The sequence below is a fragment of the Streptomyces sp. NPDC089915 genome (assembly GCF_040684675.1).
GTDB lineage: Bacteria > Actinomycetota > Actinomycetes > Streptomycetales > Streptomycetaceae > Streptomyces.
In genome coordinates this window covers 1-85,454 of sequence record NZ_JBFBGN010000014.1, presented here as the reverse complement: position 1 = coordinate 85,454, position 85,454 = coordinate 1, and the positions used below count along the sequence as shown (strand labels likewise).

The 85,454-nt window shown below is 73.7% G+C and carries 78 protein-coding genes; 54 read left to right on the top strand and 24 right to left on the bottom strand.

What is annotated here, in order from left to right; translation table 11 throughout:
• Positions 1-72: 72 nt before the first annotated feature.
• Positions 73-609, top strand: coding sequence for a hypothetical protein (locus tag AB0O29_RS07215; RefSeq protein ID WP_365147403.1), 537 nt, complete (start codon positions 73-75; stop codon positions 607-609).
• Positions 610-616: 7 nt separating this feature from the next.
• Here the strand turns inward: AB0O29_RS07215 and AB0O29_RS07210 are convergent, their stop codons facing one another.
• Positions 617-1,957, bottom strand: coding sequence for a D-arabinono-1,4-lactone oxidase (locus AB0O29_RS07210; RefSeq protein WP_365147400.1), 1,341 nt, complete (start codon positions 1,955-1,957; stop codon positions 617-619).
• Complete coding sequence (locus AB0O29_RS07205; RefSeq protein ID WP_365147397.1) at positions 1,905-3,161, bottom strand: MFS transporter; 1,257 nt, start codon at positions 3,159-3,161, stop codon at positions 1,905-1,907. The genes AB0O29_RS07210 and AB0O29_RS07205 overlap by 53 nt, the downstream gene beginning before the upstream one ends.
• Before the next feature lie 185 nt (positions 3,162-3,346).
• Between AB0O29_RS07205 and AB0O29_RS07200 the strand changes: the two genes are divergently transcribed.
• Together AB0O29_RS07200 and AB0O29_RS07195 are read left to right on the top strand one after the other, a co-directional pair.
• Positions 3,347-4,513 carry a ferrochelatase gene (locus AB0O29_RS07200; protein ID WP_365147394.1) on the top strand — a complete coding sequence of 389 codons (1,167 nt, stop codon included), beginning with the start codon at positions 3,347-3,349 and terminating at the stop codon, positions 4,511-4,513.
• A gap of 11 nt (positions 4,514-4,524) precedes the next feature.
• A complete protein-coding gene (locus AB0O29_RS07195; RefSeq protein ID WP_365147415.1) occupies positions 4,525-5,325 on the top strand; it encodes an inositol monophosphatase family protein in 801 nt (266 codons plus the stop codon).
• Between the two features lie 150 nt (positions 5,326-5,475).
• Here AB0O29_RS07195 and AB0O29_RS07190 read toward each other — a convergent pair whose 3' ends face one another.
• Positions 5,476-5,643, bottom strand: a complete 168-nt coding sequence (locus AB0O29_RS07190) for a hypothetical protein (RefSeq protein ID WP_167747608.1) — start codon at positions 5,641-5,643, stop codon at positions 5,476-5,478.
• A 284-nt stretch (positions 5,644-5,927) separates the two neighbouring features.
• On the opposite strand from AB0O29_RS07190, the gene AB0O29_RS07185 reads away from it, so the two are divergent.
• The 4 genes from AB0O29_RS07185 (at position 5,928) to AB0O29_RS07170 (ending at position 9,458) form a co-directional block, all read left to right on the top strand.
• Complete coding sequence (locus AB0O29_RS07185) at positions 5,928-6,581, top strand: response regulator transcription factor (protein WP_365147390.1); 654 nt, start codon at positions 5,928-5,930, stop codon at positions 6,579-6,581.
• 4 nt (positions 6,582-6,585) lie between these two features.
• Positions 6,586-7,830: a HAMP domain-containing sensor histidine kinase gene (locus AB0O29_RS07180; RefSeq protein ID WP_365147385.1), complete on the top strand. Its 1,245-nt coding sequence runs from the start codon at positions 6,586-6,588 to the stop codon at positions 7,828-7,830.
• A gap of 383 nt (positions 7,831-8,213) precedes the next feature.
• Positions 8,214-8,510: a DUF4193 domain-containing protein gene (locus AB0O29_RS07175; RefSeq protein ID WP_344166107.1), complete on the top strand. Its 297-nt coding sequence runs from the start codon at positions 8,214-8,216 to the stop codon at positions 8,508-8,510.
• A gap of 9 nt (positions 8,511-8,519) precedes the next feature.
• Complete coding sequence (locus AB0O29_RS07170; RefSeq protein WP_365147382.1) at positions 8,520-9,458, top strand: hypothetical protein; 939 nt, start codon at positions 8,520-8,522, stop codon at positions 9,456-9,458.
• Positions 9,459-9,471: 13 nt separating this feature from the next.
• Here the strand turns inward: AB0O29_RS07170 and AB0O29_RS07165 are convergent, their stop codons facing one another.
• On the bottom strand, positions 9,472-9,945 hold the full coding sequence (locus tag AB0O29_RS07165; RefSeq protein WP_365147379.1) for a DUF3093 domain-containing protein: 474 nt from the start codon (positions 9,943-9,945) through the stop codon (positions 9,472-9,474).
• 58 nt (positions 9,946-10,003) lie between these two features.
• Between AB0O29_RS07165 and AB0O29_RS07160 the strand changes: the two genes are divergently transcribed.
• The 7 genes from AB0O29_RS07160 (at position 10,004) to AB0O29_RS07130 (ending at position 16,568) form a co-directional block, all read left to right on the top strand.
• Complete coding sequence (locus tag AB0O29_RS07160; protein WP_365147376.1) at positions 10,004-10,588, top strand: PaaI family thioesterase; 585 nt, start codon at positions 10,004-10,006, stop codon at positions 10,586-10,588.
• The gene (gene dut, locus AB0O29_RS07155; RefSeq protein WP_365147373.1) at positions 10,588-11,124 is read left to right on the top strand and encodes a dUTP diphosphatase; all 537 of its coding nucleotides are present in this window, start codon (positions 10,588-10,590) and stop codon (positions 11,122-11,124) included. Before AB0O29_RS07160 ends, dut begins: the two co-directional genes overlap by 1 nt.
• A gap of 1 nt (position 11,125) precedes the next feature.
• Positions 11,126-11,893 (top strand): DUF3710 domain-containing protein, encoded by a 768-nt coding sequence (locus tag AB0O29_RS07150; protein WP_365147370.1) that lies wholly within the window; start codon positions 11,126-11,128, stop codon positions 11,891-11,893.
• Positions 11,894-12,052: 159 nt separating this feature from the next.
• Positions 12,053-14,692 (top strand): sensor histidine kinase KdpD, encoded by a 2,640-nt coding sequence (locus AB0O29_RS07145; RefSeq protein WP_365147367.1) that lies wholly within the window; start codon positions 12,053-12,055, stop codon positions 14,690-14,692.
• Complete coding sequence (locus tag AB0O29_RS07140; RefSeq protein ID WP_365147364.1) at positions 14,689-15,375, top strand: response regulator; 687 nt, start codon at positions 14,689-14,691, stop codon at positions 15,373-15,375. The genes AB0O29_RS07145 and AB0O29_RS07140 overlap by 4 nt, the downstream gene beginning before the upstream one ends.
• Positions 15,376-15,431: 56 nt before the next feature.
• Complete coding sequence (locus AB0O29_RS07135; RefSeq protein ID WP_365147361.1) at positions 15,432-15,851, top strand: OB-fold nucleic acid binding domain-containing protein; 420 nt, start codon at positions 15,432-15,434, stop codon at positions 15,849-15,851.
• Between the two features lie 3 nt (positions 15,852-15,854).
• Entirely contained in the window at positions 15,855-16,568 is a 714-nt protein-coding gene (locus AB0O29_RS07130) for a DUF3159 domain-containing protein (protein WP_365147359.1), read from the top strand.
• A gap of 58 nt (positions 16,569-16,626) precedes the next feature.
• Here AB0O29_RS07130 and AB0O29_RS07125 read toward each other — a convergent pair whose 3' ends face one another.
• Together AB0O29_RS07125 and AB0O29_RS07120 are read right to left on the bottom strand one after the other, a co-directional pair.
• Positions 16,627-17,289 carry a TrkA family potassium uptake protein gene (locus AB0O29_RS07125; protein WP_079430188.1) on the bottom strand — a complete coding sequence of 221 codons (663 nt, stop codon included), beginning with the start codon at positions 17,287-17,289 and terminating at the stop codon, positions 16,627-16,629.
• On the bottom strand, positions 17,286-17,954 hold the full coding sequence (locus AB0O29_RS07120) for a TrkA family potassium uptake protein (protein WP_358891940.1): 669 nt from the start codon (positions 17,952-17,954) through the stop codon (positions 17,286-17,288). The genes AB0O29_RS07125 and AB0O29_RS07120 overlap by 4 nt, the downstream gene beginning before the upstream one ends.
• 210 nt (positions 17,955-18,164) lie before the next feature.
• Here AB0O29_RS07120 and AB0O29_RS07115 point away from each other — a divergent pair, with 210 nt between their 5' ends.
• Both AB0O29_RS07115 and AB0O29_RS07110 read left to right on the top strand, forming a co-directional pair.
• A complete protein-coding gene (locus AB0O29_RS07115) occupies positions 18,165-20,219 on the top strand; it encodes an APC family permease (RefSeq protein WP_365147355.1) in 2,055 nt (684 codons plus the stop codon).
• 113 nt (positions 20,220-20,332) lie between these two features.
• Entirely contained in the window at positions 20,333-21,664 is a 1,332-nt protein-coding gene (locus AB0O29_RS07110; RefSeq protein WP_365147352.1) for a TRAM domain-containing protein, read from the top strand.
• A 71-nt stretch (positions 21,665-21,735) separates the two neighbouring features.
• On the opposite strand, the gene AB0O29_RS07105 is transcribed toward AB0O29_RS07110, so the two are convergent.
• Positions 21,736-22,185 (bottom strand): Lrp/AsnC family transcriptional regulator, encoded by a 450-nt coding sequence (locus AB0O29_RS07105; protein WP_358812219.1) that lies wholly within the window; start codon positions 22,183-22,185, stop codon positions 21,736-21,738.
• A 140-nt stretch (positions 22,186-22,325) separates the two neighbouring features.
• On the opposite strand from AB0O29_RS07105, the gene AB0O29_RS07100 reads away from it, so the two are divergent.
• Complete coding sequence (locus AB0O29_RS07100) at positions 22,326-23,327, top strand: asparaginase (protein ID WP_365147349.1); 1,002 nt, start codon at positions 22,326-22,328, stop codon at positions 23,325-23,327.
• Between the two features lie 49 nt (positions 23,328-23,376).
• Here the strand turns inward: AB0O29_RS07100 and meaB are convergent, their stop codons facing one another.
• The 3 genes from meaB to AB0O29_RS07085 are packed head-to-tail and all read right to left on the bottom strand — an operon-like array spanning position 23,377 to position 28,467.
• Entirely contained in the window at positions 23,377-24,363 is a 987-nt protein-coding gene (gene meaB / locus AB0O29_RS07095) for a methylmalonyl Co-A mutase-associated GTPase MeaB (RefSeq protein ID WP_365147346.1), read from the bottom strand.
• Between the two features lie 11 nt (positions 24,364-24,374).
• On the bottom strand, positions 24,375-26,576 hold the full coding sequence (scpA, locus tag AB0O29_RS07090; RefSeq protein ID WP_365147412.1) for a methylmalonyl-CoA mutase: 2,202 nt from the start codon (positions 26,574-26,576) through the stop codon (positions 24,375-24,377).
• A gap of 7 nt (positions 26,577-26,583) precedes the next feature.
• Positions 26,584-28,467, bottom strand: coding sequence for a methylmalonyl-CoA mutase family protein (locus tag AB0O29_RS07085; RefSeq protein WP_365147343.1), 1,884 nt, complete (start codon positions 28,465-28,467; stop codon positions 26,584-26,586).
• Between the two features lie 903 nt (positions 28,468-29,370).
• Here AB0O29_RS07085 and AB0O29_RS07080 point away from each other — a divergent pair.
• Genes AB0O29_RS07080 through AB0O29_RS07055 form a run of 6 tightly spaced genes read left to right on the top strand, consistent with a single transcriptional unit; the run spans position 29,371 to position 35,085 of the window.
• Positions 29,371-30,300 (top strand): TauD/TfdA family dioxygenase, encoded by a 930-nt coding sequence (locus AB0O29_RS07080; RefSeq protein ID WP_365147340.1) that lies wholly within the window; start codon positions 29,371-29,373, stop codon positions 30,298-30,300.
• A 23-nt stretch (positions 30,301-30,323) separates the two neighbouring features.
• Positions 30,324-30,878 (top strand): NADPH-dependent FMN reductase, encoded by a 555-nt coding sequence (gene ssuE / locus AB0O29_RS07075; protein ID WP_365147338.1) that lies wholly within the window; start codon positions 30,324-30,326, stop codon positions 30,876-30,878.
• A 23-nt stretch (positions 30,879-30,901) separates the two neighbouring features.
• A complete protein-coding gene (locus tag AB0O29_RS07070; RefSeq protein ID WP_365147335.1) occupies positions 30,902-31,954 on the top strand; it encodes an ABC transporter substrate-binding protein in 1,053 nt (350 codons plus the stop codon).
• A 6-nt stretch (positions 31,955-31,960) separates the two neighbouring features.
• Positions 31,961-32,779 (top strand): ABC transporter ATP-binding protein, encoded by an 819-nt coding sequence (locus tag AB0O29_RS07065; protein ID WP_365147333.1) that lies wholly within the window; start codon positions 31,961-31,963, stop codon positions 32,777-32,779.
• Positions 32,776-33,723, top strand: a complete 948-nt coding sequence (locus AB0O29_RS07060; protein WP_365147330.1) for an ABC transporter permease — start codon at positions 32,776-32,778, stop codon at positions 33,721-33,723. The genes AB0O29_RS07065 and AB0O29_RS07060 overlap by 4 nt, the downstream gene beginning before the upstream one ends.
• A gap of 30 nt (positions 33,724-33,753) precedes the next feature.
• A complete protein-coding gene (locus tag AB0O29_RS07055) occupies positions 33,754-35,085 on the top strand; it encodes an LLM class flavin-dependent oxidoreductase (protein WP_365147327.1) in 1,332 nt (443 codons plus the stop codon).
• 67 nt (positions 35,086-35,152) lie between these two features.
• Here the strand turns inward: AB0O29_RS07055 and AB0O29_RS07050 are convergent, their stop codons facing one another.
• The 3 genes from AB0O29_RS07050 to AB0O29_RS07040 all read right to left on the bottom strand — a co-directional run bounded on the left by AB0O29_RS07050 (position 35,153) and on the right by AB0O29_RS07040 (position 37,334).
• Positions 35,153-36,073, bottom strand: a complete 921-nt coding sequence (locus tag AB0O29_RS07050) for an NADP-dependent oxidoreductase (protein ID WP_365147324.1) — start codon at positions 36,071-36,073, stop codon at positions 35,153-35,155.
• An 84-nt stretch (positions 36,074-36,157) separates the two neighbouring features.
• Positions 36,158-36,898 carry a DUF2470 domain-containing protein gene (locus tag AB0O29_RS07045; RefSeq protein ID WP_365147321.1) on the bottom strand — a complete coding sequence of 247 codons (741 nt, stop codon included), beginning with the start codon at positions 36,896-36,898 and terminating at the stop codon, positions 36,158-36,160.
• A gap of 43 nt (positions 36,899-36,941) precedes the next feature.
• Positions 36,942-37,334, bottom strand: coding sequence for a helix-turn-helix domain-containing protein (locus AB0O29_RS07040; protein ID WP_365147318.1), 393 nt, complete (start codon positions 37,332-37,334; stop codon positions 36,942-36,944).
• 98 nt (positions 37,335-37,432) lie between these two features.
• On the opposite strand from AB0O29_RS07040, the gene AB0O29_RS07035 reads away from it, so the two are divergent.
• The 4 genes from AB0O29_RS07035 (at position 37,433) to AB0O29_RS07020 (ending at position 40,202) form a co-directional block, all read left to right on the top strand.
• Positions 37,433-37,828, top strand: a complete 396-nt coding sequence (locus tag AB0O29_RS07035) for a cell division protein SepF (protein ID WP_189739116.1) — start codon at positions 37,433-37,435, stop codon at positions 37,826-37,828.
• A 66-nt stretch (positions 37,829-37,894) separates the two neighbouring features.
• Positions 37,895-39,202, top strand: a complete 1,308-nt coding sequence (locus AB0O29_RS07030) for an ATP-binding protein (protein ID WP_365147314.1) — start codon at positions 37,895-37,897, stop codon at positions 39,200-39,202.
• On the top strand, positions 39,199-39,591 hold the full coding sequence (locus AB0O29_RS07025; RefSeq protein WP_365147311.1) for a nucleotide pyrophosphohydrolase: 393 nt from the start codon (positions 39,199-39,201) through the stop codon (positions 39,589-39,591). Before AB0O29_RS07030 ends, AB0O29_RS07025 begins: the two co-directional genes overlap by 4 nt.
• A 122-nt stretch (positions 39,592-39,713) precedes the next feature.
• Positions 39,714-40,202 carry a DUF6099 family protein gene (locus tag AB0O29_RS07020; protein ID WP_365147308.1) on the top strand — a complete coding sequence of 163 codons (489 nt, stop codon included), beginning with the start codon at positions 39,714-39,716 and terminating at the stop codon, positions 40,200-40,202.
• An 88-nt stretch (positions 40,203-40,290) separates the two neighbouring features.
• On the opposite strand, the gene AB0O29_RS07015 is transcribed toward AB0O29_RS07020, so the two are convergent.
• Complete coding sequence (locus AB0O29_RS07015) at positions 40,291-40,482, bottom strand: hypothetical protein (RefSeq protein WP_365147409.1); 192 nt, start codon at positions 40,480-40,482, stop codon at positions 40,291-40,293.
• A 281-nt stretch (positions 40,483-40,763) separates the two neighbouring features.
• On the opposite strand from AB0O29_RS07015, the gene AB0O29_RS07010 reads away from it, so the two are divergent.
• The 7 genes from AB0O29_RS07010 (at position 40,764) to argF (ending at position 49,870) form a co-directional block, all read left to right on the top strand.
• On the top strand, positions 40,764-41,687 hold the full coding sequence (locus AB0O29_RS07010; protein ID WP_365147305.1) for an LLM class F420-dependent oxidoreductase: 924 nt from the start codon (positions 40,764-40,766) through the stop codon (positions 41,685-41,687).
• Between the two features lie 46 nt (positions 41,688-41,733).
• On the top strand, positions 41,734-42,615 hold the full coding sequence (mmuM, locus tag AB0O29_RS07005) for a homocysteine S-methyltransferase (RefSeq protein ID WP_365147302.1): 882 nt from the start codon (positions 41,734-41,736) through the stop codon (positions 42,613-42,615).
• Positions 42,616-42,658: 43 nt separating this feature from the next.
• The gene (locus AB0O29_RS07000; protein WP_365147300.1) at positions 42,659-44,230 is read left to right on the top strand and encodes a 3' terminal RNA ribose 2'-O-methyltransferase Hen1; all 1,572 of its coding nucleotides are present in this window, start codon (positions 42,659-42,661) and stop codon (positions 44,228-44,230) included.
• Entirely contained in the window at positions 44,227-46,779 is a 2,553-nt protein-coding gene (locus tag AB0O29_RS06995) for a polynucleotide kinase-phosphatase (RefSeq protein ID WP_365147297.1), read from the top strand. Before AB0O29_RS07000 ends, AB0O29_RS06995 begins: the two co-directional genes overlap by 4 nt.
• 188 nt (positions 46,780-46,967) lie before the next feature.
• Complete coding sequence (locus AB0O29_RS06990; RefSeq protein ID WP_365147294.1) at positions 46,968-47,435, top strand: hypothetical protein; 468 nt, start codon at positions 46,968-46,970, stop codon at positions 47,433-47,435.
• A gap of 54 nt (positions 47,436-47,489) precedes the next feature.
• A complete protein-coding gene (locus tag AB0O29_RS06985) occupies positions 47,490-48,716 on the top strand; it encodes an arginine deiminase (protein WP_365147291.1) in 1,227 nt (408 codons plus the stop codon).
• Positions 48,717-48,847: 131 nt separating this feature from the next.
• Positions 48,848-49,870 carry an ornithine carbamoyltransferase gene (gene argF / locus AB0O29_RS06980; protein WP_365147288.1) on the top strand — a complete coding sequence of 341 codons (1,023 nt, stop codon included), beginning with the start codon at positions 48,848-48,850 and terminating at the stop codon, positions 49,868-49,870.
• A 51-nt stretch (positions 49,871-49,921) separates the two neighbouring features.
• On the opposite strand, the gene AB0O29_RS06975 is transcribed toward argF, so the two are convergent.
• Positions 49,922-50,341, bottom strand: a complete 420-nt coding sequence (locus AB0O29_RS06975; RefSeq protein WP_365147286.1) for an ATP-binding protein — start codon at positions 50,339-50,341, stop codon at positions 49,922-49,924.
• A gap of 258 nt (positions 50,342-50,599) precedes the next feature.
• Here AB0O29_RS06975 and AB0O29_RS06970 point away from each other — a divergent pair, with 258 nt between their 5' ends.
• Complete coding sequence (locus AB0O29_RS06970; protein WP_365147283.1) at positions 50,600-51,427, top strand: enoyl-CoA hydratase family protein; 828 nt, start codon at positions 50,600-50,602, stop codon at positions 51,425-51,427.
• A gap of 4 nt (positions 51,428-51,431) precedes the next feature.
• Positions 51,432-53,780, top strand: a complete 2,349-nt coding sequence (locus AB0O29_RS06965) for a bifunctional salicylyl-CoA 5-hydroxylase/oxidoreductase (protein WP_365147280.1) — start codon at positions 51,432-51,434, stop codon at positions 53,778-53,780.
• A gap of 30 nt (positions 53,781-53,810) precedes the next feature.
• Here AB0O29_RS06965 and AB0O29_RS06960 read toward each other — a convergent pair whose 3' ends face one another.
• The 3 genes from AB0O29_RS06960 to AB0O29_RS06950 form a co-directional block, all read right to left on the bottom strand.
• Entirely contained in the window at positions 53,811-54,650 is an 840-nt protein-coding gene (locus tag AB0O29_RS06960) for a GNAT family N-acetyltransferase (protein ID WP_365147277.1), read from the bottom strand.
• A 272-nt stretch (positions 54,651-54,922) separates the two neighbouring features.
• On the bottom strand, positions 54,923-55,723 hold the full coding sequence (locus AB0O29_RS06955; protein ID WP_365147274.1) for a PaaX family transcriptional regulator C-terminal domain-containing protein: 801 nt from the start codon (positions 55,721-55,723) through the stop codon (positions 54,923-54,925).
• A gap of 4 nt (positions 55,724-55,727) precedes the next feature.
• Positions 55,728-57,347, bottom strand: coding sequence for an AMP-binding protein (locus AB0O29_RS06950; RefSeq protein WP_365147271.1), 1,620 nt, complete (start codon positions 57,345-57,347; stop codon positions 55,728-55,730).
• A gap of 133 nt (positions 57,348-57,480) precedes the next feature.
• Here AB0O29_RS06950 and AB0O29_RS06945 point away from each other — a divergent pair, with 133 nt between their 5' ends.
• Together AB0O29_RS06945 and AB0O29_RS06940 are read left to right on the top strand one after the other, a co-directional pair.
• Entirely contained in the window at positions 57,481-58,605 is a 1,125-nt protein-coding gene (locus AB0O29_RS06945; RefSeq protein WP_365147268.1) for an acyl-CoA dehydrogenase family protein, read from the top strand.
• The gene (locus tag AB0O29_RS06940; protein WP_365147266.1) at positions 58,602-59,015 is read left to right on the top strand and encodes a RidA family protein; all 414 of its coding nucleotides are present in this window, start codon (positions 58,602-58,604) and stop codon (positions 59,013-59,015) included. Before AB0O29_RS06945 ends, AB0O29_RS06940 begins: the two co-directional genes overlap by 4 nt.
• Before the next feature lie 12 nt (positions 59,016-59,027).
• Here the strand turns inward: AB0O29_RS06940 and AB0O29_RS06935 are convergent, their stop codons facing one another.
• On the bottom strand, positions 59,028-60,404 hold the full coding sequence (locus AB0O29_RS06935; RefSeq protein WP_365147263.1) for an aminopeptidase P family protein: 1,377 nt from the start codon (positions 60,402-60,404) through the stop codon (positions 59,028-59,030).
• 172 nt (positions 60,405-60,576) lie between these two features.
• On the opposite strand from AB0O29_RS06935, the gene AB0O29_RS06930 reads away from it, so the two are divergent.
• The 14 genes from AB0O29_RS06930 (at position 60,577) to AB0O29_RS06865 (ending at position 76,868) form a co-directional block, all read left to right on the top strand.
• Positions 60,577-62,964 carry a collagenase gene (locus AB0O29_RS06930; protein ID WP_365147260.1) on the top strand — a complete coding sequence of 796 codons (2,388 nt, stop codon included), beginning with the start codon at positions 60,577-60,579 and terminating at the stop codon, positions 62,962-62,964.
• Between the two features lie 102 nt (positions 62,965-63,066).
• Positions 63,067-64,188, top strand: coding sequence for an FAD-dependent oxidoreductase (locus AB0O29_RS06925; RefSeq protein ID WP_365147257.1), 1,122 nt, complete (start codon positions 63,067-63,069; stop codon positions 64,186-64,188).
• 42 nt (positions 64,189-64,230) lie between these two features.
• On the top strand, positions 64,231-64,545 hold the full coding sequence (locus tag AB0O29_RS06920) for a (2Fe-2S)-binding protein (protein WP_365147406.1): 315 nt from the start codon (positions 64,231-64,233) through the stop codon (positions 64,543-64,545).
• Positions 64,526-66,022: an FAD-dependent oxidoreductase gene (locus AB0O29_RS06915; RefSeq protein ID WP_365147254.1), complete on the top strand. Its 1,497-nt coding sequence runs from the start codon at positions 64,526-64,528 to the stop codon at positions 66,020-66,022. The genes AB0O29_RS06920 and AB0O29_RS06915 overlap by 20 nt, the downstream gene beginning before the upstream one ends.
• A gap of 102 nt (positions 66,023-66,124) precedes the next feature.
• Positions 66,125-67,057 carry a dihydrodipicolinate synthase family protein gene (locus AB0O29_RS06910; RefSeq protein WP_365147251.1) on the top strand — a complete coding sequence of 311 codons (933 nt, stop codon included), beginning with the start codon at positions 66,125-66,127 and terminating at the stop codon, positions 67,055-67,057.
• Positions 67,058-67,113: 56 nt separating this feature from the next.
• Complete coding sequence (locus AB0O29_RS06905; protein ID WP_365147248.1) at positions 67,114-68,118, top strand: proline racemase family protein; 1,005 nt, start codon at positions 67,114-67,116, stop codon at positions 68,116-68,118.
• Complete coding sequence (locus AB0O29_RS06900) at positions 68,115-69,143, top strand: proline racemase family protein (RefSeq protein ID WP_365147245.1); 1,029 nt, start codon at positions 68,115-68,117, stop codon at positions 69,141-69,143. The genes AB0O29_RS06905 and AB0O29_RS06900 overlap by 4 nt, the downstream gene beginning before the upstream one ends.
• On the top strand, positions 69,140-70,090 hold the full coding sequence (locus AB0O29_RS06895; protein WP_365147242.1) for an ornithine cyclodeaminase family protein: 951 nt from the start codon (positions 69,140-69,142) through the stop codon (positions 70,088-70,090). Before AB0O29_RS06900 ends, AB0O29_RS06895 begins: the two co-directional genes overlap by 4 nt.
• A 56-nt stretch (positions 70,091-70,146) precedes the next feature.
• Entirely contained in the window at positions 70,147-70,857 is a 711-nt protein-coding gene (locus tag AB0O29_RS06890) for a GntR family transcriptional regulator (protein WP_365147239.1), read from the top strand.
• Between the two features lie 234 nt (positions 70,858-71,091).
• On the top strand, positions 71,092-72,834 hold the full coding sequence (locus AB0O29_RS06885; protein WP_365147236.1) for an ABC transporter substrate-binding protein: 1,743 nt from the start codon (positions 71,092-71,094) through the stop codon (positions 72,832-72,834).
• A 23-nt stretch (positions 72,835-72,857) separates the two neighbouring features.
• Positions 72,858-73,826, top strand: a complete 969-nt coding sequence (locus AB0O29_RS06880) for an ABC transporter permease (protein ID WP_365147233.1) — start codon at positions 72,858-72,860, stop codon at positions 73,824-73,826.
• Positions 73,823-74,809 carry an ABC transporter permease gene (locus tag AB0O29_RS06875; RefSeq protein WP_365147230.1) on the top strand — a complete coding sequence of 329 codons (987 nt, stop codon included), beginning with the start codon at positions 73,823-73,825 and terminating at the stop codon, positions 74,807-74,809. Before AB0O29_RS06880 ends, AB0O29_RS06875 begins: the two co-directional genes overlap by 4 nt.
• A complete protein-coding gene (locus tag AB0O29_RS06870) occupies positions 74,809-75,849 on the top strand; it encodes an ABC transporter ATP-binding protein (RefSeq protein ID WP_365147227.1) in 1,041 nt (346 codons plus the stop codon). The genes AB0O29_RS06875 and AB0O29_RS06870 overlap by 1 nt, the downstream gene beginning before the upstream one ends.
• The gene (locus tag AB0O29_RS06865; RefSeq protein WP_365147224.1) at positions 75,846-76,868 is read left to right on the top strand and encodes an oligopeptide/dipeptide ABC transporter ATP-binding protein; all 1,023 of its coding nucleotides are present in this window, start codon (positions 75,846-75,848) and stop codon (positions 76,866-76,868) included. Before AB0O29_RS06870 ends, AB0O29_RS06865 begins: the two co-directional genes overlap by 4 nt.
• A gap of 70 nt (positions 76,869-76,938) precedes the next feature.
• On the opposite strand, the gene AB0O29_RS06860 is transcribed toward AB0O29_RS06865, so the two are convergent.
• Complete coding sequence (locus AB0O29_RS06860; protein WP_365147221.1) at positions 76,939-78,999, bottom strand: prolyl oligopeptidase family serine peptidase; 2,061 nt, start codon at positions 78,997-78,999, stop codon at positions 76,939-76,941.
• 82 nt (positions 79,000-79,081) lie between these two features.
• On the opposite strand from AB0O29_RS06860, the gene AB0O29_RS06855 reads away from it, so the two are divergent.
• Both AB0O29_RS06855 and AB0O29_RS06850 read left to right on the top strand, forming a co-directional pair.
• Entirely contained in the window at positions 79,082-80,659 is a 1,578-nt protein-coding gene (locus tag AB0O29_RS06855) for an MFS transporter (protein WP_365147218.1), read from the top strand.
• Between the two features lie 34 nt (positions 80,660-80,693).
• Complete coding sequence (locus AB0O29_RS06850; RefSeq protein WP_365147215.1) at positions 80,694-81,179, top strand: hypothetical protein; 486 nt, start codon at positions 80,694-80,696, stop codon at positions 81,177-81,179.
• Here the strand turns inward: AB0O29_RS06850 and AB0O29_RS06845 are convergent.
• From AB0O29_RS06845 to AB0O29_RS06830, 4 genes are all read right to left on the bottom strand, one after another.
• A complete protein-coding gene (locus tag AB0O29_RS06845; RefSeq protein ID WP_365147212.1) occupies positions 81,170-82,603 on the bottom strand; it encodes a cytochrome P450 in 1,434 nt (477 codons plus the stop codon). The genes AB0O29_RS06850 and AB0O29_RS06845 overlap by 10 nt on opposite strands.
• A 109-nt stretch (positions 82,604-82,712) precedes the next feature.
• Positions 82,713-82,919: an excalibur calcium-binding domain-containing protein gene (locus AB0O29_RS06840; protein WP_365147209.1), complete on the bottom strand. Its 207-nt coding sequence runs from the start codon at positions 82,917-82,919 to the stop codon at positions 82,713-82,715.
• A 353-nt stretch (positions 82,920-83,272) separates the two neighbouring features.
• Entirely contained in the window at positions 83,273-84,199 is a 927-nt protein-coding gene (locus AB0O29_RS06835; RefSeq protein ID WP_365147206.1) for a cupin domain-containing protein, read from the bottom strand.
• Positions 84,200-84,228: 29 nt separating this feature from the next.
• Positions 84,229-85,454, bottom strand: a 1,226-nt coding sequence (locus AB0O29_RS06830; protein WP_365147203.1) for an AMP-binding protein, incomplete at its 5' end; no start/stop codon positions are given.

The window sequence follows — 85,454 nt, the reverse complement described above, 5'->3', positions numbered from 1 at the left end:
CGCCGAGCTGCTCACCCTGCGGGCCCGGGGCCACAGCGGCGAGGCGCACGCGCTGCTGTGCGAGGCCGCCCTGTGACCGGGGAGGCGCCGGCGCCCCCGCCGCGGGGGGAGTTCGGCGAGGCCACCGTGCACGGCACCCGGGTACGGGGCTGGAAGCGCACGGCGGTGGCATCCGGGGCGGCCTTCGCCCTCGCCATCGGCGGCCTCGGGACGTACGAGGCCTTCGCGGGCACCTCCGTCAGCAGCGGCGGCGGCACCCTCCTGTCGGGCGGCTTCCGCACGGCCCCCGACCACCGCCCCTCCGCGCCGCAGAAGGGCGCGGACCCCGCGGACCGGAGCCGGAGCGGTGAACAGGGCGGGAAGCGGGGCGAGGACGGCAAGGACGGGACGGACGGGACGGACGGGCGGAGTCCCGGAGCCGGGAGCTCCCCGAGCCCCTCCGCCTCGCACGGCGGGCGCGGCCCGGACCCGGAGCCCACGCCCACCCCCTCCGGCTCGGCCCGCCCGGACCCGTCCCCGACGCCCTCCCGGCAGACCCCCGGCCCGGACCCCACCCCGAGCACCGGCGGCGGAGCCCCGGGCGGGAGCGGCGCCTCCGGCCGGGGGTGAGCGGGCGTCAGTCCCCGAGGACCCGCCGCAGGTAGTCGTTGCCGAACAGCCGGTCCGGGTCCAGCCGGTCGCGCAGCGCCGTGAACTCCCCGAAGCGCGGGTAGGCCCCGGCCAGGTACTCCGCGTCCCGGGTGTGCACCTTGCCCCAGTGCGGGCGCCCGCCGTGGGCGGTGAAGATGCGCTCGGCCGCCGTGAAGTAGGCCTGGTACGGGGTGCCCCGGTACATGTGCACCGCGATGTACGCCGTGTCCCGCCCCGAGGCCGTTGACAGCGGGATGTCGTCGGCCGGGGCCGTCCGCACCTCCACCGGGAAGCTGATCCGCAGGTCGGAGCGGTCGACCATGGCCTTCAGCTCCCGCAGCGCCGCGACCGCCCGCTCGCGCGGGAGGGCGTACTCCATCTCCACGAACCGCACCCGGCGCGGGCTGGTGAACACCTTGTACGGGATGTCGGTGTAGGTGCGCGCAGACAGGGCGCGGCTGGCGATCCGGGCGATGGAGGGGATGGCCGCCGGGACCGCGCGGCCCAGGGAGTTGACGGCCTGGAAGAGGCCGTTGGACAGCAGCTCGTCCTCGATCCACCCGCTGACCGTGCCGGGCGGGGCGGCGGGACCCTGGCTGCGGTTGTTGCGCTTGGTGTTGCAGTTGCCGGTGTGCGGGAACCAGTAGAACTCGAAGTGCTCGTTCTCCGCGACGTGCCGGTCGAACTCGGCGGTCACCCGGTCGAAGCCCATCGGCTCCTCACGGGCGGTCAGGAGGAACAGCGGCTCCACCGCGAAGGTGATCGAGGTGACGATGCCCAGCGCCCCGATCCCGAGCCGGGCGGCCGCGAACACCGCGCGCTCCTCGGCGTCTCCCTTCTCGGAGCACACCATCAGCCGTCCCTCGGCGGTGACCAACTCCAGTGCGCGGATCTGCGCGGCGATGGAGGCCGAGTCGCGGCCGGTGCCGTGCGTGCCGGTGCTGGTGGCGCCGGAGACCGTCTGCTCCATGATGTCGCCCATGTTGGTGAGCGACAGCCCCTGGGCGGCCAGGGCGCGGTTGAGGTCCTTCAGGGACGTGCCGGCCGCCACGGTGACGGTGCCCGCGGCCCGGTCGACGGACAGGATCCCGCTGAGCGCCTGCGGCCGTATGAGCACGCCGTCGGTGGCGGCGGCCGCGGTGAAGGAGTGGCCGGTGCCGACCGCCTTCACCCGCAGGCCGTCCGAGGCGGCCCGGCGGACCGCCTCCTGGAGCTCCCCGACCGAGGCGGGGGTCACCACCCGCGCGGGCGTGGCGCGGACGTTGCCCGCCCAGTTACGCCACGCGGTCCGCCCGCTCTCCGCTGCTGTCCCCGATGTCGCCGTCACGCGAGGGCTCCTCCCCTTGCGCCGGCCTCGTCAGCCGGCGGTAACCCGCGAACGCCACCGCCGCCGCGGCGGCCCCCGCCGAGATCGAGACGACGTACCCGCGCTGGGCCCCGGCCGCGTCGATGACCAGACCGGTCACGGAGGAGCCGACCGCGACACCGACCGCCAGGCCGGTGCTGATCCACGTCATGCCCTCGGTGAGCTTCGCGCGTGGTACGTGCGCTTCGATCAGGGCCATCGTGGTGATCATCGTGGGAGCGATGGCGAGGCCCGAGACGAAGAGCGCCACGGCCAGAAACGGAAGGTTCCCGGCCAGTAGGAGGGGGATCATACTCACGGCCATCGCACATATGCCCAGTACCCAACGGCGTTCCATCCGCCCCTTGAGATGGAGCAGGCCGAAGACGATGCCCGCCAGGCAGGATCCGGCCGCCCAGATGGCCAGGATGAAGCTGGCGGCGGACTTGTGTCCCTGCTCCTCGGCGAAGGCGAGCGTGGACACGTCGATGGAACCGAAGATCGCGCCGGTCGCCACGAAGGTGGCCGTCAGCACCTGGAGTCCGGGGGAGCGCAGGGCGGAGGAGCGGTCGCCGTCCAGGCTGCGCGGATGGGGCGGCGGCTCGGTGGCCCGCTGCGCGGTGAGCAGCCAGACGCCGACGAGCAGGCAGCCGGCGGCGATCACCGGACCGGCCTCCGGGAACCAGGTGGTGGACAGCCCGATGGCCAGGATCGGGCCGAAGATGAAGCAGACCTCGTCGATCACCGACTCGAAGGAGTACGCGGTGTGCAGATCGCGGGGCGCGTCCCGGTAGAGCTCGGTCCAGCGGGCGCGGACCATCGAGCCGACGCTGGGCACGCAGCCCGCGACGGCCGCGAAGACGAACAGGGTCCAGTCGGGCAGCCCGTTGGCGGCGGCCAGGACCAGGGCGGTGACCGCGGCGACGGAGATCAGGGTCGCCGGCCGCAGCACCCGGCGCTGCCCGTACTGGTCCACCAGCCGGGAGACCTGGGGGCCCACGAACGCGGCCGCCAGGGCCAGGGTGCCGGTCAGGGCGCTCGCCATCGCGTAGCGGCCGGTGATCTCCGAGATCATCGTCAGGATGCCGACGCCGACCATCGAGATCGGCAGCCGGCCTATGAGGCCGGCGGCGCTGAAGGCCTTGGTGCCGGGGGCCGCGAATATGGCGCGGTAGGGACTGGGCAAGGTCTCTCCGTAAGGGACGTCTTCGGCCCATACAGGTTACGACCGCCGACGAGGCACCCGCACGGGGAATATGGCGACACCGACATTTCAGGCGGTGGCACTTAGGGTCACCTTACCTGTGAACCGTCCCGCCATGCGGACCGGCCGGTTCTCCCGCGCGCACCCCGGGTGGCAGGATTCGAGGCATGTCAGACCAGCTCCGTGACCCCGACGCGCCCGCGGCCGAAGGCCCCGCGGCCCCCTACGACGCCCTCCTGCTGCTGTCCTTCGGCGGCCCCGAGGGACCCGACGACGTCGTGCCGTTCCTGGAGAACGTCACCCGCGGCCGGGGCATCCCGCGCGAGCGCCTCAAGGAGGTCGGGCAGCACTACTTCGGCTTCGGCGGGGTCAGCCCGATCAACGGGCAGAACCGGGAGCTGCTGGCCGCGCTGCGCAAGGACCTCGCGGACGCCGGGCTGGACCTGCCCGTCTACTGGGGCAACCGGAACTGGGCCCCCTACCTGACCGACGTGATGCGCGAGATGGTCCGCGACGGGCGCCGCCGCATCGCCGTCCTCGCCACCAGCGCGTACGCCTCGTACTCCGGCTGCCGCCAGTACCGCGAGAACCTCGCCGACGCGCTGGCCGCCCTGGCCGAGGAGGGCCTGGAGCTCCCCCGGGTGGACAAGCTGCGGCACTACTTCAACCACCCCGGCTTCGTGCGGCCCATGACCGACGGGGTGCTGGCCTCGCTCGCCGCCCTCCCCGAGGACGTGCGCGACGGAGCCCACCTGGCCTTCACCACGCACTCCATCCCGACCGCCGCCGCCGACGCCTCCGGCCCTGCCGAGGACCACACCGCGGGCGGCGAGGGCGGCGCCTACGTCCGCCAGCACCTCGACGTGGCCCGGGTCATCGCCGACGCCGTCGCCGCCGAGACCGGCACCGACCGCCCGTGGAAGCTCGTCTACCAGTCCCGCAGCGGCGCCCCGCACGTGCCGTGGCTGGAGCCGGACATCTGCGACCACCTGGAGGCCCTGCACGAGGAGGGCGCGCCGGCCGTGGTCATGGTCCCCATCGGCTTCGTCTCCGACCACATGGAGGTCCTCTACGACCTCGACACCGAGGCCACGGCCAAGGCCGCCGAACTGGGCCTGCCCGCCGCGCGCTCCGCGACCGTCGGCGCCGACCCGCGCTTCGCCGCCGCCGTACGCGAGCTGGTGCTGGAGCGCGCCGCCCGCGAGCGCGGCGAGCGGCCCGCCGAGTGCTGGGTGGGCACGCTGGGCCAGAGCCACGACCTGTGCGCGGTGGGCTGCTGCCCGTCGCGCGCGCCCCGGCCGGCGGCCGCCGGCGCCGACAGCCCGTACGCGTAGGGGGAAACGTGATCTCCGAAGAGCTGAAGGCCGAACTGCTGGCCGTGGGCCTGGAGGCGGCCGGCCGGGCCGGTGGGCTGCTGCGCGACGGCCGTCCGGCCGACCTGGCGGTGGCCGCGACCAAGACCAGCCCGATCGACGTCGTGACCGAGATGGACCTCGCGGCGGAGAAGCTGATCACCGGCATCCTCGCCGAGCGCCGGCCCGAGGACGGGCTGCTCGGCGAGGAGGGCGCGGACGTCCCCGGCAGCAGCGGGATCCGCTGGGTCGTCGACCCGCTGGACGGCACCGTGAACTACCTCTACGGGCTCCCCGGCTGGGGTGTGTCCGTCGCCGCCGAGTACCGGGGCGAGACCGTGGTGGGCGTGGTGGCGGCGCCGCTGCGCGGGGAGACGTACCACGCCGTGCTCGGCGGCGGGGCCTGGTCGGGCGGGTCCCGGCTGGCCTGCCGGGCGGCCGCCCCGCTGGACCAGGCGCTGGTCGCCACCGGGTTCGGGTACCTCCAGGCGCGGCGCGAGCACCAGGCCGAGGTGGCCCGGCGGATCATCCCCCGGGTCCGGGACATCCGGCGCGGCGGCTCGGCGGCGCTCGACCTGTGCGACGTCGCGGCGGGCCGGCTCGACGGGTACTACGAGCGCGGGCTGAACCCCTGGGACTACGCGGCGGGCGAGCTGATCGCCCGTGAGGCGGGCGCGCTGACCGGCGGCCGGCCCTCCGAGCCGGCCTCGGGCGAGCTGACGGTCGCGGCCACCCCGGCGGTGTTCGCCTCCCTCCAGCCGCTCCTGGACGAAGCCGGGGCCTGGCACGACTGAGTACCGGGCCCGGACGCGAACGGACCCCCCGCCGCGGGTGCGGCAGGGGGTCCGTCGCCGTTCGGGGCGCCGTACCGGAGCGGGGGCTCCGGCACGGACGCCGTCGCTCGGGCCGAGGCGGCCGGTGGCAGACCGGGGCGGGTGCCCCGGTCAGGCCGCCTTGACCGCCACTCCGTGCTCCGCGGCGAGCCGCTGGAGGTCCTCCAGCGCGGCCTGTTCCACATCCGCGAGGTAGTCGTCGCCCGTCTCACGGGCCTTGCTGAGGTCCGACTGCGTGGCGCTGATGCGCTGCAGGAGACCCGCGGTGAATGCGTCCATGGTGGGTGCGCCCCCTCTTCGTGGGTCGCGGCGTGCCTGCGCGGGGCAGTCCGCCGTCAGGGAGTGGATGGGGTGTGCAGACGTCCTCCCCGGCACCCTGGGCCCAGAAACCTCGTAAGGCGAGGGAATCCTCACTTCCATCGTCCCAGGGGCCCCGGAACGGGGTTCAGGGGCGCCTTACAGCCGGTTTACGGCCGAAACCGGCAGGATGGAGGCGCAATACAGGTGTGCCCTCAGGGTGTGCCCTCAGGAAGTGCCCTCAGGGCTCGAAGGAAGGAAACGACGTGCGCGTACTCGTCGTCGAGGACGAGCAGCTGCTCGCCGATGCGGTGGCCACCGGCCTGCGCCGGGAGGCCATGGCCGTGGACGTCGTGTACGACGGCGCCGCGGCCCTGGAGCGCGTCGGGGTGAACGACTACGACGTGGTGGTGCTCGACCGGGACCTTCCGCTGGTGCACGGCGACGACGTCTGCCGGAAGATCATCGAACTCGGCATGGCCACCCGCGTCCTCATGCTCACCGCCTCCGGTGACGTCAGCGACCGCGTGGAGGGCCTGGAGCTGGGGGCCGACGACTACCTGCCCAAGCCGTTCGCCTTCAGCGAGCTGACCGCCCGCGTCCGCGCCCTGGGGCGGCGGACGACCGTGGCGCTGCCCCCGGTGCTGGAGCGGGCCGGGATCAAGCTCGACCCCAACCGGCGCGAGGTCTTCCGCGACGGCCGGGAGGTCCAGCTGGCGCCCAAGGAGTTCGCGGTGCTGGAGGTGCTCATGCGCAGCGAGGGGACCGTGGTCTCCGCCGAGCAGCTGCTGGAGAAGGCCTGGGACGAGAACACCGACCCGTTCACCAACGTGGTCCGCGTGACGGTCATGACCCTGCGCCGCAAGCTGGGCGAGCCGCCCGTCATCGTGACCGTGCCCGGCTCCGGCTACCGGATCTGACCCGATGGCAGCGACTCCCTCGCCACCACCGGCGCCACCGAAACCGACCTGGGACCCCGGCCAGCCCGAGGGTCCTTTCCCTTGGCTGCGGCCGACCATCCGGATACGGCTCACGCTGCTCTACGGCGGCATGTTCCTGATCGCCGGGATCCTGCTGCTGTCGATCATCTACCTGCTGGCCGCCCAGGCCCTGCGGGAGGGCAACGCGCTCCCGTTCAAGATCGTGGGCGGCCAGAAGGTCGAGGTCTCCAGCAGCACCTGTCCCGGTGTGGGCATCGACCAGTCGATCGAGCAGTTCAACGCGGCGATCGGGCAGTGCATCCTCGACCAGCGCAAGCACGCGCTGGACGACCTGCTCAGCCGCTCGCTGATGGCCCTCATGGGCCTCAGCGTGATCGCCTTCGCCTTCGGCTACGCGATGGCCGGCCGGGTGCTCTCGCCGCTGGGCAAGATCACCCGTACCGCCCGCCGGGTGGTCGGCTCCGACCTGACCCGGCGCATCGAGCTGGACGGCCCGGACGACGAGCTGAAGGAGCTCGCCGACACCTTCGACGAGATGCTCGACCGCCTGGAGCGGGCCTTCACGGCGCAGCAGCGGTTCGTGGCCAACGCCTCACACGAGCTGAGAACCCCGCTGGCCATCAACCGGACGCTGCTGGAGGTCCACCTCTCCGACCCCGGTGCGCCGGTGGAGCTCCAGCAGCTGGGCAAGACGCTGCTGGCCACCAACGAGCGCAGCGAGCAGCTGGTCGAGGGCCTGCTGCTGCTGGCCCGCAGCGAGAACCAGATCGTGGAGCGCAAACCCGTGGACCTGGCGGAGGTCGCCTCGCGCGCCATCGACCAGGCGCGCGGGGAGGCACTGGCCAAGGGCGTGGAGATCCGCGGCGAGCGGGCGCTGGCCGTGGTCCAGGGCAACGGCGTGCTGCTGGAGCGGATCGCCCTCAACCTGGTGCAGAACGCCGTCCGGTACAACGTGCCGGAGGGCGGCTGGGTGGAGGTCACGACCGAGATCCAGCACGGCCAGGCGGTGCTGCTCGTGTCGAACACGGGCCCCGTGGTTCCCGCGTACGAGGTGGACAACCTCTTCGAGCCCTTCAGACGGCTGCGTACGGAGCGAACGGGCAGCGACAAGGGTGTGGGCCTCGGCCTGTCCATCGCGCGCTCCGTGGCGCGCGCACACGGCGGCCGCATCCTGGCGACCCCGCGCGAGGGCGGCGGCCTGGTGATGCGTGTCACGTTGCCCCTTTGATCCGCCCCCGGGCTGTTCGCTGTCGGCGGAATGACCCGGTGGAGCGGAGGCGTTCGACTGTGTGATCGATCACAGTGCCGAGTGTCCGCGCATGCGCATTCCGTGACCCCGAGAAGGCCGGAAAGCCCGGGAAGTCCGGGTTTCCGGCCCCTCGAATGGCGGGAAATACACGGGGTGGCGTTCGTGCAAGACGGCCCCCGGACCGTGTACGGTCCCGGTCGTCATCCCAGCCGCAGGCCCCTGTGGGCGTGGGGCTGGGTGTCGATTGAGTAACAGACCTTGATGTGAGGCAAAATCTCCGCCTCAGGTCGGGCACAAGTCCGGCCTCTCGCGCGTTACGTGCGCTGAGACACCGCTAAATCCCAGAGGGGGAGAGCGAAAAAATGGCAACGGACTACGACACCCCACGCAAGACCGACGATGACGTCGACAACGACAGCATCGAAGAGCTCAAGGCTCGACGGAGCGAGAAGTCGTCCTCGAACGTAGACATCGAGGACTTCGACGGCGCCGAGACGCTGGACCTGCCCGGTGCGGACCTCTCCAACGAGGAACTGGCCGTACGGGTGCTGCCCAAGCAGGCCGACGAGTTCACCTGCATGAGCTGCTTCCTGGTGCACCACCGCAGCCAGCTGGCGCGCGAGAAGGACGGCCAGCCCATCTGCCGTGACTGCGACTAGGTCTCGGCCGTGACCGGCTCGACGCCGTTCCGGAAGCTCCGCTTTCGGAAGAACGGCGAACCGGAGGCAGGAGCGCGGGCGGAAGCCACGGGCCCGGAAACGGGCCCCGGGGCCGTCGGCGACCCGGCCGCCGGGACGACTGTCGTGCCGTCCGACACCGCCGCGGCGGTGCCGTCGGCCACAGTGGCGGACGAGGAGTCCCCGGGCAGGCCCGGGACGCGTCGGATGCAAGCCGTCAAGAACGGTGTGCGCAAGGGCGGCGAAAGCGCGAGAAACGCCGCCCTGTACATCACCGACCTCATCATCGAGAACGCCCCGCGCGTTCCGGTCCGGGACCTCGCGGCACTGCGCGCGCAGTTCCCCGGCCTCGGCCCGGACCAGCTGGCCGACAAGCTGATCGCCGGCGCCGCGAACGCCACCTCGACCGTGGGCGCGGGCGTCGGCGCGGCCGCCATGATGCCGGTCCCGCCCGCCATGCCGGCGGAGCTGGCCGCCGAGATCACCGGCGTCGCCGCCATCGAGCTGAAGCTCATCGCCGAACTGCACGAGGTCTACGGACAGCGGCCGCCCGGCAACCTGAAGGACCGCAGCCTCGCCTACCTCACGGCATGGACCGAGGAGCGCGGGATCGACCTGACCAAGCCGACCACGCTCAACGCGGCGCTCGGCGGCCAGATGAAGCGCGAACTGCGCCAGCAGATCATGAAGCGGATGTTCCGCAACCTGCCGAACCTGATGCCGTTCATGGTGGGCGCCGCCGTCGGTGCGGTCATGAACCGCCGGGACACCAGGAAACTCGGCGAGAAGGTCCGTGCGGACCTGCGCCGCCGGGCCGTGCCCTGGGCGGCCCTCCCAGCCGCCGGGTCCCCGCAGCGCCCCGTCCAGGCCCTTCCCGGGGCCGCCCCGGCCGCACTGGAACCCCCGGACGCGGACGGCTTCGGCCGCTGACCGCCCCCGGCGCTCAGCCCTGCCGGGCGGAGGCCTCCTGCGCCGCCCGGACCGCCGCCGCCAGGGCCTGCGGCTCGCGCGTGGAGACGTACACGTACGGGGTCGGGTCCGCCGGGTCGGTGACCTCGATCCGGACCGCCGTCGTGATGTAGCTGCGCATCAGCATGAAGGCCCGCATGTCGGCCTTGTACGTGCGCCAGGCCCGGGCCTCCTCGCCCTCCAGCACCTCGGGCTCGCCCAGGGCCGACACCGGGATCCGGGACTCGCCCGCCGCCAGCACCCCGTTCACCACGCGTACGCGCGCGGAGCCGATCGAGCTCACCAGCATCCCCGCCAGCGCCCCGCCGCCGACGAACCCGGCCAGCAGCGGCAGGGTGCCCAGCGGGAGCGTGATGAGCGCGCCGGCCACCCCGGTCAGCGCGGCGATGCCCCACCAGGAGCGGGGGGCGGACAGGCGTTCTTCGTGGTGCGCGGGGGAGGGCTGCATGCCCCCAAGCCTCCCACGAGGCGACCGGCGGGTAGCCGCGCGGGTAAGGTCTGCGGCTGTGAGTGGACGAAACACAGCGTTGACGCCCCCGGCCGATGCCGTGGCTCCGGTCCGGCATCCCGACGCCCCGGCACCCGGAGAGCTCCTCGGCGCGCACTACGAACACTGTTTCGGGTGCGGCGGGGGCCAGCCCCACGGCCTCCACCTGGAGGCCCGCGCGGGCGAGGGCGTGCGCGTCACCGCCGAGTTCACCGTCCGGCCCGCCCACCAGGGCGCGCCCGGCCTCGCCCACGGCGGGGTCCTGGCCACCGCGCTCGACGAGACGCTGGGCTCCCTGAACTGGCTGCTGCGCGTCATCGCGGTGACCGGCCGGCTGGAGACCGACTTCGTGCGGCCCGTCCCGGTGGGCACCGTGCTGCACCTGGAGGCCGAGGTCACGGCCGTCTCCGGCCGGAAGATCTACTCCACGGCCGTGGGCCGGATAGGCGGCCCGGACGGCCCCGTCGCCGTCCGCGCCGACGCGCTCTTCATCGAGGTGAAGGTCGACCACTTCATCGACAACGGTCGGCCCGAGGAGATCCGGGCGGCGATGGCCGACCCGGACCAGGTCAGGCGCTCGCGCGCCTTCGAGGTGAACCCCTGATGTCCCAGAACAACCACGCCCCCGTAGACGTGCTGATCCGCCGCGTCGACCCCGAGGTGCCGATCCCGGCCTACGGCCACCCCGGCGACGCCGGCTGCGACCTGGTGACCACCGTGGCCGCCGAGCTGGAGCCGGGCGAGCGGGCCGTGCTGCCCACCGGCGTCTCGATCGCCCTGCCCGACGGGTACGCCGCCTTCGTGCACCCCCGTTCGGGGCTGGCCGCCCGCTGCGGGCTCGCGCTCGTGAATGCCCCGGGGACGGTGGATGCCGGGTACCGTGGGGAGATCAAGGTGATCGTGGTCAATCTCGACCCGCGCGAGAGCGTCCGGTTCGAGCGCTTCGACCGCATTGCCCAGCTGGTTGTCCAGCGGGTCGAGAAGGTGCGCTTCCACGAGGTGGCGGAACTTCCCGGCTCGGCCCGGGCCGACGGGGGGTTCGGCTCCACCGGCGGTCATGCGGCCGTGGCCGGATCCGGCGCTGGTCAGCAGGGTGGGAATGGCTACGCTTCGGTCGTAACCGACCGGGAAGGACAGTGACGTGTTCGGACGTCGCAAGAAGAACGACTCCGCCGATGACGGCGGCGCGGCCGAGCAGGTCGACGGCGTGCGCGCCGACGAGGCGGCCGAAGCCGGGCAGCCCCGCAGGCTGAACCTGCCGCCGGCCCCGCGGCCCGACGGCCCCTGGGACGTCTCCGAGGTGCCCGGCAACCCCGCCGACGGCCGGGTCGACCTGGGCGGCATCCTCGTCCCCGGTGTCGAGGGCATGGAACTGCGCGTCGAGGTGGCCGGGGACGCGATCGTCGCCGCCACCGTCGTCCTGCGGGACAGCGCCGTCCAGCTCCAGGCCTTCGCCGCCCCCAAGAAGGAGGGCATCTGGGGCGAGGTCCGCGACGAGATCGCCTCGGGCATCACCCAGCAGGGCGGCCTGATCGACGAGGTCGACGGCCCGCTGGGCTGGGAGCTGCGCGCGCAGGTCCCCGTACCGCTGCCCGACGGCCAGACCGGGGCCCAGCTGGTCCGCTTCGTCGGCGTCGACGGCCCGCGCTGGTTCCTGCGCGGCGTCATCTCCGGCCAGGGCGCGGTGCGCCCCGAGTCGGCCGGCGTGCTGGAGCAGATCTTCCGGGACACCGTCGTCGTGCGCGGCGAGGGCCCGATGGCCCCGCGCGACCCCATCGTCCTGAAGCTGCCGAACGACGCCCAGATGGTGCCGGACGGCGTGCAGACGGCCGAGGACCAGGAGAGCTCCCGCTTCTCCGGCGGCATGGGCCAGCTGGAGCAGGGCCCGATGATCACCGAGATCCGCTGAACCGGCGGACCCCGGCCACACCCGTTCCCGACCGCGGGCCGTACCCCTCCGGGGATACGGCCCGCCGTCGTACCCGCCGGGCGTCAGGGATCCGTCAGGGATCTCCGCCCGGCCGCCGATCGGTGCGTGAACAGCGGGAACGTCCCCGAGAATGAGCGCATGGGACGCGGCAGGCTGAGGATCTATCTGGGCGCGGCACCCGGTGTGGGCAAGACGTACGCCATGCTCTCCGAGGGCCACCGGCGGGTGGAGCGGGGCGGCGACTGCGCCGTCGGCTTCGTCGAGCACCACGGGCGCCCGCGCACCGAGGTCATGCTGCACGGCCTCGAACAGGTCCCCCGGCGCGAGCTGGTCCACCGGGGCGCGGCCTTCACCGAGATGGACGTGGACGCGCTCCTCGCGCGCCGCCCGGCCGTGGCCCTCGTCGACGAGCTCGCCCACACCAACGTGCCGGGCTCGCGCAACGCCAAGCGCTGGCAGGACGTCGAGGAACTCCTGCGCGCCGGCATCGACGTGATCACCACCGTCAACATCCAGCACCTGGAGTCCCTCGGGGACGTGGTCGAGACGATCACCGGGGTGCGCCAGCGCGAGACCGTCCCGGACGAGGTGGTCCGCCGGGCCGACCAGATCGAGCTGGTCGACATGGACCCGCAGGCCCTGCGCCGGCGGATGGCCCACGGCAACGTCTACCAGCCCGACAAGGTCGACGCGGCCCTGTCCAACTACTTCCGCCCCGGCAACCTCACCGCCCTGCGCGAGCTGGCGCTGCTGTGGACGGCCGACCGGGCCGACGAGTACCTCCAGCGCTACCGCGGCGAGCACGGCATCCGCTCCACCTGGCAGGCCCGCGAGCGCATCGTCGTCGGCCTCACCGGCGGACCCGAGGGGCGCACGCTGATCCGCCGGGCCTCCCGGATGGCCGCCAAGGGCTCCGGCAGCGAGATCCTGGCCGTCTACATCGCCCGCAGCGACGGGCTGACCTCGGCCTCCCCGAAGGAGCTCGCGGTCCAGCGGACCCTGGTCGAGGACCTGGGCGGAACGTTTCACCATGTGATCGGCGACAACGTCCCCGAAGCCCTCCTCGCCTTCGCCCGCGGGGTCAACGCCACCCAGATCGTCCTGGGCTCCAGCCGCCGCAGGACCTGGCAGTACGTCCTGGGCCCGGGCGTGGGCGCCACCGTGGCCCGCGACTCGGGCCCCGACCTCGACGTGCACATCGTCACCCACGAGGAGGCGGCCAAGGGGCGCGGGCTGCCCGTGGCCCGCTCCGCCGCCCGGCTCGGACGGCCCCGGATCGTCGCGGGCTGGCTGGTCGGCGTGGTCTTCCCGGTGCTGCTGTGCCTGCTGCTGACCCACATCAGCACGGACCCCGGCCTCGCCAACGACATGCTGCTGTTCCTCGGGCTGACGGTGGCGGCCGCGCTGCTGGGCGGGCTCTGGCCGGCCCTCGCCTCGGCGGCCTTCGGCTCGCTGCTGCTGAACTACTTCTTCGTCGAGCCGCTGCACCGGTTCACCATCTCCGACAGCCGCAACATCATGGCCATCTCGGTCTTCTTCGGGGTCGCCGTCTCGGTGGCCTCGGTGGTGGACCTGGCCGCCCGGCGCACCCACCAGGCCGCCCGGCTGCGGGCCGAGTCCGAGATCCTGTCCACCCTGGCCGGGAGCGTCCTGCGCGGCGAGACCGCCCTGGACGCGCTGCTGGAGCGGGTGCGCGAGACCTTCGCGATGGAGTCGGTGGCCCTGCTGGAGCGGGCGGACGAGCGGGAGCCCTGGACCCGGGCCGGCAGCGTGGGCCCCGGCCCGGCGGCCCGGCCGGAGGACGCCGATGTGGACATGCCGGTCGGCGACCACATGGCGCTGGCCCTGTCCGGGCGGGTGCTGCCCGCCGAGGACCGCCGGGTGCTCGGCGCCTTCGCCGCCCAGGCCGCCGTGGTGCTGGACCGCCAGCGGCTGGTGGGGGAGGCCGAGGAGGCCCGCCGGCTGGCCGAGGGCAACCGGATCCGCACCGCCCTGCTGGCCGCCGTCAGCCATGACCTGCGCACGCCCCTGGCCTCCATCAAGGCCTCCGTCAGCTCCCTGCGCTCCGACGACGTGGAGTGGTCCGAGGAGGACCGGGCCGAGCTGCTGGAGGGCATCGAGGACGGCGCCGACCGGCTCGACCACCTGGTGGGCAACCTGCTCGACATGTCCCGGCTGCAGACCGGCACCGTGACCCCGCTGATCCGGGAGATCGACCTCGACGAGGTGGTCCCGATGGCGCTGGGCGGCGTACCGGAGGACAGCGTGGAGCTGGACGTGCCGGAGACCCTGCCGATGGTGCGGGTGGACCCGGGGCTGCTGGAGCGGGCGGTGGCCAACGTGGTGGAGAACGCCGTCAAGTACAGCCCGCGCGGCCGGCGGGTGCTGGTCGCGGCCAGCGCCCTCGGCGACCGCGTCGAGGTCCGCGTCGTCGACCGCGGCCCCGGGGTGCCCGACGAGGCCAAGGACCGCATCTTCGCGCCGTTCCAGCGGCACGGCGACGCCCCGCGCGGAGCCGGGGTGGGCCTGGGCCTGGCGGTGGCGCGCGGCTTCGCCGAGGCCATGGACGGCACCCTCGCCGCCGAGGACACCCCGGGCGGCGGGCTGACGATGGTGCTCACCCTCCGGGCCGGAACCCCGGACCGCCCCGACGGCGTTGACCACCTGTCCGGCCTCCCCGGCCTGTCCGCCCCGTCCGGCCTCCCCGACCTTCCCGGCCGCCCGGACCTTCCCGGCCGCCCCGGCCTCACCGACCGACAGAAAGCAGGACCCCAATGACCCGGGTGCTCGTAGTGGACGACGAGCCGCAGATCGTCCGAGCCCTCGTGATCAACCTCAAGGCGCGCAAGTACGAGGTCGACGCCGCGGCCGACGGGGCGGGCGCCCTGGAGCTCGCGGCCGCCCGCCACCCCGACGTGGTCGTCCTCGACCTCGGCCTGCCCGACATGGACGGGGTCGAGGTGATCAGGGGGCTGCGCGGCTGGACCCGCGTCCCGATCCTCGTCCTCTCCGCCCGGCACAGCTCCGACGAGAAGGTCGAGGCCCTCGACGCGGGCGCCGACGACTACGTCACCAAGCCCTTCGGGATGGACGAGCTGCTGGCCCGGCTCCGCGCCGCCGTCCGCCGGGCCGAGCCGTCCGCCGGGGCGGGCGGGGACGAGGTGGTCGTCGAGACCGAGGGGTTCACGGTGGACCTCGCGGCCAAGAAGGCGGTCCGCGGGGGACACGACGTACGGCTCACCCCCACCGAGTGGCACCTGCTGGAGGTGCTCGTGCGCAACGGCGGGAAGCTGGTCAGCCAGAAACAGCTCCTCCAGGAGGTCTGGGGGCCCTCCTACGGCACCGAGAGCAACTACCTGAGGGTCTACATGGCCCAGCTGCGCCGCAAGCTGGAGGCGGACCCCTCGCACCCGCGGCACTTCATCACCGAACCGGGCATGGGCTACCGCTTCGAGAAGTAGCGGGATGGGGACGGTGGGGCTTCGAGAGCCGGCGGGGGCGCCGGTACGCTTCCTGTATGAGTGCTGAACCGCGTCCCGAGAAGCCCGCGAAACCGGCCAGGCCGGCGGGCCGGTTCCGCCGGATGATAGAGCGGCTGTCCACCTCCCAGGAGGAGCTGCATTCGGCGGAGCTGCAGGAGGACGCAGAAGCCGCGGGGTGCACGCGGATCTGCGACTGCCACGACCGCCAGATAGTCAAGGTGACCGGCACCCTCCGTACCGTCACCCTGCGGCCGCGCGCGGGCGTGCCCGCCCTGGAGGCGGAGCTCTTCGACGGCTCGGCCGCGCTGGACGTGGTGTGGCTCGGACGTCGCTCGATCGTGGGAATCGAGCCCGGGCGGCGCATGATCGCCTCCGGGCGGATCGCGATGAGTCACGGGCGCCGGGTCCTCTTCAACCCGAAGTACGAACTCCGACCCGTGGGACAGGAGCACTAACCGGTGACGTCACTCGACCGACCGACCCCGCCCGAGTCCGCCTCCGCCCCCTCCGGGGACCAGCGGGAGGTCACCCAGGCGGCGCTGTTCGACGCCTTCGGCGGCATCCGGGGCACCGTGGAGACGATGCTCCCCGGCCTGCTGTTCGTGATGATCTACACGATCAACAAGGACGTGAAGATGTCCGCCATCGCGGCGGGCGTGGTCGCGGTGCTCCTGGTGATCGTGCGCCTCGCCCGCAAGGACACCGTCAAGCACGCCTTCAGCGGGGTCTTCGGCGTCGGCGTCGGCGTGGCCTTCGCCCTGTTCACGGGCAGCGCCAAGGGCTTCTACCTGCCCGGCATGATCTACGGCGTGGGCCTGGGCGTCGCCTTCACGCTCTCCGCGCTGGTGGGCTTCCCGCTGCTGGGCGTCATCCTGGGGCCGGTCTTCAAGGAGAACCTGTCCTGGCGCACCCGCAACCCCGGGCGCAAGAAGGCCTACACCAAGGCCAGCCTGGCCTGGGGCCTGATCTTCCTGGCGAAGTACGCGATCCTCTTCCCGCTCTACTGGTGGGGTGACGAGACCCAGCTGGGCTGGGTGCTGATCGCGCTGAAGCTGCCGCCGATGGTGCTCGCCGTGTACTTCACCTGGGTCTTCCTGGCGAAGGCGCCGCCGCCGATCGACGTGATCGCCGAGTACGAGGCCGAGGAGGCCGCCCGCGAGAAGCGGGGCTGAGCCCGGACGCGCCGAAGGGGCGGGGTGACTGTGGTCACCCCGCCCCTTCCGCGTTCCCTCAGTGCTTGGCCTGGAGGAGGTCCTCCAGCTGCTCCTCGCGGGCCTGGGCGGCCACGAAGAGGAGCTCGTCGCCCGGCTCCAGGGTCTCCTCGCCGTGCGGGGTGAGCACCCGGTTGCCTCGGATGATCGTCACCAGCGAGGTGTCCTCGGGCCAGTTGATCTCGCTGATCTGCGTCCCCGCGACCGAGGAGTCGGCCGGCAGGGTCAGCTCGACGAGGTTGGCGTCGCCGTGGCTGAAGCGCAGCAGGCGCACCAGGTCGCCGACGCTGACGGCCTCCTCGACCAGGGCCGACATCAGGCGCGGCGTGGACACCGCGACGTCGACGCCCCAGGACTCGTTGAAGAGCCACTCGTTCTTCGGGTTGTTCACCCGCGCCACGACCCGGGGGACCCCGTACTCGGTCTTGGCGAGGAGGGAGACGACCAGGTTCACCTTGTCGTCACCGGTGGCGGCGATGACCACGTTGCAGCGCTGGAGCGCCGCCTCGTCGAGCGAGGTGATCTCGCAGGCGTCGGCCAGCAGCCACTCCGCCTGCGGCACCCGCTCCACCGAGATGGCGGTCGGCGCCTTGTCCACGAGGAGCACCTCGTGGCCGTTCTCCAGCAGCTCGCCCGCGATGGAGCGGCCCACGGCCCCGGCTCCGGCGATCGCGACCCTCATGCGTGTGCCTCCTCGGGGCCCTCGGCGAAGGCCGCCTCGACCTTGTCGATCTCGTCCGTGCGCATCATCACGTGGACGAGGTCGCCCTCCTGGAGCACGGTCTGCGAAGTCGGCAGCATGGCCTCGCCCAGGCGGGTGAGGAACGCGACGCGCACGCCCGTCTCCTCCTGGAGCTTGCTGACCTTGTGGCCGATCCAGGCGGCGGAGGTGTGCACCTCCGCGAGCTGGACGCCGCCGCTCGGGTCGCGCCACAGGGGCTCGGCGCCCGACGGCAGCAGCCGGCGCAGCATCTGGTCGGCGGTCCACCGCACGGTCGCGACGGTGGGGATGCCCAGGCGCTGGTAGACCTCGGCGCGCTTGGGGTCGTAGATGCGGGCGGCGACGTTCTCGACACCGAACATCTCGCGGGCCACGCGGGCTGCGATGATGTTGGAATTGTCACCACTGCTGACCGCGGCGAAGGCCCCGGCCTCCTCGATCCCGGCCTCGCGCAGGGTGTCCTGGTCGAAGCCGACCCCGGTGACGCGGCGGCCGCCGAACGAAGCCCCGAGCCGGCGGAATGCGGTGGGGTCCTGGTCGACCACGGCGACCGTATGCCCCTGCTGCTCCAAGGTCTGCGCGAGAGCGGAACCCACTCTTCCACAGCCCATAATGACGATGTGCACGGCCGTCCTTCCGGCTGACAGCGGCTCGCTGGTTTCCAGCCTCATTGCATGCTCTGGCTAAACAGGGTCTCAGACCATGGCCCAAGCTACACACGGGCGGTCACCGGTGTGACCATTTGGGGCCCGCCCGGTGCCTCATTGGCGGCGCATTGGTGAGGATCACGGACCGGGGGTTCGTCAGTCCTATATCGAACGCTTACGATCCTCTGCGTGTCCAAACTGACCGACGTGCCCAAACGGATCCTGATCGGCCGGGCGCTGCGCAGCGACCGCCTCGGGGAAACGCTCCTCCCGAAGCGGATCGCCCTTCCCGTCTTCGCCTCCGACCCGCTCTCGTCCGTGGCCTACGCGCCCGGCGAGGTCTTGCTGGTCCTGTCGATCGCGGGTGTGTCGGCGTACCACTTCAGCCCCTGGATCGCGGTAGCGGTCGTCGTGCTGATGTTCACCGTCGTGGCTTCCTACCGGCAGAACGTCCACGCGTACCCCAGCGGCGGCGGCGACTACGAGGTCGCCAACACCAATCTCGGCCCCAAGGCCGGGCTGACGGTGGCGAGCGCCCTGCTCGTCGACTACGTCCTCACCGTTGCCGTGTCCATTTCATCCGGCGTCGAGAATCTCGGCTCCGCCGTCGATTTCGTCATCGAGCACAAGGTGCTCTCGGCGATCATCATGATTCTGCTCCTCACGCTGATGAACCTGCGCGGAGTGAAGGAATCCGGGAAACTCTTCGCCATCCCGACGTATGTGTTCGTCGGCGCCGTTTTCGTCATGATCGCCTGGGGTGCCTGGCGCGGCCTGGTCATGGGCGACACCATGACGGCGCCCACCGCCCATCTGGAGATCAAGGCCGAGCACCAGGGACTCGCCGGCTTCGCGCTGGTCTTCCTGCTGCTGCGCGCCTTCTCCTCCGGCTGTGCCGCCCTGACCGGCGTCGAGGCGATCAGCAACGGCGTGCCGGCCTTCCGCAAGCCCAAGAGCAAGAACGCCGCCACCACCCTCGCGCTCATGGGCGGCCTGGCCGTCACCATGTTCTGCGGGATCATCGGCCTGGCCATGGCCACCAAGGTCCGCATGGCCGAGGCCCCCGCCACCAACCTGCTCGACAACGGCGTCCCCGTCGGCGACGGCTTCGTCCAGCACCCGGTGATCTCCCAGGTGGCCGAGGCCGTCTTCGGCAACGGCAGCATCCTGTTCATCGTCCTGGCGACCGCGACGGCCCTGGTCCTCTTCCTGGCCGCCAACACCGCCTACAACGGCTTCCCGCTGCTCGGCTCGATCCTCGCCCAGGACCGGTACCTGCCGCGCCAGCTGCACACCCGCGGCGACCGGCTCGCCTTCTCCAACGGCATCGTGCTCCTCGCGGGCGCGGCCATGCTGCTGGTGTGGATCTACGACGCCGACTCCACCAAGCTGATCCAGCTCTACATCGTCGGCGTGTTCGTCTCCTTCACGCTCAGCCAGATCGGCATGGTCCGGCACTGGAACCGCCACCTGTCGACCGAGCGCGACCAGGCCGCCCGCCGCCGGATGCACCGATCCCGGGCCATCAACACCTTCGGCGCGATCTTCACCGGCCTGGTCCTGGTCGTCGTCCTGGCGACCAAGTTCACGCACGGCGCGTGGGTCGCCCTGCTGGGCATGCTGATCTTCTACGGCACGATGACCGCCATCCGGAAGCACTACGACCGGGTCTCCTCCGAGATCGCCGCGGACGAGGGCCCCAGCGACGACAGCGTGCGCCCCTCCCGGGTCCACTCCATCGTCCTGGTCTCCAAGGTCCACAAGCCCACCCTGCGCGCCCTCGCCTTCGCCAAGCTGACCCGCTCGGACACCCTGGAGGCGCTCAGCATCAGCGTCGACCCGGCCGAGACCAAGGCGCTCAAGGCGGAGTGGGAGCGGCGCGGGATCAACGTCCCGCTGAAGATCCTCGACTCGCCCTACCGCGAGATCACCCGCCCGGTGGTCGAGTACGTCAAGGGGCTGCGCAGCGAGAACCCGCGCGACGCCGTCAGCGTCTACATCCCCGAGTACGTCGTCGGCCGCTGGTACGAGCACCTGCTGCACAACCAGAGCGCCCTGCGCCTCAAGGGCCGGCTGCTCTTCACCCCCGGCGTGATGGTCACCTCGGTGCCCTACCAGCTGGAGTCCTCGGAGCTCGCCCGCCGGCGGGCCCGCAAGCGCCAGGAGTGGAACGCCCCGGGCGCGGTGCGCCGCGGCCCCGTCGACACCCCACGCCCGCGTCCGAAGGACCCGGCGGGGAAGTAGGCCCGGCGGGTGGCGAACGGCCGGACGAGATCCACGTAAACTGGTGGGTCGGTCGTCCGGCCGTTCCCTTTTTCCGTTTTTCCGCCCCTGAACCTCCCTGGAGCCTCCCCACCATGACCGAGCAGAACGAGAAGCAGTCACTGGTCGGGGAGGAGTACGAGGTCGAGGTCGGCCCCGTCGCGCACGGCGGCCACTGCATCGCGCGGACCTCCGACGGCCGCGTCCTGTTCGTCCGGCACACCCTGCCGGGCGAGAAGGTCGTCGCGCGCGTGACGGAGGGCGAGGCGGACTCCCGCTTCCTGCGCGCCGACGCGGTCACGGTCCTCACCGCCTCCAAGGACCGGGTCGAGGCCCCCTGCGCCTTCGCCGGCCCCGGCAAGTGCGGCGGCTGCGACTGGCAGCACGCGAAGCCGGGCGCCCAGCGCCGGCTCAAGGGCGAGGTCGTCGCCGAGCAGCTCCAGCGGCTCGCCGGCCTCACCCCGGAGGAGGCCGGCTGGGACGGCACCGTCATGCCCGCCGAGGGCGACAAGCTGCCGGCCGGCGAGGTCCCGCAGTGGCGCACCCGCGTCCAGTACGCCATCGACGAGGACGGCCGCGTCGGCCTGCGCAAGCACCGCTCGCACGACGTCGAGCCGGTCGACCACTGCATGATCGCGGCGCCGGGCGTCACCGAGCTGGGCATCGAGAAGCGCACCTGGCCGGCGATGGCCTCCGTCGAGGCGATCGCCGCCTCCGGCTCGAACGACCGCCAGGTCGTCCTCACCCCGCGCCCGGGCGGCCGCCTCCCGCTCGTCGAGCTCGACAAGCCGGTCTCCGTCCTGCGCGTGGAGGAGAAGGACGGCGGGGTGCACCGCGTCCACGGCCGCCCCTTCGTCCGCGAGCGCGCCGACGGCCGCACCTACCGCGTCGGCATGGGCGGCTTCTGGCAGGTCCACCCGCAGGCCGCCGACACCCTGATCAAGGCCGTCATGCAGGGCCTGATGCCGCGCAAGGGCGAGATGGCCCTCGACCTCTACTGCGGCGTGGGCATCTTCGCGGGCGCCCTCGCGGAGCGCCTCGGCGAGACCGGCGCCGTCCTCGGCATCGAGTCGGGCAAGCGCGCGGTGGAGGACGCCCGCCACAACCTGGCGGACTTCCCGCGGGTCCGCATCGAGCAGGGCAAGGTCGACACCGCCCTCCCGAAGACCGGCATCACCGAGTGCGACCTGATCGTCCTGGACCCCCCGCGCGCGGGCGCCGGCAAGCAGACGGTCCGCCACATCGCGAGCCTCCAGGCCCGCCGCATCGCCTACGTGGCCTGCGACCCGGCGGCCCTGGCCCGCGACCTGGGCTACTTCAAGGACGCGGGCTACCGCGTCCGCACCCTCCGGGTCTTCGACCTCTTCCCGATGACCCATCACGTCGAGTGCGTCGCGATCCTGGAGCCGGTGCGCGAGGACGCCTGACCCGGGGTTGCGGTCGGGGCTGCCGGCGGGCTGGGGCCGCCCCGCCGCGCCCGGCGGCGTGCGGGGGTGGCTCAGACCGGCAGGCCCGTTGGTTCCTTGATGCGTTTCATGATGATCTGCGAGTTGACCTCCGTGACCCCCGACAGGGCCGTCAGGCGTTCGATCCAGAGGCGTTCGTACGCGCGGAGGTCGTTGACGGCGATGCGCAGGAGGCAGCCGGGGCTGCCGAAGAGGCGGTAGGCCTCGATGACGTCCGGGATGTCCTGGAGCGCCGCCTCGAAGGCCTCGACCGCCTCGCGGTCGCGGCGGACCTCCACCGAGACCAGGACCTCGAAGCCCCGGCCCACCGCCTCGGGGTCGATCACCGCGCGGTAGCCCTGGATCACCCCGTCCTGCTCCAGCTGGCGGACCCGGCGCATGCAGGGGGAGGGGGTCAGGCCGACCCGCTGGGCCAGTTCCTGGTTGCTGAGGCGGCCGTCGCGCTGGAGCTCGCGCAAGATTTCTCGATCGATCGCGTCCATGGCGCAATTATCCGTCATGGTTTGGCGATAGGGGCGCTCAAATGCGCAATCGCATTGCGCGTAGATCTCACTATCATTGCCCTTTCTAGGAACTTTGTGCGATCCCCGCTCCGGGGTTCAGGCATCAGGGAAGGGTGGCCATGGGGCGCATCGTCGTCATCAGCACCGGCGGGACGATAGCCAGCCGGTGGACGGGCGCGGGTTTCGCCGCCGAGGCCGACGGCCGTGAGGTCATGGCCACCGCGCCGCTGCCCGAGGGCATCACCGTCGAGGTCGTCGACCTGTTCAGCGTGAACAGCCCCCGCCTCACCACCGCCCACCAGCTGACCCTGCTGCGCACCGTCCACGAGGTCCTGGCCGACCCCACCGTCGACGGCATCGTCGTCACCCACGGCACGGACACCCTGGAGGAGTCCGCGTTCCTGGTGGACCTGCACCACCACGACCCCCGCAGCGTCGTCTTCACCGGCTCGCAGCTGCCGATGGGCTCCACCGAGGGCGACGGCCCCGGGAACCTCTACGACGCCCTGCTCACCGCCGCGACCACGCGCGGGCTCGGCGTCCTGATCGCCTTCGCCGGCCGGGTGCACGCCGCCCGCGGCACCATGAAGACGCAGGCCGTGGCCCTGGACGCCTTCGCGGACCCGTCCCGGGAGCTGCTCGGCAAGATCGGCTTCGGCAAGGTGACCGTGCTGCGCAGCCCGCAGCGCCCGCAGGCGCTCCCGCTGCCCGCGATGCCGGAGCTGCCGCCGCGCGTGGACATGGTGATGCACCACGCCGACGGCGACCCGGTGCTCCTGAACGCCGCCGTCGCGGCCGGCGCCCGGGGCATCGTCCTCGTCGGCACCGGCGCGGGCAATGCCACCCCGGAGATCGTCGACGCGGTGCGGGCGGCCGTGGCCCGGGGCGTGCTCGTCGCCCTGACCACCCGCGTCCCGGCCGGCCCGGTCACCGAGATCTACACGCACGGCGGGGCGGTCGACCTGGTCGCCGCCGGAGCCGTCCCCACCGGCACCCTGCGCGCCGGCCAGGCCCGGATCGCGGTGCTGTCCGCGCTGCTGGCCTCCGAGAACCCGGTCGAGCGGGCCCGCGTGCTGCGCGCCTCGCTGTCCGAGGAGGACCCGGTCCTCGTCGACGCCTGACGGACGTGCATCGCGGGTTCCCCCGTCACGACGGGGGAACCCGCGATGCTCAGCTCCCGGCGAAGGCGGCCAGGATGCGGTCCGCCGCCGACGTGGCCGTGACCGTGCCCGCGCGGACGCCCGCCTCCAGGGACGGGGCCAGGTCGCGGACCGCCGGGTGCGCGCGCAGGCGTTCCAGGAGTTCCTCGCGGACCATCGACCAGGTCCACTCCACCTGCTGCGCCGCCCGCTTCGCCGCCAGCCGGCCGCCCGTCTCCAGGACCGTCCGGTGCTGCTCCAGGCGGTTCCAGACCTCCGTCAGCCCCGTCGACTCCCGCGCGCTGCACGTCAGCACCGGCGGGGTCCACGCCGCGTCCGCGGGGTGCATCAGGCGCAGGGCGCCCGACAGTTCACGTGCGGCGGCCTTCGCGTCGCGTTCGTGGGGGCCGTCCGCCTTGTTCACCGCGAGCACGTCCGCCAGTTCCAGGACGCCCTTCTTGATGCCCTGCAGCTGGTCGCCCGTGCGGGCCAGGGACAGCAGGAGGAAGGAGTCCACCATGCCCGCCACCGTCGTCTCCGACTGGCCCACGCCGACCGTCTCGACGAGGACCACGTCATAGCCCGCCGCCTCCATCACGATCATCGACTCGCGGGTGGCCTTCGCGACCCCGCCCAGCGTGCCCGCCGAGGGCGAGGGGCGGACGAAGGCCGCCGGGTCGACCGCGAGCCGTTCCATCCGGGTCTTGTCGCCCAGGATGGAGCCGCCGGTACGGGTGGACGAGGGGTCGACCGCCAGGACGGCGACCCGGTGCCCGAGGCCCGTCAGCATCGTGCCGAACGCGTCGATGAAGGTGGACTTGCCCACCCCCGGCACCCCGCTGATGCCGATCCGGCGCGCCTTCCCCGCGTGGGGCAGGAGCTCCGTCAGCAGGCGCTGCGCCAGGGCCCGGTGGTCGGCCCGGGTGGACTCGACGAGGGTGATGGCGCGCGCGATCTGCGCGCGCCTCCCGTCGAGCACGCCCTTCACGTACACGTCGATGTCGATCTTCGGGGGCATCCCGCGTCCGCCTACAGCTCGTGGCCCAGGTCCGCGGCGAGCCGCGTCACCAGGTCGTGGGCCGCGTCCGGGATGACCGTGCCGGGCGGGAACACGGCCGCCGCGCCCATCTCCAGCAGCGTGGGGACGTCCGCCGGCGGGATGACGCCGCCGACCACGATCATGATGTCCTCACGGCCCTCCTCCGCCAGCTGCTCGCGCAGCGCCGGTACGAGGGTCAGGTGGCCGGCCGCCAGCGACGAGACGCCCACCACGTGGACGTCCGCCTCGACGGCCTGGCGGGCCACCTCCGCCGGGGTCTGGAACAGCGGGCCCACGTCCACGTCGAAGCCCAGGTCGGCGAAGGCCGTGGCGATCACCTTCTGCCCGCGGTCGTGGCCGTCCTGGCCCATCTTCGCGACCAGGATGCGCGGCCGGCGGCCCTCCGCCTCCTCGAACCGGTCGACGAGCGCACGGGTGCGCTCCAGGGACGGGGACTCGCCTGCCTCGGTGCGGTACACACCGGAGATCGTACGGATCTGGCTCGCGTGCCGCCCGTACACCTTCTCCAGGGCGTCCGAGATCTCGCCGACCGTGGCCTTGGCCCGCGCCGCGTCCACCGCCAGGGCGAGCAGGTTGCCCTCCAGGCCCTGGCCGGCCCCGCGCTCGGCCGCGTTCGTCAGCGCCCGCAGGGCGTCCTGCGTACGGGCCTCGTCGCGCTCCTCGCGCAGCCGCCGCAGCTTGGCGATCTGCTGCGCGCGCACCGAGGAGTTGTCGACCACGAGGACGTCGATCTGCTCGTCGTTCTCCACGCGGTACTTGTTGACGCCGATCACCGGCTGGCGGCCCGAGTCGATCCGCGCCTGGGTGCGGGCCGCGGCCTCCTCCACGCGCAGCTTCGGGATGCCCGCGTCGATGGCCTGCGCCATCCCGCCGGCCGCCTCGACCTCCTGGATGTGCTGCCAGGCCCGGCGCGCCAGGTCGTACGTCAGCTTCTCCACGTACGCGCTGCCGCCCCACGGGTCGATCGACCGGCAGGTCCCCGACTCCTGCTGGAGCAGCAGCTGGGTGTTGCGGGCGATGCGCGCCGAGAAGTCCGTCGGCAGGGCCAGCGCCTCGTCGAGGGCGTTGGTGTGCAGCGACTGGGTGTGGCCCTGGGTCGCGGCCATCGCCTCGACGCAGGTGCGCGTCACGTTGTTGAACACGTCCTGCGCGGTCAGCGACCAGCCCGAGGTCTGCGAATGCGTGCGCAGCGAGAGGGACTTGGCGTTCTTCGGGTCGAACTGCTTGACCAGCTTCGCCCACAGCAGGCGCGCCGCGCGGAGCTTGGCGACCTCCATGAAGAAGTTCATGCCGATCGCCCAGAAGAACGACAGGCGCGGCGCGAACGCGTCCACGTCCAGCCCGGCGCCCTGTCCGGCCCGCAGGTACTCCACGCCGTCGGCCAGGGTGTAGGCCAGCTCCAGGTCGGCCGTGGCCCCCGCCTCCTGGATGTGGTACCCGGAGATGGAGATGGAGTTGTACCGCGGCATCTTCTGCGAGGTGAAGGAGAAGATGTCCGAGATGATCCGCATCGAGGGCTTCGGCGGATAGATGTAGGTGTTGCGGACCATGAACTCCTTGAGGATGTCGTTCTGGATGGTCCCGGCGAGCTTGTCGGGGGAGACGCCCTGCTCCTCCGCCGCCACGATGTACAGGGCGAGGACCGGCAGCACCGCGCCGTTCATCGTCATGGACACCGACATCTTGTCCAGCGGGATGCCGTCGAACAGCTGCCGCATGTCGTAGATCGAGTCGATCGCCACGCCCGCCATGCCGACGTCGCCCGTCACGCGCGGGTGGTCGCTGTCGTACCCGCGGTGCGTGGGCAGGTCGAAGGCCACCGACAGGCCCTTCTGGCCGGCCGCGAGGTTGCGCCGGTAGAAGGCGTTGGACTCCTCCGCCGTGGAGAAGCCGGCGTACTGCCGGATCGTCCAGGGCTGGTTCACGTACATCGTCGGGTACGGGCCGCGCAGGTACGGGGCCACTCCCGGGTACGTCCCCAGGAAGTCCAGGCCCTCCAGGTCCCGGCCCGTGTACAGCGGCTGCACGCCGATGCCCTCGGGGGTCTCCCACACCAGGTCGCCCGTGGCGGCCCCGGTGGACTCCTTCACCGCCGCGCGCCACTGGTCCCCGGTGGCGGCCGGGGCGGCCGCGCCGAGGGCGAGCTCGGAGAAATCGGGGATGCCGCTCACCCTGTGCTCACTGTTCACGGGGGACTCCCATCCGGTCGAGTACGGAGGACAGCACGGCGACCGCGTCGCAGCCGGCGAAGACGTACTCGTCCACGGCGCCGGCCGAGGTGCCGGGCCGGCCCGCGAGGAACACCGTCGACGCGCCGGCCGCGCGCAGGGCCGCCGCCACCTCCGCGGCCTGCTCCTCGTACAGCGCGTCACTGGAGCACAGCACCGCCACGCCGTCCGCGCCGCTGGCCGCGTACGCCTCGGCGGCGGTCGCCGCGTCCACCGACACCGGGTCGTGCACGGGCTCGATGCCGCCCGCCTGGAAGAGGTTCGAGGCGAAGGTCGCCCGCGCGGTGTGCGCGGCGGCGGGGCCCAGCGCGGCCAGGAACACCCTCGGGCGGGCGCCCGTCGTCTCCAGGTGCGCGTCGCCGCGGGCGCGCAGCGCCTCGTACGCCTCGTCCCGGCGGACCCGGGGCAGGCCCCCGGCGGGCGCCGCGGGCGCGGCCTCGCGCACCACCGGCTTCTCCGACAGCAGCGGGAACTCGCTGACGCCGGTGATCGGTTCGCGGCGGGTGGCCAGCTTCTTCGAGCGCGCGGCCCAGGTGGCCGCGAGGCGCTCCGCCACCAGGCCGGAGCGCAGCGCGGCGGCCAGGCCGCCGGCCCGCTCGACGGTCTGGAAGAACTCCCAGGCGGCGTGCGCCAGTTCCTCGGTGAGCTGCTCCACGTAGTAGGAGCCGCCGGCCGGGTCGATCACCCGGGCCAGGTGGGACTCCTCCAGGAGGATGGTGGAGGTGTTGCGGGCGATGCGCCGGGCGAAGGCGTCCGGCAGGCCCAGCTCGGTGTCGAACGGGAGCACGGTGACGGAGTCCGCGCCGCCGACGCCGGCCGCCATGGAGGCGACGGTGGTCCGCAGCATGTTCACCCACGGGTCGCGGCGGGTCATCATCACCGGCGAGGTGACGGCGTGCTGCCGCTGGGCGCCGGCCTCCGGCGCGCCGCAGGCCTCGGCCACGCGGGCCCACAGGCGGCGGGCGGCGCGCAGCTTGGCGATGGTCAGGAACTGGTCGGCGGTCGCCGCGTAGCGGAACTCCAGCTGCCCGAGGGCGGCTTCGGTGCCGAGTCCGTCCTCGCCCTCGGTGAGGGCGCGCAGGTAGGCGACGCCGGTGGCCAGGGACAGCCCGAGCTCCTCGGCGGCCGAGCCGCCGGCCTCGTGGTACGGCAGGGCGTCCACGGACAGGGCGCGCACGCCCGGCCAGGACGCGGCCGCCTCGCGGGCCAGCCCGACGGCGGGAGCGGTGTCCAGGGCCTCGCCGGTACGGGCCTCGTGGCCCAGCGGGTCGATGCCGAACGAGGCGCGGGCCGCCTCGGGGGCCACGCCGCGCTCGGCGTACAGGGCGAGCAACGCCCGGGCGGCTTCGGCGGATTCGGCTCCGGCGTCGAGGGCGACGGGTGCGAGGTCGAGGTAGACCCCGTCCAGGGCGCGGCCGAGTCCGGCGACGGGGATCCCGGCGCGGCCGACGGTCAGCCAGAGGGAGGTGGTGCCGTTCTCCAGGTCGGCCAGGGCCGCCTCGTTGACGCGTACGGGGTCGCTGCCCGCGATCCGCTGGCGCACGTCCCAGCCGGAGGTGCTGGTGCCGTCCGGGGTGCCGCCGCGTACGAAGGGCGCGAAGCCGGGGAACCCGGTGGGGTCGGCCTTCGTGTCCGCGCCGGAGGGCGCCGTGTACAGCGGGCGGGTGGTGAGCCCGTCCTCGAGCGTGGTGGACAGTGCTGCTTCCGCTGCCTCGCCGGTCACTTCCTTGCCCGACTTGCGCAGTACGCCCTCGACGAGGCGTTGCCACTGCTCATGTGTCGCGTCAGGAAACTCGGCGGCCAGGGAGAGCCCGTCGTCAGGCAGGACCGTCATGGCCCGAACTCTAGGGGGGCCCGCTTAAGCCAGACCAGAACCATCGGATGTGATCTCCCCCTCTCAGATGAGCCGATGCCCTGGCCGGGCGGTTGCGGGGTGACCCGTTCGGCCCCTGGCTGCCGCCGGGCGGTGCCGCCGAGTGAGGGAAGGGTGGGGCGGGCCTCCGCTCCGGTCAGCGGTCCGCGCGCCACCGAGGGGCGGGGCATCGAGAAGGACGCGTGGCGGTGGCGTTGCGGGGCCGTGAAATCAAGCCATGGGTTTTCGGCCGCCCGGCATGGCGAACCCGCAGGTCAGCTGGGGTGTGGCCGGCCTGGGGCGGGGCCTCGGGAGGGGCTTGACCCCGGTCGGCGGCGCTGACAGGCTCCGAGCCATGACCGCGAACGAGCACCTCGTCCCGCGGCTCCACACCCCCGGCCCCTGTACCGCGCCGGGCGAGTGTCCGGGCCGCTGTCCGGCCCCCCTCGGGGTCTGACCCCCGAACCTGCCGGCCCCGGCCGGGCACGTCCCGCCCGGCCGCGCCCTCGTACCGTTCCGGCCCGCCCGGAGCCCCGCCCGCAAGGCCCGGACCACCGTCACACGCCGGAGGCCGGGACCTGAGGGGCCGGGGCCCCCGCCGCGGTCACCCGGCCGGAAGCCCGCAGCTGTAGGTCCGCCCCCCGTACCTGTAGCCCGCCGACGGGAACCCCGCCGGCGCGCCTCCGCGAGGAGGGCCGACCCGCGTCGCCCTTCACCCGGCCCTGCCGGCTCCACCCCGTTCCCGCACGGCTTCATCCCGTTCCCGCCCAGGGCCCTGCCGGCTCCGCCCTGCCTCCGCAGGCCCGCAGGCCCGCAGGGCCCCCGCTCCCGCATGGCCCCGCCGACCGGCGGAGTCGTGTCGTCGTACCCACCACAGGAGTCCCCATGACCACCGTCGCCTCCACCACCGTCACCCGCCTCGGCGGCCGCATCGGCGCCGAGATCGGCGGCGTCCGCCTCGGCGGTGATCTCGACGCGGCCGCCGTCGGCGAGATCCGCGCCGCCCTCCTCGCCCACAAGGTCGTCTTCTTCCGCGGCCAGGACCACCTCGACGAGGCCGGCCACGAGGCCTTCGCCCGGCTGCTCGGGACGCCCGTCGCGCACCCCACCGTCCCCTCCGCGGACGGCCGTTACGCCCTCGGCATCGACTCCCACCACGGCGCCCGCGCCAACCAGTGGCACACCGACGTCACCTTCGTCCCCGCCTACCCCGCCTTCTCCATCCTCCGCGCCGTCACCGTCCCCCCGTACGGCGGCAACACCCTCTGGGCCAACACCGCCGCCGCCTACGAGCACCTGCCCGCCCCGCTCCGCGCCCTCGCCGACGGACTGCGCGCCGTCCACTCCAACGAGTACGACTACGCCGCCCTCAAGCCCGACGCCCTGCCCGAGGCCCTCGCCCAGTACCGCGAGGTGTTCACCTCCACCAGCTTCCTCACCGAGCACCCCGTGGTCCGCGTCCACCCCGAGACCGGCGAACGCACCCTGCTCCTCGGCAACTTCGTCCAGCGCATCACCGGGCTGACCGGCCGGGACTCGCGCGCCCTCGTCGACCTCCTCCAGGCGCACATCGAGAGCCCCGAGAACACCGTCCGTTGGCAGTGGCGGGCCGGTGACGTCGCGATCTGGGACAACCGGGCCACCCAGCACTACGGCGTCGACGACTCCGACGACCACGAGCGCACCCTGCGCCGCGTCACCGTCGACGGCGACGTCCCCGTCGGCCCCGACGGCACGCCCTCCCGCCTGATCAGCCCCGAGAGCGTCCCGGACCCGGCGTTCGGCATCGCCTCCGGCGCCTCCACCTCCGCCTGACCCGCCACCCCGAGGAGCCCCCCGTGCCCAAGCTGCTCGCCCTCACCGGCAGCCCCTCCGCCCACTCCCGTACCGTCGTCGTCGCCGAGCACGTGCTGCGCCGCCTCGACCACGCCGGTTTCGAGACCGCCCACCTCGACGTGCGCCGGCTGCCCGCCGCCGACCTCCTCGCCGCCCGCCGCGGGGAGCCGGAGATCCGCAGCGCGCTGGAGGCCGTCGCCGAGGCCGACGGCCTGGTCATCGCGACCCCGGTCTACAAGGCCTCGTACACCGGGCTGCTCAAGGCCTTCCTGGACCTGCTCCCGCAGGACGGCCTGGCCGGCAAGACGGTCCTGCCGCTCGCCACCGGCGGCAGCCTCGCCCACGTGCTGACCATCGACTACGCCCTGCGCCCCGTCCTCGCCGCCCTCGGTGCCCGGCACGTCACCGCCGGCCGCTTCGTCCTGGACTCCTCCGTCGAACGCGGCGCGGGCCCGGACCGGCTGCGCCCCGAGGCGGAACTCGACCTCTACCAGGCCGTCGACGAGTTCGCCGACGCCCTGCGCGCCCCGGCGCCGACCCTCGCCGCCACCCCGTAACCCCGTACCGACAAGGACCCGTCATGCCCGCAGCAGTCCCCCTCACCACGACCCCCCGCACCCGGCGCCAGTTCCTCACCCTGCTCGGCATCTCGGCGGCCGCGGTGAGCTGCGGCACCGCCACCGCCACCGGCGGGTCCGGCCGCCCGGGCGGGGGCGGACAGGTCACCACCCTCAAGTACCAGGGCAACGTCGGCGCCGTCACCCTGCCCGAACTGGCCGCCGACCTCGGCCACCTCGGCGGCCTCACCCTGGAGTGGGTCGGCAACACCATCAGCGGTCCCCAGGACATCCAGTCCGCCGCCACCGGCCAGATCCACTTCGGCGGCGCCTTCAACGGGGCGATCGTCAAACTCGCCGCCGCCAAGGCCCCGATCCAGGCCGTCGTCTCCTACTACGGGGTCGACCAGGACGCCTTCAGCGGCTACTACGTCCTGGAGGACAGCCCGATCCGCTCCGCCCGCGACCTGCTCGGCAAGAAGGTCGGCATGAACACCCTGGGCGCGCACTCCCAGGCCGTCCTCGACATCTACCTCGGCCGCAACGGCATCGCCAAGGCCGAGGCGGCGAAGGTCGAGGCCCTGGTCGTACCGCCCGTCAACACCGAACAGACGCTGCGCCAGAGACAGATCGACGTGGGCGTACTGGGCGGCGTCCTGCGCGACAAGGCCGTCGCCGCCGGCGGGATCCGCCCGCTGTTCAGCGACTTCGACCTGCTCGGCAGGTTCAGCGCCGGCTCCTACGTGATGACCCGGCGCTTCATCAAGGAGAACCCGGACACCGTCCGCACCTTCACCACCGGTGTCGCCAAGGCCATCGAGTGGTCCCGCACCACCCCGCGCGAGGAGGTCGTCGCCCGGATGGAGTCGATCATCAAGAAGCGCGGCCGCAACGAGGACACCGCCACGCTCAAGTACTGGCGCTCGTACGGGGTCGCCGAGACCGGCGGCCGCATCGGGGACAAGGAGTTCTCGCTCTGGCTCGACTGGCTCGCCGAGCGCGGGGAGATCAAGGCCGGGCAGCTGAAGCCGTCCGATCTGTACACGAACGAGTTCAACGGCTACGGGAAGGGCTGAGCCGCCATGGCGAAGATCGAGTTCCAGTCGGTGACGAAGACCTTCCCGGTGAAGGGCAGGAGCAAGGGGGAGTTCACCGCCCTCGACGGCGTCGACCTGGAGGTCGGGGCCGGGGAGTTCCTCGTCGTCGTCGGCCCCAGCGGCTGCGGCAAGTCCACCCTCCTCGACCTCCTCGGCGGCCTCACCCGCCCCACCTCCGGCCGGATCCTCCTCGACGGCCGGCCCGTCACCGGTCCGGGCCTGGACCGGGGCATCGTCTTCCAGCAGTACGCCCTCCTGCCCTGGCGCACCGCCCTCGGCAACATCGAGTTCGGCCTGGAGGCGACCGGCGTCCCCCGCAGGCAACGAGCGGCACGGGCGCGGGAGTTCCTGGAGCTGGTGGGCCTCACCGGATTCGAGGACCGGCATCCGCACGAGCTCTCCGGCGGCATGCGCCAGCGGGTCGCGATCGCCCGCTCGCTGGCCTACGACCCGGACGTGCTCCTCATGGACGAGCCCTTCGCCGCCCTCGACGCGCAGACCCGCGAGTCCCTCCAGGACGAGCTGCGCCGCATCTGGCAGACCACCGGCAAGACGGTCGTCTTCATCACGCACGGCATCGAGGAGGCCGTGTACCTGGGGCAGCGGGTGGCCGTCATCACCTCCCGCCCGGGCCGGGTCAAGGAGGTCGTGCCGGTCTCCTTCGGGGACCGGTCCACCGGGGCGACCGGCGAGGACCTGCGCTCCAGCCCGGAGTTCGCCCGCCACCGCCACGAGATCTGGACGCTGCTCCACGACGAGGTGGCCCGCGCCCGGCAACTGGAGAAGGAAGAGGCCTTCGTATGAGCACCGAGACCCCCGTCCCCGTCCTGCCCGCCCCCGCCGCCGAGGCGCCCCCCGAGGCCCGGGCCGTACGGGGCCCCGCGCGCCCGGCGCCGCCCGCCGAGGCCCGTCCGGAACCGGCCGCTCCCGCGCCCGGCCGCCCGCGGGAGGCCGTACCCGCCCGCCGTGGGGCGGGGGCGGCGGCCGTCCTGCGGTGGCTGCGGGCCGGGCTGCTGCGGTCGGCGGCGGTACTCGCCCTGCTCGCGCTGTGGGAGGCCGCGCCCCGGCTCGGACTGGTCGACGCCACCTTCCTGCCGCCCTTCAGCGAGGTGGCGCGGGCCTGGTGGGGGCTGCTCGCCGACGGCCAGCTCGGCGAACACACCCGGGCCAGCCTCACCCGCTCCTTCGGCGGCTTCGCCATCGCCGTGGTCGTCGCCGTCCCGCTGGGCCTGCTGATCGGCTGGTACCGCCCGGTCGCGGCCTTCCTCGGCCCGCTGCTGGAGCTCTTCCGCAACACGGCCGCGCTCGCGCTGCTGCCCGTCTTCGTACTGCTCCTCGGCATCGGGGAGACCTCGAAGGTGTCGATCGTCGTCTACGCCTGCGTCTGGCCGATCCTGCTCAACACCATCAGCGCCGTCGGCAACGCCGACCCCACCCTGATCCGGCTGGCCCGCTCGATGGACCTCTCCACCCCGAGGCTCTTCCAGAAGGTGATCCTCCCGGCCTCCGTCCCGGCCGTCTTCACCGGCATCCGGCTGGCGGGCGCGGTCTCGATCCTGGTCCTCGTCGCCGCCGAGATGATCGGCGCCAAGGCGGGGCTGGGCTACCTGATCAACGCCTCGCAGTTCAACTTCGCCATCCCCCAGATGTACGCCGGGATCATCACGATCTCCGCCATCGGGGTGGCCTTCAACCAGCTCCTGGTCGCCGTCGAACGCCGCCTCAGCACCTGGCGCGTCCCCGCCTGACCCGCCCCCGCCACATCCAAGGGAACCGACATGCCCGCACCCCGCACCCTCCACCTCAACGCCTTCCTGATGAACGCCGGCCACCACGACGCCGCCTGGCGCCACCCCGCGGCCACCCCCGAGCGCGTCACCGACGTCGCCTACTTCCAGGAACTGGCGCGCACCGCCGAGCGCGGCCTGCTGGACTCGATCTTCTTCGCCGACGGGGTCGCCCTCTGGGGCAAGGCCCGCCACAACGCCCTCGGCGGGTTCGAGCCGCTCACCCTGCTCTCGGCCATCGCCGCCGTCACCGAGCGGATCGGGCTCATCGCCACCGTCTCCACCACCTTCAACGAGCCCTACAACCTGGCCCGCAAGTTCGCCTCGCTCGACCACATCAGCGGCGGCCGGGCCGGCTGGAACATCGTCACCTCCGGCACCGTCGACGAGGCCCGCAACTTCAACCGCGAGGAGCACCTGGAGCACGCGGTGCGCTACGAGCGGGCCCGCGAGTTCCTCGACGTCGCCACCAAGCTCTGGGACAGCTGGGAGGACGACGCCGTCGTCCTCGACAAGGAGCGCGGGATCTACGCCGACACCGACAGGCTGCACCCCGCCGCCCACCGGGGCGAGCACTTCTCCGTGGCCGGCCCGCTGAACGTGCCCCGCTCGCCGCAGGGCCACCCGCTGCTCGTCCAGGCCGGGTCCTCCGAGGACGGCAGGGAGTTCGCGGCGCGGTACGCGGAGGCCGTCTTCACCGCCCAGCAGACCCTCGCCGACGGCCAGACCTTCTACAAGGACCTCAAGTCCCGCCTCGCCAAGTACGGCCGGTCCGAGGAGGACCTGCTCGTGCTGCCCGGCATCGCCCCCGTCATCGGCTCCACCGAGGCGGAGGCGAAGGCCCTGGAGAAGGAGCTCACCGAGCTCCAGATCCCCGAGTACGGGCTCGCCCAGCTCTCCGGGATGCTCGGCACCGACCTGACCGGCCTCCCGCTCGACGGCCCGCTGCCCGAGCTGCCCGAGGAACGGGACATCAACGGCAACAAGAGCCGCTTCACCCTCGTCGCCGAACTCGCCCGCCGCGACGGGCTCACCCTGCGCGAGCTGATCGCCCGCCTCGGCGCGGGACGCGGCCACCGAGTCCACGCCGGCACCCCCGAGCAGATCGCCGACCAGCTGGAGGAGTGGTTCACCCGGGGGGCCGCCGACGGGTTCAACATCATGGCGCCCGTCCTGCCCACCGGCCTGACCGACTTCGTCGACCACGTCGTGCCGGTCCTCCAGCGCCGCGGCCTCTTCCGCACCGAGTACACGGGCACCACCCTGCGCGAGCACTACGGCCTGGAGCGCCCCGCCAACCGGTACGCCCGGCAGAGCGCCTGACCCGTGGCCCGGGGGCGGGTGCGGCTCCCCGCACGGGGCCGCACCCGCCCCCGGGCCGTGCGGGTGCTCAGACCGTGAGGACGATCTTGCCCCCGGCGGCGCCGGCCTCGCTCAGCTCCCAGGCCCGGCCGGCCTCGGCGAGCGGGAGGACGTGCCCCACCTTGACGGTGAGCTTCCCGGTGTCGGCCAGGTCCGCGAGGGCGGCCAGGTCGGTGGTCGAGGAGCGCGCCCAGATGTGCTTCGCGCCCTTGTCGCCCGCGTCGTTGTCGGCGACGGAGATCACCGGTCCGCCCGGCCGGACGACCGACTGGAGCAGTTCGACGCCGCCCTCGCCGTAGAAGTCGAGCCCGACGTCCACGCCCCCGGGGGCCAGCGCGGCGATCCGTTCGGCCACGCCGTCGCCGTAGAGCACCGGTTCGGCGCCGAGCGAGCGCAGGTAGTCGTGGTTGCGGGCACTGGCCGTGCCGATGACCCGGGCGCCGAGGGCGACCGCGATCTGCACGCCGAGCGAGCCGACCCCGCCGGCGGCGGAGTGGATGACGACGGTCTGGCCGGCGGAGACCCCGGCGCGGGTGACGGCCTGGTAGGAGGTGAGCCCGGCCAGCGGGAGGCCCGCGGCCTCCTCGAACGTGAGGGTGGCGGGCTTGCGGGCGAGGGTGCGCACGGGGGCCGAGACCAGCTCCGCGTAGGTGCCCAGCTGGACCCATTCCTTGCGGACGTACCCGTAGACCTCGTCGCCGACGGCGTAGTCGTCGGTGTCCGGGCCGACGGCCTCGACGACGCCCGCCACGTCCCATCCGGGGATCACCGGGTGACGGACCTCCAGGACGTGCCCGAGGAACCCGGCGGCGAGCTTCCAGTCCACCGGGTTGACCCCGGCGGCCCTGACGCGGATCAGCACCTCGCCGGGACCGACCTTGGGCTCGGGCACCTCAACGAGCTCCAGGACGGTGGGAGTTCCGTAACTGCTGTAGGTGATTGCCTTCATGTAGGGGGCAACGAAGGGGGCGGGGCGAGGTGTTCCGCCGGGTTCCCCGGCTCCAGCGGTCCTCAGGCGGTCCTCCGGCCGGTCTCAGGCGGGCAGGGTGTTGGGGTGCGAGCGCCGCCGGGCCGCGCTGAGCAGGGCCTGGATCTGCGCGCCCGACTGCTCCACGTCGTCCAGCGGGGAGGGGAAGGGCAGCCGGACGTCGCGGTGCCCGGCGCGCTCCTCCAGCCGCAGGGTGATCCCGTACCGGTCCAGGGCGAGCGGCAGCGCGCGGACGACGGCCGCGGTGGGGCGGGGGCGGACCAGCCGCAGCAGCAGGGTGACCAGTTCGGGGTGCTCGTCGAGGAGGTGGGTGAGCATGCCCGCCTCGTAGGGGGCGAGCGGGTCGGGCCGGGCCCCGTCCAGCTCGTCCAGTCCGAGGTACGAGGTCCCCTCCGCGGTCTCCAGGACCGCCTGCCCGTACTCCACGCAGGTGCTGGCGTCGGGGTCCGCGTCCTCGTGGGCGTAGGGGGTCAGCAGGTGTCCGAGCACGGTGACGCGGGCCCGCACGCGGTCGCGCACGGGGGTCGGGGCGATGTCGGTGAACTCCAGCCGGATGGAGGGGCGGCCCTCGCCGAGGAGGGAGGCGGGGTGCCCGGCGGAGGGTGCCGCCGGGTGCAGATGGAGCCGGCCGAGGGGGTCGCCTTCGTCGAGGTGGCGGACCTCGTGGCGCACGCCGTCGACGACGACCGTCATGGAGTGGGCGGCGGCCAGGACGGAGCGGACGCGTTCGGCGTCGGTGGGCCGGGTGGCGGCGGGCGTGGCGGCGGGGGCACCGGGCAGGCGCATGCGGATCTCTCCCTCGTCCGGGGGATCGGAAGGTTAGGTATGCCTAACCTAACCCATCTGGGGATCCGGGAGTACCCCGCGGGCCGGCCGCCCGAGGGCCCAGCGGGGGCGGACCGAAGGCGAGGCGGCCCTGGAGGATGCGCTCGTGCTCGTCGAGCAGGGCCGCGGCGACGGCCGGCGGGTCGGGGAAGCGGCGGTAAAGGGTGGCCCGACCCACCCCGGCGGCCTCGGCCATCAGGTCCATCGTCACGGTGCGGGGGCCCCGCTCCGTGAACAACTGCTCGGCGGCCGCGAGGATCTGGACGTGGTTGCGGACGGAGTCCTCGCGCCGCAGGGGCCGTTGGGCAGCCGGTCCGGCCGCCCCCGGCGCGGCGCGCCGGACGGGACCGGTACCCGCGACGTCGCGTAACGTGCGGACCTCGTCGCCATTGGTCATGGCGGCGACCCTACGTGCTCCGTGTCGGTGTTGGGCCGAACGGGTGAAACGCGAGAGGATGGGGGGATGCACATGAAGCGCACGGCCGAGGCGGCCCGGTGAGCAGGTACGACGTCACCGACGAGCAGTGGGAGGGACTCGCGCAGGTGGTGCCGCTGCGCAGTCGCAACGAATGGCCCTCCCGGGTGGACCACCGCACGATCCCCAAGGCCCCCGGGGCGTCCGCGGCGGAACAGCGGCGCTTCGTGGTGATCCGGGTCCAGATCTTCGCCGACGCGCGGGAGGTGGCGGAGTACCTGATCGCGCAGATCCCCGTACTGCTGGACCTCACCGGCGCCGACAGCGAAGTGGCGAAGCGGATCCTCGACTTCAGCAGCGGGGTGGTCTTCGGGCTGGGTAGCGGGATGCACCGGGTCGACCGGAACGTCTTCCTGCTGGCGCCCGTCGGGACCGAGGTCGAGGGGATCGCGGCCGCGGCCGTCCCCCGATCGTAGGAAGGTCGCGGCGGTGGAACGGTTCGCCGGGCCCGGCCGGGGCCCCGCGGACCGTACCGTCCGCCCATGGACGCCACATCGCACGCGGCGGGGCCCGGAGCCCTCGGCGCGTTATCCGCTGAAGCCGACGGGGAAGCCGCCGCCGGGACCCGGTCCGGGGAGCACCGGCGGCCCGCCGTCACCGAGTTGCGGCTCTCCGCCTTCGGACCGCACCGGGCGGCGGTGCTGCCGCTCGGCCCGGTGACCCTGCTGGCCGGACCCAGCGGCAGCGGCAAGTCCCAGGCGCTGGACGCCTACGGGGCCCTGGCCCGGCTCGCCGCCGGGGCCGCGCTGGACGAGGTCTTCCCCGACCCGGCCGCCCGGGTGCCGGAGTCGGCCGTCCCCGACGCCGGCGGGAGGCGCGGCTTCCGGATCGGCTCGCGGGTCGAGGGCCCGGTGCGGCCCGTCCGCCTCGACCTCGCCGTGCAGGCGGAGCCCTCGCTGCGGATCGCCGGCGAACGGCTCTCCCTCAACGGGGACGTGCTCCTCGCCACCGCCCTGCGCGACCCGCGCCGCCGCTCCGTCCAGGCCGCCTGGCTGACCGGCGGCGCCGTCGGCATGACCCGCGCCCCGCTGCCCGACGACCGGCTCGGCACCGCCCTGCTGCCGCTGCGCGTGGCCGGGGCCACGGCCGGGCAGCGGCTGGTGCTGGCCGCCGCCGAGCAGGTGGTGGTGGCGCTGCGGTCGGTGTTCCCCTGCGACCCCCGGCCCGGCCGGATGCGGGCGCCCGTGCCGCCGGGGGAGGGGCGGCTGCGCGTCGACTGCGGGAACCTGGCGGACGTCCTGCGCCGGACCCGCCACGAGTGCGGCACCCGGCACGCCCTGCTGGCCCGGGCGGCACTGACCGGGTGCGCGGGGCCGGTGACCGGGCTGGAGGTCCGGGGCGCGGGACCGGGCGGGGGCGTGGATGGGGGCTCGGGCGGCGGTTCGCGGGGCGGTTCGGGCGGGGGCGGTCGTGGCGGGGGCGGCCTCGCCGGGGACGGCGGGACGGTCGCGGCCGTGCTGGAGCGCGGCGCCGGGCGGGCCGCCACGGAGTTCGCCCGGCTCGGCGACGGCGAACTCCGCTTCCTGGCCCTGGCCCTCGTCCTGCTCACCGGGCCCGGGGTGCTGGCCGTGGACCCGGCCGCCGAGCTCCTCTCCGCCCGGCAGGCGCTGACCGTGCTCGCCGACGGCCTCGACCGGGGACTGGACCGGCGGCAGTGCGGCGAACTGCTGCGCCTGGCCCTGCTGTCCGGGGAGCGCGGCCACATCCGGCTGGTGGCGGGGGTCGGCGAGGACGCGGCGGGAACCGCCCGGGGGATCCCCGGCGTCTCAGTGGTAGACCTGTCCCCATGAGTGCTGCACCCACGGACGACGGGCCGGAACCACCGCACGGCGAACGGCTGTACCGACTCCAGCGACGGCTGGCCGCGTTCGCGGCCGCCCGGGACTGGGCCCCGTACCACACCCCCAAGAACCTGGCCGTGGCGCTGAGCGTGGAAGCCTCCGAACTGGTCGAGATCTTCCAGTGGCTGACACCGGAACAGTCGGCGGCGATCATGGAGAAGCCGGAAAACGCACACCGGGTGACCGATGAGGTCGCCGACGTGCTGGCGTATCTGCTGCAGTTCTGTGAGGTTCTCGGGGTGGATGTGCTGGATGCGCTCGCCGCGAAGATCGAGAGGAACGAGCTCCGATTCCCGGCGACCGGGACATCGACGCCAGATCGTCACTCTTCGGAGTGATGGCGTCGTCCACAACCATGTTTGTGTCCACAGATTTCCGAATACCCCTGGCTTTACTGGCTCGTTGCCTTCACTCTGGGTAGTGGAGATTGGCGGGATGTCGTGCGGACGGGGGACGGCATATGGATGCGGTACGGCTCATCGCGGCCGGCCGGCACGCGCTGGCACGGAGCGCGGCTGCGTGGGACATCGTGGGCGAGGCCTGGCAGGCCCAGGCGCTCGCCCAGGGGGTAGGGGGCTGGCTGGCGGTCACCGGGCCGCCGGAGCTGAGAGCGGAGGCGCGGGGCCTGGGGGAAGCGGGAGGCAGAGGCTGCGGGGCCATAGACCGGGCGGCCCTCGGTGACGGTGAGGGCCCCGCGCCCGAACAGCCGCCCCGGGCGGCGCAGCTGACGGGCGTGGCCGATGTGCGTCAGGCGCTGCTGGGGCTCCAGGCGCTGCTCGGCGAGGTCGGGATAGCGCTCGTCGGAGTGGCCTGCGCGACGGACGACGAGAGCCTGTACTGGCAGTGCATAGAGTCGATCGACGCGGCGGACGAGTCGAGCGACCGGGTACGCGCCCTGCTGCGCAGGATGACGGTCCGGGAACGGGGGTCGGCCTCGGGCGTGCTCTGAGGCCGTGGCGCGCCGTCCGGGGTCCGGCGCGCGGGTCCGGTGCGCCCGGCGGAGGGGCCCCGCCGTGCGGGACGGGACCCCCGCACGGTCAGAAGGAGCGGTCGGCGCGGCGCTCGCTCTCGTACGCCAGTCCGCCCGGGGTGACCGGTGCGGCGGGCGGAGTGCGGTCCGCGGAGTGCTGGAGGTCGGCGTCGAGCTGGGACAGGTCGGCGTTGAGCGCCGCCATCAGCTCCTCCATCTGCTGGAGCAGGCCCTTCGGCGCGCCGCCCTGGGCGGGCACCGCGGGCTCCGGGTGTGCGTGGTCGTGTGCTGCCTGTCCGGTCTGTCCGGGGTACTCGGGCACGGACTCGTGGGACATGGCGGCCTCCTCGGCCCTGGCCCTTCCGGTGCGGAAGGGGGCGGTGGTCGTACCGGCGGGAGGCCGCCGGCGCGCGGGCCGGGCGGTCCGGCTCCGTCCGAGCAACGATCCCCATCCGCGCTGGTCACTGACGCGGCGGGGGGCGCGCCGCCCGGTTGACGCAGATTCACCCGGCAGGGGAGTGGGAAGGGCAGGATGGAGCCATGGATCTTCGCATTTTCACCGAGCCGCAGCAGGGCGCCGACTACGACACCCTCCTGACGGTCGCCAAGGCCACCGAAGAGCTCGGCTTCGACGCGTTCTTCCGCTCGGACCACTACCTCAAGATGGGGTCCGCCGACGGGCTGCCCGGCCCCACCGACGCCTGGATCACCCTCGCCGGCCTGGCCCGCGAGACCAGTCGGATCCGGCTGGGCACGCTGATGACGGCCGGCACCTTCCGGCTGCCCGGCGTCCTCGCGATCCAGGTGGCGCAGGTCGACGCCATGTCCGGCGGCCGCGTGGAACTCGGCCTCGGCGCGGGCTGGTTCGAGGAGGAGCACAAGGCGTACGGGATCCCCTTCCCGGCGGAGCGGATGGCCCGGCTGGAGGAGCAGCTGGCCATCGTCACCGGTCTGTGGGCCACCGAGCCGGGCGCCGTCTTCGACTACCGGGGGACGTACTACCAGGTGGAGAACTCCCCGGCGCTGCCCAAGCCGGCCCAGGCCAAGGTCCCCGTCCTCGTCGGCGGGCACGGGGCGCGGCGCACGCCCCGCCTCGCCGCCCGGTACGCGGACGAGTTCAACATGCCGTTCGCCTCGGTCGAGGACAGCCGCCGGCAGTTCGCCCGGGTCCGGGAGGCCGCCGCCGAGACCGGGCGCAAGGCGGAGGAGATCGTCTACTCGAACGCCCTGGTGGTGTGCGTGGGCAAGGACGACGCCGAGGTCGCCCGCCGGGCCGCCGCCATCGGCCGCGAGGTCGACGAGCTCAAGGCCAACGGCCTGGCGGGCTCCCCGGCCGAGGTCGTCGAGAAGCTCGGCACCTACGCCGCCATCGGCTCCTCCCGCGTCTACCTCCAGGTCCTCGACCTCGGCGACCTGGACCACCTGGAGCTGATCGCCGGCCAGATCATGCCCCAGCTCGGCTGAACCGCCCCGGCCGACCGATCCGTACCACCCTACGGAGGACAGACCCGTGCCCCGCGCCACCGGCCCGCTCGCCCACGCCCTGGCCCGCGGGCCCGTGCTCCTGGACGGCGGGCTGAGCAACCAGCTCGCCGACCAGGGCTGCGACCTGTCCGGCGACCTCTGGACGGGCCGGGTGCTCGCCGAGCACCCGGACCGGGTCGAGGCCGCCCACACGGCGTACGTCCGGGCCGGCGCCGAGGTGCTGATCACCGCGAGCTACCAGGTCGGCGACGATCCCGTACTGCTGGAGCGTTCCGTCCGGGTGGCCGACTCGGCGGCGCGCGCCGCCGGGCACGAGGTGTGGGTGGCCGCCTCGGTGGGACCGTACGGGGCGGTCCTGGCGGACGGCTCCGAGTACCGGGGCCGGTACGGGCTCGGCGGCGCGGAGCTGGCCGCCTTCCACCGCCCCCGGATCGAGGCGCTGCTCGCGGCCGGACCGGACGTACTCGCGCTGGAGACCGTCCCCGACGCCGACGAGGCGCGGGCGCTGCTGCGGGTGCTGGCCGGCACGGGCGCGCGGGCCTGGCTGAGCTACACCGTCGCGGGCGGCCGCACCCGGGCCGGCCAGCCCCTGGCGGAGGCCTTCGCGCTCGCCGCCGACGCCCCCGAGGTGATCGCGGTCGGCGTCAACTGCTGTGACCCGGCGGACGTGCTGCCCGCGCTGGAGGCGGCCGCGTCGGTCACGGCCAAGCCGCTGCTGGCCTACCCCAACGACGGCTCCGTCTGGGACGCGGGCACCCGCACCTGGCACGCCCCCGCCGACCCCGCCCCCTGGCCCGTCGAGGCCTGGCGGGCGGCCGGAGCCCGGCTCATCGGCGGCTGCTGCCGGATCGGACCGCCCTGGATCGCCGGACTCCGCAGCGCTCTCCACCGCCCGCCGCCGGTATGAAAATCGGTGGGCCGCCGGGGAGCCCCGGCACATACTGAAGCGCATGTTCCTGACGATCAGCACGACCGGTACCACCGAGAAACCCGCCACTGACCTGGGATTCCTGCTGCACAAGCATCCCGGGAGGACGCAGGCGTTCGCCACCTCGCACGGCACCGCCCACGTGTTCTACCCCGAGGCGACGGACCACCGGTGCACGGCCGCGCTGCTGCTGGAGGTGGACCCCGTCGCGCTGGTGCGGCGCGGTCAGGGCAAGGGCCGGGGAGGGGCTCCCGACTCCGCCCTCGCGCAGTACGTCAACGACCGCCCGTACGCGGCCTCCTCGCTGCTCGCCGTCGCGCTGAGCGGGGTCTTCCGCACCGCCCTCAAGGGCCAGTGCGCCGCCCGGCCCGAGCTGCCCGGACGGGCGCGCCCGCTGCGGATCGAGATCCCGGTGCTGCCCGCCCGCGGCGGCGGCGACCTGGTGCGCCGGCTGTTCGGCCCGCTCGGCTGGGACTCCGTGGAGACCACCCCGATCGCCCTGGACGAGGCGTTCCCCGCATGGGGCGACAGCCGCTACGTACGGCTGGTGCTGGAGGGCGAGCTCAGGCTGGAGGACGCCCTGCGCCAGCTGTACGTCCTGCTGCCCGTGCTCGACGACTCCAAGCACTACTGGATCGCCCCCGACGAGGTGGACAAGCTGCTGCGCGCCGGGGACGGCTGGCTGGCGGCCCACCCCGAGCACGCCCTCATCACCGCCCGCTACCTGGCCCGCCACAAGCGGCTCACCCAGAGCGCCATGGAACGCCTGGAGCTCGCCCGCCTGGCCGAGGCCGACGGCGGCGAGGCCGAGGAACTCGACGACGCCGCGGACACCACCGCCGAAGGAGACGCCGCCGAAGGGGACACCGAGGCGCGGGAGCGCTCGGTCCCGCTCGCCGTACGCCGCCGCGACGCGGTCCTCGCCGCGCTGCGCGAGGCCGGCGCGGCCCGGGTCCTCGACCTGGGCTGCGGGGAGGGGCAGCTGGTCCAGGCGCTGCTGCGGGACACCGCGTTCACCGAGATCGTCGGCGTGGACGTCTCGGTGCGCGCCCTGACCACCGCCTCCCGGCGGCTGCGGCTGGAGCGGATGGGGGAGCGGCAGAGCTCCCGCGTCCGGCTGCTCCAGGGCTCCCTCGCCTACACCGACAAGCGGCTGGCCGGCTACGACGCCGCCGTGCTCAGCGAGGTCATCGAGCACCTGGACCTGCCCCGGCTGCCCGCGCTGGAGTACGCCGTCTTCGGCTCGGCCCGCCCCCGCACGGTCCTCGTGACCACCCCGAACGTCGAGTACAACGTCCGCTGGGAGTCCCTGCCCGCAGGGCGGGTCCGCCACCGGGACCACCGGTTCGAGTGGACCCGGGAGGAGTTCCGCGCCTGGGCCGGCCGGGTCGCCGCCCGGTTCGGCTACGCCGTCGCGTACCGGCCGGTGGGCGACGAGGACCCCGAGGTCGGTCCGCCGACCCAGATGGCCGTCTTCACCCGGGCCGCCGACCCCGCGGACACCACCGTCACCGCAGGCAGCACGGACACCGCTGGCACCACCGCCACCACCACCGCTACCGCCGATACCCCGAAGGAGGGCGAGGCAGCATGACCACCCCCACCGGACACCGCGTCCTCCCCGTCACCGACCTGTCCCTCGTCGTCCTCGTCGGGGCCACCGGTTCGGGCAAGTCCACCTTCGCCCGCAAGCACTTCAAGCCCACCGAGGTCCTGTCCTCGGACTACTGCCGGGGCCTGGTCGCCGACGACGAGAACGACCAGAGCGCGAGCAAGGACGCCTTCGAGGTCCTCCACCACATCGCCGCCAAGCGGCTCGCCGCCGGACGCCTCACCGTCGTGGACGCCACCAGCGTGCAGAAGGAGTCCCGCCGCGAGCTCGTCCGGCTCGCCCGCGAGCACGACGTCCTGCCCATCGCCATCGTCCTTGACCTGCCCGAGTCGGTCTGCGCCGAACGCAACGCGGCCCGCCCCGACCGGGCCGGCCTGCCGCGCCGCGTCATCCAGCGCCACCGCTCCGAGCTGCGCCGCTCGCTGCGCGGACTGGAGCGCGAGGGCTTCCGCAAGGTCCACGTCCTGCGCACGGTGGAGGAGGCCGAAACCGCCGAAGTGGTCCTGGAGAAGCGGTTCAACGACCTCACCCACCTCACCGGCCCCTTCGACATCATCGGCGACATCCACGGCTGCTCCTCCGAGCTGGAGACCCTGCTCGCGAAGCTCGGCTATGAGGACGGGACCCACCCCGCCGGCCGCACCGCCGTCTTCGTCGGCGACCTCGTCGACCGCGGCCCCGACAGCCCCGGCGTACTGCGCCGGGTGATGGGCATGGTCCGGTCCGGCGCCGCGCTGTGCGTGCCCGGGAACCACGAGAACAAGCTCGGCCGTTACCTGAAGGGCTCCGAGGTCCAGCAGACCCACGGCCTCGCCGAAACGGTGGAACAGCTCTCCCGCGAGAGCGAGGAGTTCGTGAAGGAGGTGCGGGAGTTCATCTCCGGCCTGGTCAGCCACTACGTCCTCGACGGCGGCCGGCTGGTGGTCTGCCACGCCGGCCTGCCCGAGAAGTACCACGGGCGCACCTCCGGCCGGGTCCGCTCGCACGCCCTGTACGGGGAGACCACCGGCGAGACCGACGAGTTCGGCCTGCCCGTGCGCTACCCGTGGGCCGAGGACTACCGGGGCAAGGCCGCCGTGGTCTACGGGCACACCCCGGTCCCGGACACCACCTGGATCAACAACACCATCTGCCTCGACACCGGCGCCGTCTTCGGCGGCCGGATGACCGCCCTGCGCTGGCCCGAGCGGGAACTGGTCGACGTACCGGCCGAGAAGGTCTGGTACGAGCCGGTCAAGCCGCTCGCCGCCGAGGCGCCCGGGGCGCTCGACGGCCGCCCGCTGGACCTGTCCGACGTGCACGGGCGGCGCGTCGTGGAGACCCGCCACCTGGGCAACGTGAGCGTCCGCGAGGAGAACGCGGCCGCCGCCCTGGAGGTCATGAGCCGCTTCGCGGTCGATCCCCGGCTGGTGCCGTACCTGCCGCCGACCATGGCGCCGACGGCCACCTCCGCCGAGGACGGCCTGCTGGAGCACCCCGCCGAGGCCTTCGCCCAGTACCGGTCCGACGGCATCGGGCGGGTCGTGTGCGAGGAGAAGCACATGGGCTCCCGCGCCACCGTGCTGCTGTGCCGGGACGCCGCGGCGGCCCGCGAGCGCTTCGGCGTCGAGAGCGGCCCCACCGGCTCGCTCTACACCCGCACCGGACGCCCCTTCTTCCAGGAGCCCGAGCTCACCGAGGAGTTCCTCGCCCGGCTGCGCGCCGCCGTCGACGGCGCCGGCCTGTGGGAGGAGCTCGGCACGGACTGGCTGCTGCTCGACGGGGAACTGCTGCCCTGGTCCCTGAAGTCCACGGGCCTGCTGCGCAACCAGTACGCGGCCGTCGGCGCCGCCTCCCGCACCGTCCTGCCGGACGCGGTCGCCGCCCTGGCGGCCGCCGAGGCCCGGGGCGTGGACACGGGCGGGCTGCTGGAGCGCCAGCGCGGACGGGCCGAGGACGCCGGGGCCTTCACCGAGGCCTACCGGCGCTACTGCTGGACCACCGACGGGCTGGACGGCGTACGGTTCGCGCCGTTCCAGCTGCTCGCGGCGGCCGGCCGGTCGCTGGCGGCCGTCCCGCACGACGAGCAGCTGGCCTGGCTGGACCGGCTGGCCGACGCCGACGAGCGCTCCGCCGCCCCGCTGCTGCGGCGGACCCGCCGGGTGTACGTGGACACCGCCGACGAGGACTCCGTCCGCGCCGGCACCGACTGGTGGCTGGAGCTGACCGCCGCCGGCGGCGAGGGCATGGTCGTCAAGCCGCTCGGCGCCTACGCCCGGGACGGAAAGGGGCGGCTGGTGCAGCCGGGGCTGAAGGTGCGCGGGCGGGAGTACCTGCGGATCATCTACGGTCCGGAGTACACCCGTCCCGGGCAGCTGGAGCGGCTGCGCCAGAGGTTCCTGGGCCACAAGCGCTCCCTCGCCCTGCGGGAATACGCGCTGGGTCTGGAGGCGCTGGACCGGCTGGCGGCGGGGGAGCCGCTGTGGCGGGTCCACGAGGCGGTGTTCGCCGTCCTCGCCCTGGAGTCGGAGCCGGTCGACCCCCGGCTGTGACGGGGGAGGGCGCGTAAAGCGGCCGCCCCCGTACGGCCCCGAATTAGGTCGTATGGGGGAACTTTCCCGCGGAAGGCCGGGGAAACCGGCGGCGGGATCGTTCATCCAGGGCAGCGGAGTGTCCGCGACCCTGGAAGGACGGAACGTCACCTATGAAGATGACCGCGCGCGGAAGCATTGCGGCGCTCATGACCTGTATGGCCGCGGCGGCCGCGGCCTCTCCGGCCGTGGCCGACTCGGTCCCCGTGAGCGTCCCGCTGGACGCCGTGAAGACCACGCTGGGCCTTCCCACCCCCCAGGTGGGCACCGCCGTCCCGATGCCGGTCGTGGGAGCTCCCGAGGCGCCCGTCCTCCACAAGGGCGACATGCTGCCGACCCCACTGCTCCCGGTGGTGCCGGTCGCCACCGACCTCGGGCTCACCAAGGTCACCTCCCCGGTGCCCAACCTGCTGGGCTCCGAGGAGACGGACGGCGAGGGCTCCCTGGAGTCGCCGGCGACCACCCTGCTGACCCGGACGCCCGGCGCGGTCCTCGGCTCCCCGCTGACCATGCCGGACGGGGGCAATTACGGGATCCCGAACCTGACCGCCCCCAAGCTGGGCGTGGTCGCCCCCGAGCTCATCGGCGCCCCGTCGGCGCTCCTCGGCCTGCGCTGACCCGCACCGCCGACGCCGGGTCAGAAAGCCGTTCGGTCTGGGTACGTGTACGGCATGGGATTCCATGTCGACTCCGAGACCGGGCGGCTTCGCCGCGTCATCCTGCACCGCCCCGACCTGGAGCTGAAGCGGCTCACACCAAGCAACAAGGACGCCCTGCTCTTCGACGACGTGCTGTGGGTGCGCCGGGCCCGCCAGGAGCACGACGGCTTCGCCGACGTGCTGCGCGACCGGGGCGTCGCCGTCCACCTCTTCGGCGACCTGCTCCGTGAGGCCCTCGACATCACCGAGGCGCGCCGCCTGGTGCTGGACCGGGTCTTCGACGAGAAGGAGTACGGGCCCCTCGCCGCCGACCACCTGCGCGCGGCCTTCGACGGGCTGCCCTCGGCCGAGCTGGCGCAGGCGCTGATCGGCGGCATGACGAAGCGGGAGTTCCTGGAGCGGCACGCCGAGCCCGTGTCGGTGCGCTTCCACGCGCTCGAGACGGACGGCTTCCTGCTGGGGCCGCTGCCCAACCACCTCTTCACCCGCGACACCTCCGCCTGGATCTACGACGGGGTGTCCATCAACGCCATGCGCTGGCCGGCCCGGCAGCGCGAGACCGTGCATTTCGAGGCGATCTACCGGCACCACCCCCTCTTCACCGGCTCGGGCCCCTTCCACTACTGGTCGCAGGGCCAGTCGGACTACCCCTCGACCATCGAGGGCGGGGACGTCCTGGTCATCGGCAAGGGGGCCGTCCTGATCGGGATGAGCGAGCGGACCACCCCGCAGGCGGTGGAGATGCTGGCCCGGGGCCTGTTCGCGGCCGGGTCGGCGTCGGTCATCGTGGCGCTCGACATGCCCAAGCGGCGGGCCTTCATGCACCTGGACACGGTGATGACGATGGTCGACGAGGAAACGTTCACCCAGTACGCCGGGCTGGGCATGCTGCGCTCCTACACGATCCGGCCGGGGCAGGGGGCGAGCGAGCTCCAGGTCAGCGACCACCCGCCGGAGCACATGCACCGGGCGATCGCGGCGGCGCTGGGCCTGGACCGGGTGCGGGTGCTGACCGCGGGGCAGGACGTGCACTCGGCCGAGCGCGAGCAGTGGGACGACGGCTGCAACGTGCTGGCCGTGGAGCCGGGGGTCGTCGTCGCCTACGAGCGGAACGTCACCACCAACACCCACCTGCGCAAGGAGGGCATCGAGGTGATCGAGATCCCCGGCAGCGAGCTGGGGCGGGGCCGCGGCGGGCCGCGCTGCATGAGCTGCCCGGTGGAACGGGACGCCGGGTGAGCGCAGGCTGAGGGGTACGGGCTGGTGATCACGGGTGCGGAGGCCGTGCGTGTGATCCACCCGACTGAATATGAATGCAGGGGATCGTATAGACTTCCACAATCCCCTGTCAGCGCCCCCCTGGAGTCCCGATGTCCACCGACCTCTTCGGCCGCAGTTTCCTCAAGGAGCTCGACTTCACCGCCGCCGAGTTCCGCGGCCTGGTCGAGCTCGCCGCCGCACTCAAGGCGGCCAAGAAGGCGGGCGCCGAGGAGCGCCGGCTCCGGGGGCGGAACATCGCGCTGATCTTCGAGAAGACCTCCACGCGCACCCGCTGCGCCTTCGAGGTCGCCGCCGCCGACCAGGGGGCGCACACCACCTACCTCGACCCCTCCGGCTCCCAGATCGGACACAAGGAGACCGTCCGGGACACCGCGCGGGTGCTCGGCCGGATGTTCGACGGCATCGAGTACCGGGGCGACAGCCAGCAGTCGGTCGAGGAGCTCGCCGCCTACTCCGGGGTGCCCGTCTTCAACGGCCTCACCGACGACTGGCACCCCACCCAGATGCTGGCCGACGTGCTCACCATGACCGAGCACTGCGCCAAGCCGCTGGAGCGGATCGCCTTCGCCTACCTGGGCGACGCCCGCTTCAACATGGGCAACTCCTACCTGGTGACCGGCGCGCTGCTGGGCATGGACGTACGGATCGTCGCGCCGAAGGCGTACTGGCCGGCCGAGTCGGTCGTGGCCCGGGCCCGCGAGCTGGCCGAGGTCAGCGGGGCCCGCGTCACCCTGACCGAGGAGGTCGCGGAGGGCGTGGCGCAGGCCGACTTCGTGGCCACGGACGTGTGGGTGTCGATGGGTGAGCCCAAGGAGGTCTGGGACGAGCGGATCGCCGCCCTGGCGCCGTACGCCGTCACCATGGACGTGCTCCGCGCGACCGGGAACCCGGACGTGCGCTTCCTGCACTGCCTGCCCGCCTACCACGACCTCGGCACCAAGGTGGCCCGCGAGGTCCACGAGCGGCACGGGCTGGAGTGGCTGGAGGTCTCGGACGAGGTGTTCGAATCGGCGCACTCCGTCGTCTTCGACGAGGCGGAGAACCGGCTGCACACCATCAAGGCCGTGCTCGTCGCGACGATGGCGAAGCCGGCCGCACAACCCGTCGCATAACGGCGCGTAGCCCACCGCATAGTCATACGGGCGGTTTCGCGGCCCGGCCGGTCAGGCGTGCGTCGCCCCGGCCGGCAGGGTGAACCAGACGGCCTTGCCGTGCTCGGTGGTGCGGTGGCCGCAGGCGGAGCTCAGGGCCCGGAGCAGCAGCAGGCCGCGGCCGTGCTCCTGCCAGGGGTCGGGGTGGGCCTCGTACGGGCGGGTGACCAGATCGCGGGGCGGCCGCGGATCGCCGTCGTGCACCTCGACCTGGCAGCCGTCCGCCAGCATCTCCACGACCAGCTCGATCGGCGCCCCGGCGGTGGTGTGCTCCACGGCGTTGGCGACCAGCTCGGCGGTCAGCAGCTCGGCGGTGTCGCGGTCGGCGGACGGCCCCGTGTCCGTGAGGGCGGTGCGGACCAGCGCGCGGGCCATGGGTACGGCCGCGGCCGTGTGCGGCAGGGCGAGCCGCCAGGCGGAGGCGTCGGTCATGGCTGATCCGTCCGTTCCGTGGGGGAGGGGGCAGGGGAGGGCAGAGGCGGGGCTGGGGTGGGGCGGGGGCGGGAAACTCCTGATTTCAACCATACGGAGCGCCCCGCGCCGCCCGTAGGGCACCCCGGCGGGAAGGTGACGGACCCACGGCCGCGGTGCGGGGGGACCTTCGGCTCGGGCGGAGGCCCCGTCCGCCGCCGTCCCCCAAGTGTCGCGTTTTCGTGACGGCAGTCACAAGTCGGTGATAGCGTCGTACGCGTGAGCCCCTTCACCGGTTCCACACCAGCGACCGAACGGTGGCGCCACCTGCGGGTGACCCGGCAGGACGGCATCGCCACCGTCACCCTCGACCGCCCCGAGAAGCTGAACGCGCTCACCTTCGGCGCCTACGCCGACCTGCGCGATCTGCTCGCCGAACTCTCCCGCACCCGCTCCGTGCGCGCCCTCGTCCTGGCGGGCGAGGGCCGCGGCTTCTGCTCCGGCGGGGACGTGGACGAGATCATCGGCGCCACCCTCGCCATGGACACCTCCGAGCTCCTCGACTTCAACCGGATGACCGGCCAGGTGGTCCGCGCCGTCCGCGAATGCCCCTTCCCCGTGATCGCCGCCGTCCACGGGGTCGCCGCGGGTGCCGGGGCCGTCCTCGCCCTCGCCGCCGACTTCCGCATCGCCGACCCCACCGCCCGCTTCGCCTTCCTCTTCACCCGCGTCGGCCTCTCCGGCGGCGACATGGGCGCCGCCTACCTGCTGCCCCGGGTCGTCGGCCTCGGCCACGCCACCCGGATCCTGATGCTCGGCGAGCCCGTACGGGCCCCCGAGGCGGAGCGCATCGGCCTGCTCAGCGAGCTCGTCGACGAGGGCGAGGCCGACGCCCGGGCCGCCGAACTGGCCGCCCGCCTCGCCGCCGGACCCGCCCTCGCCCACGCCCAGACCAAGGCCCTGCTCACCGCCGAACTGGACATGCCGCTGGCCGCCTCCGTCGAGCTGGACGCCAACACCCAGGCCCTGCTCATGCACGGCCAGGACTACGCCGAGTTCCACGCCGCCTTCACCGGGAAGCGGCCGCCGCAGTGGAAGGGGAGGTAGGGGCATGTCCGAGCCCGCGTCCCGGCCCGTGTCCCAGCCCGGTTCACCCTCCGGTTCACCGTCCGCGCCCGGGGCCGGGCCCGGGGCCCCGCCCGGGGCCGCCAAGCGGGTCGCCGTCATCGGCGGCGGGCCGGGCGGGCTCTACGCCGCCGCGCTGCTGGCCCGCCAGGGGCACTCCGTCGACCTGTGGGAACGCGGTGCCCCCGACGACACCTTCGGTTTCGGCGTCGTCCTCTCCGACGAGACCCTGGGCGGCATCGAACGGGCCGACACCGTCGTCCACGCCGCCCTCTCCGCCGAGTTCGTCCGCTGGGACGACGTGGACGTCGTCCACCGGGGCCGGCTGCTGACCTCCGGCGGCCACGGCTTCGCCGCCCTCGGCCGGCGCCGGCTCCTGGAGATCCTGCACGCCCGCTGCGAGGCCCTCGGCGTCCGGCTCCGCTTCCGCGCCGAGGCCCCCGACGCCTGGACCCTGGCCCGCTCCCACGACCTGGTCGTCGCGGCCGACGGGGTGCACAGCGCCACCCGCGAGAGCGGCGCCGCCCACTTCCGGCCCACCGTCACCCCCGGCCGCTGCCGCTACGTCTGGCTCGCCGCCGACTTCGCCTTCGACGCCTTCCGCTTCGAGATCGCCGAGACCGAGCACGGCGTCATGCAGCTGCACGCCTACCCGTACGCGGCCGACTCCTCCACCGCCATCGTCGAGATGCGCGAGGAGGTGTGGCGGGCGGCCGGCCTCGACCTGTGCGACGAGGAGGAGTCCGCCGCCCGCTGCGCGAAGATCTTCGGCGAGGCGCTGCGGGGCAGGCCCCTGCGTGGCAACCGCTCCGCCTGGACCGGTTTCCGCACCGTCGTCAACGAGCGCTGGTCCCACGGGAACGTGGTCCTCCTCGGCGACGCCGCCCACACGGCCCACTTCTCCATCGGCTCCGGCACCAAACTCGCCGTCGAGGACGCCCTCGCCCTCGCCGAGGCCGTGGCCGCCCACCCCGGGATCCCCGAGGCCCTGGCCGCCTACGAGGCCGCCCGCAGGCCCGCCGTGGCCAGCACCCAGCGGGCCGCGGCCGCCAGCATGCGCTGGTTCGAGGAGATCGCGGGCTACGTGGGCCAGCCCGCCCGCCAGTTCGCCTTCAACCTGCTCACCCGCAGCCGCCGGGTCACCCACGAGAACCTGCGGCTGCGCGACCCCCGCTTCACCCGCGCGGTGGAGGCCGACTTCGGCTGCCCGCAGGAGGGGCCCGACGGTGCGCTGACCCCGCCGATGTTCACCCCCTTCACCCTGCGCGGGCTGACCCTGCGCAACCGGGTCGTCGTCTCCCCGATGGACATGTACTCCGCAGTCGACGGGGTGCCGGGCGACTTCCACCTGGTCCACCTCGGCGGACGGGCCCTGGGCGGGGCCGGGCTGGTCATGACGGAGATGGTCTGCGTCAGCCCCGAGGGCCGGATCACCCCCGGCTGCGCCGGCCTGTGGACGGCCGAGCAGGCGGCCGCCTGGAAGCGGATCGCCGACTTCGTCCACACCTCCGCACCCGGCACCGCCCTCGGCCTCCAGCTCGGCCACTCCGGCCGCAAGGGCTCGACACGGCTCATGTGGGAGGGCATGGACGAGCCGCTCCCCGAGGGCAACTGGCCCCTCGTCGCCCCCTCCGCCCTGCCCTACAGGGCCGGTGTCTCGGCCGTCCCGCGCGCCCTGGACGCGGCCGGCCTCGCCACCGTCCGCTCCGACTTCGCGGCCGCCGCCGCACGGGCCGCCGACTGCGGTTTCGACCTGCTGGAACTGCACTGCGCGCACGGCTACCTGCTGTCCGGCTTCCTCTCCCCCCTCACCAACCAACGCGAGGACGCGTACGGGGGTTCCCTGGAGAACCGGCTGCGCTTCCCCCTGGAGGTCTTCGACGCCGTCCGCGAGGCCTGGCCCCCGGACCGCCCGATGACGGTCCGGCTGTCGGCGACCGACTGGGCCCCCGGCGGCACCACGCCCGAGGAGGCGGGGGCGATCGCCGCCGCCTTCGCCGCACACGGGGCGGACGCCGTCGACGTGTCCACGGGACAGGTCGTCGCGGACGAGGCCCCCGAGTACGGGCGCTCCTACCAGACCCCCTACGCCGACCGGATCCGCAACGCGCTGGGCGTCCCCGTCATCGCCGTCGGCGCGATCTCCTCCTGGGACGACGTCAACTCGCTGCTCCTGGCCGGCCGCGCCGACCTGTGCGCCCTGGGCCGTCCGCACCTGTACGACCCGCACTGGACCCTGCACGCGGCCGCCGACCAGGGGTACGCCGGCCCGGGCGCGCCCTGGCCGGCCCCGTACCGGGCGGGCAGCCGCAAGCCGCCCACCGGGAAGGGGTGAGGCGGATGCCGGGGGCCGGGCCGCAGGGGTTCAGCCGCGGACCAGCTCGACGCGGTCCTCGACGGGCGTGAAGCCGAGGCGCCGGTAGACGCCGTTGCTGGTGGGGTTGGCCAGGTCGGTGAAGAGCAGCACCTCGGCGGCCCCCGCCCGGCGGGCCGCCGCGCACGCCGCGTGCGTCACCCCGGCGGCGTAACCGCGGCGCCGCTCGGCGGGCGGGGTGTAGACGGGGCCGATGCGGGAGGCGGAGCCGATCGGGCGGAAGAAGCCGGCCAGGGCCACCGGCCTCCCGCCGTCCTCCCAGACGAGGTACCCGCCGTACGAGATCCGGTCCCGCAGGGAGGCCTCGGAGGGGGCGACGGGGATGGCGCACTCCCGGCTGAACTCCGCGGTCCAGCGCACCAGCAGCGGCAGGTCCGCCTCGGTGGCCTGCCGGGCCCGGCCCCCGGGGGCCGGGTCGGGGGCCGTCAGGGTGCCCAGGCGGTACAGGCGGAGCTCCTCGGCCACGCGGGCGGGCCCGCCCCAGGCCTCGGCCAGGGCCCGCGCGTCGGCGCGGCGGGCGTTGAACCTCGTGACGCCGGCGAGCAGGGGGTCGGCCGTGAGCGCGCCGGCCAGGGGGCGGACCGCCTCCGGGGGCAGGACGCCGAGCAGCATCGGGTACGGCGGGGTGTGCAGGACGGCCCCGTCGACGGTGCCGTCGGGTCCGGTCCACCAGCCGAAGACGGGCTCGGAGTCGCCGTAGGCGTGGGGGCCGCGCCGATCGAGGGCGTCGATGACGCTGAGCAGGCTGGTGTTGACGACGGGACGCGCCGCCAGGGAAGCGCGCGCGGCGGCCGGCCAGGCCGCCGGATCGGTGCTGAAGGTCCAGGTCATGTCCCATCGTGACGGGGACCTGAAGGGGGCCGCACCGGGTTTTCCGGGGCTGTGCCCCACGGGGGCGCGCGCGGGGTGGCGGGGCGCTCCCCCGGGCGGGGGAGGCGGTACCCCCGCGCGGGGGAGGAGCGGGGCGTGCGCCGCTGGGACCTTGGGAGTGCGAGCAGGAGGTGCGCGCAAGGCGAAGGCCCCGCCGTGGTGGCGGGGCCGTCGGAGGAGGGGGAGCCATGAGCAGGTACGAGGTCAGCGCCCGGGGCGGGGGCGCCGCCCGGCTACGGCTGTACGAAGCGGGCGCCCGTGTCGCGCAGCCGGGTGTGCAGTTCGGCGAAGACCGCGGCGGCCCGGTCGCCGGGCCAGTCCGCCGGGAGCAGCTCCCGCGGCAGTCCCGGGTCCGCGTAGGGCAGCCGCCGCCAGGTGTCCAGGGCGGTCAGGTAGGTGCGGTAGGCGGCCTCGGGGGTGGGCCCGGGGCCCGACTGGAGGGCGCGCAGCGCCGGTTCGTGCAGGTCGAGGAATTCCTCGTGCTGTTTGGCGAGGGCGGCCAGGTCCCACCAGCGGGCCACCGCCTCGGCCGTCGGGGCGAAGCCGAGGTGGGCGCCGCGGAAGAGTTCCACGTACGCGGTCAGGTGCAGCCGCTCCAGGGTGTGTTCCGTCTCCTCGGCCAGCTGGGCCGGTGCGATCCACACCCCCGGGGCCACGGCCCCGAAGCCCAGCCGGGCCAGGCGCGAGCGCAGCAGGTGCCGCTTGTTGCGCTCCTGCTCGGGGACGGAGAAGACGGCGACCAGCCACTCCGGCGAGACCGGTACGGCTCCGTAGATCCGCCGGTCGCCGTCCTCTAGCAACAGCCGGGCCTCGTCGGAGGGCTCGTAGCCGGCGGAGCCGTCCGCGGCCTTCGCGGGCACCAGGAAGCCGCGCCGCTTGAGCCGGGACACCGAGGACCGGACGGAGGGCGCGTCGACGCCGGCCGCGCCCAGCAGGCGGACCAGCGCGGACACCGGGACGGCGCCCTCGAAGGACCGCCCGTAGGCTCCGTAGAACGTGACGATCAGAGATCGCGGAGTGTGCTGCTCGACCACGGGTTCACTCTAGATCGCGCAGCCGGAAGCGCTGAAGCTTGCCCGTCGGGGTGCGCGGCAGCGCGGGCAGGAAGACGAAGGAGCGGGGGCACTTGTGGGGGGCCAGCTCCCCCTTCATGAAGGTCCGTAGTTCCTCCTCGGTGAGCACGGCGCCCTCGCGCGGCACGGTATAGGCCACCACCACCTGCCCCCGGCGTTCGTCCGGCCTCCCTACGACCGCGACCTCCGCCACGTCGGGGTGGCGCAGCAGCGCCTCCTCCACCTCCGGGCCCGCGATGTTGTAGCCCGAGGAGATGATCATGTCGTCGGCGCGGGCGACGTAGCGGAAGTAGCCGTCGGGGTCGCGGACGTAGGTGTCGCCGGTCAGGTTCCAGCCGTCCCGTACGTAGTCGCCCTGGCGGGGGTCGGCCAGGTAGCGGCAGCCGACGGGGCCGCGGACGGCCAGGAGCCCGGGCTCGTTGTCCGGTACGGGCCGGCCGGAGGGGTCCACCACGCGGGCCTGCCAGCCGGGGACGGCCCGGCCGGTGGTGCCGGGGCGGATGTCCTCGTCGGCGGCGGAGATGAAGATGTGCAGCAGCTCGGTCGCCCCGATGCCGTTGATGATCCGCAGCCCGGTGCGCTCGTACCAGGCCTGCCAGGTGGCGGCGGGCAGGTTCTCGCCCGCGGAGACGCAGCGGCGCAGCGCGGACAGGTCGTAGGCGCCCGTGTCGTAGGGGCCCAGGGTGTCCAGCATCGAGCGGTAGGCGGTGGGGGCCGTGAACAGGACGGTGACCCGGTGTTTGGCGAGGGCGGGCAGCAGCCGGCGGGGCGCGGCCTCCTCCAGCAGCAGGGCGCAGGCCCCGGCCCGCAGGGGGAAGACGACGAGTCCGCCGAGGCCGAAGGTGAAACCGAGGGGCGGACTGCCGGCGAACACGTCGTCGGGGCGGGGTCTGAGGACGGTGCGGGAGAAGGTGTCGGCGACGGCGAGGAGGTCGCGGTGGAAGTGCATGCAGCCCTTGGGGCGTCCGGTGGTGCCGGAGGTGAAGGCGATGAGGGCCACGTCGTCGGCGGAGGTCCCGACGGCGGGGTAGGGGGCGGTGTGGGCCTCGGCCAGCCGCAGCAGGTCGTCGGGGGAGTTCCCGCCGTAGGGGGTGATCCGCAGCCCGGGCACCCCGGCCCTGGCCAGGTCGTCGAGGGCGTCGGCGTGGCAGAGGGCGTGCCGGACGCGGGCCATGGCGCACACCGTCGCCAGCTCCTGGGCGCGCTGCTGGGCCAGGACGGTGACGGCCACCGCGCCCGCCTTCATCACGGCCAGCCAGCAGGCGGCGAGCCAGGGCCCGGTCGGGCCGCGCAGCAGCACCCGGTTGCCGGGGACCACGCCCAGGTCGGCGGTGAGGGTGTGGGCGAGGCGGTCGACGCGCTCGCGCAGCTCCCCGTACGACCACACCTCGCCCGTGCCGCTGCGGAAGGCGGGGCGGTCCGGTCCGAAGCGGGCGATGGTGGCGTCGAGCAGCTCGGCGCCGCAGTTCAGCCGGTCCGGATAGGCCAGTTCGGGCAGCTCGAAGAGGAGCTGCGGCCAGGCGTCGGCCGGCGGCAGGTTGTCTCGCGCGAAAGTGTCGGTGTGGGCGGAAGGCTGGAGCTCCAAGGCGGGTTCGCCCCCTTGCGACGTCCGGATTGGGGTGGAGCCGGCCGTGCTGATCTGTCCAGAGCGTATCGTGATGGTGACGGCAGTCAACAGGACGCGATAGAGGAACACGACGGGACTTGGGGGCCTTCGGATGGCCGGATTCGCGCTCGGAGTGGAACACGAGGAGTGGTGCGCGCAGTTGCGCGCCCTGGCGGAGCGGCGGCTGAGGCCGCTCGCCGAGAAGGGCGAGCCCGGCCGGGTGAACCGGCCGCTCCTCGCGGAGCTGGGGGAACAGGGTCTGCTGGAGCGGGTCTTCGGCTCCGGCGCGCTGGAGCTGTGCCTGCTGCGGGAGTCCCTCGCCTACGGGTGCACCGAGGCGGAGACGGCCCTGGCCCTCCAGGGCCTGGGAGGCCATCCGGTGCTGCGGTCGGGCAGCGCGGCCCAGCGGGAGCGGTGGCTGCCGGGGGTGCGGGCGGGGCGGCTGGTGGCGGCGTTCGCGCTGAGCGAGCCGGGCGCGGGCTCCGACGCGGCCGCCCTGGCCCTGGCGGCGGCCCCGGACGGGCCCGGCTGGCGGCTGGAGGGGGCCAAGTGCTGGATCTCCAACGCGCCCGAGGCCGACTTCTACACCGTCTTCGCCCGGACGGGTGAGGCGCCCGGAGCGAAGGGCATCACCGCCTTCCTGGTCCCGGCGGACCGGCCGGGGCTGTCCGGCGAGGCCCTCGACATGCTCTCGCCGCACCCGATCGGCGCACTGGCCTTCGACGGGGTGCCGGTCGGCCGGGAGGACGTCCTGGGCGAGCCGGGGCAGGGGTTCCGGGTGGCGATGGAGACGCTGAACCTCTTCCGGCCGAGCGTGGGGGCCTTCGCGGTCGGCATGGCGCGGGCCGCGCTGGACGCCACGCTGGCGCACACCGCCGGACGTACCGCCTTCGGCGGGGTGCTGGCCGACCTCCAGACGGTCGCGCACCGGGTGGCGGAGATGGCCACCCGTACCGAGGCGGCCCGGCTGCTGGTGTACGCGGCGGCCTGCGCGTACGACACCGGGGCCCCGGACGTGCCCCGCCGGGCGGCGATGGCCAAGCTCCTCGCGACGGAGACGGCCCAGTATGTGGTCGACCACGCCGTCCAGCTGCACGGGGCGGCCGCCCTGCGGCGGGGGCACCTGCTGGAGCATCTGTACCGGGAGGTGCGGGCGCCCAGGATCTACGAGGGGGCGAGCGAGGTGCAGCGCGGGATCATCGCGAAGGAGCTGTACCGGGGGGTGGCGGCCCGATGAGCGCCGGCCGTCCGGGCCCGCACCGGATCAACCCTCCGGAACTGTCCCCGGCGACGGGCTTCTCCCACGCCGTCACCGCAACCGGGGGCCGGCTGGTGTTCCTGGCCGGCCAGACCGCGCTCGACGGTTCCGGCAAGGTGGTGGGGCGGACCCTGCCGGAGCAGTTCGAGCGGGCCCTGGGCAACCTGCTGACGGCCCTGGCGGCGGCCGGCGGCGTGCCCTCGGACCTGGCCCGGGTGACGGTGTACGCGGTGGACGTGGAGGACTACCGCGCCCACGCCGCCGAGCTGGGCCGCATCTGGCACCGGCTGGCGGGCCGCGACTATCCGGCGATGGCCGTGGTCGGCGTGGTCCGCCTCTGGGACACCGAGGCCCTGCTGGAACTGGACGGGACCGCCGTGCTCCCGTAGCGCCGCGACGGCCTAGGAGGCGGAGTCGAGGAGGGAGCCCATCCACTCCTCGATGCCGGCCACCGTGCGCGGCAGGGCGCCCGACATCAGCCTGGCCCCGTCGGAGGTGATGACGAGGTCGTCCTCGATGCGCACGCCCATGCCGCGCAGTTCGGCGGGGAGGGTCTCGTCGTCCGGCTGGAGGTAGAGGCCCGGTTCGACGGTGAGGACCTGGCCCTCCTCCAGTACGCCGTCCAGGTAGGCGTCGGCGCGGGCCCGGGCGCAGTCGTGGACGTCGAGGCCGAGCATGTGGCCGCTGCTGCACAGGGTGTAGCGCCGGTGCAGATCGCCTTCGGCGTCCTTGAGCACGCCCCACTCGGCGAGGCCCTCGGCGATGACCCGCATGCCCGCCCGGTGGAAGTCGCGGAAGCGCGCGCCGGGCCGCAGGGCGGCGATGCCCGCCTCCTGGGCCGCCAGCACCAGCTCGTAGACCTGCTTCTGGACGGGGGAGAAGCGCCCGGACAGCGGCAGGGTGCGGGTGATGTCGGCGGTGTACAGGGAGTCGGTCTCCACACCCGCGTCCAGCAGCAGGAGTTCGTCCCGGTTCAGCCGGCCGTCGTTGCGGATCCAGTGCAGTACGCAGGCGTGGGCGCCGGAGGCGGCGATGGTCTCGTAGCCGAGGCCGTTGCCCTCGGCGCGCGCCCGCAGGTTGAAGACCCCCTCGATCCAGCGTTCGCCGCGCGGGTGGGCCAGGGCGCGGGGCAGGGCCCGTACGGCGTCCTCGAACCCGGCGGTGGTGTGGTCGACGGCGAGCTGGAGCTGGTCGACCTCCCAGGCGTCCTTGACGAGGCGCAGCTCCGAGAGGGCGGCGGCCAGTTCGGGATCGGTCGAGGCGTCGCGGCCGGTGGGGGAGCCGAGGGCGTCGAGGTGGGCGCAGCGCAGGCCGGTGAGCCGTTCGGCCTCGGCCAGGTCGGGGCGGCGGCCCACCCAGAACTCGCCGTAGCGGCGGTCCCGGTAGAACTCCTCGGTGCCGTCGGAGCGGTCGGAGCGGGGGCGCAGGTAGAGGACGGGCTCGTGGCCGTGCGGGCCGGCGGGCTCCAGGACCAGGACGTGCCCGACCTGGTCCTCGCCCGTCAGCCCGGTCAGCCAGGCGTAGGCGCTGTGCGGGCGGAAGCGGAAGTCGCAGTCGTTGGACCGGACCCTCAGCCCGCCGGCCGGGACGATCAGCCGTTCCCCGGGGAAGCGCGCCGAGAGCCGGGCGCGGTGGGCGGGCGTGACCTCGTACGCGGTCACCCGGGAGCCGGCCGGCAGCGGCGAGGGTGTCCAGTTCCCTGCCATGAAGCGGGACAACTCGGCTGATACCGGCAGGTCATGGCTGCCGGTGTTCAGGCGCGAGGAGGTGTCGGTCACGGAGGCTCCCTCAAGAAGGACTGAACTGGGGGGCGCACAGGTCTTGCCAGTGCAATTTCACATTACTATGTTACAGCTCACACCGCGGCACATTAATCCCCGTCAAACGCCGTGTGAAGCAGGGCAGTTCACGCACCACTACCCCCACCTCCCTTCCCACAGGAGCATCAAGGTGTCCCAGCACAGAGCTGTGCGTACGTCTCTCCTCTCCGCCGCCGTCACGGTCACCCTCCTCGCCACCGCCGGCCAGGCGATGACCCAGGCCGCGGAGCGGGGCACCCCCGCCGCGAAGCCCGCCGCGTCCGCGCCCGCCGCCTTCGCCGCCGGCCCGGCCGCCGCGCCGAACCCCTTCGACGAGGTCGACCGCCTGGCCGACGCCAAGCAGCTCGCCCCGGCGCCCGCCCCGGCCCCCGGCGGCAAGTCCGTGGCCGACAACCGCGTGCCCGGCGCCGCCGACGCGGCCCCCGCCGCCGACAAGAGCCGCAAGGCGGCCACCGCCCAGGCCGCCCCCACCGCCAAGTCCCTCGCCGCGGGCGTCCCCTGCACCCTTGACGGGATCACGGGCCTCGGCCCGGAGCAGTTCGCCGACTTCCTCGCCGACCCGGCCGTCACCGCCGACGGCTGCCTGCGCGGCCTCATATGGACCTGGGACGCGCGCCTGGCGCCCGTCATGTCCGACGCGCACGTCCAGGCCGTCTCCCGGCGGATATCCAGCCTGGCCGCCGCGCACGACGGCCGTGACTCCTCCCACCTGGAGGAGATGTTCACCTACCTGCACGCCGTGGCCTACCACGACTACTCGCGCACCGAGATCGACGTCACCGACGCCCCCACCGTCGACGCCATGCGCCAGGCCATCGCCGACTTCGGCAACGCGGCCCACACCTTCGACGTCACCGCCTCCAACGCCCGCACCCTGCGCGAGGCCCTCTACGCGGGCAGCGCCCCCGGCCTGCGCCAGCACCAGATCGGCCTGATCAAGAAGGTCCTGGCCGCCCTGGACGCCTCCCACCCGGCCACCAACCAGGACGCCTCCTGGGGCGGCGCCGCCCTCGCGGCCCTCTCCGTCAACTACCTGGGCGTCTACCCGGGCAACAACGACGCCGCCTTCCAGGCCGCCGTCAAGGCCGACCCCGGCTACCGCGGCCTCTTCAAGGCCTTCGCCGGTTACACCCACCTCAAGGGCGGCGCCAACGCCTGGGCCGCCCGCGACGCCCTCGGCGAGTACGGCCGCTTCGGCCAGGTCGACGGCCTCAAGGACCAGATCACGGCCGACCTCGGCGCCCTGCTCGAACCGGTCAGGTCCAGCTGGGGCAACGGCAGCGAGCAGTGGGCCAAGCTGGTCTCCTGGCTCAACTTCTACGAGGCCTGCAAGCCGTACGGGGTGTGCAAGGAGGACATCGAGAAGCAGCTCTTCCCGAACACCTACACGTACGACAACGGCGGCATCAAGGTCCGCACCGCCCTCGACCGGGCCACCGTCGACCAGCTCTACTACGCGAGCAAGCAGGTCAAGACCCAGTTCCACCGCGTCCTGGGCACCGACCAGCCGCTCGCCGGGGACCCCAACAGCACCCTGAACATCGTGCTCTACGCCTCGCGCGCCGACTACGAGAACTACCACCCGATCCTGACCGGGTACGGCACCAACAACGGCGGCATCTACATCGAGAACGGCGCCACCTTCTACACCTACCAGCGCCGCGTCCCGCAGGACTCCTCCCTCACCCTGGAAGAGCTCTTCCGCCACGAGTACACGCACTACCTCAACGGCCGCTTCGCCGTCCCCGGCACCTTCGGCCAGGGCGACTGGTACCAGGGCGACCGCACCACCGCCATGGACGAGGGCACCGCCGAGTTCTTCGACGGCTCCACCCGCGACAACGGCATCGCCGTCCGCAAGTCCCTGGTCAAGGGCATCATCAACGACACCGCCGGCGGCGGCCCGCGCATGACGATCGACCAGCTCCTGCACGCCACCTACGACGGCGACGGCTTCCGCTTCTACAACTACGCGGGCACCTTCTTCGAGTTCCTGTGGACCGAGAAGCCCTCGCTGCTGCGCGAGATGTACGGCTACCAGCGCGCCAACGACGTCGCCGGCTTCGACGCCTGGCGCAACCGCATGGGCGCCGACACCTACCTCCAGCGCGACTACAACCGCTTCCTGGACGCCCAGATCGCCAAGGTGGACCAGCTCTACGTCCCGAACACCACCTTCACGGCCAACGACCAGCTGCGCGACTCCGCCCTCGCCTCGGTGAAGTCCTCCTTCGCCTCGGCGACGTACAACACCCCGGACTGCGTGGAGAACGGCGACCCCGGCAAGCGCCGCTTCACCTGTACGGGCCGGATCACCGCCAACCTGAAGAACTGGCGCAGCGACGACCAGAACTTCAAGGACATGTCCGAGACGGTCGACTACTTCCTGCTCGACCGGGCAGGGGCCGCCTCCAACAACCTGGCGGACATGAACTGCTCCTTCGGGCCGCTGGAGATCTGGGACAACAAGGCCGCGGGCACCTCCTCCTACAGCTGTGAGGGCCCCCTCCGCAGCTGACCGCGCGCCCGGGCCGGTTCCGAGACCCGCGGGGGGCGGAACCGGCCCGGGCCACCCCGGGCGACCCTAGGCACCATCAAAAGAATGTGACATATTACTGACATGGACGTCGTGATCATCGGCGCCGGCGTCGTCGGGGCCGCGTGCGCGTACTACGCGAGCCGCTCCGGTCTCTCCGTGACGGTGGTGGACCGGGGCCCCGTGGCCGGCGGCACCACCGGAGCGGGCGAGGGCAACCTGCTCGTCTCCGACAAGGAGGCGGGCCCCGAACTCGACCTGGCCCTCCTCTCCGCCCGCCTCTGGCGGGAGCTGTCCGCCGAACTCCCCGGGACCGTCGAGTACGAGCCCAAGGGCGGGCTGGTGGTGGCACCCGACGAGACCACCCTCAAGGCCCTGCGGCACTTCGCGGAGGGCCAGCGGGCGGCCGGGGTCGTCTCCGCCGAGGCGGACCCGGCGGCCCTGCGCGAGCTGGAGCCGCACCTCGCCCCGGGCGTGGCGGGCGGTTTCCACTACCCCCAGGACGCCCAGGTCCAGCCGGCCCTGGCGGCGGCCCACCTGCTGAAGGCCTCGGGCGCCGAGGTGCACCTCGGCGAGGAGGTCACCGGGATCCTCCTGGAGTCCGGCACCGTCCGCGGCGTGCGCACCTCCCGCCGGACGCTGCGGGCCCCGGCGGTGGTCAACGCCTCGGGCACCTGGGGCGGCCGGATCGCCGAACTCGCCGGGACGGCCCTGCCCGTCCTGCCCCGCCGGGGCTTCGTCCTGGTGACGGAACCCCTCCCGAGGGTGGTCCGGCACAAGGTCTACGCCGCCGACTACATCGCGGACGTGGCCAGCGACTCGGCGGCCCTGCAGTCCTCGGCGGTGGTCGAGGGCACCCCCTCGGGCCCGGTCCTGATCGGTGCCACCCGTGAGCGGGTCGGCTTCGACCGCACCCTCTCCACGGACGCCCTGCGCCGCCTCGCGGGCCAGGCCGCCGCGCTCTTCCCGGTCCTGGCGGACGTCAGGGTGATGCGCGCCTACCACGGCTTCCGCCCCTACCTCCCCGACCACCTCCCGGCGATCGGCCCGGACCCCCGGGTACCCGGCCTGCTCCACGCCTGCGGGCACGAGGGCGCCGGCATCGGCCTGGCCCCCGCCACGGGCCTGCTGATCGCGGCCGCCCTCACCGGCACCGCCCCGCCCCTGCCGCCCGCCCCCTTCCGCCCGGACCGCTTCGCGTCGTGAGCACCCGCACCGACGACGCCCCCACCCCCCCCGAGGAGCCCTCTGATGCGCAGCCCCCGCGAGCTGGTCGGCGGCGGCCCGGCGGCCGTGTACCCGATCGGCTTCGACGGCCGTGAACTGCCCGCCCAGGAGGGCCAGTCCATCGCCGCCGTCCTCTGGGCGGCCGGGATCCTCTCCTGGCGCACCACCCGCGAGGGCGGCGCCCCGCGCGGTGCCTTCTGCGGGATCGGCTCCTGCTACGACTGCCTCGTCACCGTCAACGGCCGCCCCAACCAGCGCGCCTGCCTCGTCCCGGCCCGCCCCGGCGACACCGTCACCACCCAGGAAGGCACCGGCCATGCCGACCTCGCCCGCTGACCACCCGGCCCCGGCCGACCCCGCCGCTCCCGCCGACGTCGCCGATCTGGCCGTCGTCGGTGCCGGGCCGGCCGGGCTCGCGGCCGCCGTCGTCGCCGCCGGGTTCGGGCTGCGGGTCGTCCTCCTCGACACCGCCGATCGCCCCGGCGGCCAGTACTACCGCCACCCCGCCGAGGCCCTCGGCGCCGCCCGGCCCGAGGCCCTGCACCACGACTGGCGGGCCTTCGCCGCGCGCGAGGCCGCCCTGCGCGCCCAGCAGGCGGCGGGCCGGGTCACGTACCTGCCCCGGCACCACGTGTGGACGGTGGTCCCGGACGGCGGACACCGGCTGCTGCACGCCGTCGCCGGCCACGCCCCCGACGAGACGGCGGTGACCGTCCGGGCGCGGGCCGTGCTGCTCGCCACCGGCGCCTACGAGCGCCAGCTGCCCTTCCCCGGCTGGACCCTTCCCGGGGTGGTCGGGGCCGGCGGCGCCCAGGCCATGCTGAAGGGCGGCCTCGTCCTGCCCGGCCGCCGCGTGGTGGTGGCCGGCAGCGGTCCGCTCCTCCTCGCCGTGGCCGGCTCCCTCGCCGCCGCCGGGGCGAGCGTCCCGGCCGTCGTGGAGGCCGCCTCCTACACCGCGTACGCCCCCCAGGCCCCCGCCCTGCTCCGCAACCCCGCCAAACTCGCCGAAGGCGCCGTGTACGGGGGCGCCCTGCTCCGCCACGGCATCCGCCTGCTCACCCGGCACGCCGTCACCGAGGCGCACGGCACCACCCGCGTCGAGGCCGTCACCCTCGCCCGCCTGGACCGGGACTGGCGGCCGCTGCCCGGCACCGCCCGCCGGATCCCCTGCGACGCCCTCGCCGTGGGCCACGGCCTGGTGCCCCAGCTGGAACTGGCCACCGGCCTCGGCTGCGCCACCCGCCGCGCCCCCGACGGCACGGTCGCCCTGGAACTGGACGCGGCCCAGCGCACCTCCGTCCCCGGCGTCTGGTCCGCCGGTGAGACCGGGGGCATCGGCGGCGCCCAACTGGCGCTCACCGAGGGGGAGATCGCCGCCCACGCGATCGCTGGCCGGCCGGTCCCCGCCGCCCTGACCCGGCGCCGCGCCCGGCTTCGGGCCTTCGCCGGAGCGATGGCCGCCGCGCACCGCCCCGGCTCCGGGTGGACCGGCTGGCTGCGCGAGGAGACCGACGTGTGCCGCTGCGAGGAGGTCTCCGCGGGCCGGATCCGCGAGGCGGCGCAGGAGCTGGGCGCGCGGGACGCCCGTACGGTCAAACTCCTGACCCGGGCCGGGATGGGCTGGTGCCAGGGCCGGATGTGCGGTCCGGCGGTGGCCGCCCTGGCGGGCGAGGCCCCCGCGCCGGACCGGCGCCCGCTGTCCTGCCCGGTCCCGCTGCGCCAGCTCGCCGCCCTGCCCCCGTCGCGGCCGGACCCGTCAGAGCCGGACCCGTCGGACCCGTCACAGCCGGACCCGGCCCCGCCGGTCCGCTGAGCGCCCCGCGGCCCCAACTTCCTTTTACCAACCCCTGACCGGCCCTTGTGGCCGATCCACACCCACTAGTAAAATGTCACACACCACACTAGGGAGTCCTCCATGACCGACGCGCCCACCCCCGCGCCCTCCACCACCCCCGACACCCGCACCCGCCCCTGGCACGGCATCATGGTCGCCACCGCCCTGCCCCTGCGCGCGGACCTCACCGTCGACTACGACGCCTACGCCGAACACGTCGCCTGGCTGATCGCCAACGGCTGCGACGGCGTCGTCCCCAACGGCTCCCTCGGCGAGTACCAGACCCTCACCGACGAGGAGCGGGCCCGTGTCGTGCGCACCGCCGTCGAGGCCGCCGGCGACGGCGCCCGCGTCATGCCCGGCGTGGCGGCGTACGGCAGCGCCGAGGCCCGCCGCTGGGCCGAGCAGGCCGCCGAGGCCGGCGCGGGCTCCGTCCTGCTGCTGCCGCCCAACGCCTTCCGCGCCGACGAGGAGACCGTACGCGCCCACTACGCCGAGGTCGCCGGGGCCGGACTGCCGGTGGTCGCGTACAACAACCCGTACGACACCAAGGTGGACCTGACCCCCTCCCTCCTCGCGCGCCTGCACGCCGACGGCAGCATCGTCGCCGTCAAGGAGTTCAGCGGGGACGTCCGCCGCGCCTACGAGATCGCCGAACTCGCCCCGGGCCTGGACCTGCTCATCGGCGCCGACGACGTCCTCCTCGAACTGGCCCTGGCCGGCGCCGTCGGCTGGATCGCCGGCTACCCCAACGCCCTGCCCCGGTCCTGCGCCGCCCTCTACCGGGCCGCCGTCGCCGGTGACACCGCCACCGCCCTGCCGCTCTACAAGGCCCTGCACTCGCTGCTGCGCTGGGACTCCAAGACCGAGTTCGTCCAGGCCATCAAGCTCTCCATGGACCTGGCCGGCCGCCCCGGCGGCGCCACCCGCCCCCCGCGCTTCCCGCTCACCGGGGAGATCGAGGCCGCCGTGCGCGCCGCGACCGAGAAGGCCCTCGCCGAGGGCCTCAACTAAACAGTCCGGTACGGACGAGCCAGCACGAACCAGCGACCGGCCGGAGGGGCGACCTGATGCGCACACGCCACGTCTACCACGCGGTGGACTCCCACACCGAGGGCATGCCGACCCGGGTGATCACCGGGGGAGTCGGGGTGATCCCCGGCGCCACCATGGCGGACAAGCGGCTCCACTTCATGGAGCACATGGACCACGTCCGCACGCTGCTCATGTACGAGCCGCGCGGCCACGCGGCGATGAGCGGTGCGATCCTCCAGCCGTCCACCCGGCCCGACGCCGACTTCGGCGTGCTCTACATCGAGGTGTCGGGCCTGCTGCCCATGTGCGGGCACGGCACCATCGGGGTGGCCACGGTCCTGGTCGAGACCGGCATGGTCCCGGTCGTCGAGCCGGTCACCACGGTGCGGCTCGACACCCCGGCCGGGCTGGTGAGCGTGGACGTGCGCGTCGAGGACGGCGCTGCCACCGCCGTCACCCTCACCAACGTCCCGTCCTTCTGCGCCGGCCTCGACCTGAAGGCCGAGGTCCCCGGCTTCGGCACCGTCACCTACGACCTCGCCTATGGCGGGAACTTCTACGCCTTCGTCGAACTGGACGCCCTGGGCCTGCCCTTCGACCGGACCCGCAAGGACGACCTGATCGCCGCCGGGCTCGCCGTCATGGACGCGGTCAACGCCTCACCGGACCGGCCCGTCCACCCCGAGGACCCCGCCATCGCCGGCGTCAAGCACGTCTACCTCGCCGCCCCTGGCTCCGACGCCCGCCGCTCCCGGCACGCCATGGCCATCCACCCCGGCTGGTTCGACCGCTCGCCCTGCGGCACCGGGACCAGCGCCCGCATGGCCCAGCTGCACGCGCGGGGCCTGCTGCCCCTGGACACCGACTTCGTCAACGAGTCCTTCATCGGCACCGAGTTCACCGGCCGCCTGATCGGGGAGGCCGTCGTCGGCGGCCGTCCCGCCGTCGTCCCGACGGTCACCGGCCGGGCCTGGATCACCGGCACCGCCCAGTACTTCCTCGACCCGTCCGACCCCTTCCCCGGAGGGTTCCTGCTGTGACCGCCCCGACCACCGTGCGCACGGTCGACTACCACACCGCCGGCGAGCCCTTCCGCATCGTCGACACGTCCGCCGGGGGAATGCCACCCGTCCCCGGCGACACCGTCGCCGAGCGCTGCGCCACCGCCATCGGCCCCGGCGGCTCGGGGACCGCGCCGCGCCGCGGCCCGCTGGACGAGGTGCGCCGGCTCCTGGTCCAGGAGCCGCGCGGGCACGCCGGCATGTACGGCGGCTTCGTGGTGCCCCCGGACGACGACGGGGCCCACTTCGGCGTGCTGTTCTGGCACAAGGACGGCTACTCCACCGCCTGCGGCCACGGCACCATGGCGCTGGGCGTCTGGGCCGTGGACTCCGGCCTGGTCGCGGCCCCCGACGAAGGGGACGTCCAGGTGCGCGTCGACGTCCCCTCGGGCCGGGTCGCCGCCACCGTCCACCGGGCCCGGGGCCGCACCACCGGGGTCACCTTCCGCAACGTCCCGGCCCGCGTGGGCGCCCGGAAGGTCCCGGTGGCCACCACCCTGGGCGTCGCCGAGGTGGACATCGCGCACGCCGGGGCCTGCTACGCCTCCGTCTCCGCCCGCGACCTCGGCCTGGAGGTGACCCGCGCGGCGCTGCCCGAGCTGGTCCGGGCCGGACGGGAGATCCGCGCCGCCCTCGCCACGCACCCGGCGACCTGGCACCCGGACGGCCCGCTGCTCTCGGGCGTCTACGGGGTGGTCCTTTACGAGGAGCTGCCCGACACCCCGTTCGGGCCGCACCAGCGCAACGTCACCGTCTTCGCCGACGGGCAGATCGACCGCTCGCCCTGCGGCTCCGGCACCTCCGCCCGGCTCGCGCTGCTGGCCGAGGACGGCCGGCTGGGGGCGGGGGAGGACCTGCTGCACGAGTCGGTGACGGGCACGGTGTTCACCGGCCGGATCCTCGCCGACGGGGTCACCGAGGTCACCGGCACCGCCTACCGCACGGGGGAGCACGCCTTCACCGTCGACCCGTCCGACGCCCTCGGCGCGGGCTTCCTGCTGTGACGGGCCTCCTCCAGCTGGACGCCGCACGGACGGCGGGAGCGCTCACCACCGCCGGGGCCGCCGACGCCCTGGCCGGCGCCCTGCGCGCCGGCCTGGACCCAGAGGCCTGCCCGCGGCGCACCGGGGTGCCCGTCCCCGGGGGCGAACTCCTGCTCATGCCGGCCGCCTCGGGCGGGTACGCCGGGGTGAAGATCGCCGGGGTGGCCCCGGGCAACCCGGCGCTCGGGCTGCCCCGGATCACCGGCAGCTACCTCCTGCTGGACGGGCCCACCCTGCGCCCGCTGGCCCTCCTGGACGGCGCCGCCCTGACCGCCCTGCGCACCCCGGCGGTCTCCGTCCTCGCCCTGCGCCACCTCACCGTCCCGGGGCGTCCGCTGCGGCTGGTGCTCTTCGGCTCGGGACCGCAGGCGTACGGGCACCTCGAAGCGGTGCTGGAGCTGCGGGAGCTCGCGGAGGCGGTGGTGGTGGCCCGCGACCCGGGCCGCGCCGGGGCGCTGGCGGCGCACGCCCGGGCGCTGGGCGTCCCCGCCCGCACCGGCACGGCCAGGGACGTGGAGGGGGCGGACCTGGTGCTGTGCTGCACCACCGCCCGCGAGCCGCTCTTCGACGGGCGGCTGGTGGCCCCGGGAGCGGTGGTCGTCGCCGTCGGCTCCCACGAGCCGGACGCCCGGGAGACGGACACCGCCCTCGTGCGACGCGCGGCGGTGTACGTGGAGTCGCGGGCCGCGGCGCTGCGCGAGGCGGGGGACCTGCTGATCCCGGAGGCCGAGGGGGCGATCGGTCCCGGTCATATCAGCGGCACCCTGGCCGACCTGGTGGCGGGACGCAATTGCGCGAGCGCGAGGCCGAGTTGTCCACAGCTCTTCAAGAGCATGGGCATGGCCTGGGAAGATCTTGCCGTAGCGGTGGCGATCTACCACGCGACCGGGGCGAACGGCGAAACGTGACATTGTACGCTGTTGCTCCGCACGTCGGTGGTGTGCGGGGTCTCGGAGGAAGAGCAATGGGTGACCTGAAGCAGCACAGTCTCATCAAGGCCCAGGAGCGGCTGCGCGACCAGGTCGGCCATGCCCTGCGGGCCGCGCTGATAGCGGGCGAGCTGCGCCCGGGCAGCGTCTACTCGGCGCCCGGCCTCGCCGCCGAGCTCGGCGTGTCGGCCACGCCCGTGCGCGAGGCGATGCTGGACCTGGCCCGCGAGGGCCTGGTCGAGCCGGTCCGCAACAAGGGCTTCCGGATCACCGAGGTCAGCGAGCGCGACCTCGACCAGTACACCGAGCTGCGCACGATGATCGAGGTCCCGACGATCGGCCGGATCACCCGGACCGCCACGCGGGAGCAGCTGGAGGAGCTGCGCCCGATCGCCGAGGAGATCGTCAGCAGCGCCCGCGAGCACAACCTCATCGGGTACCTGGAGGCCGACCGCCGCTTCCACCTCAGCCTGCTCGCCCTCGCGGGCAACGAGCGCCTGGTCGAGACGGTCGGCGACCTGCGCAAGCGCTCCCGGCTGTACGGGCTGACGGGTCTGGACGAGGCCGGCAAGCTGGTCTCCTCCGCCGAGGAGCACCTGGAGCTCCTGGACCTGATGCTGACCGGCGACGCGGAGGCGGCCGAGGCGTGCATGCAGCGCCACCTCGGCCACGTCCGCTCCCTGTGGGCCCAGGGCCGCGACGAGCCGGTGGGCCGCACCCAGGGCGGCCTCGGCTCCGGCCTCTAGGGGCCGTCCCACCACGCACGGAAGCCGCCGGGTGACCACCCGGCGGCTTCCGCGTGTTCCGGGCCGGCGGCGGGCGGTGGCGGGCGGTGAGGCCCAAGTCCCGCTCCACAGGCCCGATTTGGACACGGCTGGATAACGGCGGCGACAAGGGGTTGTCAGTACAATTTCACATTACTATGTTACCGGTCACACCCTAAAGCGCCCCGGACGGCGCGCCCTTCCCTGGAGTGACCCATGACCAAGCGCACGCAACTCGCCCTCGCCACCGCCCTGGTGGCGACGCTCGCACTCGGCGCCTCGGGCTGCTCCGACCCCAAGAAGGCCGCCGAGGGACACGGCTCCGCCAACCCCGCCGCCGCCAACGACGGCAAGACCCTCGGCGGCACCCCGGTGAAGGGCGGCACCCTCACCGTCCTGTCCAACCAGGACTTCTCCCACCTCGACCCCGCCCGCAACTGGGTCATGCCGGCCATGGACTTCGGCACCCGCCTGCTCTACCGCACGCTCGTCACCTTCAAGGCCGAGCCCGGCAAGGGCGGCAGCGAGCTCGTCCCCGACCTCGCCACCGACCTCGGCACCCCCTCCAACGGCGGCCGCACCTGGACCTTCACCCTCAAGGAGGGCCTGAAGTACGAGGACGGCAGCCCGATCAAGGCCCAGGACGTCAAGTACAACGTCGAGCGCTCCTTCGCCCCCGACCTCACCGGCGGCCCCGACTACGCCGCCCAGTACCTGGCCGGCACCGAGGGCTACAAGGGCCCCCTCCAGGGCCGGCACCTCGACTCGGTCAAGACCCCCGACGACCGCACGATCGTCTTCGAACTCAAGCGCCCCGTCGCCGAGTTCTCCCAGACCGCCACCCTCCCCACCTTCTCCCCGGTCCCGCAGTCCCAGGAGAAGGGCACCCAGTACGACGCCCGCCCGTTCTCCTCCGGCCCGTACAAGGTCGAGACGTACGAGCGCGACAAGAAGCTGGTCCTCGTCCGCAACGAGCACTGGGACCAGAAGACCGACATCGTCCGCAAGGCCTACCCGGACAGGTTCGTCGTCGTCATGGGCCTCAAGGGCGGCCAGATCGACGACCGCATCATCGCCGGCGAAGGCGCCGACGCCTCCGCCATCGAGTACTTCAACATGCGCCCCGAGAGCGCCCCCAAGGTCCTGCCCAAGCCCGAGGTCAAGGCCCGGCTGCTCGCCGAGTCCCAGGGCTGTACGACCATGCTCCACCTGAACAACTCCCGCGCCCCCTTCGACGACCCCAAGGTCCGCGAGGCGATGCAGTACGCGGTCGACAAGGACGCCGTCATCACCGCCGCCGGCGGCCCCGCCCTCAACGAGGTGGCCACCGCCTACCTGCCCCCGGCCCTCACCGGCGGAAAGCAGGCCGACACCCTCAGGATCCCGGCCTCCGGCGACCCCGCCAAGGCCAAGGAACTCCTCAAGGCCGCCGGCAAGGAGCACCTCAAGGTCTCCCTCTCCGTCTCCACCGGGGACAAGGCCAAGGCCGAGGCCCTCCAGCAGGGCCTGGCCCGGGCCGGCGTCGAGGTCGTCATCGACACCGTCGACCCCGGCGCCTACTACGACGTCATCGGCGACCTCTCCACCACCCCCGACATGACCTACACCGGCTGGTGCCCCGACTACCCCTCCGGCTCCACCTGGATCCCCTTCGTCTTCGACGGACGCACCATCAAGGACAAGGGCAACCAGGGCAACTACGCCCAGTTCCGCGACGAGGCCACCATGAAGCGGATCGACGAGATCAACGCCATGGCCGACGCCAAGCAGGCCAACCAGGCCTGGATCGACCTCGACGCCGAGATCATGAAGAAGGCCCCGTCCGTCCCGGTCCTCCTGGAGCGCAAGCCGCTGCTCGTCGGCCCCAACATCGCCGGCGCCTACGGCCACCCCGTGTGGACCGGCACCGTCGACTACGGCACCGTCGGCCTCAAGGACCCCTCGAAGAGCCAGGGCTGAGGAATCCGGGACCGGAAGACACCATGACCACCACCGCACCCGGCGCCGCCCCCGGGGCGGCCCCGGCCGGGGAACCGGCCCAGGGCCTCCCCCCGGGCAGCAGCCCCTGGCAGCTCGCCCGGCGGGAGCTGCGCCGCCGCCCCGCCGTCCGCGTCAGCCTCTGCGTCGTCCTGCTCTTCGTGCTGATGGCCCTGACCGCCCCCTGGCTGGGCGCGCTCGGCGGCTGGTCCCCCGAGGAGTTCGACAAGGCCGCCGTCGACCCCTACCTCGGCGGCCAGCCCCTCGGCCCCCTCGGCGGGATCAGCCCCGAGCACTGGCTCGGCGTCGAACCCGTCACCGGCCGCGACCTGTTCGCCCGCGTCGTCCACGGCGCCCAGGTCTCCCTCCTCATCGCCTTCGCCGCCACCGCCATCGTCGTCCTCGCCGGCACCGCCGCCGGCATCGCCGCCGGCTACTTCGGCGGCCGCACCGACGCCGTCCTGTCCCGGCTGATGGACCTCACCATGTCCTTCCCCTCCCTCATCTTCATGATCGCGATGCTGTCGGTGGCCAAGGACGTCAACCGGATCGTGCTGATGACCTCCGTCATCGGACTCTTCGGCTGGCCCGGCGTCGCCCGCGTGGTCCGCGGCCAGACCCTCTCCCTCAAACACCGCGAGTACGTCGACGCCGCCCGCGTCGGCGGATCCGGGGCCTGGCGGATCCTGACCCGCGACATCCTCCCCGGCGTCTCGGGCCCCGTCATCGCCTACACCACCCTGCTGATCCCCGGCATGATCAGCACCGAGGCCGCGCTCAGCTACCTCGGCGTCGGCGTCCGCCCGCCCACCCCCTCCTGGGGGCAGATGATCGCCGAGTCCGTGGCCTTCTACGAGACGGACCCGATGTACTTCGTCATCCCGAGCGTCTTCCTCTTCCTCGCCGTCCTCGCCTTCACCCTCCTCGGCGACGCCCTGCGCGACATCCTCGACCCGAGGGGCGGCCGCAGTTGATCCTCTACCTGCTGCGCCGGCTGCTCGCCCTGGCCGGGGTGCTCCTGGCCATCGCCGCCGTCACCTTCCTGATCTTCTACGTCCTGCCCAGCGACCCGGCCGCCGCGGCCTGCGGCAAGACCTGCAGCCCCGAACGGCTCGCCGACGTCCGCGCCTACCTCGGCCTCGACCAGCCCCTCTGGGAGCAGTTCACCCACTTCCTCACCGGCATCTTCACCGGCCGCACCCTCGGCACCGGCCAGTACGCCGTCCAGTGCGACTTCCCCTGCCTGGGCTACTCCTACGAGAACTCCCTGCCCGTCTGGGACCTGCTCATGGACCGCCTCCCCGTCTCCGCCTCCCTCGCCTTCGGCGCCGCCCTGCTGTGGCTGCTCCTCGGCCTGGGCGCCGGGGTCACCGCCGCCCTGCGCAAGGACACCGCCACCGACAAGGCGCTGATGGTCGGCGCGGTCGCCGCGGCCTCCCTGCCCGTCTACTTCACCTCCGTCATGCTCATCTACGGGGTGATCCGGATCGCCGGACTGCTGCCCTACCCCAGCTACCACGAGCTCACCGCCGACCCGCTCGGCTGGGCCGGCAACCTGCTGCTGCCCTGGACCGCCCTCGCCCTGCTCTACGCCGCCATGTACGCCCGGCAGAGCCGCGGCTCGATGATCGAGGCGATGGCCGAGCCGTACATCCGCACCGCCCGGGCCAAGGGCATGCCCGAGCGGACCGTCGTCGTCAAGCACGGCCTGCGCTCCGGGATGACCCCGATCCTCACCATCTTCGGCATGGACCTCGGCGGCCTGCTCGCCGGAGCCGTGATCACCGAGTCCATCTTCGGGCTCCCCGGCATCGGCCGGCTCTTCTACGGCGCGCTCGTCAGCTCCGACCAGCCCGTGGTCCTCGGGGTCACCCTGCTCGCCGCCTTCTTCATCGTCGTCGCCAACCTCGTCGTCGACCTCCTGTACGCCGTCATCGACCCGAGGGTGAGGTACTGATGACCGCCCCCGCCGCCCCCCTGCTCGAAGTCCGCGACCTCGGCGTCACGTTCGCCACCCCGCGCGGCACCGTACGGGCCGTGGACTCCCTCGGCTTCACCGTCGAGGCCGGCCGCACCCTCGGCATCGTCGGCGAGTCCGGCTCCGGGAAGTCCGTCACCTCCCTCGCCGTCATGGGCCTGCACCGGACCGGCGCCGAGGTCACGGGCTCCGTCAGGCTCGCCGGACAGGAGCTCACCGGACTCACCGAGAAGCAGCTCGCCAAGGTCCGCGGCCGGAAGATCGCCATGATCTTCCAGGACCCGCTGTCCAGCCTGCACCCCTACTACACCGTCGGCGAGCAGATCGCCGAGCACTTCCGGGTGCACTTCCGCGCCGGACGGGCCGCCGCGCGCAAACGCGCGGTCGACATGCTCGGCGAGGTCGGCATCCCCGAACCGGCCCGCCGGGCCGGGGAGTACCCGCACCAGTTCTCCGGCGGCATGCGCCAGCGCGCGATGATCGCCATGGCCCTGGCCTGCGAGCCCGACCTGCTCATCGCCGACGAACCCACCACCGCCCTCGACGTCACCGTCCAGGCGCAGATCCTGGAGCTGATCGCCCGCCTCCAGCAGGAGCGCGGCCTCGGCGTCGTGATGATCACCCACGATCTGGGGGTGGTGGCCCGGGTGGCCCACGAGGTGCTGGTCATGTACGGCGGCCGGGCCGCCGAACAGGCCCCCGTCGAGGACCTGTTCGCCGACCCCGCCCACCCCTACACCCGGGGCCTGCTCGACTCGCTGCCCCGCCTCGACAGCGCGGACGACGTCCCGCTGCCGTCCATCCCCGGCTCCCCGCCGTCCCTGCTGAGCCCGGCCCCCGGCTGCGCCTTCGCCCCGCGCTGCGCGGTCGCCGCCGCGGCCCCGGCCGAGGACGCGGGCCGCTGTACGGGCGAGCGGCCCGGGCTGCGCCCGTACGGCTCCTCCGGCCGGCTGGCCGCCTGCCACTTCGCCGGCGCGGTGCCCGCTGCCGCCGCCCCCGCCCCGGAGGTGTCCCGATGACGGCCCCGGCCACCCGCCCGAACCCCGCCCCCGGACGCGAGGGCCCGCCGGCCGCGCCGCTGCTGAGCGTCCGCGACCTGACGATGACCTTCCCCGGCAAGCGCACCCTGACCGGGCGCCGCTCGGCGCCGGTGCGGGCCGTCGACGGGGTCTCGTTCGACCTGGAGGCCGGGCAGACCCTCGGCCTGGTCGGCGAGTCCGGCTGCGGGAAGTCCACCACCGGCCGGATGCTGGTGCGGCTGCTGGAACCCACCTCCGGCAGCGTCGAGTTCGAGGGCCGGGACATCAGCCGGCTCTCCCAGAGGGCCCTGCGGCCCCTGCGCAGGAACATCCAGATGGTCTTCCAGGACCCGCACTCCTCCCTCAACCCCCGCCAGACGGTGGCCCGGATCATCTCCGACCCGCTGCTGGTCCAGGGCTGGAGCGCGGCCGACGCCCGGCGCCGGGCCGCCGAGCTGATGGAGCTGACAGGCCTGATCCCCGAGCACATCGACCGCTACCCGCACGAGTTCTCCGGCGGCCAGGCCCAGCGCATCGGGATCGCCCGCTCGCTCGCCACCAGCCCCCGGCTGGTCATCGCCGACGAGCCGGTCTCCGCGCTGGACGTCTCCGTCCAGGCGCAGATCGTCAACCTGATGGAGCGGCTGCGCGCCGAACTGGGCCTGGCCTACGTGTTCATCGCGCACGACCTGTCGGTGGTCAAGCGGGTCAGCGACCGGGTCGCGGTGATGTACCTCGGCCGGATCGTCGAGATCGGGGACAAGGGCTCCCTGTACGAGAACCCGCAGCACCCGTACACCCGGGCGCTGCTGTCCGCCGTCCCGCTGCCCGACCCGGCGGCGGAGCGGCGGCGGGAGCGGATCGTGCTGCTCGGCGACCCGCCGAGCCCGGCCGCCCCGCCCCCGGGCTGCACCTTCCATCCGCGCTGCCCGAAGGCGCAGGAGATCTGCCGCACCGAACGGCCGCTGCTGCGGCTCGCCGCCTCACGAGAGGTGGCCTGTCACTTCCCGGGTGACTGACGGGGATCACGGGAAGAAGGGAGGGCCCCGCGGACGGCGACGTCCGCGGGGCCCTTCCGGTGTTCGGGGGCTACGCCAGTTCGCGGCGGAAGAACTCCAGCTCCAGCGCCATGATCTTCTCCCGGGCCCCGCCGGGGGTCATGTGCGTGACTCCGGGCAGCGCCAGCAGCTGGTGCGGGCGGCCCGCGTCGGTGAGGGCCTGCGAGAGGCGCAGGGTGTGGGAGGGGTGGACGTTGTCGTCGGCCAGGCCCGTGACCAGCAGCAGCGGGCGGGTCAGCCGGGGCGCGTCGGGGATCAGGGAGTCCCGCTCGTACACGTCGTCCGATGCGGGCTGGTCCTGGGGCAGGCCGAGGTAGCGCTCGGTGTACGCCGTGTCGTAGTGCCGGAAGTCGGTCGGCGCGGCCCCGGCGGCCGCCGCGTGGAAGACGTCCGGGCGGCGCAGCACGGCCATCGCGGCCAGGTAGCCGCCGTAGGACCAGCCGCGGACGCCGACCCGGCCGAGGTCGAGGTCGGGGTGGCGGGCGCCCAGCGCGCGGAGGGCGGCGACCTGGTCGTCGAGGGTGACTTCGGAGAATCCCCGGTACATGGCGTGGGTGTGGGCGGGGGAGACGTTCGCGGTGCCCCGGTTGTCGACGGTGACCACGGCGAAGCCCTGGTCGGCCCACCACTGGCGGTGCTGCCAGCGGCGGGGTTCGGCGCTGACGTCCTGGGCGCCGGGGCCGCCGTAGCTGTCCATCAGGACGGGCAGGCGCCGGCCGGGGACGTGGCCGCGGGGCAGCACCAGGGCGGTGGGGATCCCGTGCTCGGTCACCCGCTCCAGGGCCGGGACCACCCGGTAGGGCAGCGGCGCGGAGAGGTCGCGGGGGCCGAGCTCGCGGCCGTCGGCGGTGCGCAGGGTGCGGCGGACGCCGTCGGCGTCGGCTGAGGTCAGCAGCAGGTGTCCGGCGGCCGCGGCGGTCACGGTGTGCACGCCGGGGCCGTCGGCGAGCGGGGTGAGCTTGCCGGTGGCCGGGTCCAGGAGCAGGACCTGCTGCTCGGAGGGGTCGCGCAGGGCGGCCTCCAGCAGCAGGAGTTCGCCGTGGGTCCCGGCCACGGCGCGGACCTGGACGTCCGCGCCGGTGAGCGGCTCGCCGTCGACGGCGAGGCCCCGCGCGGCCCCGTCCGCGACGTCCGCGGAGGTCAGGACGCGTCCGTCGGGCAGCCGGGCGGGGGTGCCGGGGAGGGGGTCGACCCACAGCGGGTGGGTGGTGCGCGAGAGTGCGCGGGTGCGGCCGGTGGCGGGGTCGGCGGTGAGGAGGAGCACGTTCTGCTGGAGGCGGTCCTGGACGGTCAGCAGGATCTCGTCCTCGGACTCCCAGCCGGCGTCGGAGACGTAGGGGAAGGCGGCGGCGTCCCAGTCGAGGCGCACGCGGCCGCCGTCGGGGCCCAGCACCCACAGCTGGACGTCGGCGTTGGGGCCGCCCGCCTCGGGGTAGGCGAAGTCCTCGGCCGGGAGTTCGGGGTGCGCGGGGTCGGCGAACCAGCGGCGCTGGAGGGCGCTCTCGTCCACGCGGGCGGCGAGCAGGGTGACCCCGTCGGGGGACCACCAGTGGCCCCGGGTGCGGTCGAGCTCCTCGGCGGCGGCGAATTCGGCGACGCCCCAGCGGGCCCCGTCGGCGGGGCTGAGGCGGCCGCCGGGGGAGGTGTGCAGGACGTCGTCCGCGACGTAGGCGATGCGCGAGCCGTCGGAGTTGGGGCGCGGGTCGAAGGCGGGGCCGGCGGTGGGGACCGGGACGGGGGAGCCGCCGCGGGCGACCTCGTAGAGCCGTCCGTGGAGCGGGAAGACGGCGCGCAGCCCGTCGCCGGAGAGCGCGTACGAGCCGATCCCGGCGGCCACGAGGCGGGTGCGCTCGCGCAGCCTGCGCTCGGTGACGGGGAGGGTGCCCGGCTCGGGCGAGAGGACGCGGGGGTCGGCGAGCAGGGTCTCCGCGCCGGTGGCGGTGTCGAGGACCCAGAGCCCGTCGACGGCGTCGGTGGGGCCGGTGGAGCGCAGGAACCAGAGGAGTCGGCCGCCGTCGCCGAAGGAGAAGGCGCGGGGCGAGCCGTGGGTGAAGCGGGCCGTGGCGGCGGATTGCCTGAGGAGATCGTCCATGATCTTAGTGTGGCATGTGAAATATCACATGGCCTAGCCCATTCGAGTGGTGACCCTTGGGGCGCGGGCGTAGCGTCGACGAGTGGACCCGAACGCATCGCCGCACAGCACCGGGACCGACGGCACGGTCCGAGGGAACGGCAAGGGGAACGGGAACGGGCTGGCCCTGTTCGTGATCGCTTCCTGCCAGCTCATGGTCGTCCTCGACATCACGATCGTGAACATAGCCCTTCCGCACATCCAGACGGCACTGGATTTCTCCACCGAGAGCCTGTCCTGGGTCGTCAACGCCTACACGCTCACCTTCGGCGGGCTCCTCCTGCTGGGCGGCCGCACCGGGGACATCCTCGGCCGCAAGCGCGTGTTCGTCTTCGGGGTCCTCCTCTTCGGACTGGCCTCCCTGCTCGGCGGACTCGCCCAGAACGCCGGCCAGCTGATGGCCGCCCGGGCCTTCCAGGGCGTCGGCGGCGCCATCGCCTCCCCGACCGCCCTCGCGCTGATCACCACCACCTTCCGCGAAGGGCCCGCGCGCAACCGGGCCTTCGGGGTCTTCGCCGCCGTCTCCGCGGGCGGCGGCGCCATCGGGCTGCTCGCCGGCGGCCTGCTCGTCGAATGGCTCAACTGGCGCTGGGTCCTCTTCGTCAACGTCCCCATCGCCCTGGTCATCGCCGTGATGGCCCGCCGGGTCCTGCGCGAGTCGCAACGCCACCCCGGGCACTTCGACCTGGCGGGCGCGCTGCTGGGCACCTGCGGCATGGTCGCGCTGGTCTACGGGTTCATCCGGGCCTCCCAGGACGGCTGGTCCGACCCCTTCACCCTCGGCTCCTTCGGCGCGGCGGTGGTCCTGCTCACCCTGTTCATCGTCAACGAACGGCGCTCCCAGCAGCCCATCACCCCGCTGCACATGTTCGCGGATCGCAACCGGGCCGGCACCTACGGCATCATGCTCTTCCTCGCCTGCGCGATCTTCGGCATGTTCTTCTTCCTGACCCTCTTCGTGCAGAACGTCCTCGGCTTCAGCCCGCTGCGGGCCGGACTCGCCTTCCTGCCCGTCAGCGTCATGGTCGCCGTGTCGGCCACGTTCACCTCCCGGCTGCTGCCCCGGTTCGGGCCCAAGCCCTTCATGGTCGCGGGCGCGCTGTGCTGCGCGGCCGGACTGGCCTGGCTGACCCGGATCGACGTCCACTCGACCTACCCGGGCAGCGTCCTCGGCCCGATCATCGTGTTCGCCACCGGCATGGGCATGCAGTTCGTCTCGCTGACCCTGATGGCCCTGTCCAACGTGCCCGACCGCGAGTCGGGCGCGGCCTCCGGACTCCTCAACTCCATGCAGCAGGTGGGCGGCTCGCTCGGCCTGTCGATCCTCGTCACCGTCTTCGGCACCGCCAGCCGGGGCGAGGCCAAGGACCAGGCCCTGGCCTTCGTCCGCGACTCCACCCCCGAGCAGAAGGCCTTCTTCGCCCGCACCCACCAGTTCCCCAAGCCCTGGTCCGACCTGGTGCTCACCTCCGGCGTGAACGCGGCCTTCGTCGCGGCCGCCGCCTTCACCCTGGTCGGCGCGCTGATCGCGGTGTTCGCCGTCCAGGTCCGGCCCTCCGACCTGGCACGGCTCCAGGGCAACCACACCCCGGCGGGCATCCCGGGGGAAACCGGCGGGTAGTGTCGCCTGGTCATCGAACACCGGGGGGAAACCGATGCTCCGCACCATCCTGCGCGGCGCCGCCGTGACGGCCGTGACCGTCACCCTGGCGGCGCTCACCGTCTCCTGCGGCGACGAGGGCGAGGCCGGCCACCGGCCGAAGGCCGCCTCCGCCGCGCTCGCCGCCTCCGCCTCCGCGGCCGCGGACCAGGACCCCCCGGCCCCGCCCCCGCAGCCGGAACGGGTCCGGGACGCCTTCGCCGGGCTCCAGGCCACCCTCGGCGACTCCTGCACCCCGGCCAACTGCGCCTACCTCCTCGGCCGGGTCCACGACGAACTCCACCGCGTGGAGCGCGCTATGAGGGCCGACCCCAAGGGCCCCGGCCACTTCCCCGAGCCGATCGCCCTGATCGCCCGGCTGGACCGGGAGCTGGGCGCCGACCACGGCGTCGAGAACCTCAAGCGGCACCAGCCCGCGGTGTTCGGCGCCCGGGACGAGATCAACACCTGGATGCAGGACCACCCCGACGACTACCGCTGACCCCGCCCCGCACGCGACTCACGCTCCACGGGGCGGATCCGGCAGCGCATCGGGCCCATGGCCCGCAGGGTGATCCCGGCGCTCAGCGGCACCTCCGTGTCCACGGTCTCGATCTCGTACTCCCGCAGGAGCATCGCCAGCGCGATCACCGACTCCAGCATCGAGAAGTGCTGGCCGATGCAGGCGCGCGGGCCGCCCCCGAACGGGAACCAGGCGTAACGGGGCCGGGCGGCCTCGGCCTCCGGGGTGAAGCGGTCCGGGTCGAAACGGTCCGGGTCACTCCAGTAACCGGGGTGGCGGTGCGTCACCCAGGGGGCCAGGATCACCGTGGCGCCCGCGGGCACGGCGTGGCCGTCGATCTCGGTGGCGGCCACCGCGTTGCGGCCGAACACCGGCGCGGCCGGATACAGCCGCATCGCCTCCTTCAGCACCCGCGTGAGGTACGGCAGCCGTTCGAGGTCGGCGGCCTCCGGCGTACGGCCGCCCAGAACGCGTACGGCCTCCTCGCGGGCCCGGGCCTGCTCCTCGGGGTGGCGGCCCAGCAGGTGCAGGGCGAAGGCCAGGGAGGTGGCGGTCGTCTCGTGCCCGGCCAGCAGGAAGATCAGCACCTGGTCGCGCAGCTCGGCGGCGTCGAAGGCCGCCCCGTCCGAGCCCTGCGCCCCGGCGAGCAGGGTCAGCAGGTCCTCGCCGGGCTCCCCGTCCGGCCCGGCCGTCCCGTTCGCCCGCCGCTCGGCGATGATCCGGTCGCAGACCCCGTACAGCTCCTCCGTCGCGGCGGCCGCCCGCCGGTTGCCCGGGGTCGGCCAGCTGCGGGGGGAGTTGAGCGGGGAGTAGCCGCGGCGCAGGACGTACTCCGTGATGACCGGGAAGCAGCGGTGGACCACGTCCACGGTGGCGTCCGTGTCGGCCCCGAACAGGATGCGGGACACCGCGCGCAGCGCCAGGTGCATCATCTCGTCCGACACGTCGACGATCCCGTCCCGCGCCCGCGCCCAGGAGGCCAGGGTGGCGGCGGTCTCCTCCGCGACCGCCCCGGCGTAGCCGTCCACCCGCCTGCGGGTGAACAGCGGCTGCACCAGCCGGCGCTGGCGCAGGTAGTCCGCGTCCTGGGCGGTCAGCAGGCCGTTGCCGAAGGACTCGCGGATCTCCTCGTAGAAGGGGTTGTCCTTGCGGAAGTTCGCCGCCTCCGAGGCGAGCACCTGCTGGGCGCCCTCGGCGGAGAACACGCAGTACATCTCCATGCGCAGTCCGGGCGGGCCGACGTCGATCCGTACCACGTCACCGTGGCGCCGCTGGGCGCGCAGATAGGTGCCGAGGGCGTCGGCCTTCAGCTCCAGCAGTGATCCGAGCAGCGGGTTCCCCTCCATCGAGGGGAACCCCGCTCCCCCGCCCACGCCCGTACCCGTGCTCGTCCGTGCTGCCATGCCGCCCCCTCGACTCCGTACCGACCAGGGGATTCTGCCGTCCGCCCGCCCTTGCGGGCGAGCGCCGGCCGGACGACGTCCGGATACCGACCACCGCTTGGCCCGTGGGCTACTTGTCGCAGGCGATGCCGTCCTTGTCCCGGTCGAGGGCGTCGCGGTAGCCGGGCTGGCCGCGCCGGATGGGAGCGGCCCCGGCGGCCTTCGCGGCGTCGCAGTTCTTGTAGTAGACGGAAGCGGAGTCCGCCGCCTTGTCCTGCGTCTTCTCCGGCGCCGGGTACGCCGGGGCGTTCGAAGGCTCGGCCGCCGGCGCGGGCACGGACGGCTTCCCCGCCGGCCTGGAGGCGGCTCCGGCGGGCGCGGTCTGCGTACCCGAGGGTGACGCGGAGGCCGACGGGCCCGGCGACGGCGAGGCCGAAGGGGAGGTAGAGGGGGAGGCCGTGGGCGAGGCGCTGGGCCTGGCGCTCGCGCCCCCCTTCCCCGGAGCCCCGTCCTCACAGCCCGCGAGCAACAGCACGACGGCGCCCACGGCCCCCGCCACGGCGACCATCCGACGATGCGACACGACAACCCCCCGAGACCAACATCCGAAATCGCCGCAGCCTACGCGTACGGGCGGTTGCGGAACAGGCCGTGTCGAGTCATATTCCAACGGCACGTACGCGCCCGGGATCAGGCCGGGCCGCCAAGCCCCTCCGCGAGGGCGCCCAACGAGATCGGCGCGCGCGGGGCGGGCAGTTCGGCCAGCTTCGCGCGCCGGGCGTGGTCCACCAGGTGCTCGGGCTCCAGGGCGGCCACCACCGCGCGGACGTGGTCCAGCATCCCCTTCGCCGCGGCCAGCACGGCGGCGTCGTCCAGCGGCCGGGTCTCCACCGCCATGCCCTTCGCCGTCAGCTTCTGGAGGCTGCGGAACAGGTCGCCCTTGTGGACCTCGCGGACGGTCAGCGACAGGTGCGCCGACAGCCCCTCGCTGCCGACCGCCTCGTGGGCGAACCCCCGGGGGATGTACAGGACCTCGCCGGCGCGCAGGGTGGTCCGCAGCACCTCCGCCGGCGGCTCGCCCTCGACCCGGCCGTGCTCCCAGTTCCCGTCCGCGGGCCCCTCGGCGACGTGCCAGGACTTGGCCCCGTTCAGCTGGACGACCAGGACGTCGGCGTCGTCGCGGTGCAGGGGGACGCCCTGGGTGCCGGGGGGCGTCACGAAGCAGAACGCCTCGACCGCGAGCCCCAGTTCGGCCGACAGCCGCGCGAGCAGGTCGCGGGTCGGGCCGTGCCACTGGTCGACCCGGCGCATCAGCAGGGTCGCGCCCTCGTCGAGCAGGGCCCGGACCCGGCGCTCGTCGGCGAAGCCCCCGTGCCGGGCCTGGTTGACCGTTCGGGGCGCCAGGTAGGCCTCGCGGCCCAGCGGCTCCTCGGCGCGGGCCATCTCCAGGTAGGGCTCGGACAGGAAGCCGGTGGCGAGCGCCGCGTCGACGTCGGCCAGGGTGAACGGGCTGTGCGCGCCGCCCTCGGGCCGGAAGACGCCCGGGCGCCGTCGCCAGTACGCGGCGGCGAAGTCGTCGGGGTCGCCGACCCACGCGGCCAAAGTCGGAGAATGCACGGTCCCTCTTTCCTCTCGCTGGTTCTTCCTCACAGGCGCGGGAGCGTCCCGAGGAGCAGGCGCCGCCGGGTCTCGGAGACCCGCACCTTCCCGCTGGTGGTCAGGGGCAGCCCGCCCCGGGGCAGCAGGACGACCTCGGAGACGTACAGGCCGAGCGCGTCCGCGAGCCGCCGCCGCGCCCCGGCGGCCAGCTCGGCGGGCGGGGGCGCACCCGGACCGCCGGCCACCTCCGCGACCAGGCAGACCCGGCCGCCGGGCTCCCCGCCGCCACCTCCGCCGCCACCTCCGCCGCCGTCACCGCCTCCGGCGTCCGCCTCCGGGTCCGTGACGCGGAAGGCGGCGCAGCGGCCCGGGCGCAGGCCCGGCACCTCCTCGCAGGCCGCGAGGACGTCCGCCGGGTAGAAGTTGCGCCCGTGGTGGACGAGGACGTCGTCGGTCCGGCCCACCACGAACAGGTGGCCGTCGTGCACGAACCCCCGGTCGCCCGTCGCGTGCCACACCGCCCGCCGGCGCGCGGCGGGCCAGTAGCCGCGGAACAGCTGCGGCCCCCGGACGACCACCTCGCCCAGGTGCGGGCCGCCGCCGCGCCCCGGGGACCGGGGCCGTACCCGGACCTGCGTGCCCGGCAGCGGGGTCCCCGAGGAGAGCAGGACCGTGGTCGGCGTCCCCGGGACGGCGGCCTCCACCCTCCCGGCCCGCAGGGCCGCGGTGCCCACGGCCAGCCGGGCCGGCGGGCTGTCCGGGGTGGACGCGGTGACGGTGAGCGTGGCCTCCGCCATGCCGTACGAGGGGCACAGGCTCGCGGGGGAGAACCCGGCGGCGGCGAACCGCGCCGCGAACCGCTCGGCCGTCCCGGCCCGCACCACCTCGCCCGCGCTGCGCGCCACCCGCCAGCGGCGCAGGTCGAGCCGGTCCAGCTCCTCGTCGGTGACCTTGCGGGCGCACAGGGCGTACGCGAAGTCGGGCGCGCTGGACAGGGTCCCGCCGTGCTCCGTGACGGCCGAGAGCCAGGCCCCCGGGCGGCGGACGAAGGCCTCGGGCGCCATCAGCACGGAGGCGTAGCCGCTGAACAGGGGCCGCAGGACGCCGGTGACCAGCCCCATGTCGTGGTGGAGCGGCACCCAGGTCACGGCCACGTCGCCGCGGTGCTCGCCGTAGACGCGGGCGGCCTGCGCACAACTGGCGTGCAGCGCCCGGTGGCTGATGACCACCCCCTTGGGGGTCCCGGTCGAGCCGGAGGTGTACTGGAGGAAGG

Excerpts from the sequence above, each read along its gene's own strand:
- AB0O29_RS06890 (WP_365147239.1), top strand. The coding sequence starts at position 70,147 with ATGGGTGACCTGAAGCAGCACAGTCTCATCAAGGCCCAGGAGCGGCTG.
- AB0O29_RS06925 (WP_365147257.1), top strand. The coding sequence starts at position 63,067 with ATGGACGTCGTGATCATCGGCGCCGGCGTCGTCGGGGCCGCGTGCGCG.
- AB0O29_RS06990 (WP_365147294.1), top strand. The coding sequence starts at position 46,968 with ATGACCTGTATGGCCGCGGCGGCCGCGGCCTCTCCGGCCGTGGCCGAC.
- AB0O29_RS07020 (WP_365147308.1), top strand. The coding sequence starts at position 39,714 with ATGGATGCGGTACGGCTCATCGCGGCCGGCCGGCACGCGCTGGCACGG.
- AB0O29_RS06865 (WP_365147224.1), top strand. The coding sequence starts at position 75,846 with ATGACGGCCCCGGCCACCCGCCCGAACCCCGCCCCCGGACGCGAGGGC.
- AB0O29_RS06915 (WP_365147254.1), top strand. The coding sequence starts at position 64,526 with ATGCCGACCTCGCCCGCTGACCACCCGGCCCCGGCCGACCCCGCCGCT.
- AB0O29_RS07085 (WP_365147343.1), bottom strand. The coding sequence starts at position 28,467 with ATGACGGTCCTGCCTGACGACGGGCTCTCCCTGGCCGCCGAGTTTCCT.
- AB0O29_RS07045 (WP_365147321.1), bottom strand. The coding sequence starts at position 36,898 with ATGCGCCTGCCCGGTGCCCCCGCCGCCACGCCCGCCGCCACCCGGCCC.
- AB0O29_RS07025 (WP_365147311.1), top strand. The coding sequence starts at position 39,199 with ATGAGTGCTGCACCCACGGACGACGGGCCGGAACCACCGCACGGCGAA.
- AB0O29_RS07070 (WP_365147335.1), top strand. The coding sequence starts at position 30,902 with ATGCCCGCAGCAGTCCCCCTCACCACGACCCCCCGCACCCGGCGCCAG.
- AB0O29_RS06905 (WP_365147248.1), top strand. The coding sequence starts at position 67,114 with ATGCGCACACGCCACGTCTACCACGCGGTGGACTCCCACACCGAGGGC.
- AB0O29_RS07165 (WP_365147379.1), bottom strand. The coding sequence starts at position 9,945 with ATGCAGCCCTCCCCCGCGCACCACGAAGAACGCCTGTCCGCCCCCCGC.
- AB0O29_RS07030 (WP_365147314.1), top strand. The coding sequence starts at position 37,895 with ATGGACGCCACATCGCACGCGGCGGGGCCCGGAGCCCTCGGCGCGTTA.
- AB0O29_RS07110 (WP_365147352.1), top strand. The coding sequence starts at position 20,333 with ATGACCGAGCAGAACGAGAAGCAGTCACTGGTCGGGGAGGAGTACGAG.
- AB0O29_RS07140 (WP_365147364.1), top strand. The coding sequence starts at position 14,689 with ATGACCCGGGTGCTCGTAGTGGACGACGAGCCGCAGATCGTCCGAGCC.
- dut (WP_365147373.1), top strand. The coding sequence starts at position 10,588 with ATGTCCCAGAACAACCACGCCCCCGTAGACGTGCTGATCCGCCGCGTC.
- AB0O29_RS06940 (WP_365147266.1), top strand. The coding sequence starts at position 58,602 with ATGAGCGCCGGCCGTCCGGGCCCGCACCGGATCAACCCTCCGGAACTG.
- AB0O29_RS07135 (WP_365147361.1), top strand. The coding sequence starts at position 15,432 with ATGAGTGCTGAACCGCGTCCCGAGAAGCCCGCGAAACCGGCCAGGCCG.
- AB0O29_RS07065 (WP_365147333.1), top strand. The coding sequence starts at position 31,961 with ATGGCGAAGATCGAGTTCCAGTCGGTGACGAAGACCTTCCCGGTGAAG.
- AB0O29_RS06880 (WP_365147233.1), top strand. The coding sequence starts at position 72,858 with ATGACCACCACCGCACCCGGCGCCGCCCCCGGGGCGGCCCCGGCCGGG.
- AB0O29_RS07145 (WP_365147367.1), top strand. The coding sequence starts at position 12,053 with ATGGGACGCGGCAGGCTGAGGATCTATCTGGGCGCGGCACCCGGTGTG.
- AB0O29_RS07105 (WP_358812219.1), bottom strand. The coding sequence starts at position 22,185 with ATGGACGCGATCGATCGAGAAATCTTGCGCGAGCTCCAGCGCGACGGC.
- AB0O29_RS07080 (WP_365147340.1), top strand. The coding sequence starts at position 29,371 with ATGACCACCGTCGCCTCCACCACCGTCACCCGCCTCGGCGGCCGCATC.
- meaB (WP_365147346.1), bottom strand. The coding sequence starts at position 24,363 with ATGCCCCCGAAGATCGACATCGACGTGTACGTGAAGGGCGTGCTCGAC.
- AB0O29_RS06885 (WP_365147236.1), top strand. The coding sequence starts at position 71,092 with ATGACCAAGCGCACGCAACTCGCCCTCGCCACCGCCCTGGTGGCGACG.
- AB0O29_RS07100 (WP_365147349.1), top strand. The coding sequence starts at position 22,326 with ATGGGGCGCATCGTCGTCATCAGCACCGGCGGGACGATAGCCAGCCGG.
- AB0O29_RS06870 (WP_365147227.1), top strand. The coding sequence starts at position 74,809 with ATGACCGCCCCCGCCGCCCCCCTGCTCGAAGTCCGCGACCTCGGCGTC.
- AB0O29_RS07125 (WP_079430188.1), bottom strand. The coding sequence starts at position 17,289 with ATGAGGGTCGCGATCGCCGGAGCCGGGGCCGTGGGCCGCTCCATCGCG.
- AB0O29_RS07175 (WP_344166107.1), top strand. The coding sequence starts at position 8,214 with ATGGCAACGGACTACGACACCCCACGCAAGACCGACGATGACGTCGAC.
- AB0O29_RS07200 (WP_365147394.1), top strand. The coding sequence starts at position 3,347 with ATGTCAGACCAGCTCCGTGACCCCGACGCGCCCGCGGCCGAAGGCCCC.
- AB0O29_RS06965 (WP_365147280.1), top strand. The coding sequence starts at position 51,432 with ATGTCCGAGCCCGCGTCCCGGCCCGTGTCCCAGCCCGGTTCACCCTCC.
- AB0O29_RS07010 (WP_365147305.1), top strand. The coding sequence starts at position 40,764 with ATGGATCTTCGCATTTTCACCGAGCCGCAGCAGGGCGCCGACTACGAC.
- AB0O29_RS07180 (WP_365147385.1), top strand. The coding sequence starts at position 6,586 with ATGGCAGCGACTCCCTCGCCACCACCGGCGCCACCGAAACCGACCTGG.
- AB0O29_RS07050 (WP_365147324.1), bottom strand. The coding sequence starts at position 36,073 with ATGAAGGCAATCACCTACAGCAGTTACGGAACTCCCACCGTCCTGGAG.
- AB0O29_RS06960 (WP_365147277.1), bottom strand. The coding sequence starts at position 54,650 with ATGACCTGGACCTTCAGCACCGATCCGGCGGCCTGGCCGGCCGCCGCG.
- AB0O29_RS07190 (WP_167747608.1), bottom strand. The coding sequence starts at position 5,643 with ATGGACGCATTCACCGCGGGTCTCCTGCAGCGCATCAGCGCCACGCAG.
- AB0O29_RS07000 (WP_365147300.1), top strand. The coding sequence starts at position 42,659 with ATGTTCCTGACGATCAGCACGACCGGTACCACCGAGAAACCCGCCACT.
- AB0O29_RS06985 (WP_365147291.1), top strand. The coding sequence starts at position 47,490 with ATGGGATTCCATGTCGACTCCGAGACCGGGCGGCTTCGCCGCGTCATC.
- AB0O29_RS06945 (WP_365147268.1), top strand. The coding sequence starts at position 57,481 with ATGGCCGGATTCGCGCTCGGAGTGGAACACGAGGAGTGGTGCGCGCAG.
- AB0O29_RS07060 (WP_365147330.1), top strand. The coding sequence starts at position 32,776 with ATGAGCACCGAGACCCCCGTCCCCGTCCTGCCCGCCCCCGCCGCCGAG.
- AB0O29_RS06860 (WP_365147221.1), bottom strand. The coding sequence starts at position 78,999 with ATGGACGATCTCCTCAGGCAATCCGCCGCCACGGCCCGCTTCACCCAC.
- AB0O29_RS07040 (WP_365147318.1), bottom strand. The coding sequence starts at position 37,334 with ATGACCAATGGCGACGAGGTCCGCACGTTACGCGACGTCGCGGGTACC.
- AB0O29_RS07055 (WP_365147327.1), top strand. The coding sequence starts at position 33,754 with ATGCCCGCACCCCGCACCCTCCACCTCAACGCCTTCCTGATGAACGCC.
- AB0O29_RS06850 (WP_365147215.1), top strand. The coding sequence starts at position 80,694 with ATGCTCCGCACCATCCTGCGCGGCGCCGCCGTGACGGCCGTGACCGTC.
- AB0O29_RS06995 (WP_365147297.1), top strand. The coding sequence starts at position 44,227 with ATGACCACCCCCACCGGACACCGCGTCCTCCCCGTCACCGACCTGTCC.
- AB0O29_RS06910 (WP_365147251.1), top strand. The coding sequence starts at position 66,125 with ATGACCGACGCGCCCACCCCCGCGCCCTCCACCACCCCCGACACCCGC.
- argF (WP_365147288.1), top strand. The coding sequence starts at position 48,848 with ATGTCCACCGACCTCTTCGGCCGCAGTTTCCTCAAGGAGCTCGACTTC.
- AB0O29_RS06975 (WP_365147286.1), bottom strand. The coding sequence starts at position 50,341 with ATGACCGACGCCTCCGCCTGGCGGCTCGCCCTGCCGCACACGGCCGCG.
- AB0O29_RS06845 (WP_365147212.1), bottom strand. The coding sequence starts at position 82,603 with ATGGCAGCACGGACGAGCACGGGTACGGGCGTGGGCGGGGGAGCGGGG.